Raw genomic sequence first — 91,763 nt, 5'->3', positions numbered from 1 at the left:
GCGTTGACCATGCCGATCGTGACGCCCAGGTCGGCGGCGTGGGCGGCGAGCTTGCCGTAGTCCTCCACCAGGTCCCACGGGATGTGCAGCGAGACGCGGGGGGCGATGCCGGTGTACCGGTGCACCTGGGCGGCGTCGGAGACCTTCTCGAACGGGTCGCGGGGGGTGCCGGGGGTGCCGAACACCTTGAACCGGGTGCCGGAGTTGCCGAACGCCCACGAGGGCAGTTCGATCGTCTGCTCGCGCAACACGGACAGCGCGCGGTCGCGGGGGGTCGTGGGGGTCGTCATGGCAGTTCGCTCCTGCTCGGGGTGTCGCGTTCCACACCATCGGGGACGGCAGTCACCGTAGACCGGTCTTGACACGTTTCACAAGAGGGTGGACCGATCCCGTCGACGGGCGCCGTGATGCGGCTGTGATCCGGGACCCGGTGACGGCGTGGGCTGGGAAAGCGCTGTCCCGTCTGACCTGCCAGGACGCCCGGGAAAAAGTCGTCTGGAAACGCTTGACGAGCGCCGTGCGACGTCCCCAAACTCGGGCTTGCCGCTTTGAATCGTGTCAGGCGGTGCAAGAGCCGGCGGAGCCGCCGGTCCGTGGTCTCGAAGAGGAGACGAACCGTGACACGCACCAACCCCCGACCCACCCGGCGTCTTCTCGCCTTCGCCGTCGCGCTGACGCTGGCCCCGCTCACCGCGTGCAGCGCCGGGAGCCTGGGTTCCTCGTCAGACTCCGACTCCGGCGGGAAGACGACCATCACCTGGCTCACCGGCGTCGACGAGACCGCCCAGGCGACCGCCAAGAGCATCGTCACGGCGTTCGAGAAGGCCAACCCGGACGTCACCGTCAAGCTCGACGGCAAGCCGGCCGGGGCCGACGGCGACAACCTGGTCAAGACCCGGTTGCAGACCGGCAGCATGCCGGACGTCTTCGACTACAACTCCGGCTCCCTGTTCCAGCAGATCGCCCCGGAGAAGAACCTGACCAAGCTCACGGGCGACGACGCCGTCGCCAAGGTCGACGAGGCGTTCGACCCCCAGGTCTCGGTCGGCAGCGACGTCTACGGCGTGCCCTACGGCACCGCCTTCGGCGGCGGGGTCATGTACAACAAGAAGGTCTACGACCAGCTGGGGCTGAAGGTCCCGACGACGTGGGCGGAGTTCGTGTCCAACGCCGACGCGATCAAGGCGGCCGGCAAGACCGCCGTCATCCAGACCTACGGCGAGACCTGGACCGCGCAGCTGCCCATCCTCGGCGACTTCCACAACGTCTCCGCCGCGGACCAGAACTGGGCGAAGGACTACACGGCGAACAAGAAGAAGTACGCCACCGACCCCGTCGCCCTCGCCGGGTTCCAGCACCTGCAGGAGATCCACGACAAGGGCTGGGAGAACGCCGACTTCGCCTCGGCCAAGGTCCCCGACGGCATGCGCATGCTCGCCGACGGCGACGGCGTGATGTACCCGATCCTGTCGGGCAACATCACGACGCTGGCCGCCGCGGCTCCCGACAAGGTCAACGACGTCGGGTTCTTCGCCCTGCCGGGGTCCGACGCGGCCTCCAACGGCCTCACGGCCTGGTTCCCCAACGCCGTCTACATCCCGAACACCACCAAGGACGCCAAGCTGACGGCGGCCAAGAAGCTGCTGGCCTTCATCGCCAGCCCGGCCGGCTGCGACGCCCAGAGCCAGGCCAGCCCGCCCACCGGCCCGTACCTGGTCGAGGGCTGCACCCTGCCGGCCGACGTCCCGCAGGTCACCAAGGACGTCCAGGCCTACTTCGACGCCGACAAGCAGTCGCCCGCCCTGGAGTTCCTGTCCCCGGTCAAGGGTCCGAACCTGGAGCAGCTGTGCGTCGAGGTCGGCTCGGGCATCACCCCGGCCGCCGACGCGGCCAAGCTCTACGACCAGGACGTCGAGAAGCAGGCCCAGCAGCTCGGCCTCGCGGGCTGGTGACGGAGGTGTCGGCGACGATCAGCAGCCCCCCGCGGAAGACCCGCGCGGACGCGGGACGACCGGGACGACGCGATCGTCGCCGGCGCAGCCCGTACCCCAACTGGTTCTACCTGCCGGCCGCGGTGGTCTACGCGGTCCTGTTCCTGGTCCCCACCCTGCTGTCGTTCTACTTCAGCCTCACCCGGTGGACGATCTTCTCCAGCGAGTTCATCGGCCTGGACAACTTCGCCCAGTTCTTCTCCGAACCCGCCCTGACGAAGGGCTTCATCAACACCTTCGTCTACGCCGTCGTCACCTCCGGCGCCAAGGTGGTGCTCGGGATGGCGCTCGGCATCCTGCTCACCTCCCAGATCGTCGGCCGCGGGTACCTGCGCTCGGTGGTCTTCTTCCCGGTCCTCGTCTCCACAGTGGGCGTCGGGATCACCTTCCAGGTGCTCATGAACCCCCAGAAGGGCGTCATCAACCACGCCCTGTCGGTGTTCGGCGTCGACCAGATCGGCTGGCTCACCAACCCCTCGCTGGCGTTGTTCTCGGTGGCCCTCGTCGACATCTGGAAGGGGGTCGGACTCGCCACCGTCATCTACATGGCGGGCATCGTGTCCATCCCGAACGAGTACCGCGAGGCGGCCAAGGTCGACGGGGCCGGGGCGTGGAGCACGTTCCGCAACATCATCCTGCCGCTGTCGTGGCCGGCGACGTCGACCGTCGTGACGCTCTCGCTCATCGGCGGTCTGCGGTCCTTCGACCTCATCTGGGCCATGACCAAGGGCGGCCCGGGCTTCACTTCCGACGTCATCGCGTCGGTGATCTACAAGCAGTACCAGGCGGGGTTCTACGGGCTGTCGACGGCGGGCAACGTCATCCTGTTCATCGCGGTCACGGCCATCGTCATCCCGCTGACGCGGTTCCTGTCCAAGAAGGAGGTGGAGATGTGAGCACCGTCGTGGGGGCCCCCCGGAAGGTGTCGGTCAAGCCGGCGCAGAACGGCCGGTCGGCCTCGTCGCTCTACCGCTGGGGCCTGGGCGGGCTCGCGGTGCTGGCCAGCGTCGTCGTCTTCCTCGTGCCGTTCGCGTTCATCGTCACCACCGCCCTCATGGACTCCCAGCAGGCGGGGGAGTTCGCCCTGGCCTGGCCGCGGAACCTGCAGTTCGTCGAGAACCTCACGACGGTCCTGCAGGCGCGCGACTACATCCTCGTCATCGCGTTCATCAACTCCACGGTCCTCACCGTCGTCTCGGTGACGGCGCTGGTGGTCCTCGGCGCGATGGTCGCGTTCGTCCTGCAGCGCCGCAAGTCCCGGCTCACCGGGCTGGTGAACTTCCTCGTGCTGGCCGGGCTCATCATGCCGCCCGCCGTGGTCCCCACGATCTGGGTCCTGCAGAAGCTGGGTCTGTTCGGCGGGATGCCGGGCCTGATCCTCGTCGAGATCGCCTACGGCCTCTCGTTCACGATCCTGCTGTTCCGCGCCTTCCTCGGCACGGTGCCGCGGGAACTGGACGAGGCGGCGATCCTGGACGGCGCCGGACCCTTCCGGCTGTTCTTCCGGGTCATCCTGCCGCTGCTGCGGCCGGTGACGGTGACGATCATCGTGGTCCAGTCGGTGAACATCTTCAACGACTTCACCAACCCGCTGTACTTCGCCCCCGGCGACGCCAACGCGACCGTGCAGCTGACGCTGTTCAACTTCCAGAGCCAGAACCTCACGTCCTACAACCTGCTGTTCATGGACATCCTGCTCATCACCATCCCGCCGTTGATCATGTACCTGTTCTTCAACCGTCAGATCGTCGCCGGCATGACGTCCGGCGCCGTCAAGGGCTAGAAACCCGTCCTGGAGGAACCTGCTGATGTCCCCACGCTGGCAGGCGGCGATGATCGCCGCCGACGACGTGCCGAACGCCCCGCTGCTGCGCACGCGGTTCACCCTCGACGACGGGCACGGCGAGGTGACCTCGGCCGTCCTGCACGTCAGCGCCCTCGGCGTCGTCGAACCCCACCTCGACGGCGGGCTCGTCGGCGAGGACGTCCTCACGCCGGGCTGGAGCTCCTACGAGTGGCGGCTGCGGTACGTCTCGCACGACGTGACGTCGCGGCTGACCGCCGGGGACCACGATGGTGACCACGCCGGGGACCACGTCCTGGGCCTGGCCGTCGGCAACGGGTGGGCCGCCGGGCGCCTGGCCTGGAGCGGCCACCGGGGCCTGTACGCGTCCGAGCCGAGCGCGATCGCGCAGCTCGAGATCACCTTCGCCGACGGCCACCGGCAGACCGTGGCGACGGGACCGGAGTGGCAGGCCCGCGCCTCGGCCGTCACCGCCGACGAGATCTACGACGGCCAGGACGTCGACGCGCGCCTGCTCGTCCCCGGCTGGGACACCGTCGACGGCCCGGCCGACGGCTGGTCCGGGGTGCACGAGGTGGAGTTCGACACCGCCCGGCTCACCGAGCACGTCGGTCCGCCGGTCCGCCGGCAGGAGGTCGTCAAGGCCGTCGAGGTCACCACGTCCCCGTCCGGGAAGACGCTGGTGGACTTCGGGCAGAACCTCGTCGGCTGGCTGCGGTTCACCGTCACCGGGCCCGCGGGCTCGACCATCACGCTCAAGCACGCCGAGGTCCTCGAGCACGGTGAGCTCGGCACCCGGCCCCTGCGCACGGCCAAGGCCACCGACCACCTCACGCTCTCCGGCGGCACCGACACGTTCGAGCCGACGTTCACGTTCCACGGGTTCCGCTACGTGGAGGTCGAGGGCTGGCCCGGGGACCTGACGACCGATGACCTCGAGGCCGTCGTCGTGCACTCCGAACTGCGCCGCACGGGCGAGTTCGAGTGCTCCCACGATCTCGTCAACCAGCTGCACCGCAACGTCGTGTGGGGTCAGAAGGGCAACTTCCTCGACGTCCCCACCGACTGCCCGCAGCGCGACGAGCGGCTCGGCTGGACCGGGGACCTGGCCGTCTTCGGGCCCAGCGCCGCGTACCTGTTCGACGTCTCGACGTTCCTGCGGGACTGGCTGCGCGACCTGGACGCCGAGCAGGCCCACAACGACGGCATCACGCCGTACGTCGTCCCGGACGTCCTGAAGTTCTCCCCGCCCAAGGAGCTGCGCGGCAAACCCGACTCCACGTGCTTCTGGTCCGACGTCGCGGTGTGGCTGCCGTGGACGCTGTACCAGGCCTACGGGGACCGGGACGCGCTGGCCGAGGCGTACCCGGCCGCGACCGCCCACGTCCGCCACGTCGCCACGCTCCTGTCGCCGACCGACCTGTGGGACGAGGGGTTCCAGTTCGCCGACTGGCTCGACCCGGACGCCCCGCCGGACGACCCGGCCGCGGCCAAAGCCGACAAGGGCGTCGTCTCCACGGCGGCGATCTTCCGCTCGGCCCGCACGGCGGCGGACATCGCGCGCGTGCTGGGCAAGGAGGAGGACGTGGCCGAGTTCGACGCCCTCGCCGCCCGGCTGCGCACGGCCTTCCTGCAGCACTACGTCTCCGAGGACGGGACCGTCCTGTCGGACTGCGCCACCGTCTACGCCCTGGCCATCGAGTTCGGTCTGCTCGACGGCGAGCTGAGGGCCAAGGCGGGCGACCGCCTCGCCGAGGTCGTCGAGAAGGCGGGGTACCGCGTCTCGACCGGTTTCGCGGGCACCCCTTACGTCACCGACGCGCTCACCTCGACCGGTCACCTGGCCGAGGCGTACAAGCTGCTGCTGGAGGAGGGCTGCCCGTCGTGGCTGTACCCCGTCACGATGGGGGCCACGACGATCTGGGAACGCTGGGACTCGATGCTGCCCGACGGGACCATCAACCCCGGCCAGATGACGAGCTTCAACCACTACGCCCTCGGCGCGGTGGCGGACTGGATGCACCGCGTCGTCGCGGGCCTGTCGCCGCTGGAGCCCGGGTACGCGAAGTCGCTCGTCGCCCCGCAGCCCGGCGGCGGGATCAGCTGGGCCAGGGGGGCGCTGGAGACGCCGCACGGCCGGCTCGCGGTGAGCTGGCGCGAGCAGGACGGCGCGCTCAGCGTCGACGTCACCGTCCCGCAGGGCACGACGGCCCTGCTGCGGCTGCCCGACGGCAGCGAGCGCGAGCTCGGTGCGGGCGAGCACAGCGTGAACGCCTGATCGTGCCTCCGGCGCGGCGCGTGCCCAGCGCGCGCCGCGCTGGTTGGATCGGGCCATGACCGCAGTCCGGACTCGACGGTCGCCCTTCGCCGCCGAGGTGCGCCCCGACGGCAGCCGCCGGTTCAGCCACGAGGCCGTCGTGGCCCGGCGGACCCTGCTCGCCGGGCTCGTCGTCGCCGGCGCCAGCGGCGGGGTCCTGCTGTCGCGGCTGAGCACCACCGACCGGACCGTCGCCGCCGTCGACCCCGCGGTGCACGACCCCGTCGCGGCCGTCGCCGCGCCGGCCCCCGCCTCGACGTCCACCCCGTCCGCCGCGCCCCCCGTCGTGCCGGGCCCCTCGACGACCGAGGCCGGCAGCCCGTGGGTGGTCGTCAACAAGCAGCACGCCCTGGACCCCCTGGAGTACGCACCGGCCCTGGCCGTCGTGGGCGGCAAGGAGGTCGCAGCCTCCATCGCCGGGGACCTGCGGGCCCTGCTCGACGCGGCGAGGGCGGACGGGGTGTCGCTGAGCATCACCAGCGGCTACCGGTCCTACGCGCGGCAGAAGTCGGTCCACGACAGCTCGGTGCGGCGCAACGGGCTGGAGACCGCGGAGAGCCTGTCGGCCCGACCCGGGTACAGCGAGCACCAGACCGGGCTCGCGATCGACTTCGGCGGCAGCTCGGCGCCCGGGTGCCAGCTGGAGAACTGCTTCGGCCGGACGCGCGAGTCGGTGTGGCTGCGGGCCAACGCGGGCCGCTTCGGGTTCCTGCAGCGCTACCCCGAGGGCAAGACCGGGATCACCGGGTACGACCCCGAACCGTGGCACTGGCGCTGGGTGGGGACGGACCTGCTGGCCCGGATGGCCGAGCGGCGGGTCACCACGCTCGAGGAGTTCTTCGGGATCAGCGGCGGCACGGCGTACGCCTGACACCCCGGCACCGGTGAGGCACGCTGTGCGCGTGGAACGACTCACCGCACTCGTCACCGGTCACGTCCAGGGCGTCGGCTTCCGCTGGTGGGTGCAGACCCAGGCCGCCGAGCTCGGACTGGCCGGCAGCGCGACCAACCTGTCCGACGGCCACGTCGAGGTCGTCGCCGAGGGCGAGCGCAAGGCCCTGCGCCAGTTCCTGTCCCGCCTGCGCTCGGACCCCTCGACGCACGGACGCCCCGGGCGGGTCACCCGGGTCAGCGACCACTGGGGGCCCGCCGAGGGCACCGAGGGGTTCGCGACCGGCTGAGACCGCGCCGCCGACCACGGGGACGGAGGGCGTGATCGCCGCCCGCGCACCCCGGTCCCGCCCCTACCCGGCGACCACCACCGCACCGGGTGCCGCCGCGCCGGGTCGGGGGCGGCCGCCCCGGGCTGCCCGCCGCCGCTGCTTGATCTGGTACATCGCAGCATCGGCCGCCCCGAGCAGGTCGGCGAGCCCGACGGTCGCGGGCAGGGTGACCGTGCCCACGGAGAGTTCCAGGTGGAACGGTTCGCCGCCGCGCGCGACCCGGGTGGCGAGGTTGTCCAGGATCCGCTGCTGGACCCCGGCCCCCGCCGGGGCGTCGAGCAGGGCGATGAACTCGTCGCCGCCGGTGCGGGCCACGACGTCGTGCAGCCGGGTCGAGCGGCGCAGGACCTCGGCCGCGCCCTGGACGGCGGCGTCCCCGGCCGCGTGGCCGTGCACGTCGTTGATGCCCTTCATGTCGTCGATGTCGACGGCGACGACGGTCACCTCGCCGAGGTCGCCCCCGCTCTGCGCCCGCCGCAGCAGGGCAGGGGCCAGGACCTCCATGCCGCGGCGGTTGTAGACCCCGGTCAGGGCGTCGACGAGGGCTGCGCGCTGGGCCTCGGCGCGGGCGCGTTCGAGCCGGACGAGCGTGCGCCGGCGGGTGACGAAGGAGACGGTGGCCAGCAGGCTCGCGGCGAACAGCGCGAAGCCGAACACCGAGAACCCGCCGCCGGCAGGCAGGGCCGCGCACAGCCACCCCGCCCAGGCGCAGCCCAGGGTGAGCACGAACCAGCGGGCTGTCAGGAGCAGCGCGCCCAGCCCGCTCACCACGAGCAGCAGGTTCACCGACTCCCGCGCGTCCCCGCTGCCGATCAGCTGCCAGGCGCTGTTGACCAGCGGGACGAGGCACATGACGCCCGCGAGGGCGTGCACGTGACTCTCGCGACGGTCCCGTCGCGGGCGCGACGCGGCCCCCACGGCGGCCACCGCGGCGGCGCTGAGCCCGAAGCGGACCGCTTGCCACGGCGCGGGGTTGAGCCCACGTGCCGTCGCCAGGAGCGAGGCCGCCAGGTAGACGCCGTACAGCACGGCCAGACCCGCACCGACGATCGGCAGCGCCCGGGCCGTCTCGCGGCGGAAGGTGCCGGTGATGTCCGGTTCGAGCCAGGTGTGCAACGGGGTGTCACGGGTCACCGCATCAGATTCGACACGTGTCGGCGACATCTTGATGGGCTGGGCGGATGACGGCTGCACCAGCACCGGGGACGGTACCCGGCACCACCTCGATCGCCGTGCCCACGTCCGCGGCCCACGACCGTGAGGTCGTCCACGCGAGCGCCGACCCCCCCGCGCCGAGGCGGCGGGGCGTGCCCTAGTCCGTGACCACCGTGGCCGCGTGCGCCCGGGTGGCCGGCCGGGCGACGGCGAACAGCATCACGCTCGCCAGGCCCGTGCAGGTCAGCATCATCGTCACCATCGGCACCGCCGAGTGCTCACCGGCCAGCCCCACCAGCGGGGAGACGAGCGCGCCGATCGTGAACTGCAGCGCACCCTGCAGCGCCGACCCCGTCCCCGAGGCGAACCGCACCTCGTCGGCCGCGAGCGCCGTGGCGTTGCCGAAGATCAGGCCGCAGCTGAAGACGTTGACCCACAGCAGCACGAGGACGGCGGGGGTCCAGGCGTCGAAGGCCAGGACGGTGGTGAACAGCCCCGCGGCGCAGGCGAGCTGGATCAGCACGCCCGTGGTCAGGACCCGCACGGGGGAGTGGCGGCGCAGCGCCCGGGTGGAGACGGCCCCGCCCGCGGCGATGCCGAGGGCGTTGGTCGCGAAGACCAGCGAGTAGGTGCCCGTCGAGAGGCCGACGACGTTCTGCAGGACGAACGGCGAGGCGGAGACGTAGGAGAAGACGGTGCCGAAGACGAGGACGAGGGTGCCGACGTAGCCGACGTACCCGCGCCGGGACAGCACGGCGCGGCCGGTGACGACGACGTCGCGGACACCGCCGGCGTGGCGGCGCTCGCGGGGCAGCGTCTCGGGCACGACGAAGTAGGCGGCGACCACCATGACGAGGGCGGCCACGGCGGTGACGCCGAAGATGCCGCGCCAGCCGCCGTGGCCGGCGACGAGCCCGCCGAGCAGCGGGGCCACGACGGGGGCGACGCCGCCGATGACGCCGAGGGTCGAGAAGGCCCGGGCCGCGGCGCGCCCGGTGGCGAGGTCGGCCACGACGGCGCGGCCGATGACGACCCCGGCGGCCCCGGCGACGCCCTGCACGAGGCGGGCGACGACGAGCACGGCGATCGAGGGCGTCAGGGTGCACACGACACCGGCGAGGAAGGTCACCAGGGTGCCGGCGAGCAGGAGGCGGCGGCGGCCGAGGCGGTCGGACAGCGGCCCGAGGACGAGCTGGCCGGCGGCCATCCCGAGCATGAACGTCGTGAGCGTGAGCTGGACGTGCGCGGCGCTCGTCGACAGGTCGGTGGCCAGGTCCGGGAACGTCGGCAGGTACATGTCGACGGCGAAGGGACCGATGGCGCACAGCAGGGCCAGGGTGACCAGCAGCCTGATCGGCACGTCCTGGGCGCCGGCCACGAGCGGCGAGGCCGCCGGGCGGGGGCGGGGGAGCGTGCGACGGCTCGAGAGGGAACGGGCGGTGCGGGCGAGGCGGGTACGGCCGGCGGGGCGGGTCGGCACAGAGGTCCTTCCGGGAGGGATCGGCCGGGGCGAAGGTGTTCCACCGTTGTACAACCTCGGACGGTCACCCATCGAGCGCATTGCGTGTCGCGCTTCCCGTCATTCCGCGTCGTGATGATCACGGAGCGGGCGCACCGGTCCGCGGGACACCCCTGCGGCTCGCCTCACCGGATCACGGCGCCCGCCTCGTTAGGCTCACCGACCGTGCACCTGAAGACCCTCACCCTCAAGGGGTTCAAGTCGTTCGCCTCCGCGACGACGCTGCGGCTGCAGCCGGGGATCACGTGCGTGGTCGGCCCGAACGGCTCCGGCAAGTCCAACGTCCTGGACGCCCTGACCTGGGTCATGGGGGAGAGCAGCGCCAAGAGCCTGCGCGGCGGGAAGATGGAGGACGTCATCTTCGCCGGCACCACCGGTCCGGAGGGGCGCTCCGCCCTCGGCCGGGCCGAGGTGTCGCTGACGATCGACAACACCGACGGCGCCCTGCCCATCGAGTTCGCCGAGGTGACGATCAGCCGCACGATGTTCCGCACCGGCGGCTCGGAGTACCAGATCAACGGCCAGACGTGCCGGCTGCTGGACGTCCAGGAGCTGCTGTCCGACTCCGGCATCGGCCGCGAGATGCACGTCATCGTCGGCCAGGGGCAGATCGACGCCGTCCTGCACGCCTCGCCGGAGGAGCGCCGCGCGTTCATCGAGGAGGCCGCGGGCGTCCTGAAGCACCGCCGCCGCAAGGAGAAGGCGCTGCGCAAGCTCGACGCGATGGAGGCCAACCTCACGCGCGTCGCCGACCTGGTCACCGAGATCCGGCGCCAGCTCAAACCCCTGGGCCGCCAGGCCGAGGCGGCCCGGCGGGCGCAGGTCGTGCAGGCCGACCTGCGCGACTCGCGGCTGCGGCTGCTGGCCGACGACCTCGTCCAGGCCAGCAGCTCGCTGCAGCGCGACGAGGCCGACGAGGCGGCCCTGAAGGCCCGGCAGGCGCAGGTCGAGGCGGACCTGGCCGAGGCCGCCGCGCGGCTGGCCGCCGCCGAGCGGGCCGCCGCCGCGGCCGCTCCGGACCTGGCGCGGGCCGTGGAGACCCACCACCGCCTGGGTGCGCTGGCCGAACGGCTCCGGGGCGTCCAGGCGCTCGCGGCGGAGCGCTCGCGGCTGCTGGCGGGCGAACCGGACGAGCAGACCGGCCGTCGCGACCCGGAGGAGCTGGCGGCCCACGCCGACCGCGTCCGGGCCGAGGAGGCCGACCTCGCCGCGCAGGTCGCCGTCCACCGCGCCGCCCTCGACGAGGTGCTGGCCGCCCGCGCCGAGGCCGACCGGGCCGCCCGCGCCGAGGACCAGCGCGTCGCCGCGGCGCTGCGCGCGGCCGCCGACCGCCGCGAGGGACTGGCCCGCCTCGGCGGCCAGGTCGCCGCCCGGACCTCCCGCGTGGAGGCCGGCGAGGCCGAGCTGGAACGCCTGTCGGGGTCGCTGGCCGACGCCGAGCGGCGCCGCCAGGAGGCGCAGTCGGAGTTCACGGCCCTCGAGACGCAGGTCGCGGGCGTCGAGGAGGGCGAGGAGGGGCTGGACGCCGAGCACGAGGCCGCCGCCGGGCAGCTCGAGGCGGCCGAGGCCGCGCACGAGGCCGCCCGCACCGAGCTGCAGGCCGCCGAGCGCGAGCGAGCCGCCTGGGCCGCGCGCAAGGAGGCCCTCGAGATCGGCCTGGCCCGCAAGGACGGGGCCGGGGCGCTGCTGGCCGCCGGCCCCGCCCTCTCCGGTGTCCTGGGGTCGGTCGCGGCGCTGCTGAGCGTCGAGCCCGGCTACGAGCAGGCGGTCGCCGCGGCCCTGGGGTCCACGGCCGACGCCGTCGCGCTGTCCTCCGCGGCCGACGCCGCCCGCGCCATCGAGCACCTCAAGGCCGACGACGCCGGCCGCGCCGCGATGCTCGTGGCCTCCGTGGCCTCCGTGGCCTCCGTGGCCTCCGCGGCCGCCGACGAAGGGGCCGGGTCCACCGTGGCGGCCCCCGCCGGGTCCCGCGCGGCCCTCGACCTCGTCACCGCGCCCGCCGACCTGCGCCCGGCGCTGGCGCGGCTGCTCGCGCACGTCGTCGTCGTCGAGGACCTCGCCGCGGCGCAGCGCCTCGTCGGGTCCGCCCCCGGTCTCGTGGCCGTCACGCGGGACGGCGACCTGCTCGGCGCCCACCTCGCCGCGGGCGGTTCGTCGTCCACGCCGAGCCTGCTGCAGGTCCAGGCCGCCGTCGACGAGGCGACCGAAGCGCTGTCGGGCGCCGAGCACCGCACCCAGCGCGCGCAGTTCGCCCTCGGCCAGGCCCGGACCGAGCGCGAGGCCGCCGCCGAGCGGGTCGAGGCCGCCCTGGACCGGCTGCACGACTCCGACGCCCGGATGAACGCCGTCGCCGAGCAGCTCGGCCAGCTCGGGGCCGCCGTGCGCTCGGCCGCGGCCGAGGCCGACCGCCTCCGCGCCACCCGGGCGCAGGTCGCCGAGCGCCTCGAGACCGACCGCGGGGAGCTGGCCGAGCTCAGCGCGCGGTTCGAGGCCGCCGCCGCGGCCCCGGCCGAGGACGGCGACGTCTCCACCGACGAGCGCGACCGGCTCGCCGAGGTCGCCCGCGGGTTCGGCCGGACCGAGACCGAGGCCCGGCTCGCGCTGCGCACCACCGAGGAACGGGCCCGGGCCCTCGCCGGCCGCGCCGACGCCCTGGAACGGCAGGCCGCCGAGGAGCTCGCCGCCCGTGAACGGGCCGCGATCCGCCGGGCCCGGCGCGCCGAGCAGTCCCGCGTCGCCACCGCCGTCCACGCGGGGGCCGCGCGGGCCCTGGCCGCCTGGGAGTCCTCCCACGCCCAGGCCGCGCGCCTGCGCGAGGCCTCCGAGGCCGCCCGGCTGCAGTTCGACGAGGAGGTCACCGGCGCCCGGCGCGCGGTGGAGTCGCTGAAGGCCGAGCAGCAGCGCCTGGGTGACACCCGGCACGCCGACGAGGTCGCCCGCGCCCAGCAGCGGTGGAAGATCGACCAGCTGCGCGAGCGGTCCCTGGCCGAGCTCGGCACCGACCCCGACGTCCTCGTCGACGAGTTCGGCCCCCACCAGCCGGTCCCGCCCTCGCCGCCGGCCCCCGGCGACCCCGAGCCCGCCGAGCCCGCCGGGCCCCGGCCCTACGTGCGGGCCGAGCAGGACAAGCGCCGCCGCGCGGCCGAGCGCGCCCTGTCCCAGCTGGGCCAGGTCAACCCGCTGGCGCTGGAGGAGTACGCGGCGATGGAGGAGCGCCACCAGTTCCTCGTCACGCAGTCCGACGACCTCAAGAACTCCCGCAAGGACCTGCTCGACATCGTCAAGGAGGTCGACGAACGCGTCGAGCGGGTGTTCGCCGAGGCGTTCGCGGAGGTGGCGCAGCAGTACGAGGAGGTGTTCCCGCGGCTGTTCCCCGGCGGAGAGGGACGGCTCGTGCTGACCGACCCGGGCGACATGCTCGCCACGGGCATCGAGGTCGAGGCGCGCCCCGCGGGCAAGAAGGTCAAGCGCCTGTCGCTGCTGTCCGGGGGCGAGCGCTCGCTGGCCGCCGTGGCCATGCTCGTCTCGATCTTCCGCGCGCGCCCCAGCCCCTTCTACGTCATGGACGAGGTGGAGGCCGCGCTCGACGACGCGAACCTGTCGCGGCTCATCACCCTGTTCGAGGAGCTGCGCGCCACGAGCCAGCTGATCATCATCACCCACCAGAAGCGGACGATGCAGATCGCCGACGCCCTGTACGGCGTCACCATGCGCGGCGACGGCATCAGCACCGTCGTCAGCCAGCGCCTGCGCGAGGGGCAGCCTGCCGCCGGGTGACGGGCCGGTCGCACGCCGGGTGACAGGTCGGTGAGCATCCGATCACGGGGTGGTGACGACGGCGTGGGCGGAGTGGTGCGGGCGTGACCAGCGGGGCAAGGTGGAGCCCGTGGTGAGGAGCTGGAGATGCTGACGACCCTGCTGGTCACGTTCGCGGTCACGGTGGGCCTCGCGCTCGTCGTGCTCCTGTCGGTGGCCGCCCCGACGCTCAGACGGCGCGGCAGCCGCACGATGGCCCGCATCGACGCCACCGCCGAACGGCTCCTGCCGGTCCTGCGGCACCACCGCGACCGCGCCGCCGCCCAGCTCGCCCAGCGCCTGGAGGCCCAGCGGCACGCGCACCGCGCCGCGCGCGACGACCACGGGGCCGCGCAGGCCCGCTGACCCGCGGCGCGAGGTCCGGGCACGAGGTCCGGGCACGAGGTCCAGGCACGAGGTCCGGGCGCGTGACCGGGCCCGGGTCTGGGAAGATCGGGGCTCGTGGAGACCCTCGAGATCGTCATCGGCCTCATCGTGGTCATCGCCCTCGCGGCGGTGGGCGCGGTGGTCGGCTTCGTCCGGCCCCGCCGGCGCCGGTCCCTGCCGCCCCGGCCCGCGCGCCAGAACGGCCTGGCGACGGGCGCGCGCGACGACGAGGACCACCTGCCGGGCGTCGGGGACGACGCCGAGGTCCCGCGCGACAGCGCCACCCGCACGGTCGAGGACGTCGACCTGCCCGAAGGGCCCATCGTCGACCGGCCCGCTCCCGTCCTCGGCCGGCTCGTCCGGCTGCGCGAACGCCTCGCCCGCTCCAACTCCGCCCTCGGCCAGGGCCTGCTGGCCCTGCTGTCGCGCGACACCCTCGACGAGGCGACGTGGGAGGAGGTCGAGGAGACGCTCCTGCTGGCCGACATCGGCTTCGAACCGACCACCCGCATCGTCGACGCCCTGCGCGAACGCGTGAAGGTCCTCGGCACCCGCGACCCCGAGCACCTGCGCGGCATGCTGAAGGACGAGCTCCTGGCCGCCATCGGCACCGACGTCGACCGTTCCCTGACGATCGAGCGCCAGGTCGGGCCGGCAGGTGAGCGCCCCGCGGTCGTCATGGTCGTGGGCGTCAACGGCACCGGCAAGACCACGACCGTCGGCAAGATCGCCCGCATGCTCGTCGCGCAGGACAAGGACGTCGTCCTCGGCGCCGCCGACACGTTCCGCGCGGCCGCGGCCGAGCAGCTGGCCACCTGGGGCGAGCGCGTGGGGGTGCCCACGGTGCGCTCGGACCGCGACGGCGCCGACCCCGCCGCCGTGGCCTTCGACGCCGTCAAGCAGGGGATCGAGGCCGAGGTCGACGTCGTGCTCATCGACACCGCCGGCCGGCTGCAGAACAAGGTCGGCCTCATGGACGAGCTGGGCAAGGTCAAGCGCGTCGTGGAGCGGCACGGGCCCGTCGACGAGGTGCTGCTCGTCCTGGACGCCACGACCGGGCAGAACGGCCTGCGGCAGGCGGCGGTGTTCTCCGAGGTCGTCGACGTGACCGGCATCGTGCTGACCAAGCTCGACGGCACCGCCAAGGGCGGGATCGTCGTCGCGGTGCAGCGCTCGCTGGGCGTGCCCGTCAAGCTCGTGGGCCTGGGGGAGGGCGCCGACGACCTCGCGCCGTTCGAGCCGGAGGCGTTCGTCGACGCTCTGCTCAGCTGAGCGTCCGCGTAACGCGAAGTTCACACGGCGGGCGTCGTCGTCACACGGGCGAAACACGGGCAACGACGGGCTGTAACGCGGTCAGGTCACCTTTGACCTCGTTCGCCCCGCCCCTCTCCAGCCCCCCGCCGGTTCGCCGGCCCTGCGGAAGGCCCGTTGCCCATGGACACCGGTGACACCGCCTGGATCCTCACCAGCGCCTCGCTCGTGCTGCTGATGACTCCCGGTCTCGCGCTCTTCTACGGCGGCATGGTCCGCGCCAAGACCGTCCTGAACATGATGATGATGAGCTTCGGTTCCATGGGGCTCATCGGGGTCCTGTGGATCCTCTACGGGTACTCGGTCGCCTTCGGCGACGACCTCGGAGGCGGTCTGCTCGGGAACCCGTTCCAGTACTTCGGCCTCAACGGCCTCATCGGTGACGGGAACCTGTCCGGCACGCTGCCGGTCACGGCGTTCGTCGGGTTCCAGGCCGTCTTCGCCATCATCACCGTCGCCCTGATCTCCGGCGCCATCGCCGACCGCGCGAAGTTCGGCGCGTGGATGGTCTTCGCCGCGGTCTGGGCGACCGTCGTCTACTTCCCGGCCGCGCACTGGGTCTTCGCGTTCTCCTCCGACACGTACGTCGGCGGCTGGATCGCCAACAACCTCAAGGCCATCGACTACGCCGGCGGGACCGCCGTCCACATCAACGCCGGTGCGGCCGGTCTGGCCCTAGCGCTGGTCCTCGGCAAGCGCAAGGGCTTCGCCCGCGACCCCATGCGCCCGCACAACCTGCCCCTGGTCATGCTCGGCGCCGGCATCCTGTGGTTCGGCTGGTTCGGCTTCAACGCCGGTTCGGCCGTCACCTCCGGCAACTCCGCCGCCGTCGTGTGGGTCAACACCTTCGGCGCCACCGCCGCCGCCATGCTCGGCTGGCTGCTCACCGAGAAGATCCGCGACGGTCACGCCACCTCCCTGGGTGCCGCCTCCGGCGCCGTGGCCGGCCTCGTCGCCATCACCCCCGCCTGCGGCGCCCTGAACCCGGTCGGCGCGCTGATCGTCGGCGCCATCGCCGGTGTCCTGTGCGCCCTGGCGGTCGGCCTGAAGTACAAGCTCGGCTACGACGACTCCCTCGACGTCGTCGGCGTCCACCTCGTCGGTGGGCTCTGGGGCACCGTCGCCGTCGGCTTCTTCGCCACGGACAAGGCGCCCAACGGCGTCAGCGGCCTGTTCTTCGGCGGCGGCGTGGACCAGCTGTGGCGCCAGTGCGTCGGTGCCGTCGCGATGCTGGTCTTCTCCTTCGTGCTCACCTGGATCATCGGCACCGTCATCCAGAAGACGATGGGCTTCCGCATCGACGAGGAGGACGAGGTGGCCGGCATCGACCAGGTCGAGCACGCCGAGTCCGCCTACGACTGGGGCACGCTGACCGCCGGTGGTGGTCGCGTGGTCGGTTCGCCGAGCCGCCCGACCGACGCCCGTCACGCATCCGGCAACTCGGAGGTCTCGCTGTGAAGCTGCTCACCGCCATCATCAAGCCGCACAAGCTCGACGACGTGAAGTCCGCGCTGGAGGCCTACGGCATCCAGGGGATCACCATCTCCGAGGCCTCCGGGTACGGCCGCCAGCGCGGTCACACCGAGGTCTACCGGGGCGCGGAGTACACCGTCGACCTCGTGCCCAAGGTCCGCGTCGAGGTCCTCGTGGACGACCTGGACGTCCACGACGTCGTCGAGGTCGTCGTCAAGAGCGCCCAGACCGGGCGCATCGGCGACGGCAAGGTGTGGACCCAGCCGGTCGACGACGTCGTGCGCGTGCGCACCGGCGAGCACGGCCCCGACGCGCTGTGAACCGTCCCTCGTTCGGGGAGGACCGCTGAGCGCGGACCTGCGCACCGAACGACTCGCGCTGGCGGTGCGGGCCGGTCGTCCCGGCCCGCACCGCCGCGCCGAGCTGGTCCAGCTCGTCGAGTCCCGGCTGCGCGACGTGTGGGACCAGGCCGTCGAACCCTTCGGCGAGCTGCGCGAGGGCGTGGCCCTGGCGTGCGTGGGCTCCCTGGCCCGCCGCGACGCCGGACCCGCCAGCGACGTGGACCTCGTGCTCGTCCACGACGGCCGGACCCTGCCGCGCGAGGACGTCGCCGCGCTCGCCGACCGGATCTGGTACCCGCTGTGGGACAACGGGCTGCGCCTGGACCACTCCGTGCGCACCACCAAGGAGTGCCGCGAGGTCGCCGCGGCCGACCTCGCCGCGGCCACCGGTCTGCTGGACCTGCGGGTCGTGGCCGGTGACGGCGGGCTCGTCGCGCGCACCCGCGGTGCCCTGCTCGACGACTGGCGCGCCGGGGCCCGCCGCCGGCTGCCGCAGGTCCTCGACTCCCTGGCCGAGCGGGCCGCCCGGTTCGGGGAACTGGCCTACCTGCTCGAACCGGACCTGAAGGAGGCCCGCGGCGGCCTGCGCGACGCGATCACGCTGCGCGCCCTGGCCGCGAGCTGGCTCACCGACCGCCCGCACGGTGCCGTCGACGAGGCGCACACCGTCCTGCTCGACGTCCGCGACGGGTTGCAGGCCTCCTCCGGACGGCCCGGCGACCGCCTGGTCCTGCCCGAGCAGGACGCCACCGCCGTGGTGTGCGGCTACGCCGACGCCGACCTCATGCTCGCCACGCTCGCCCAGGCCGCCCGGACCATCTCCTCGGCCGTCGACCTCACCACCCGGCGCGCCCGGCAGTCGATGCCGACGCGCCGGTTCCGGGCCCAGGGCCGGCGCCCCCAGCTGCGCTCGCTGGGGCACGGACTGGTCGAGCACGACGGCGAGATCGTCCTGGGCGGCGGGGTCAGCCCCGCCGAGGACGCCGTGCTGCCCCTGCGGGCCGCCGCGACCGCCGTGCGCACCGGGCTGCCCCTGTCGCCGGTGACCCTGGAGCACTTCGTCTCCACCTGCCCGCCGTTGCCCGAGCCGTGGCCGGCGCCCGCCCGCGAGGCCCTGCTGGAGCTGCTCGCCGCCGGTCCCGCCCAGGTGCCCGTGTGGGAGTCCCTCGACATGGTCGGGCTCGTCGAGCGCTGGATCCCCGAGTGGTCGCCCGTGCGCAACCGGCCGCAGCGCAACGCGGTCCACCGCTGGACGGTCGACCGCCACCTCATCGAGACGGCCGTGGCCGCCGGGCCGTTCCTGCGCGAGGTCGAACGGCCCGACCTGCTGCTGCTGGCGGCCCTGACCCACGACCTCGGCAAGGTCCCCGGCGCCCAGGACCACTCGCGCACGGGCGCCCCCCTGGCGCGTGCCGTCGCGCGCCGGACCGGGTTGGACGCCGACGACGTCGACGTGATCGGCCGCCTCGTGCTCGAGCACCTGACCCTCGTCGACCTCGCCACCCGCCGCGACCCCGACGACCCGCAGACCGTCGCCGCGCTCGTCGAGGCCACCGGGGGGCGCCTGGAGACCCTGCAGCTGCTGCGCGCCCTCACCGAGGCCGACGCGCGCGCCGCCGGCCCCACGGCCTGGTCCCCGTGGCGGGCCCGGCTCGTCGACGACCTCGTGGCCCGGGCCACGAAGTCCCTCGCGGGGGAGGAGGCGCCCGGCCCGGCCCCGTTCGACGCCGCCGAGCAGGCCCTGGCCGCGGCCGTCGCCCGCGACGGGCAGACCCGCGTGGACGTGCGCGAGGTCGACGGGTTCTTCGTGGTCACCGTCGTCACCCCCGACCGCACGGGGCTGTTCGCCGACCTGGCCGGGCTGCTGGCCGGGCACCGCTTCCTCGTGCGCTCGGCGCTGGTGCGCACGCTGGACGGGGTAGCCGTCGACTCCTGGTGGGTCGAGTCGCCCACCGGTGAGCCGCCGTCGGCGGACCTGCTGCGGCAGAGCCTGGGCCGCATCGTCGGCGGCGACGTCACCCTGCTGGAGCGGCTCTCGGCCCGCGACGCGCAGGCCCGCCGGCCCGCCGGCGGTGGACGCTCGCTCGTGGCGCACCCGCGCGTGGTCATCCTGCCCGGCGCCTCCGAACGCGCCACCGTGCTGGAGGTGCGCTGCGGCGACCGCCCCGGGCTCCTGCACGCCCTGGGGCGCGCGCTGGCCGTGGAGGGCATCGACATCCGCTCGGCCCACGTGGCGACCTACGCGGCGCAGGCGGTGGACGTGCTCTACCTGGCCGAGCCGTCGGGGCAGCGGCTCAGCCCCCCGCGGGTGGCCATGGCGATCCAGGCGCTGTCGGACGCGGCGGAGGTCCCGGGGTAGTCCGGGGGCAGTCCCGGGGTGGTCCCGGTCCCGAGCGCCCGGGAACGGGCGGCGGGGGCGGTTAGGCTGTCGGGGTGTTCGCCACGCTCTCCGACCGCCTCACCGCCACGTTCAAGTCGCTGCGCGGCAAGGGGCGGCTGACCGAAGCCGACGTCGACGCGACCGTGCGGGAGATCCGCCGGGCGCTGCTCGACGCCGACGTCGCCCTGCCCGTCGTCCGGGACTTCACCACCCGCATCCGCGAGCGCGCGACCGGCGCGGAGGTCGTGGGCCACCTGAACCCGGCCCAGCAGGTCGTCAAGATCGTCAACGAGGAGCTCGTCGGCATCCTCGGCGGTGAGACCCGCCGGCTGCGGTTCGCCAAGAACCCGCCGACCGTCATCATGCTCGCCGGCCTGCAGGGCGCCGGGAAGACGACGCTGGCCGGCAAGCTCGGCCGCTGGCTGAAGGGCAACGGCAACCGCCCGCTGCTCGTGGCCTGCGACCTGCAGCGCCCCAACGCCGTCAACCAGCTGCAGATCACCGGTGAGCGCGCCGGGGTCGACGTCTTCGCCCCCGAACCGGGCAACGGCGTGGGCGACCCCGTCTCGGTCGCCGAGCGCGGCATCGAGCACGCCAAGCGCCACCACTACGACGTCGTCGTCGTCGACACCGCCGGCCGCACCGGCGTCGACGCCGAGATGATGCAGCAGGCCATCGACATCCGCGCCGCCGTCCGGCCCGACGAGGTGCTGTTCGTCCTCGACGCCATGATCGGCCAGGACGCCGTCGCCACCGCCGAGGCGTTCCGCGACGGCGTCGGCTTCGACGGGGTGGTGCTCACCAAGCTCGACGGCGACGCCCGCGGTGGTGCGGCCCTGTCGGTGCGCCACGTCACGGGCCAGCCCGTCATGTTCGCCTCCACGGGCGAGAAGCTCGACGACTTCGAGCTGTTCCACCCCGACCGGATGGCCTCGCGCATCCTCGACATGGGCGACGTCATGTCGCTCATCGAGCAGGCCGAGAAGGCGTTCGACGCCGACCAGGCGCAGGCCATGGCGGCCAAGTTCGCCGCCGACGAGGACTTCACCCTCGACGACTTCCTGCAGCAGCTGCAGGCCGTCCGCAACATGGGCTCGCTGAAGAAGATGCTCGGGATGCTGCCGGGCATGGCGCAGATGCGCCAGCAGCTCGACGCGTTCGACGAGCGCGAGTTCGACCGCATCGAGGCCATGGTCCGGTCCATGACGCCGCTGGAACGCCGTCAGCCGAAGATCATGAACGGGTCGCGCCGCGCCCGCGTCGCCGCCGGCTGCGGGCAGAGCGTCTCCTCGGTCAACGACATGCTCGAACGCTTCGGGCAGGCGCAGAAGATGATGCGCTCGCTGAAGAACGGCCTCGGCGGCGGTGGGCTGCCCGGCATCCCGGGCATGCCCGGCGGGGCCGGGGGCGGTGCCTCCAAGAAGCAGAAGGCGCGCATCGCGGCCTCCAAGGGCAAGAAGGCCAAGAGCGGCAACCCCGCCAAGCGCGCCCAGCAGCAGGCCGAGGCCTCCGAACGGGCTGCGGCGCAGCCCGGTTCGGCCTTCGGGCTGCCCGACCCGTCGCAGGGGTTCGACCCCGCCGACCTCAACCTGCCGAAGGGCTTCGACAAGTACCTCGGGAAGTGACGATCCACCTCACCGGGCCGGTCCTGACCGGCCCGGACGAGGTGGTGGACCAGGCGTGGGTCGTGGGGGACCGGCTGACGTTCACCCGGCCCTCCTCGGTCTCGGCGACGCTGGCGGGCTGGGTCGTCCCCGGTCTCGTCGACGCCCACTGCCACGTCGGCATCGGGCCGCACGGCCAGGTGCCCGACGAGGTCAGCGAGGCCCAGGCGCTCGCGGACCGCGCCGCCGGGGCGCTGCTGCTGCGCGACGCGGGGTCGGCCTCGCAGACGCGCTGGATCGACGAGCGCGAGGACCTGCCGCGCATCGTGCGCGCCGGCCGGCACCTCGCCCGGACCCGGCGGTACCTGCGCGGGCTCGCCCACGAGATCGAACCGGAGGACCTCGTCGAGCACGTCCGCGTCGAGGCCCGCCGCGGCGACGGCTGGGTCAAGCTCGTCGGCGACTGGATCGACCGCACCACCGGGGACCTGGCGCCGTGCTGGCCGGCCGACGTGCTCGCCGCGGGGGTGTCCGCGGCGCACGAGCTCGGTGCGCGCGTCACCGTCCACCAGTTCGGCGAGGACGGCGTCGAGGACCTGCTCGCGGCGGGGGTCGACGGCATCGAGCACGGCACGGGCCTGTCGGCGGACGTCCTGCCCCGGCTGGCCGCCGCCGGGGTCGCCGTGGTGCCGACACTGGTGAACATCGCGACGTTCCCCGGCATCGCCGACCGGGGTGAGCCGAAGTTCCCGACCTACGCGGCGCACGTGAGGACGCTGCACGCGCGGCGGTACGAGAACGTCGCCGCCCTGCACGAGGCCGGCGTCCCGTTGTTCGCCGGGACGGACGCCGGCAGCGTCCTGCCGCACGGGCTGGTCGTCGACGAGCTCCACGAACTCGTGGCCGCGGGGCTGACCCGCACCGCGGCGCTGGACGCCGCGACGTGGTCGGCGCGCCGCTGGCTGGGGCACCCCGGGCTGCAGGAGGGGGCACCGGCCGACCTGCTGGTGCTCGACGGGGACCCGCGGCGGGACCTGGGCGTGCTGCGCGACCCCCGGGTGGTGCTGCGCGGCCGTGTCGTGGAGGGTGCACGACCTCTGGCATGATGGACGGGCACTCGTTCGTCCAGGGACCCTCTCACCCGGGACGTGCGCGTCCTTGGACAGCTCGGCCCGGCGTCCCCACACCAGGTCGTTCCGTCCGCCACTCCAGAACCGGGAGACACCCCACACCGTGGCTGTCAAGATTCGCCTCAAGCGCATGGGCCAGATCCGTGCACCGTTCTACCGCGTCGTCGTCGCCGACTCGCGCAGCAAGCGCGACGGTCGCGCGATCGAGGAGATCGGGCTCTACAACCCGATGACCGACCCCTCGACCATCGACATCAAGTCCGAGCGCGCGCAGTACTGGCTCGGCGTCGGCGCGCAGCCGACCGAGCAGGTCACCGCGCTGCTGAAGGTCACGGGCGACTGGCAGAAGTTCAAGAAGAACCTGCCCGGCACCGAGGGCACCTACCGGGTCCCGGCCGCCAACACCAAGCCCCCGCGCATCCCCGCCGGTGGCGCCGCGAAGACCGCCGAGACCCCGGCCGAGGCGCCCGCCGCCGCTGCCGAGACCCCGGCCGAAGAGAACTGATCCGGTGCTCGCGGACGCTCTCGAGCACCTCGTGCGCGGCATCGTCGGTCACCCCGACGACGTGCAGGTGACGTCGAAGACGTTGCGCCGCGGTGCGGTGCTCGAAGTTCGCGTGCACCCGGACGACCTGGGCCGGGTCATCGGCCGCGCGGGTCGGACGGCCAAGGCGCTGCGCACCGTCGTCGGTGCCCTCGCCGGAGGCAAGCAGGTGCGCGTCGACCTCGTCGACGTGGACCGGCGCTGAGGACCAGCACCACCCGGGACGCCGGGGCCGCTTCCGCGGTCCCGGCGTTCCGTCGTTCCGAGACCTTGGAGTTGTGACGTGGAGTACGTCGTCGCCCGCATCGGGCGCCCGCACGGGGTGAAGGGTGAGGTCACCGTCGAGGTCCGCACCGACGACCCCGACGAGCGGTTCGTCCCCGGTGCCGTCCTGCGCACCGACCCCGCCCGGGGGCAGCTGACGGTGGCGTCCGCGCGCTGGCACAACGGCACGCTCCTGCTGACCTTCACCGAGGTCACCGACCGCACGGCCGTCGAGGGGCTGCGCGACACCCTCCTGCTCGTCGACGTCGACGACGAGGCCGAGGAGACCGACGACGCGTGGTACCCGCACCAGTTGCGGGGCATGGCGACCGTGACGATCACGGGCACACCCCTCGGCGTCGTCGCCGACCTTCTGACGGGCAACGCCCAGGACGTCCTGGTCGTCACCGGCACCGACGGGCGCGAGGTGCTCGTGCCCTTCGTGCGGGCCATCGTCCCGACCGTCGACGTGCGCCGCCGCAAGGTCGTCCTGAACCCCCCGGGCGGTCTGTTCGTCGAGCTGCCGGGGGACCCGGACCAGTGAGGCTGGACGTCGTCTCGATCTTCGGGGAGTACCTGGCCCCGCTGCAGCTCTCGCTCATCGGCAAGGCGCAGACCCAGGGTCTGCTCGACGTGCGCGTCCACGACCTGCGCGAGCACACCCACGACCGGCACCGCACGGTCGACGACACCCCGTACGGCGGGGGCGCCGGCCTGCTCATGAAACCCGAGCCGTGGGGCGAGGCGCTCGACGCGGTCCTCGCCGACCCCCCGGCCGGGGCCCGCGACGAGGGCCCCGTCCTCGTCGTCCCCTCGCCCGTGGGGGAGGTGTTCAGCCAGCGCGCGGCCGTCGAGCTCGCGGCCGAGCCGTGGCTCGTCTTCGCCTGCGGCCGCTACGAAGGCATCGACGCCCGCGTCGTCGAGCACTACCGGACGCGCCTGCGGGTGCGGGAGGTGTCGCTGGGGGACTACGTGCTCAACGGCGGCGAGGTCGCGGTGCTCGCCATCACCGAGGCCGTCGTCCGCCTCGTGCCCGGCGTCATCGGGAACGCGGCGTCGCTGACGCAGGAGAGCCACGCCCCCGAGCACGACGGGCTGCTGGAGCACCCCGCCTACACCAAACCGGCGACGTGGCGCGGGCTCGACGTCCCGGCCGTCCTGGCCGGGGGTGACCACGGGGCCGTGGACCGCTGGCGGCGCGACGAGGCGTTGCGGCGCACCGCCTCCCGTCGTCCCGACGTGCTGGCCGGTCTCGACCCGGCCCGCTGCGACGCCCGCGACCTGGCGGTGCTGGCCGAGCTGGGGTGGGCTCCGGGTGATCACGGATTCTCCCCGGTGACGTCGTCTGTGGCAGACTCGTCAGCTGACAACACCACGCCGTGACGACCGGTGACCGCTGCCCCCGGGCGGCGGGGGTGAGGCCCGCCACAGGGGGTCAGCCCACCGGACCCCTCGTCGCGGGACCGATCCCTGCGCCGACGACCTGTGGCGTCCTGCAGGAGGAGTGAGCAGAACCATGCACGTGCTCGACAGCATCGACGCGGCTTCGCTGCGTTCGGACGTCCCGGAGTTCCGCGCCGGGGACACCCTGAAGGTCCACGTCAAGGTCATCGAGGGCAGCCGCTCCCGTGTCCAGGTCTTCCAGGGCGTCGTCATCCGCCGCACCGGCGGCGGCGTCCGCGAGGCCTTCACGGTCCGCAAGGTCAGCTTCGGCGTCGGCGTGGAGCGCACCTTCCCGCTGCACACCCCGGTCATCGAGAAGATCGAGGTCGTGACCCGCGGCGACGTCAAGCGCGCCAAGCTGTACTACCTGCGCGACCTGCGCGGCAAGGCCGCCAAGATCAAGGAGCGTCGCGACGCGACGAGCGCCCGCGGCTGAGTCCGTCCACGTCCCGAGCCGGGTCCCCTCGCGGGGGCCCGGCTCGTGTCGTCCCGGGCCCGTGCAGCTCTGCTGACTAGACTCGCCCAGCCCGCGCCGCCCGCGGTGCGCAGTCCCCGCGAGGCAGGAGTTCCGTGACGACCACCCCACCGCGACCACCGTCGGTGGTCGCGCGGCGCACCTCCCGGGGCTCTCGCGCCGTGCTGGTCCTGGCCCTCGCGCTGCTGCTCGTGCTGCTGCTGCGCTCCTTCGTCGTGCAGACCTTCTCCATCCCCTCCGACTCGATGCGGCCCACCCTCACCCCGGGCGAACGGGTGCTCGTGTGGCGGGTCCACGCAGCCGACGTGCGCCGCGGTGACGTCGTCGTCTTCGACGGCACGGGGACCTTCAGCGACAGCCCCGCCGCCCCGCAGGGCCTGGCCCGGCTCGGCGCGGGAGTGGCCGAGGTGCTCGGCTTCCGGCCCGGGGAGTCCGACTACGTCAAGCGCGTCGTGGGGCTGCCGGGGGACCGCATCACCTGCTGCGACGCCCAGGGCCGGCTGCTCGTCGACGGCCGCCCGCTGGACGAGCCGTACGTGTACCCCGGCGACGCGGCCAGCGAGGTCGAGTTCGACATCGAGGTGCCCGAGGGGAGACTGTGGGTGATGGGTGACCACCGCAGCGATTCCGTCGACTCCCGTTCCCACCTCGGCTCGCCCGGGGGTGGCACGATCGCGGTCGACGACGTCATCGGGCGGGTCGTCGCCGTCACCTGGCCGCTGGACGCGGTCGGGACCGTCGAACGGGGGAGCGCTTCGTGAGCGCCGAGCACGACGCCGGGCAGGACACGACGGCCCCGGAGCCGACCCCACCGCCGAGACCGGCCGGCGGTGGCCTGTTCGCCGCGGTCAAGGAGGTCGTCCTCGTCGTCGCGGTGGCGCTGGTCGTCTCCCTGGTGGTCAAGACGTTCCTGCTGCAGGCGTTCTTCATCCCCTCGCAGTCCATGGAGCAGACCCTGGACATCGGCGACCGGGTCATCGTCAGCAAGCTGTCGCCGGGCCCCTTCGAGCTGCACCGCGGCGACGTCGTCGTCTTCTCCGACCCCGGGGGCTGGCTGCCGGAGACGACGCCCACGCAGCGCGGGCCGGTGGGGACCGCCGTCGCCGAGGCGCTGACCTTCGTGGGGCTGCTGCCGGAGGACTCCGACGACCACCTCATCAAACGGGTCATCGGCCTGCCCGGTGACCACGTCGTCTGCTGCGACGCCTCCGGGCGCCTCACCGTCAACGACACCCCCGTCGACGAGTCGGCGTACCTGGCCGACGGGGTCGTCCCGAGCTCGACGACCTTCGACGTGACGGTGCCCGCCGGTCAGCTGTGGGTCATGGGCGACAACCGCGCCGAGTCGGCCGACTCCCGCTACAACGGGGACTCCCAGCCGTACCACGGGTTCGTCCCCATCGACCTCGTCGTGGGTCGCGCGTACGCCGTCGTGTGGCCCGTGGGGCACTGGAGCTGGCTGGGCACGCCGAACGACTTCGACTCCGTGCGCGGCGCCTCGGGGGCGAAGTGAGCGTCCGACCGACCCGCACGTCGTCCTCGGCCCCGGCGCCCTCGCTGCGCCTGGAACGTCAGCTGCTGCGCTCCGGGCACACCCTCGTCGCCGGGGTCGACGAGGTGGGGCGCGGGGCGCTGGCCGGCCCGGTCAGCGTCGGCGTGCTCGTCGTGGACGCCACGACGAGGACGGCGCCGCCGGGCCTGCGCGACTCCAAGCTGCTGACGCCGGCGGCCCGCGAGGTCCTGGCCCCCAAAGTGCGGCGCTGGGCCGTGGCCTGGGCCGTGGGGCACGCCGAACCGGCCGAGATCGACGCCGTCGGCATCGTCGCGGCCCTGCGGCTGGCCGGACGGCGCGCGCTCGCCGAGCTGCCCCTCGCCCCGGACGTGGTCATCCTGGACGGCAACCACGACTACCTCAGCGACCCGCGCGAACCGTCCCTGCTCGACGACCTGGACGGTGCCCCCGGCCACCCGGCGTGGGGCGCGCCGGTCGTCACGACCCGCGTCAAGGCCGACGTGACCTGCGCGGCCGTCGCCGGGGCCAGCGTCCTGGCCAAGACGACGCGCGACGCGGAGATGGCGCGCCGTCACGAGCAGTTCCCGCACTACGGCTGGGCGGGGAACAAGGGGTACAGCGCGCCGGACCACCTCGAGGCGCTGTCGGTGCACGGCAGTTGCGAGCAGCACCGGCGCAGCTGGCGCCTGCCCGGTCTCGTCGTCCCCACCCCCCGCGCCGAGGGTGCGCCCGCCCCGCAGGACGCGCTCGCGGACCTCGTCCTCGACGGGGTGGCGTCCCTCCCCGACGTGCGGAAGGCATGATGGGCACGTGAGCGCAGAGGACCTCGAGAACTACGAGACCGAGATGGAGCTGCAGCTCTACCGCGAGTACCGGGACGTCGTCTCCCTCTTCTCCTACGTGGTGGAGACCGAGCGCCGCTTCTACCTCGCCAACTCGGTCGACCTGCAGGTGCGGACGGCCGACGGCGAGACCTACTTCGAGGTGACCCTGCACGACGCGTGGGTCTGGGACGTCTACCGTCCCGCGCGGTTCGTGCGCGACGTGCGCGTGGTGACGTTCAAGGACGTCAACGTCGAGGAGCTGCAGAAGCGCGACATCGAGGTGCCGGACACCCCGGAGCTGCGCGACCGCTGAACCGGGTCCCCGAGGGGCCACCCATGCCGGCGGTGGATGCGACGATCCGCGAAACTTCTGGACTGTGCGACGATGCCGGGGTGGGACGCGCCTCGCTGCCGGGGGGTCGTCGAGGCGCGTCCCCGCCGAGCACGGCACGGGCCGGTGACGTCGTCGTCTCCACAGGGCCCCGCCGTCCACAGCCGGGCCCACCGACGCCCCCGCCCTCCTGCCCGTCGCCGCAGTCTTGGCGGCGGAGGTGGTGCACGTGCGTGCGAAGGACGCCGTGGGACGGTACGGGGAACGGGTGGCCGCCCGGCGGCTGACCGAGGCCGGGATGACGGTCGTGGAACGGAACTGGCGCAGCCGGCGCGGGGAGATCGACATCCTCGCCCGCGACGGCGACGTGCTCGTGGTGTGCGAGGTGAAGACCCGGCGCAGCACCCGCGCCGGCACCGCCGCCGAGGCCGTGACCCCCGACAAGCTGCGGCGCCTGCAGGACCTCACCGAGGAGTGGCTCGCCGCGCACCCCGACGTGCGGTACGCCGGCGTCCGCTTCGACGTCGTGGCCGTCACGCCCGCCGAGCGCGGTCCGGCCCACGTCGACCACCTGCGCGGGGTGCTGTGATGGCCCTCGCGCGCTGCCTGGCCGTCGGGCTCGTCGGGCTCGACGGTCACCTCGTGGAGGTCGAGGCCGACATCTCCGCCGGCATCCCCGCCTTCGTCCTGGTCGGCCTGCCCGACGCCTCGCTCAACGAGGCCAAGGACCGGGTCCGGGCGGCGACGGCGAACTCCGGGTTCCCGCTGCCCTCGCAGCGCATCACCGTGAACCTCTCACCCGCCACGCTGCCCAAGAACGGCTCCGCGTTCGACCTGAGCGTCGCGATCGCGACGCTCACCGCCGCCGGGGTGCTGCCCGCCGAGGCCTGCGTGCAGACCGTGCACCTGGGCGAGCTCGGCCTCGACGGCAGCGTGCGCGCCGTCGACGGCGTGCTGCCCGCCGTGCTGGCCGCCGCCCGCGCCGGGGTGCGGCGCGTCGTGGTGCCGGAGGCGACGGCCGAGGAGGCGGCGCTGGTGCCCGGCATCGCGGTGCGGGGGGTCCGCTGGCTCGCCGAGCTCGTGGCCGACTACCGCGGGGACCCGCCGCTGGACCTGCCGGCCCCGCCCCGGCCGTTCGTCCCCCCGGCCCGCTCGGGCGCCGGACGTCCCCTCGACCTCGCCGACGTCGTCGGGCAGACCGAGGCGCGGTTCGCCCTCGAGGTCGCCGCCGCGGGCGGGCACCACCTGCTCATGAACGGGCCGCCCGGGGCGGGCAAGACGATGCTCGCCGCGCGGCTGCCCGGGCTCCTGCCCGACCTCGACGAGGACGCCGCCCTGGAGGTCACCGCCGTGCACTCGGTCGCCGGCACCCTGCGGGGCCGGCCCGGCACCGCGCTCATCACCCGCCCGCCCTACGAGGACCCCCACCACACCGCCTCCGTCGCCTCCGTCGTGGGCGGCGGCAGCGGTGTCCCGCGCCCCGGCGCGGTCTCCCGGGCCCACCGCGGCGTGCTCTTCCTCGACGAGGCCCCCGAGTTCGAGGCCCGCGTCCTGGACGCCCTGCGCCAGCCCCTCGAGCTCGGTGAGCTCGTCCTGCACCGGGCCCGCGGCACGGCGCGCTACCCGGCCCGCTTCCAGCTCGTCCTGGCCGCCAACCCGTGCCCGTGCGGGCGCGCGGTCGGCAAGGGCGTCGACTGCACGTGCACCCCGCAGGCCCGGCGGCGGTACGCGACCAAGCTGTCCGGCCCGCTGCTCGACCGCGTCGACGTCCAGCTCCAGGTCCACGCCGTCACCCGGGCGCAGGTCGCCGAGCAGGTCGTGGGGGAGAGCACCGCCGTGGTCGCCGCCCGCGTCCGGCAGGCCCGTGCCGTGCAGCGCGAACGGCTGCAGCGCCACGGGATCGGCACCAACGGTGAGCTGCGGGGACCGCTGCTGCGCGGCCCGCTGCGGCTGGCCCCCGACACCACCCGCGACCTCGACCGGGCCCTGGACCGCGGCGTCCTCACCCTGCGCGGCGTCGACCGCGTCCTGCGGCTCGCCTGGACCGTCGCCGACCTGCGCGGCGCCCCGGCGCCGGAGCGCGACGACGTCGGTCGGGCGCTGGCCCTGCGCGGGGCGATCGCCCCGGGGGTCGCCGCGTGAGCCGGTGGGCGGGCACCGGCCAGGGCGCCCTCGCACCGGGGCCCGTGCCCTCGGCCGTCAAGGCCGCGCTCGGCGACGACCGGCTGGCCCGGGCCGCCTGGAGCCGGCTGGCCGAACCCGGTGACACCGCGGCCACCCGGCTGGTCGCCGAGGTCGGGGCGCCGCTGGCCCTGGAGGCGGTCGTCACCGGACGCGGACCCGAGCGGTGGCGGACCCGGCTCGCCGACCTCGACCCGGCCTCCGACGTCGCCGCCGTCCGCGCGGCCGGCGGGCGCGTCCTGGTCCCCGGCGACGACGAGTGGCCCACCGGCCTGGGCGACCTCGACGTCGACGCCGGCGGGGACGGACCCCTGGGTGCGCCCTTCTGCCTGTGGGTGCGCGGCCCGGTGCACGTCGCCGACGTCTGCGCCCGCAGCGCCGCGCTCGTCGGCTCCCGCGCCGCCACCGGGTACGGCCGGCACGTCGCCGCCGAGCTCGCCGCCGGGGTCGCCGACCGGGGTTTCGCCGTCGTCAGCGGCGGCGCCTTCGGCATCGACGCGGCCGCCCACCGCGCCGCGCTGGCCGTCGAGGGGGTCAGCGTGGCCGTGCTGGCCTGCGGGGTGGACCGCAGCTACCCGGCCGGGAACGCGGCGCTGCTGGCGGAGCTGGCGCGCACGGGGGCGCTCGTCTCGGAGGTGCCACCGGGGACGACGCCCACGCGGTGGAGGTTCCTGGAACGCAACCGGCTCATCGCCGCCCTCACCCGCGGCACGGTGGTCGTCGAGGCCGCCTGGCGCTCGGGGGCCCTGTCGACCGCCGACCGCGCCGAGCGCCTGCTGCGTCCGGTCGGGGCGGTACCCGGGCCGGTCACCTCGGCGGCCTCGGCGGGCTGCCACCGCCTGCTGCGCGAGCGGGGGGCGGTGTGCGTGACGAGCGCCGAGGAGGTCGTCGAGCTGGTGGGCGAGCTCGACGGCCGGGCCCTGCCGGTGCCCGTGGTCCAGACCCGCCCCTTCGACGGCCTGGACCGCGACGAGCTGCGGGTGGCCGAGTGCCTGCCGCGCCGGGGCGCGTGCGGGCTGGACCGGCTCGCGCGCGACGCGGGCCTGGCGGCCGGGACGGTCCAGGCGGTCCTGGGCCGGCTGGAGCTGTCCGGGCACGCCGTGCGCCACGACGGCGGCTGGCGGCGCGGGACCGTGGCCTGACGGGCGCACCCTGGCCCGGCGGACGGAAAAGGAGTGGGAACGCGGTACCGCGGTGCGTATCGTCGTTCCTCGTGCCTGGCGCGGAAACCCTTGCCGCGCAGGCCCTGACGAGAGAGGTGGAGCAGTGGAGCGGCTGGCGGACAAGCTGGTGAACTGGGCGTCGATCCTGGAGGAGAAGACGCGCCGGCAGGCCGAGACCGCCGCCACGATGCCCTTCATCCACCCGCACATCGCCCTGATGCCCGACGCCCACCTGGGCAAGGGGGCGACCGTCGGCTCCGTCATCCCGACCGACGGGGCGATCGTCCCGGCGGCCGTCGGGGTGGACATCGGCTGCGGGATGATCGCGGTCCGGACGCAGTTCACCGCCGCCGACCTGGCCGGGCGGGACCTGTCGGTGCTGCGCGAGGCGATCGAGCGGTCCGTCCCGCTGTCGGCGGGCGCGGCCAACCGGGAGGTCCTGCCCACGGCCGCCCCGCGGGTCGCCGAGCTCGAGGCGCTGCAGCCGCACCGCGCCGCGTTCCGCGAGCAGCTGGTGCCGCGCTGGCGCACGGCGCTGGGCACGCTCGGGTCGGGCAACCACTTCATCGAGGTCTCCCTCGACGAGACCGACGTCGTGTGGCTGTTCCTGCACTCCGGCTCGCGCGGGCCGGGCAACAAGCTGGCCACGCACCACATCGCCGTCGCCCAGCGGCTGTGCGCGCAGTGGTTCGTCCCGCTGCCCGACCGCGACCTGGCCTACCTCGTGGAGGGCACGCCCGAGTTCGACGACTACCTCGCCGACCTGCAGTGGGCGCAGCACTTCGCCCTGCTCAACCGCGAGGAGATGATGGACCGCGTCGCCGCCCGGCTCTCGGAGTTCCTCGGCGTCGACGTCGTGGAGCAGGAACGGATCAACTGCCACCACAACTACACCGCGCGCGAGAAGCACTTCGGGCGTGAGGTGTGGCTGTCGCGCAAGGGGGCCATCGCGGCCGACGAGGGGCGCCCCGGTCTCGTGCCCGGGTCGATGGGCACGGCCAGCTACGTCGTCGTCGGCAAGGGGAACCGGATGTCGCTGAACTCCTCCCCGCACGGGGCGGGACGGGAGTACAGCCGCTCGGCCGCCCGGCGCACGTTCACCCACGAGCAGCTGCGGGAGGCGATGAAGGGGATCGAGTACCGCGACACCGACGCGTTCCTCGACGAGATCCCCGCCGCCTACAAGAACATCGACCGGGTCATGGCCGACGCCGCCGACCTCGTGGAGGTGCGCCACACGCTGCGGCAGGTCGTCAACGTGAAGGGCGACTGAGGGGTCCGGGCCCCGCGTGCCGGGCGCGGCGCCGTGCGTCGCGCCCGGGACGTGGGAGCGTGCCGGGGTGTCGACGCACGCCCCCGAGGACCTCGCCGCGGTGCTGGCCGCCTACGCCACGCACCTGCGCGCCGAGCGCAACCGCTCCGAGAACACCGTGAAGGCGTACTGCGCCGACGTGCGCGACCTGCTGACCACCACGGTCCCCGCGGACGAGGACGGGACCCTGGACCTGGGGGTGTTGGGGCTGGCGGACCTGCGGGCGTGGCAGAACGCGGCGGCCGCCGACCACGGGCGCTCGACCCTGGCCCGGCGCGCCGCCTCGGCGCGCTCCTTCACGTCCTGGGCGCACCGGACGGGGCGGATCGACGCCGACCCCGGTCTGCGCCTGGTGGGGCCGAAGCGGGACAGACACCTCCCGCGGGTGCTGGCGCAGAGCCAGGTCCGCCAGGCCCTGGAACCGGCGGTGCGGGCCCGCAGGGACCTCGACGACCCGGTCGCGCTGCGCGACGGAGCGGTGCTGGAGTTCCTGTACTCCACCGGGTGCCGCGTCGCCGAGCTCACCGCGCTGGACGTGGCCGACCTGGACCGGGAGAACGGCTCGGCGCGGGTCCTGGGCAAGGGCGCTCGCGAGCGGACGGTGCCGCTGGGCCGGCCGGCGCTGCAGGCGCTGGACGCCTGGCTCGGGCACGGCCGTCCGCAGCTGGCCGGGCCCGACTCCGCGGACGCGCTGTTCCTGGGGGTGCAGGGGCGCCGTCTGGACCAGCGCCAGGTGCGCACGGTGGTCAACCGCGCGGTGGCCGCGGTCCCCGGGGCCCCGCACACCTCGCCCCACGGCCTGCGCCACGCGGCCGCGACGCACATGCTCGACGGACGAGCTGACCTTCGTAGCGTACAGGAGTTGCTCGGTCACGCTACGCTGTCGACGACGCAGATCTACACGCACGTGTCCGTGGAGCGTCTGCGGAGTGCGCACCGTCAGGCCCACCCCAGGGCCTGACGATCCGGGGGGAGGACCACGGTGGAACCAGGAGCAGGGCGCGAACGTGCCTCCACCGCGCAGACGGACGACGCGTCCGCGCTGCGAGTGGTCGACGAGGGTGAGGAGCGCGGCATCGACACCACCGGCACGACCGAGCAGCAGTCCACCGACACCGCGTCGGAGACCACCGCCGAGGAGGTCCAGCCGGCAGGCCGGCCCCAGGCGAACGCCCGGTTCACCAGTCGCAAGGGCAAGGGACCGTCCACCCCCGAGCAGGAGGCCGCCGAGGCCGCCCTGCGCGCCATGTGGGAGGAGTTCAAGGCCTCGGCGGACCCCTACGTCCGCGAGAAGCTGATCATGCACTACTCGCCCCTGGTCAAGTACGTGGCCGGGCGCGTGGGCGTGGGGCTGCCGCCCAACATCGAGCAGGCCGACCTCGTCTCGTACGGGATCTTCGGGCTCATCGACGCCATCGAGAAGTTCGACATCGAACGCGCCATCAAGTTCGAGACCTACGCGATCTCGCGCATCCGCGGCGCCATCATCGACGAGCTGCGCGCCATCGACTGGATCCCGCGGTCGGTGCGCAGCAAGGCCCGCGAGGTCGAGCGCACCTACGCCACCCTGGAGGGGGAGCTGCACCGCACCCCCACCGAGGCCGAGGTCGCCGAGCGCATGGGCATCCCGCTGCCGGACCTGCACCACATCTTCAGCCAGGTCTCCTACGTCAACGTCGTCGCGCTGGACGAGCTGCTGAGCGTCTCGGGGGAGAAGGGCGACAAGCTCTCCCTCGTCGACACCCTGGAGGACACCAAGGCCGAGGACCCGGTCGCGGCGTTCGAGAGCGAGGAGACGAAGTTCCTGCTCTCGCGGGCCATCAACCAGCTGCCCGAGCGCGAGAAGATCGTCGTCACCCTCTACTACTACGAGGGGCTGACCCTGGCCGAGATCGGCCGCGTCCTCGGCGTCACCGAGTCGCGCATCTGCCAGATGCACACCAAGGCCGTGCTGCAGCTGCGGGGCAAGCTGTCCGACGTCAGCTGACGGTTCACGGCCTGCCCAGGGGCAGCAGCACGGGAGCGGGGGCGCGCAGGCGCGACGAGGGGTCGAGGTAGACCTCGCCGTCGCGCAGCCCCAGGTGCAGGCACGTCGTCACGCAGTGCGCCGGGGCGGGCGCCACGGAGCCCAGCGGCCCGCCGGCGACCACCCGGGCACCCGCCGCGACACCCGCCTCGACGGGTTCGTACGTCGTGCGCAGCCCGTCGTCGTGCACGACCACGACGACACCGCGACCCGCGACCCGCCCCGCGAAGGACACCTGGCCCGCGGCGACCGCCCGCACGGGCTGCCCCGGCGCCGCGGCGAGGTCGACACCGCGGTGCCCCGCCGCGTAGCGGGCCACGTCGTCGAACCCGCGCACCACCCGTGGCGGTTCGAGCGGCCACGCCCAGGCGGCGGGGGCCGCGGGCGCGCTCGCCGCCGGTGCGGGAGCGGGCGGGGCCAGCACGACCGCCGCCAGCCCGGCGGCGGCGAGCGGGACCAGGGCCGTCAGCGCGGTGGAACCCATCACGAGGACACCCTCGTCGCGCCGCGGGCACCTCGGGGCCGCCCGGTGGGCCGCTGGGGACGACGGCCCCCTGTGGAGACCGCGACGTCACGGCCCCCCACCCGTCCTCAGCGGGCGGCGCACACCACGCAGGTCGTGGCCCAGGGCCGCACCGCCAGCCGCTCCGCGGCGATCGGCCGGCCGCACCCGGTGCAGGTCCCGAACCCCGGCTCCCCGACCCGGGTGAGGGCGTCGTCGAGGGCGGCCAGCCGGTCCCGGACCTGCTCCAGCACGGCCGCCGTCTGCGCCCGCTCGAACGCCGTCGTCGACCCCTCCGGGTCGTGCTCGTCGTCGGCGCCGCCCTCGGCGGCGACCTCCAGGGCGCTGGCCAGCTCGCGCTCCAGCCCCGCCAGCCGCGCGGCGGCCCCGGCGCGCTCGGCCTCCAGGACCGCCCGCAGCCCCGCGTCCGCCGTCACCTCGACCGCAGCGCCTGCAGGCGCTCGACGGCCTCGTGCAGCACGGCGTCGGACTTGCAGAACGTGAACCGCACCAGGGGTTCCGCCGCCCGCGCCGCGACCGATCCGGCGTCGCAGAACGCCGAGACCGGCACCCCGACCACCCCGGCGAGCTCGGGCAGGCGCCGGCAGAGGTCCGTGCCGTCGGTGAAGCCCAGCGGCCGGGGGTCGGCCACCACGAAGTACGTCCCGGCCGGGACCGGGACGGCGAACCCGGCCGCGCGCAGCCCCTCGACGAGCAGGTCGCGCCGTCGCTGCAGGTCCCCGGCGAGATCGGCGTAGAACGCGTCGGGCAGGGCGAGCGCGTTCGCGACGGCCGGCTGGAAGGGACCGGCGTTGACGTAGGTGAGGAACTGCTTGACGGTGCGCACCGCCGAGACCAGCGGGGCCGGTCCGGTGACCCAGCCGACCTTCCAGCCCGTGACCGAGAACGTCTTGCCGGCCGAGGACACCGTCAGCGTCCGCCCGGCCATCCCCGGCAGCGTCGCGATCGGGGTGTGGGCGCGGCCGTCGAAGACCAGGTGCTCGTAGACCTCGTCGGTGACCACGACGGCGTCGAACTCGACGGCCAGGGCCGCGACGGCGGCCAGGTCGTCGGCGGTGAGCACCGCCCCCGTCGGGTTGTGCGGGGTGTTGAGCAGCACCACGCGCGTGCGCCCGGAGAACGCGGCCCGCAGACCCGCGCGGTCCAGGACGAAGCCGTCCGGGCCCGGCAGCAGCGGCACGGACCGCTGGACGGCCCCGGCCAGCGCGATCGCGGCCGGGTAGGAGTCGTAGAACGGTTCCAGCACGACGACCTCGTCGCCCGGTTCGACCAGGGCCAGCACGCTCGCGGCGACGGCCTCGGTGGCGCCCGCCGTCACCAGCACCTGCGAGCCCGGGTCCAGGTCCAGGCCGTAGAAGCGGCGCTGGTGGGCGGCCACCGCCTCCAGCAGGGCGGGCACGCCCACGCCCGGCGGGTACTGGTTGCGGCCCGTGCGGATCGCCGTCACCGCGTCCTCGAGCAGCGACGCCGGACCGTCGGCGTCGGGGAAACCCTGACCCAGGTTGACCGCCCCCGTGCGCAGGGCCAGCGCGGACATCTCCGCGAAGACCGTCGGCCCGAAGCGGCGCATCCGGGCCACCGGGCCGGGGCTCGCGGGGGCGGGGGACGCGCTGCGGTCGAGACCAGTGCTCACGCGTCGTAGACTAGGCGGGCACCCGGTGCGCGTCCTCCTGCCGAACGTTCAGTCGAGCCTTCGGTCGGGGGGGCCTGTCCAGGGTGACATCGCGTCCCCCGTTCCCGGCGTCCTCGCCGGGGGGAGCACCCTCTCGGTCCACCGGGTCAGCCCGGCGGTCGGGTGCGCTCGGGGGGCCAGGCGTGCGAGCCGGCCGGCTCGCGACGACAGAACCGATCGGCCCCGACCGGGGCCGGCACGAGGAGGACCACCCATGGCCGTCGTGACGATGCGCCAGCTGCTCGAGTCCGGTGTGCACTTCGGACACCAGACCCGTCGCTGGAACCCCAAGATGAAGCGCTTCCTCTTCACCGAGCGCAACGGCATCTACATCATCGACCTGCAGCAGTCGCTGTCGTTCATCGACCGCGCCTACGACTTCGTCAAGGAGACCGTCGCCCACGGCGGCTCGATCCTGTTCATCGGCACGAAGAAGCAGGCTCAGGAGTCCATCGCCGAGCAGGCCGCGCGCGTGGGCATGCCCTACGTCAACCAGCGCTGGCTCGGCGGCATGCTGACCAACTTCCAGACCGTCAGCAAGCGGATCTCCCGCATGCGCGAGCTGGAGCAGGTCGACTTCGACGACGTCGCCGCCTCCGGTCTGACGAAGAAGGAACTGCTCGTCCTGCGTCGCGAGTACGACAAGCTGACCAAGACCCTGGGCGGCATCCGCGACATGACCAAGGTCCCCTCCGCGGTCTGGATCGTCGACACGAACAAGGAGCACCTCGCGGTCGACGAGGCGAAGAAGCTGAACATCCCGGTCGTCGCGATCCTGGACTCCAACTGCGACCCGGACGACGTCGACTACCGGATCCCCGGCAACGACGACGCCATCCGTTCCGTCACGCTGCTGACCCGGGTCATCGCCGACGCCGTCGCCGAGGGCCTGCAGGTCCGTCACGGTGGCAAGGGCGAGGCGGCCGAGCCGCTCGCCGCCTGGGAGCAGGACCTGCTCGCCGGCAACGAGGGTGAGCAGACCGGTGGCTCCGAGTCCGCCGCGACCGCCGAGGGCTCCACCGCCCCCGAGGCCGCTGCCGCCGAGGCCGCCGAGGGTCAGCCGGCCGAGGCCGCCGCCACCGAGGGCGACGCCGTCGAGGCGCCGGCCGAGGAGACCACTGAGGCTCCCGCCCAGGTCTGAGCGACCCAGCACTGACACAGGACGCCTGTGGTGACGCCCCGGGCCCTCCCAGGCCCGGGGCGTCCGCACGTCCTGCCCCAGCACGAGAAGAAGTTCACGGAATCGACGAGAGGAACGACCGTGGCTGCGTACACCGCCGCTGACGTCAAGGCGCTGCGCGAGAAGACCGGCGCCGGCATGCTCGACTGCAAGAACGCCCTGGTGGAGACCGACGGCGACGTCGAGAAGGCCATCGAGCTGCTGCGCATCAAGGGCCAGAAGGGCGTCGCCAAGCGCGCCGACCGCGACGCCTCCAACGGCCTCGTGGCCGTGCACGTGGACGGTGGCCTCGGCGTCATGGTCCAGGTCAACTGCGAGACCGACTTCGTCGCCAAGTCCGAGGGCTTCGTGGCCCTGGCCGAGCAGGTGCTGGCCCAGGCCGTGGCCGTCGGCGCGACCGACTCCGCCGCCCTGCTCGCCTCCGAGATCGACGGCAAGACCGTCCAGTCCGTCCTCGACGAGGCCAACGCCACGATGGGCGAGAAGATCCTCGTCCCCAACGTCGCGCGCATCGAGGGCAAGCACGTCTCGGCGTACCTGCACCGCACCGCCACCGACCTGCCCCCGACCATCGGTGTCCTCGTCGCCCTCGACGTCGACAACGACGCCCTGGGCAAGGACATCGCCATGCACACCGCCGCGATGAGCCCGACCTACCTCACCCGCGACGAGGTCCCGGCCGAGAAGGTCGAGTCCGAGCGCCGCATCGCCGAGGAGACCGCGCGCGAGGAGAAGAAGCCCGAGGCCGCGCTGCCCAAGATCGTCGAGGGTCGCGTCAACTCCTTCTTCAAGGACAACGTCCTGCTCGAGCAGCCGTTCGCCAAGGACCAGAAGGTCACGATCACCAAGCTGCTGGCCGACGCCGGCGCCCAGGTGACCGCGTTCGCCCGCTTCCGGGCCGGCGTCTGAGGACGACCCGCACGACGACGTGACGGGGTGGGGGGACCAGCGGTCCCCCCACCCCGTTCGCACGTCCGGAGCAGTCGCGGTGCACCCAGCGTGACCTCCACCACCCGACTGGGGCAGACTGCCCGAGATCTGACGCCCCCCCGCACCCACACCCGAGGAGCCCCCGCGTGAGCGAGCCCAGCCTGACCGTCGACCTCGAGGCCGGGACCGTCCACCCGCGGCCCGCGTACCAGCGCGTGCTCCTGAAGCTGTCGGGGGAGTTCTTCGGCAACGGCCAGGTCGGCGTCGACCCCGACGTCATCGCCCAGGTGGCCCGCGAGATCGCCGGTCCCGTCAAGGAGGGCGTCCAGGTCGCGATCGTCGTCGGCGGCGGCAACTTCTTCCGCGGCGCCGAGCTGTCGCAGCGCGGCATGGAGCGCAGCCGCGCCGACTACATGGGCATGCTCGGGACGGTCATGAACGCCCTGGCCCTGCAGGACTTCCTGGAGCAGGCCGGCGTCCAGACCCGCGTGCAGACCGCCATCACGATGGGCCAGGTCGCCGAGCCGTACATCCCGCGGCGCGCCATCCGGCACATGGAGAAGGGCCGTGTCGTGATCTTCGGTGCGGGCGCCGGCATGCCGTACTTCTCCACCGACACCGTCGCGGCCCAGCGCGCGCTCGAGGTGCGCGCCGACGCGGTGCTGATGGCCAAGAACGGCGTCGACGGCGTCTACACGGGCGACCCGCGCACCGATCCGGCCGCCACCAAGATCGACACGATCAGCTACGCGGAGGCGATGCGGAAGAACCTGCGCGTCGTCGACCAGACCGCCTTCAGCCTGTGCATGGACAACCGCCTGCCGATGATGGTCTTCGGGATGGAGGGCCAGGGCGTGGCCCGTGCCCTGCGGGGTGAGAGGATCGGCACGCAGGTGATCGCGGACTGACGCTCAGCCAGTCCGTGCCGGGCCTGCGGCGACTGCACGAAGGACGAAGGGACCACCGTGATCGACGACACCCTCCTCGAGGCCGAGGAGAAGATGGAAAAGGCGGTCGAGGTCGCCAAGGAGGACTTCGGGGCGATCCGCACCGGCCGGGCGAACGCGGCGATGTTCTTCAAGATCCTGGTGGACTACTACGGCGCGCCCACCCCGCTGCAGCAGCTGGCCAGCTTCCAGATCCCCGAGGCCCGCTCGGTCCTCATCACCCCCTTCGACCGCGGGGCGATGGGGGAGATCGAGAAGGCGCTGCGCAACTCCGACCTCGGCGTCAACCCGAGCAACGACGGCAACGTCATCCGGATCGTGCTGCCGCAGCTGACCGAGGAACGCCGCAAGGACTACATCAAGCTCGCCCGCTCCAAGGCCGAGGACGCCCGCGTCTCGCTGCGCAACGTCCGTCGCCGCGCCAAGGAGGAGCTCGACCGCATCGTCAAGGACGGCGAAGCCGGTGAGGACGAGGTGGGCCGGGCCGAGAAGGAGCTGGAGTCGGTCACCAAGAAGCACGTCGACGCCGTCGACGAGCTGCTGAAGAACAAGGAAGCCGAGCTCCTCGCCGTCTGAGGACCCACCGGCGACCTCGAACCGTGACCAGCGAGACCACGCGCAAGCCACCGCGGCGGGCCGGGCGCAACCTGCCCGCCGCGATCGGCATGGGACTGGCCATGGGCGGCGTGCTCATCGCGAGCCTGTTCGTCCGCCGCGAGGCGTTCCTCGTGCTGGCCAGCGCCGCCGTCCTCTACGGGACGATCGAGGTGGTGCGGGCCTTCCGGGCCCGGCACCTGCGCGTCCCCGTGCTGCCGCCCGTCGCGGGCACCCTGGCCATGCTGCCGGGTGCCTACCTCGGCGGCGGGGAGACCCTCTTCGTCGCCTACGCCCTGACGGTCTTCGCCGTCGTCGCCTACCGGCTCGTGGCCGGTGACGGCGACCACGGCTCCGAGGTCCGGGTCCCCGCGGTCCGCGACGTCGCGGGCGGGGTCTTCATCGTCACGTACGGCCCGCTGCTGGCCGGGTTCGCCATGCTCATGCTGGCCGCGACGCAGGGCGCCTGGCGGGTGCTCGTCTTCGTGCTCGTCGTCATCTGCAGCGACGTCGGCGGGTACGCGGCGGGCGTCTTCTTCGGCAAGCACCCCATGGCCCCCTCGGTCAGCCCCAAGAAGTCGTGGGAGGGCAGCGCCGGGTCCCTGCTCGTCGGGGCGCTGGCCGGGGCGATCGCGCTGCCGCTGACCCTGGGCGGTCACTGGTGGCAGGGCGTGGTCCTGGGGCTGGTGACCGTCGTCGTCGCCATCGGCGGGGACCTGTCGGAGTCGATGCTCAAGCGCGACCTCGGCATCAAGGACATGGGCACGCTGCTGCCCGGGCACGGCGGGGTGATGGACCGGCTGGACTCGCTGCTGCCGGCCGCCCCCGTCGTGCACCTCCTGCTCCTGTGGTTCGTCGGCCCCTGAGCGGGCCACCCGCCCTTACCATGGAGTCACGATGTCGACTCCCGCAGACCTCACCTCCCCGCCCCGCGAGCCCCTGCCGCTGGCCCCGGCCGGCCCCGGCAAGCTCGTCATGTCGGCCCCGCGCCGCGGCAAGCCGCCGCGGCACTTCGTCGACCTCGAGCCCGCCGAGCGCGGGGAGGCGATGGTCGCGCTGGGCGAGAAGGCGTTCCGCGGCAAGCAGCTCGCCACGCAGTGGTTCGAGCGGCTCGAGGACGACCCCGCGAAGATGACGGACCTGCCCGCGGCCAGCCGCGCGAGGATCTCCGAGGCGCTGCTGCCGACGCTGCTGACGGGGATCCGCACCCTGACGGCGGACAAGGGCACCACGGTCAAGACGCTGTACCGCCTGCACGACGGCGCCCTCGTGGAGTCGGTGCTCATGCGCTACCGGAACCGCGACACGATCTGCATCTCCAGCCAGGCCGGCTGCGGGATGAACTGCCCGTTCTGCGCCACCGGCCAGGCCGGGCTGACCCGCAACCTGTCGACGGCCGAGATCGTCGAGCAGGTCACGGCCGCCTCCCGGGCCCTGGCCCGCGGTGAGGTCCCCGGCGGCGAGGGGCGCGTGAACAACGTCGTCTTCATGGGCATGGGGGAGGCGTTGGCCAACTACAAGTCCGCGGTCGCCGCCGTGCGCCGGCTCACCCAGCCCGCCCCCGACGGCCTGGGGATCTCCGCCCGGGGCATCACGATGTCGACCGTCGGGCTCGTCCCGGCGATCGACAAGTTCGCCGCCGAGGGCATCGCCGCGACGCTGGCCCTGAGCCTGCACGCCCCCGACGACGAGCTGCGCAACGACCTCGTGCCGATCAACCAGCGGTGGAACGTCGGCGAGGCCCTCGACGCGGCCCGCCGCTACTTCGAGTCCACCGGCCGCCGCGTCAGCATCGAGTACGCGCTCATCCGCGACATCAACGACCAGGCCTGGCGCGCCGACCGGCTCGGCAAGCTGCTCAACGCCCGCGGCCGCGGCTGGGTCCACGTCAACCCGATCCCGCTGAACCCGACCCCGGGCTCGAAGTGGACGGCGTCGGACCCGGCGGTGGAGAAGGCGTTCGTCGCGGCCCTGGAGGCCCGCGGCATCCCGACGACCGTGCGCGACACCCGGGGCAGCGAGATCGACGGGGCCTGCGGGCAGCTCGCGGCCATCGGACCCGAGCAGCCCACCGCGTGAGCACCGACGTCGAGGGCCCGCAGCTGTCGCAGCTGATCCTCGAGCGCCCGGCGCGGGCCAGGGGTCTGCGCCGGGGGTACCGGGTCGGCGACGTCGACCTGTTCTTCGACCACCTCGCCCGGGCCGTGCCGGCCGGCAAGGTCGCCTCGGCCCAGGTCCGGGCGGTCGGGTTCGGCTCGCAGCTCGGCGGGTACGACGTCGAGGACACCGACGCCCTGCTCGCCGAGGTCGAGGACGCCCTCGCCCGCCGCGAACGCGACCACGCCCTGGCCCAGGACGACCAGCGGCACTACGCCGAGCGCCGTGCCGCCCTCGCAGCGGCCGTCTCGGGACGGCTGTCCGAGCGCCGGGGCGAGCGCTTCCCCCGGGCGCGCGGGCTGCGCCGCGGGTACAGCCCCCGCGACGTCGACGCCCTGTGCGCGCTGCTGGCCGACCACTTCGGCGGACGGGTGGCGCTGAGCGCCGACGACGTGCGCGGCGCGCTGTTCCGCCCCCGGCGCGGGGCCCGCGGGTACCGCGAGGCCCCCGTGGACGCCTTCCTGGACCGCGTGGTCGAGCTCATGGTGACGTTCGAGCGCTAGCGGTGGCCGACGAGGTGGACGACGAGCAGGCCGTGCGGGCGGCCCTGGAGGCGGACCGGGCCCCCGTGCTGGACCTCACGGTGCCGCGGTTCGTCGCAGCCGTGGCCGGTCTGGAGCCCGAGGTGCGTCGCCGCTTCGTCCGGTTCGGGTTGGACGAGGAGACGACCACCGCGACGCTCGCCGACGTCGACCGCAAGCTGGGTGCGTACGGCGACGACATCGAGGTCGACTGGCTGCTCGGGCTCGTCCGCGCGGACGTCGTCGCCCTCGGGCGGTTGCAGTTCGAGCGACGGCCCGACGACGACGGGCACGCCGTCCACGTCCCGGAGGGCGGCGGGCTGAGCGAAGCGGCTGTGGCGGACTCCTTCGCGCGGGCCGCCCGCGTCCTGGGTGCGAGGGAGTTCCACTGCCGCTCCTGGCTGCTCGACCCGCTGCTGGGCGCTCTGGGCCCGGACAGCGGCATCGTGCGCTTCGCGCGCCGGTTCGAGGTCGGGCAGGTCGTGCGCGACGGCGCGGCCGACCGGGCGGTCGCGAAGTTCGTGTTCCGCCGGCCGCCGGCGGAGGTCCTCGCCCACGCCGTGCCGCGCACGCGCCTGGAGCACCTGGTGCTCGCGCACCTGCGCGGCGGCGGGCACTGGGCCGAGCCGCGCGGACGATGCGGCCCGCAGCGAGGCTGACCCCCGTCAGCGGCCCGTCGGCGAGTCCCACGGCGGGACCGACCCGAGCACGCGGTCGACGGTGAAGACCACGACGACGCGCTGGGGGTTCTCCCGCGGGGTGCGGTAGCGCACGGCGTACCGCTCCTCGGCGTCGCGCACGGCCCCGGCGTCGGTCAGGACGCGGCCCTCGCCCTCCAGCGACAGCCAGCGTCGGCCGTCGACCTGCGCCACGACGCAGCGCGACCCCCGCCGGGCGTGGACGGCCTTGCGCGAGGTGCCGGAGGTGATCACGCGGACCTCGCGGGTCGCGGGGTCGAAGGTGAAGCCGACGGGGACGACGTGCGGTGAGCCGTCCGCGCGCAGGGTGGTCAGGGTCGCGAGGTGCCGCTCGGCGAGGAACTCCAGGGCGGACGCCGGCAGGGCGGCGGGATCGAGGGCCACGGCGGGCAGTCTGTCAGCTCGGCCGGGCCGTCAGGGCCAGCCACACCTCCGCGCGGTCGGTGGGGTCCTCCCACGACACGCCCAGAATCTCCTGGGCGCGGGAGAGTCTGTGCCGCAACGTGTTGCGGTGCAGGCCCAGGGCTTCGGCGGTGGGCTGACGGGCTCCGTGGTGGGCCAGGAACACCTGCACCGCCTCCCGCAGCTCGGGGTCCAGACCGGCGAGGCGCTCGCGCGACCAGCGGGTCAGGACCTCCCCGTCGAGCAGGTCGGGCAGCGACCGGTCGCCCGCGAGGACGACCGGGCGCTCGGCGGTGGTCCGGGCGAACGCGAGGTCGGCCGTGCGCCGGCCCTCGCCGGCCCCGGTCAGCGCCACGGCGCGCCCGACGCCCGCCCGCCCGGCCAGGGCCGGGACCTCACCCGCGCCGAACAGCGCGTAGCGCTCGGCGACGAGCGCACCGGCGGGGGCGGTCCCCGCCCACCGCACGACGACGACGGGGTCGGGCAGGTCGAGGCCGACGGTGCCGGCCAGCCGCCGGGCCGGGTCCACCCGCCCGTCGAGGACGAGGTCGACCACCACGGCCGTCAGGACCGACGTCGCCTCCCCGCCCGGGCGGGACGTGAGCAGGCCCAGCAGGGCCGCGGCGGTGCCGAGGGTGCCCCGCACGGCGCGCGGGGCGCCGGGTGCGCCGGTCACCAGCAGCCAGCGGGACGTGCCGCTGGCCAGCAACGTCGACGACCCGGTGGCCGTCACCTCGCTCCAGGCCGCGCGGGCGCCCTGCCCGCGCACGCGCCGCAACCCGTCGAGGGCCGCCGCGGACGGTGCGGCGGCCGTGCTGGCGGCCAGCACGGTGCCGGCGGCGTCGAGCAGCCAGGCCGACCCCCCGACGGCCCGCGCGGCCCGCACCAGGACGGCGCGGGTCCCGTCCGGCCCGGTCGCGGCCACGGTGAGGTCGCGCTGGGCCCGGGCGGCGGCCGCCTCGGCCTCGTTCTCCCCGCGCCGCAGCAGGTCCGCCAGGCGCCGGGAGACGGCGATGAACGGGGTCGGGACCGGCACCTCGACGAGGGCGAGCCCGGCCGTGCCCGCGGCCGTCACGAGGGTCCGCGGCACGGTGCGGTGGCTGAGGCCGACGCCGAAGCCCACGCCCGAGACCCCGGCGGCCACGAGCCGCTCGACCCAGCGCGCCCACCCCGCGCGCGGCACGCGCAGCCCCGTGGTCAGCAGCAGCTCACCGCCCTCCAGGAAGGCGGTCGGGTCGTCGAGCTCGCTGGTCGCGACCCAGCGCACCGCGACGCCCGGGTCGCCGACGACGAGACGCAGGTCCAGGGACGGGGTCGCGAGGAGGTCGGCGAGCTGCACCACGCAGGACATCTTGCACCGCTGCGAGCACGTCGACGGTGCAGATCGGGCACTGCGGACACGGCCCGACGGGCCTACCGTCGCCTCATGACGACGCTCAGCCACGAGGCGCAGCAGGGCACCACCGGCCAGGGGGGCCCCGCGCTCCCGCAGGAGATCCGGCTCGTCACCGAGGTCCCCGGACCCCGGTCGCGCGAGCTCGCCGCCCGGCGCACCGCCGCGGTCTCGGCCGCCGTCGGGTCCTCCATGCCCTTCTACGCCGCCGCGGCCGGGGGCGGCGTCGTCGTCGACGTCGACGGCAACTCCTACGCCGACCTCGGCTCCGGCATCGCCGTGACCACCGTGGGCAACTCCGCCCCGGCCGTCGTGGCCGCCGTCACCGAGCAGGTCGAGCGGTTCACCCACACCTGCTTCATGATCACCCCGTACGACTCCTACGTGGAGCTGGCCGAGCGCCTCGCCGAGCTGACTCCCGGCGACTTCGCCAAGAAGAGCGCCTTCTTCGTCTCCGGCGCCGAGGCCGTCGAGAACGCCGTGAAGATCGCCCGCGCCCACACCGGTCGGCAGGCCGTCGTCGTGTTCGACCACGCCTACCACGGGCGCACCAACCTCACGATGGCCATGACGGCCAAGAACATGCCCTACAAGAACGGTTTCGGGCCGTTCGCGCCCGAGGTCTACCGCGCCCCGCTGAGCTACCCCTTCCGCGACGGCCTCGACGGCCCGGCCGCGGCCGCCCGCGCCATCGCCGTCGTGGAGAAGCAGGTCGGCGCCGCCAACCTCGCCGCGATCGTGATCGAGCCCGTCCAGGGCGAGGGTGGGTTCATCGTCCCCGCGCCCGGGTTCCTGCCCGCCATCGCCGCCTGGGCCAAGGAGAACGGCGTCGTGTTCGTCGCCGACGAGGTGCAGACCGGCGTCGCGCGCACGGGCGCCTGGTTCGCCAGCCACCTCGAGGGGGTCGAGCCCGACCTCGTCACCATCGCCAAGGGCGTCGCCGGCGGACTGCCGCTGTCGGCCGTGACCGGCCGCGCCGAGATCGTCGACGCCCCCGTCACCGGTGGCCTCGGCGGCACCTACGGCGGCAACCCGCTGGCCACCGCCGCGGCCCTGGCGACCCTGCGCACCATCGAGGACGAGGACCTCCTCGCCCGCGCCCGCCGGCTCGAGGAGATCCTGTTCGGCCGCCTGCGGGCCCTGGCCGCGCGCGACCCGCGCGTGGGCGACGTCCGCGGCCGCGGCGCCATGGTCGCCGTGGAACTCGTGAAGCCCGGCACCACCGAACCCGACGCCGCCCTGGCCAAGAAGGTCGCGACCGAGGCCGCGCAGCAGGGCGTCATCGTCCTGACCTGCGGCACCGACGGCAACGTCCTGCGCTTCCTGCCGCCGCTGAGCATCGGCGACGACCTGCTGAACCAGGCGTTCGACGTCCTGGACCGCGTCTTCGCCGCCAACTGAGCACGAGAGGGACCGACACCATGAGCACGACGATCGACTCCACCCGCGAGTCCGAACTCCTCTCCACCGTCCCGACCGGGTTGTTCATCGGCGGGCGGTGGCGGGCCGCGACCGGCGGCGCGACCGTGGCCGTGGAGGACCCCGCTACCGGCCGGACCCTCGTCGAGATCGCCGACGGCACCGTCGAGGACGGCACCGCCGCCCTCGACGCCGCGGTCGCCACGGCCCCGGCGTGGGCCAAGACCCCCACCCGCGTGCGCGCCGAGATCCTGCGCAAGGCCTTCGACCTCGTCGCCGCGCGCGCCGACGACTTCGCCCTGCTCATGACGCTGGAGATGGGCAAACCCCTGGCCGAGGCCAAGGGCGAGGTCGCCTACGGCAACGAGTTCTTCCGCTGGTTCTCCGAGGAGGCCCCGCGCATCTCCGGGCGCTACTCCCAGAATCCCGTCGGCGGGTCCCGGCTGCTCACCATGAAGCAGCCCGTCGGGCCGGTCCTGGCCATCCTGCCGTGGAACTTCCCGCTGGCCATGGGCACCCGCAAGATCGCCCCGGCCCTGGCCGCCGGCTGCACCATCGTGGTCAAACCCGCGACCCAGACCCCGCTGACGACGCTGTACCTGGCCCAGACCCTCGCCGACGCCGGGGTGCCCGACGGGGTCGTCAACGTCATCACGACGTCCACGACGAGCAAGGTCGTCGCCCCGCTCATCGCCGACCCGCGGCTGCGCAAGCTGACGTTCACCGGCTCCACCCCGGTGGGCAAGAAGCTCGTCGAGCAGTCCGCCCAGCAGCTGCTGCGGATCTCCATGGAACTGGGCGGCAACGCCCCGTTCGTCGTCTTCGACGACGCCGACGTCGACAAGGCCGTCGAGGGCGCGATGCTGGCCAAGATGCGCAACCAGGGCGAGGCGTGCACCGCCGCGAACCGGTTCTACGTGCAGCGTCCCGTCGCCGAGGAGTTCTCCCGCAAGCTCGCCGAGCGCATGGGCTCCCTCGTCGTCGGCCGCGGCACCGAGGACGGCGCCCAGGTCGGGCCGCTCATCGACGCCCGGGCCCGCGACGACGTCGCCCAGCGCGTCACCGAGGCCGTCGAGGCCGGGGCCCGGGTCGTCGTCGGCGGGCAGGCGGTGGGGGAGGCGGGTTACTTCTACGCCCCCACCGTGGTCACCGACGTCCCCGTCGGCGCGCGCCTGCTCACCGAGGAGACGTTCGGCCCGGTCGCCCCCGTCGTCGTGTTCGACACCGAGGAGGAGGGTGTCGCCCTGGCCAACGACACCGAGTACGGGCTGATCGCCTACGCCTTCACCCAGGGCATGGACCGCGCCATGCGGGTGGCCGAGGCGCTGGAGACCGGGATGGTCGGGCTGAACTCCGGGCTCGTGTCCAACGCCGCCGCGCCCTTCGGTGGGGTCAAGGCCTCCGGGTTCGGCCGCGAGGGCGGCCTGGAGGGCATCGAGGAGTACCTGGAGACGAAGTACGTGAACTTCCCGCTCTGACCCCCGGCGCACGACGAAGGGCCCTGCCGAACCCCGGCAGGGCCCTTCGTCGTGCGGTGGTCAGGAGGCGGCGAGGGTCTCGGTGTAGACGGCCTGGACGACGTCCCCGAACCGGGGGCCGTAGAGGATGCCGGAGCCGTCGTCGTAGCTGAAGCTCACGACCGACGTGACGGTCCCCGTCCTGCGCGCCGCGTCGAAGCCGCGCAGCCACGGACCTCCGCTGGAACCCCCGGCGAGGTCGCACTGCGTGGCGTGGTCCGTCGTGGCGTCGTCGCCGTTGTCGACGAACTGCAACCCCGAGCAGAACTGCAGGGTGTTCCCGTCGGCCGTGGGGCCCTGCCCCGGGTACCCCAGGACCGTGACCTGCCCGAGCGCGTCGGAGAACTCGACGTCGTAGGCGCCGACGGTGTCCCGCAGCGACTTGCCGTTGGTGCCGGTGGCGACGACCGCGAACCCGACGTCGTAGTTCAGCGCGGCCGCCGAGGCCTGGTCGCCGTTCTTCCACTGCGCGGTGGTGAACAGCTTCGTCACGGAGAACCGGCCGTTGGGCTCGGACGTCGGCGTCAGCCCCGGCACGAAGACGACGTTGGTCGAGGCCAGACCGCCCTCGGTGACGCAGTGCCCGGCGGTGACGACGACGTTGCCCCGGGGGGAGGCGACGCTGCTGGCGCTGCACTCGTACTTGCCGCGGCCCTGGGTGAAGTACAGGCGCCCGACGGTCGGGACGGCGGTACCGGTCCACGTCGTGGCCCGGCTCACCGACGCCCCGGTGACCACGTCGGCGGCCGACCGGGTCTGCCGGGTCATGGCGGGGGCGGCGCCGGTCGCCAGGGTCGAACGGTGCGTGGAGGGGGCGCTCGTCGCGTCGGACGTCGTGGCGGGCGTGGTGCCGGACGTCGTGCTGGACGCGGTGCCCGCCCGCGCCCGCGCGGGCACGACGCGGTCGACCGGGGTCGCCTGCGCCATCCGCTCGGGCGTCCAGTAGTCGAGGGCGGCCTGCTGCGCGGACGCGTCGGCCGTGGACAGCAGCGACGCGGAGGACCCCGAGGACCCGGTCGCCGTCACGGGGACGGCGGACGCGCTCACCGCGCCCGTGATCGTGAAGGCGGCCGAGGCCAGCGCGAGGGCGCCGGCCGAGGTCGCGGAGACGAGTCTTCGCATGACGGATGTCCTCCCGGTGCCGGTGGTGCTGGGGCTCATCCTTGCCGATCCCGTGCAGATCCGCCGCAACGCGCTGGTCACGGGGCTGCGGCGCGGGCGCGCACGTCATGATGGGGCGTGTGAGTTCCCCCGTTCGCGACCGTGCCCGTGACGTGGTCCTGCTCGGCAGCACCGGCTCCATCGGCACCCAGGCCCTCGACGTGGTCCAGCGCTCGGGGGGCGCGTTCCGCGTCGTGGCCCTCGCCGCCGGCGGCGCCGACGTCGACACCCTGGCCCGTCAGGGGCTCGAGCACGACGTGCAGCTGATCGCCGTGGCCCGGCCCGAGGCCGAGGCGCCCCTGCGCGAGGCGCTGCGGGCCCACGCGGCCGGCCGGCCCCTGCCGCGCGTCGTCGCCGGCCCCGAGGCCGCCGCCGAGGCCGCGGCCCACCCGTGCGACGTCGTCCTCAACGGCATGACCGGCTCCGTCGGCCTGCGCCCCACGCTGGCCGCGCTCGCCGCGGGCCGGACGCTGGCCCTGGCCAACAAGGAGTCCCTCGTCGCGGGCGGGCCGCTCGTGACCCGCGCCGCGGCCCCCGGGCAGATCGTGCCGGTCGACTCCGAGCACTCCGCCCTGGCCCAGGCGCTGCGCGGCGGGAGCGCCGAGGAGGTGGCCCGTCTCGTCCTGACGGCCAGCGGGGGACCGTTCCGCGGCCGCTCGCGCGCCGAGCTCGCCGACGTCACCCCCGAGCAGGCGCTCGCGCACCCGACGTGGTCGATGGGGCCGGTGGTCACGACCAACTCCGCCACCCTGGTCAACAAGGGGCTGGAGGTCATCGAGGCGTCGCTGCTGTTCGGCATCGGCTACGACCGCATCGACGTCGTCGTGCACCCGCAGTCGGTCGTGCACTCCATGGTCGAGTTCGCCGACGGCTCGACGATCGCGCAGTGCTCGCCGCCCGACATGCGCCTGCCCATCGCCCTGGGCATGTCCTGGCCCGCGCGCGTGCCGGGAGCGACGGCCCCGGTCGACTGGACGCGGGCCGCGAGCTGGACGTTCGAACCCGTCGACCGCGAGGCGTTCCCCGCCCTGGACCTCGCGCGGGAGGCCGGCCGGCGCGGGTCCACCGTCCCCGCCGTCTTCAACGCCGCCAACGAGGAGGCCGTCGCGGCCTTCCACGCCGGGCGCCTGCCCTTCCTCGGGATCGTCGACACCGTCGCCCGCGTCGTCGCCGAGCACGAACCCGCCGGTGACCCGCGCGACGTCGAGGACGTCCTCGCCGCCGAGGACTGGGCCCGGGCGCGCGCGAACGAGCTGACCGGGCTGGTGACGCGGTGACGACACCGGCGCCTCGACGGAGCGAGCAGGTGGCGCGAGTGAGCGACGAGAGGCGCGTCGGTGCCTGGAGCGCCGGAACGCTCCGACGGAGTCGTGTGCGGGCCGGCGTGCAGGCATCGACACCGGCGCCTCGACGGAGCGAGCAGGTGGCGCGGTGAGCACCGTCCTGCTCTGGGTCGTCGGCATCCTCGCCGCCGCGATCGGCGTCGCGATCTCCATCGCCCTGCACGAGGTCGGGCACCTGCTGCCCGCCAAGCGGTTCGGCGTCAGGGTCACCCAGTACATGGTCGGCTTCGGCCCGACCCTGTGGTCGCGGCGCCGGGGCGAGACGGAGTACGGCGTCAAGGCGATCCCGCTCGGCGGCTACATCCGGATGATCGGGATGTTCCCGCCCGGCCCGGACGGGCGCCTGCGGGCGAGTTCGACGGGCCGCTGGGCGCTGATGGCCGAGGAGGCCCGGCAGGCCAGCTTCGTGGAGGTCGGGCCCGGTGAGGAGCACCGCGCCTTCTACCGGCAGGCGGTCGGCAAGCGCATCCTCATCATGCTCGGCGGCCCGCTCGTGAACCTGGTCCTCGGGTTCGTCCTCATGGGTGTCGCGCTGTCCGGCATCGGCCTGCCCACCGGCTCCTCGACGACCGTCGGCGTCGTCCAGCAGTGCGTGCTGCCGGCCGACACGACGGCCACGACGTGCCCGGCCGACGCCACCCCGACGCCCGGGGCGGCCGCGGGCCTGCGGCCGGGGGACCGGTTCGTCTCCTTCGACGGGCAGCCCGTCACCGGCTGGGTGCAGCTGTCGAACCGCATCCGCGACGCCGGCGGGCGCGAGGTCACCCTCGTCGTCGAGCGCGACGGGCGGCAGGTCACCCTGACGGCCACCCCGCTGCTGACCCAGCGGCCCGTCCTGGACGCCGACGGCAGGCCCACGAACGGCACCGTCGAGGCGGGGTTCCTCGGTGTCTCGCCCACCGCGGCCCTCGAACGTGTCCCCGTCTCCGAGGTGCCCGGCATCGTCGGCCAGCAGCTCCAGGGCACCGCGGGGATCGTGCTGAACCTGCCGCAGCGCCTCTACGGCGTCGCCCAGGCCGCCTTCGGCACCCAGCAGCGCGACCCGAACGGCCCCATCGGCATCGTCGGGATCGGGCGGCTGGCCGGGGAGCTGAACGCCGAGGCGTCCCTGTCCGGCGACGCCTTCGCCGAACGCGCCGGGCGCATCGTGTCGCTGCTGGCGAGCCTGAACATCGCCCTGTTCGTGTTCAACATGATCCCGCTGCTGCCCTTCGACGGCGGGCACATCGCCGGGGCGTTGTGGGAGGTCGTCAAGAAGGCGCTGTTCCGGGTGCGCCGCCGGCCCGACCCGGGCCCGGTGGACGTCGCCAAGGCCATGCCGCTGGCCTACGGCGTCTCGATCCTGCTCGTGGGGATGAGCGTCCTGCTGCTGTACGCCGACATCGTCCGGCCCGTCACGCTCAACCAGTGAGGCGACCGGTGAACCCCCGGTGAAGACCGCGGCCCGCGTTCGTCGCGGGCCGGGGTCGGGGCGATACTTGACCCCGTGAGCGTCAGCCTCGGCCTTCCCGCCCTCCCGCCGCCCGTCCTGTCCCCGCGCCGCAAGACCCGGCAGATCAAGGTCGGCAAGGTGGGGGTCGGCAGCGACCACCCGGTCTCGGTGCAGTCGATGACGACGACGCCGACGACGAACATCAACGCCACGCTCCAGCAGATCGCCGAGCTGACCGCCTCGGGCTGCGACATCGTGCGCGTCGCCTGCCCCAGCGCCGACGACGCCGAGGCGCTGCCGATCATCGCGAGGAAGTCGCAGATCCCGGTCATCGCCGACATCCACTTCCAGCCCAAGTACGTCTTCGCGGCCATCGAGGCCGGCTGCGGCGCGGTGCGCGTCAACCCGGGCAACATCCGCAAGTTCGACGACCAGGTCAAGGACATCGCCCAGGCCGCCAAGGACCACGGCACCTCGATCCGCATCGGCGTCAACGCCGGCTCGCTCGACCCGCGGCTGATGGAGAAGTACGGCAAGGCCACCCCGGAGGCGCTCGTCGAGTCGGCCGTCTGGGAGGCGTCGCTGTTCGAGGAGCACGACTTCCACGACTTCAAGATCTCGGTCAAGCACAACGACCCCGTCGTCATGGTCCGCGCCTACGAGCTGCTGGCCGAGCGCGGCGACTGGCCGCTGCACCTGGGCGTCACCGAGGCCGGGCCCGCCTTCCAGGGCACCATCAAGTCCGCGACGGCGTTCGGCGCCCTGCTGTCCAAGGGCATCGGCGACACCATCCGCGTCTCGCTGTCGGCCCCGCCCGTCGAGGAGGTCAAGGTCGGCCTGCAGATCCTGCAGTCGCTGAACCTGCGCCCCCGCAAGCTCGAGATCGTCTCCTGCCCCTCGTGCGGGCGGGCCCAGGTCGACGTGTACTCCCTGGCCGATGCCGTCACCGAGGGCCTGGAGGGGATGACGGTCCCGCTGCGGGTCGCCGTCATGGGCTGCGTCGTCAACGGCCCGGGCGAGGCCCGCGAGGCCGACCTCGGTGTCGCCAGCGGCAACGGCAAGGGGCAGATCTTCGTCAAGGGCGAGGTCATCAAGACCGTCCCCGAGCACGCCATCGTCGAGACGCTCATCGAGGAGGCCAACCGCCTGGCCGCCGAGATGGGCGAACCCGTCGACGACGCGAGCGCAGGCACCCCCACCGTCACCGTCGGCTGATCGGACGCCGCGGGGTGTCCACCTCGACCATCCGCGCTTCAGCAGGCAGGATGCCGGAGTGTCCCTGACCAACTCCGCCGCGCGAGGGTCCGCCGCCTCGGGGACCCTGCGCGTGCTCAGCGGAGCCGACGCCCCCGCGCTGCTGCGCCTGTGCGAGCGCGACCCCGTGGCGAACCTCTTCGTCTCCGCGCGGTTGCTCGGGTTGCTCGCCCGCCCGGGCACCGACCTGGGCGGGCAGGTCTGGGGCTGGTTCGAGGACGGCCGGCTCGTCTCGGCGTGCTGGGCCGGGGCGAACCTCGTGCCCGTCGAGGCCACCCCCGCCGCCCTGGACGCGTTCGCCGCGCACGCCCGCGTCGAGGGCCGGCGCTGTTCCTCCCTCGTCGGCCCCGCCGAGCAGGTCCTGGCCCTGTGGCAGCGCCTGGAGGGGCACTGGCGCGGCGTCCGCGAGGTCCGCGCCCACCAGCCGCTGATGGTCTGCGACACCGAGCCGTCCGTGCGCCCGGACCCGGCCGTCCGGCGCGCCACCCTGCGCGAGCTCGACCTCGTCGTGCCCGCGTGCGTGGCCATGTTCACCGAGGAGATCGGCTACGCCCCCGCCCCGCCCGACGGCGGCGGCGCCTACCGGGCCCGCATCGCCGAGCTCGTCTCCACGGGCCGCTCCTTCGTCCGCGTCGACGCCGGCCCGGCCGGTCCCGAGGTCGTGTTCAAGGCCGAGCTCGGGGCGGTCTCGCCGAAGGTCGTCCAGGTGCAGGGGGTCTGGGTCCCGCCGCACCGGCGCGGGGAGGGCCTGTCCGAACCGGGCATGGCCGCGGTCGTCGAGGCCTCGCGCGCCGACGGGGTCCAGCACGTGTCGCTGTACGTCAACGACTACAACGCCCGGGCGCTCGCGGCCTACCGCCGGGTCGGGTTCCGCGAGGTCGGGTCGTTCGCGACGGTCCTGTTCTAGGGCCCGTACCCGGCCTGGGGAGGTCGGTGGAGGAGGTGACCTCGTCGCGGGGTGACCGTGGAGTTCCGCCAGCACCGCTCTCCTGTCGTGGACTTAGTCCGACTTAGTCCTTAGGCTGTGGTCGTGTCGCAGACGGTGAACGTGCACGAGGCGAAGACGCACCTGTCCCGCCTGCTCGAGGCGGTCGAGCGGGGTGAGGACGTGGTGATCGCCCGCGCCGGCAAGCCCGTGGCCCGCCTGGTGCCCGCCCGCTCGCGCGGAGAGCGTCGTCCCGGGGCGTGGAAGGGACGGGTGGTCGTCGCCGACGACTTCGACGACACCCCCGAGGACCTGGTGGCCGCCTTCAGCGCCGGTGACGTCGAGCCGCGACCGTGACGGCCCTCCTGCTCGACACCCACGTCCTGCTGTGGTGGCTCAGCGACGACGAGCGGTTGCCCGAACGCCTGCGCGCCGCCGTGGCCGACGGCGGGAACGAGGTGTTCGTCTCCGCGGCCTCGGCGTGGGAGATGTCGATCAAGGCTGCTCTGGGCAAGTTGACCGTCCCCGACGGTCTGCGCGAGGAACTCGAGCAGCAGGGTTTCACCGAGTTGCCGGTCACCGTGGACGACGGCCTGGCGGCCGGCGCCCTGCCGCGCCACCACGACGACCCTTTCGACCGGATGCTCATCGCGCAGGCCGCCCGGCGGGGACTGCGACTGCTCAGCGTCGACCGGCGCTTCGGCGAGTACGACGTCCGCCTCCTGTGACCGGCCCCGGACGCCCGGGCAGCGGGACGATCGTGCGTCGCGCGCATCCACGCACGAGACCTGCGCTCCTGCAGCGGTGAACACGGTGGGTCGACGCAACCGGACGAGCTCGTCCACGAGCTCGGCCTCGACTGGACGGAGCGGCGGTGTCAGGTGGTGGACCTCAGCTGCGACGTGTGGCGGCCCTCTTCCTGGTGGCGACGGTCGGCTTCGCCCTGGCGGCTCTGCTGACGCGGGTTCGCGCCCTGGACGTCCTCCTGCGGGTCTGCGCCGGCCTGGCCGCCCTGGGAGCGGGTGGGGTCCTGGTGGCATCGAGGGGTGAGCGCGGCCGGTAGCGCCGTGATCCGAACGCGACGGAGCCGCCTTCCACGGTGATCCGACACCGGGTCACCCGTTCCTCGCCGTGCGCGGGAGGTCGCCTCGACGACCTCACGAGGACGCACCCCAGGTGCCCGGCCTCACGCCCGGCCCCCGGTCCCGGGAGCGTCCGCGGCGTCCGTCTCCAGGAACACGAGCCCGTTGCCGTCGGGGTCGTCGAAGTGGAACATCGGCGGCACGTCCTCCCACCGCAGCACCTCGTCGTTGTGCAGCACCACGCCCGCGGTGGCGGCGAGCCGGGCGTGGGCGGCGTCGGCGTCGGCGGTGCCCAGCCGCACGGCCCGGGGCAGCGGGCTGTCGGGGGGCAGCAGCACGATCCCGACGTCCGAGCCCGGCGGCACCACCTCCACCATCCGGGCCCCGGGCCACACCTCCACGTCGTGCCGCACCTCGCACCCCAGCACGCCGGTGTAGAAGGCCAGGGCCGCGTCCTGGTCGGTCACCGTCACGGTCACGCTGAGCACCCTCGTCGTCATCGCCATGCCGGGCAGACCGCGCGGCGGGACCGAACTCATCGGCCCACCGCACGGCGGGTCAGGGCAGGCGCAGCGGCTGCAGCTCCGCGAACCGGTCACCCGGCCCGGGGTTGCCGGGGGCGCTGGTCCCGCCGAGCTGGTGCACCACGCCCCACACCGCGTTCAGGCCGGTCGTGACCGCGCCCTCGGCCCAGCCGGGGGTGAAGGAGATGTCGTCCCCGGCCAGGAAGATCCCGCGCTGGTGGTCGGGCAGGTCGTCCTGGACGAAGTGGGAGAACAGCCGCTGCTGGTAGCGGTAGTGCCCGGGCAGGTTCCCCCGGAAGGCGCCCATGAAGTGCGGTTCGCGTTCCCACGACACGGTGATGGGCTCCCCGAGGACGTGCGAGGCGATGTCCACGTCGGGGTAGATCTGCTTGAGGTTGTGCAGCATGAGCCGCACGCGCTCGTCGGTGTCCAGCGCCAGCCACTTCAGCGCGTCGTCGTTCCAGGTGTAGCTCAGGCAGATGACGGCGGGGGAGTCCGCGGCGTCGGGGTCGTCGAGGCCCTCGCCGCCGTCGAGCAGGTACGTGCCGCGGGTCATGCGGTCGGTCAGCGTGGTGCTCAGGACGCGCCGGCCGGTGGCGGGGTCGACGTCGCGCCAGAAGGGGCGGTCCACCAGGACGAACGTCTTGGAGGACTGCATGTAGTGCGAGCGCTCCATCGCCATCCACATGTCGTGGGTGAACAGCGACTCCTGGGTGTCGATGCCCGCCGACAGCAGCCACGACTGGCAGGTCGCGACGACGGCCTCGTAGGGCCGTTCGGTGCCCCAGCGGTCCAGGACGCGCAGGCGCCCGTCCTCGCCGCGGTGCACGCGGGTGACGGCCGGGCGCGGGGACCCGCCGTGCAGGGACCGCAGGCTGGTGCCCGCGGGCCAGTGCACGAGGTCGGCGGGAGCGTGCTCCCACAGACCCAGCGGGACGCCCTGGGCGCCACCGGTGATGCGGTGGTGCTGGTCGTCGGCGTCGGTGTGCACGACGCGCAGGATCTCCAGGACGGAGTTGGGGAAGTCGGTGTCCCAGCCGCCGGTGCCGAAGCCGACCTGGCCGAACGTCTCCCGGTAGGAGTAGGGCAGGGCCGAGAACGCGGCGGACCGGGCGACGAAGCCGTAGAACGTCTCCTCGTCCAGGCGCGGGACCGTCCGGTTCCAGATCTCCTTGATCGTGGCCAGGTCGCGGCGGCGGATCGCGTCCTGCATGGCCTCCAGCTCCGCGCCCTCGACCAGCGCGCGCCGCCACGCGGCCGCGACCTCGCCGAACTCGGCGGGCAGGTCCGCCGCGGTCTCGGCGTAGTGGGCCTGGTTGCGCAGCTCGATGACCGTGCTGGGGGTCTGCGGGGCCAGCGGGTTGGGGAACGGGCTGGTGCGCAGGCCGAGGGTGTCGACGTAGTGGAAGAACGCGCGCCCGGAGGCGGGGAAGCGCATGCCGCCGAGGTCGGCCACCGCGCCGGGGACACCGGGGAAGGCCGCCGAGCGCAGCCGGCCGCCGATCTCGCCGGCCTCGTACACGACCGGGCGCAGCCCCAGCTTCATCAGCTCGTACGCCGCGACCAGCCCGGACATGCCCGCCCCGATGACGGCGACCTCGGTGCCGAGGCGCTCGGCGGGCACCGAGCCCAGCCCGGCGGGGTGGGCGAGGTAGTCGTCGTAGGGGAACGGGAAGTCCGGGACGAGCATGGTCAGCGGACCGGCGCCGCCGGTGGGCGCCTGGGGCAGTTCGTCCTCGGTGCTGGTGCCGGTGGGCAGGGTCATCTCAGCGCCCCGCCCGGGTCGCGGCGAGCACGGACAGCAGCTCGTACGTGACGTGCGCCGCGGCGATCCCGGTGATCTCGGCGTGGTCGTAGGCGGGGGCGACCTCCACGACGTCGGCGCCGACGACGTTCAGGCCCGTCAGCCCGCGCAGCGTGTTGAGCAGTTCCCGGCTGGTGAGGCCACCGGCCTCGGGGGTCCCCGTGCCGGGGGCCGCGGCGGGGTCCAGGACGTCGATGTCAACCGAGACGTAGACCGGGCCGTCGCCCAGGCGGCGGCGCACGCGGTCCACCGCGCCGGCCACGCCGTCGACCTCGTAGTCGTCCGAGCGCACGACCTGGAAGCCCAGGACGGCGTCGTCCTCGAGGTCCTGCTCGCTGTAGAGGGGGCCGCGGGTACCGACGTGCAGGCAGCGTTCGAGGTCCAGCAGGCCCTCCTCGCTGGCGCGGCGGAACGGGGTGCCGTGCGTGTAGGGCGCCCCGAAGTACGTGTCCCACGTGTCGAGGTGGGCGTCGAAGTGCAGGACCGCGAGCCTGCCGTGCTGCTTGGCCAGGGCGCGCAGCGCGGGCAGGGCGAGGGTGTGGTCCCCGCCGAGGGCCATGACCGTCGCCCCGTCCTCGGTCAGCCGCGTCAGCGCCGTCTCGGTCTCGCGCAGCGCCTCGCCGATGTCGAACGGGTTCAGGCCGAGGTCGCCGGCGTCGGCGACCTGCTGGGGGGCGAACGGGGAGACGCCCAGGGCCGGGTTGTAGGGACGCAGCAGCTTGGAGGAGGCCCGGATGTGCCCGGGGCCGAACCGCGCCCCGGGCCGGTAGCTGACGCCGGAGTCGAAGGGCAGCCCGACGACGGCGACGTCGGCGCGCGAGACCTCGTCCAGGCGCGGCAGGCGCGCGAAGGTGGCGGGGCCGCCGTAGCGGGGGACGCGGGTGGCGTCGACCGGACCCTGCGGCGACGGAGGGGTGCTGGGGGACGACATGGCCCCACAGTGGCGCGTCGCCCCGCATCGGTCAACCTTTGTTTACCTCTGGAGCCAGGGGGTTTTCAGATCGCGCCCGGCGGTGCCAGACTGCGGCGACGCGACGGCGACGGGAGCAGGAGGAACGGTGCAGGAGACGGCGGCGGACGACCCCGGGGAACCGGGGACCACCGGCGGCGCGGCACTCGTGGGGGCCCGGCTGCGCACCACACGCCTGGCCCAGCGCCGCACCGTCGCCGAGGTCGCCGAGGCCAGCGGCCTGACCAAGGGCTTCCTGTCCCGCCTCGAACGCGACCGCGCCACCGCCTCCGTCGCCGCCCTGGTCCGCCTGTGCACCACCCTCGACCTGGCCGTGGGCAGCCTCTTCACCCCGGCCCCGGCCGGCGAGGTCCTCCGCGCCGGGCACTACCCGCCCATCACCTTCGGCGGGCACGGCCTGCGCGAGTCCCTGCTCACCCCCGTCGGGGAACGACGCGTGGCGGTCATCGTCAGCGAACTGGACGCCGGCGGCGGGTCGGGGGAGGAGCCCTACGGCCTCGACGCCGACGTCGAGTTCGCGCTCGTGCTCGCCGGCGAGATCGAACTGCGCTTCGCCGGCCCCGACCCCGCACCCGCCGAGGACGTCGTGCTGAGCGCTGGGGACGCCTTCACCTTCGACCCCGCCCGCCCCCACAGCTTCCGGGCCACCGCGAACGGCCCCGCCCGGGTGCTGTGGGTCGTCAGCCCCGCCCTGTCCGACCCGCCGCGCCGCAGCGCGTGAACGCACCGGACGAGAACCCGAACACCTCCGGACGAAGGAGTCCCGTGGACCGCACCACCCGGCCGGGCCTGCGCGCCCAGCTGCTGCGCACCAAACCCGTCGACCAGATCGTCTCCGAGGCCGGCCACGGCACCGGCGGAGCGGGCAGCATGCGCCGCTCCCTGGGGCTGTGGCAGCTGACCGCCCTGAGCATCGGCGCCAGCCTGGGCACCGGCATCTTCGTCGTCCTCGGCGAGTCCGTGCCCCTGGCCGGGCCCGCCGTCGTCGTCAGCTTCGTGCTGGCCGGGTTCACCGCCCTGCTGTCGGCCCTGTCCTACGCCGAGATGGCCGGCGCCGTGCCCGTCGCCGGGTCCAGCTACTCCTACGTCTACGCCACCGTCGGGGAGTTCGCCGGCTGGCTGTGCGGGTGGTGCCTGCTGCTGGAGTACGGCGTCTCGGTCGCCGCCGTCGCCGTCGGCTGGGGCCAGTACGTCGCCGACGTCGTGCACGCCGTCAGCGGCCTGACCCTGCCCGCCTGGACCGTCCAGCCGCCCGGCTCCGGCGGGGTCGTCAACCTGCCCGCCGCCCTCGTCGTCGTCGGCGCCGTCCTGCTCCTGGTCCGCGGCGCCCAGGAGAGCGCCACCGTCAACGCCGTCATGGTCGTCGTCAAGCTCGTCGTGCTCGCCCTGTTCTGCGCCGTCGCGTTCACCGCCTTCCGGGCCGGCAACCTCACCCCGTTCGCGCCGCTGGGCGTGGCCGGGGCCACCGCGGCCGCCTCCCGGCTCTTCTTCTCCTACATCGGGTTCGACGCCGCCAGCACCGCCGGGGAGGAGGCCCGCGACCCCCGCCGCGACCTGCCGCGCGCCATCGTGCTGTCCCTCGTCGTCATCACCGCCATCTACTGCCTGGTGGCGCTCGCCGCCGTCGGGGCGCGGCAGTGGACGTGGTTCGACGGCGTCGAGGTCGCCCTCGTCGACATCCTGCGCGAGGTCACCGGGCAGACGTGGGTCGGCGTGGTGTTCTCCCTGGGCGCCCTCGTCTCCATCGCCAGCGTCGTGCTCACCGTGCTCTACGGGCAGACGCGCATCCTGTTCAGCATGGCCCGCGACGGACTGGCCCCGGCCGTCTTCGGCCGCCTGGACCGCCGCGGCGTCCCCGTGCTCAACACCGCGATCGTCGGCGGGGCCGTCGCCGCCCTGGCCGCCCTCGTGCCCCTGGGGGCGCTCGCCGACGCCACGAGCATCGGCTCGCTGGCCGCCTTCGCCCTCGTCAACGTCTCGGTCGTCGTCCTGCGGCGCACCCGCCCGGACCTGCCCCGCACGTTCCGCGTCCCGCTCTTCCCCTGGACCCCGCTGCTGGGCGCCGCGATGTGCGTGCTGCTGGCCCTCAACCTCGGCACCGGCACCTGGATCGCCTTCGGCGCCTGGACGCTGGTCGGCGTGGCCGTCCACCTCGGCTACGGCCGCCACCGGTCCCGGCTGGAACGGCCGTCCCCGGTCCCGGCGGGTGAGCCGCGGTGAGGATCGCCGTCGCCCAGGAGGCCGCGAGCGCCGACGTCGCGGCCAACCTCGAAACGCTGGAGCGGGCGGCCACCGCGGCCGCCCGCGCCGGGGCCGACCTGCTGCTCACCCCGGAGCTGTTCACCAGCGGCTACGACCCCGGCCGGGTGCACCCCGACCCCACGGTCCTGCCGCGCGTGCAGCACGTGGCCCGGCGCACCGGTGTGGCCCTGGTGGTCAGCGAACCGCACGAGGACGCGGGCGTTCCCCGGATCACGGCCGTCGTCGTCGACCGCGACGGCACCGTCCTGGGCCGCTACGTCAAGACGCACCTGTACGGCCCGGCCGAGCGCGCCGCGTTCGGCCCCGGTGACGGGACCCCGCTGGTCGTGGAGGTCGCCGGGCTGCGCGTCGGCGTCCTCGTCTGCTTCGACGTGGAGTTCGGCGAGACCGTGCGCGGCCTGGCCCTGTCCGGGGCCGACGTCGTCGTGGTGCCCACCGCGATCAGCGACCCGAGCGTGGCGCGGGTGCTGCTGCCCGCCCGCGCCTACGAGAACCGCGTCGCGCTCGCCTACGCCAACCACCACGGCCCGGCCCCCGACGGGGAGAGGTTCAGCGGCGGGTCCGTCGTCGTCGGGCCCGACGGGCGCGTCCTGGCCGTCGGGCCCGACGACGCCCCCGCGCTGCTCGTCGCCGACGTCGACGCCGACGACCTGCGCCGGGCGCGGGAGGTCGTGGACTACCTCGCCGAGCGCCGCCCCGGGACGTACCGGCTGGGCTGAGGGGGCGCCGGTACCCTGGCTCCCGTGCTGATGCGGATGTCGACCCTGTTCCTGCGGACCCTGCGGGAGGACCCGGTCGAGGCCGAGGTCGCCAGCCACAAGCTGCTGGTGCGGGCCGGGTACGTCCGGCGCGCCGCCCCCGGGATCTACACCTGGCTGCCGCTGGGGCTGAAGGTCCTGCGCAAGATCGAGGCCGTCGTGCGCGAGGAGATGGACGCCGCCGGCGCCCAGGAGGTCCACTTCCCGGCGCTGCTGCCGCGCGAGCCCTACGAGGCGACGAACCGCTGGAGCGACTACGGCGACGGCATCTTCAAGCTCAAGGACCGCAAGGGCGCCGACTACCTCCTGGCGCCCACGCACGAGGAGATGTTCACGCTGCTGGTCAAGGACCTGTACTCCTCGTACAAGGACCTGCCGCTGTCGATCTACCAGATCCAGACCAAGTACCGGGACGAGGCGCGTCCGCGCGCGGGGATCCTGCGCGGCCGCGAGTTCACGATGAAGGACTCCTACAGCTTCGACGTCGACGACGCGGGCCTGGAGAAGTCCTACGACCTGCACCGCGAGGCGTACGTCAAGATCTTCGCCCGCCTGGGCCTGGACTTCGTCATCGTCTCGGCGATGTCCGGGGCCATGGGAGGTTCGCGCAGCGAGGAGTTCCTGCACCCCACCGCGATCGGTGAGGACACGTTCGTGCGCTCGCCCGGCGGGTACGCCGCCAACGTCGAGGCCGTGACGACCCTGGCGCCCGCTCCGGTCCCCTTCGACGGCCTGCCCGCCGCGCACGTCGAGGACACCCCCGACACCCCGACCATCGAGACCCTCGTCGCGGTCTCGAACGAGAAGCACCCGCGCGCCGACCGCCCGTGGACGGCCGCGGACACGCTGAAGAACGTCATCGTGGTCCTCAGGCACCCGGACGGGACGCGCGAACCGCTGGCGATCGGGGTTCCCGGCGACCGCGAGGTCGACGCCAAGCGGCTGGAGGCGGCGCTGTCCCCGGCCGAGGTCGAGCCCTTCGAGGCCGCCGACTTCGCGAAGCACCCCGCGCTGGTCAAGGGGTACATCGGGCCCGGTGCCCTGGGCTCGGAGAACGCCTCCGGCATCCGCTACCTCGTCGACCCGCGCGTCGTCGACGGCACGGCCTGGGTCACCGGCGCCGACGCCCCCGGCCGGCACGTCTACGACCTCGTCGCCGGCCGCGACTTCACCCCCGACGGGTTCGTCGAGGCCGCCGAGGTCAAGGAGGGCGACCCCGCCCCGGACGGTTCCGGTCCGCTGGAACTGGCCCGCGGCATCGAGATCGGGCACATCTTCGCCCTCGGCCGCCGCTTCGCCGAGGCCCTGGACCTGAAGGTGCTGGACGAGAACGGCAAGCAGGTCGTCGTGACCATGGGGTCCTACGGCATCGGCGTCACCCGGGCCATGGCCTGCGTCGCCGAGGGCAACCACGACGACAAGGGGCTGGTCTGGCCCCGTGCGCTCGCGCCGGCCGACGTCCACGTCGTCGCCACGGGCAAGGACGCGGCGGTCTTCGAGACGGCGCAGCGGATCGCCACCGAGCTCGAGGCCACCGGCGTCGAGGTCCTCTACGACGACCGCCCGAAGGTGTCCCCGGGCGTGAAGTTCAAGGACGCCGAGCTCATCGGCGTCCCGACGATCCTCGTCGTGGGCAAGGGGCTGGCCGAGGGGCTCGTGGAGCTGAAGGACCGCCGCAGCGGCGGGTCCGAGCAGGTCCCGGTCGCCGAGGCCGTCAGCCGAGTCGCCGCCGTCGTGCGCGGCTGAGGAGCAGGTTCGACAGCCGAGCCGCCACGGTGGTCCCCGCGACCACCGTGGCGGCCACCCCCGCCGCGACGGCGACGGTCGTGGAGGTGTTCTGCTCGGCCCCCGCGCGTCCCGCCGCGACCCAGCCGAGCCCCCAGGCCAGGCCCGCGCCGAACGCCAGCCGCCCGCGCGAGCGCACCGCGGTGAACGCGCCCACCGCGGTCGCGACGCCGAGGACGCCCACGGCCCAGCCGGTCTCACCGCCCGTCAGGCCCGACGCGCGCAGTGCCGCCGCCGTGTTCGCCACCGTCGCGATCGACACCCACCCCAGGTAGAGCCCCACGGTCCCGTCGACGAGCACCGCCTCGACCCGCGAGGTGGGCCGCTCGCGCAGCAGCAGCGTGAAGGTCCGCACGAGGACGACGAGCAGCACCGCGATGACGACCACGGACAGCCACAGGCCCCCGGCTTGGACGGTCCCGATCCACACCGCGTTCAGCAGCAGCGACGCCGCCGTCCACCACCCCGTCGCGCGCTGGCGGGGGTCCTCCCGGTGCGCGGGCAGCGCCTGCCAGGCGGACAGCCCGACGAGCCCGGTGTAGATCACCGACCAGACGCCGAACGCGGGTCCGGCGGGAGCCACCAGCGTCGAGTCCGCCGACAGCGCCCCACCGGCGGCCGAGGCGATCGGGGTACCCCCGAACGCCCCCGAACCGATGGCGGCACCGGCGATGCCGAGCACCGCGCTGGCCACCACGACCACCTGCCGCACGCCGTCGCGGGATCCGGTGCGGGAGATCGCGTCGCTGCTCACGCGGTCATCGTCCCCTCGCCCGTCCCGCCCCGCACTCCGGCCGGCTCAGCGCGCACCGTCCTCGAACAGCCAGCGGGGGCGGCGCAGGTACTCTCCCACCACGCGCGCCGTCCCGGGCACCTGCGCGGCCCAGACCGCCGGGGGCAGGGCGTCCTGCCGGTGGGTGGTGGTCCAGCCCAGCATCTGCAGCCGGCGCACGACGGACAGCGCCGCCGCGACCTCGAGGTCCTCCTCGGACAGCGGGCGCACCGTCCGGTAGCCGGCCAGCCACGCCGAGGCGAGCGCGGGGGTGAAGTCCTCGTGCTCGATGAAGCTCAGGGCGGCGGCGAAGTCCCACAGCAGCCTGGCCCACCCGCAGTCGTCGAAGTCGATGACGGTCAGCCGCCCCGCCCGGTCGACCATGAGGTTCGAGGGGCGCAGGTCGGCGTGGACGAGCCCGGTCGGGGTCGCGGTGGCCAGGACGGCGCGCGCGGCGAGTTCCCCCCGCTCGCACACGTCCCGCTGCTGCGGGCTCAGGGCGGCCCGGCGCCAGTCGCCCCAGCGGCTGCCCGCCCCCAGCGCGTCGTCGAGGTCCCAGTCGAACCGGGTGAAACCCCGCGGCGGGGTCCAGGCGCCGACGTGCTCGTGCAGCGCGGCGGTCGTCGCGCCGATCTCGGCGTACCGGGCGCGCACGACGTCCAGGTCGACGTCGCCGGCGGCCAGGACGTCCTCGAGGACCTCGCCGTCGACGAACCCGAACTGCACGGCGAACCAGCGCGCGCCGGTCTCGTCGGTGAAGGCGTGGACCAGGGAACCGTCGCGCAGCGCTCGCACCTCGGGCACCCGCACGTCGGTGTCCTCGCCGACGGCCCGCACCCAGTGCAGCTCCGCCTCGATCTGCGCGGCGTCGGCGACGTACCCGGGTCGGTGGACCCGCAGCACCCCGACCGGTGACCCGCCGGTCTCGACGCGGAAGGTCGCGTTCTCCGAGACGGCGATGAGCGTGAGCGAGGTGGCGGCGGGCAGGCCCCAGGCGTCGAGCACCGTGCGGTGCAGCCAGCCGGGGGCGGGGTCCCCGCGGCGCAGGGACGCGAACCGCGCGAACGGTGGAGCGGACGGTGCGGCGGTGGGTGCGGCGGTGGGTGCGGCGGTGGGTGCGGCGGTGGGTGCGGTGGTGGGTGCGGTGGTGGGTGCGGTCACGGGAACTCCCCGGGAGCGGGGAGGGCTGGGCGCCGCGACGATCCTGGCACGGGCACGCCCCGGCGGCGGGCCCCGTAACGAACAGTTCACACGACCGGTGCGGAGTTGACGCGCCGGAAACGCGGGGCGAACCAGCGGGTCACCGGCGGCCGTCAGGATCGCGGCGACAGCCACCGCCGTGAGGGTTCGGGCGCCACCACGTCGAGCGCAGCGCGAGGAGAACCATGAGCACCCCCACCCGGTCCACCATCATGGACACCAACAGCTTCCGGTCCGAGCACGCCGCGGGGCTCGACCCGGCGGCGCGGGGTCTGACGCAGCGCCGCGAACGGGTCCTGGGGGGTTCCTACCGGTTGTTCTACCGCCGGCCGGTCCACCTGGTGCGGGGTGAGGGGCAGTACCTGTTCGACGCCGACGGGCGCCGGTACCTGGACCTGTACAACAACGTCGCCAGCATCGGGCACTGCCACCCGGCCGTCGTCGAGGCCGTCACGGCCCAGCTGCAGCAGCTGAACACGCACACGCGGTACCTGCACGAGACGATCCTCGACTACACCGACGAGATCCTCGCGACGCTCCCCGCGGTCCCCGCCCCGGGGACGTGGAAGGCGATGTACCAGTGCACGGGCTCGGAGGCCAACGACCTCGCGGTCCGCGTCGCGCGCGAGTTCAGCGGGAACCTCGGCGTCATCGCCACGAGCGAGGCGTACCACGGGACGAGCGACCTGACGTCGGGTTTCTCCCCGGCGCTGGGGTCGGGCCAGCCCCTGGCCCCGACCACCCGCCTCGTCCCCGCCCCCGACGCCTACCGGCAGGGCCTGCCGCCCGCCAGGCTCGGCCCCTGGTTCGCCGACCGCGTGCGCGAGGCCGTCGCGTCCCTGCAGGCCGACGGGTTCGGCGTCGCCGCGTTCATCGCGGACTCCGTGTTCTCCTCCGACGGCGTCCTGCCGGGGCGGCGCGGGTTCCTCGCCGAGGCCGTCGACGTGGTGCGCGCCGCCGGTGGCGTGTTCATCGCCGACGAGGTGCAGCCGGGGTTCGCCCGGACCGGGGAGGAGTTCTGGGGGTTCGCCCGGCACGGGCTGGTCCCCGAGCTCGTGACCACGGGCAAACCCATGGGCAACGGCATCCCGGTCTCGGGCCTGTTCGCGCGCGAGGACGTGCTGCGGGCCTTCAGCGACCGCGTCCCGTACTTCAACACGTTCGGCGGCAACCCCGTCTCGATGGCGGCCGCCCGCGCCGTCCTGCGGGTCCTGCGCGAGGAGGGCCTGCAGGAGCACGCGCTCGAGGTCGGCGCCCGGTTCCGGGACGCGCTGGACGCGCTGGCCGTCGCCCACGAGGCCGTGGGCGACGTCCGCGGGGTGGGGTTGTTCACCGGCCTCGAACTCGTCACGGACCGCTCGACGCGCGAGCCGGACCGCGACCTGGCCCTGGCGGTCCTGGAGGAGCTGCGCGAGCGCGGCGTCCTCACCTCGGTCGCCGGGCCCCACGGCAACGTCCTCAAGCTGCGCCCGCCGCTGGTCTTCGCGGCCGGTGACGTGGACACGGTGGTACGGGCCCTGGACGAGTCCCTCACGGCCCTCGGGGCCTGATCGCGGGCCGGTCCGCAGCGGGGTCCCGTGAGCTCACGGTGCGTCGGGGTGCTCCTGCGCGAAGCGCGGCCCGGCCAGCCCCAGGCGCAGGCGCCGGCGCAGGGCGAGCAGCCACCACGCGAACGCCACGCCGACGATGCCGGCGAAGACGAAGCCGTTGCCCGCGAACGCGGGCAGGAACAGCAGGGCGGTCTCCACGGCGGCGAAGACCACCAGGCTCACGACCAGCAGCGGGGTCCGGGCCCGGCCGAGGTCGAAGGTCCCGGGTTCGGCGGCGGGGATGCGCCCGCGCCGCGTGGCCACGAGCAGACCGACCGTCTGCAGCACGTAGGTGGTGAAGAACGCCAGCGTCGCGATGCCGAGGAAGTAGTTGAAGGCCTGCTGGCTCACCAGCGCCGACGACAGCAGCAGCAGCGACACGACGCCCAGGGTCAGCACCGCCGTGGTGGGGGTCTTGCGGGTGGGGTCCACGTGCCGCAGGGCCCGGGAGAACGGCATCATGTTGTCGCGCGAGAGCGAGTACAGCAGGCGCGTCCCGACGAGGACGTTCGCCAGCAGGCACACCAGGATGTTCGTCAGGGCGACCGCCACGACGACGCGGGAGAACACCGGGCCGAGCTGCTGACTGATGATCTCCTCGATCGGGGCGGGGGAGTCCGCCAGCGCCGTGGGGTCCTTGATCGCCAGCACGTACACGAGGTACATGCCGAACTCGATGACGCACGACGTCGCGAAGGCGTAGAACATGGTGCGCGGGATCACCCGGCGGGCGTCGCGGGTCTCCTCGGCCACGTCGGCGACGGCCTCCACCCCCACCAGGCCGAAGAAGGGACCGAGGGAGGCCGCGAGCCAGGCCAGGACGTAGGGCGTCGCGGCGTCCGGGCTCGTGCCGGAGAACAGCGAGGACAGGGGCTGGGCGTTGCCGGGGACGGCGAAGGCCACGACGGCCACCACGAGCGTCACCCCGAGAGTGACGACGAGCTCGAGCCCGACCCCGATGTTGTTGATGAAGGTGGCCAGTCGCACCCGGTAGGCGTTGACCAGGACGCACAGGCTCACCACGGCCATGGCGATGCCGATCTGGCCGCCCTGCGTGAGACGCCAGTCGAACACGCTGCCGACGTACCCCGCGAAGACGTACCCCAGGCTCGTCATCCCGCTCACCCAGCCGAACAGCGCGCAGGCGCCGGTGAACCAGCCGAAGCTGGACCCGTTGAGCCGACTCGTCCACTGGTAGGCGTAGCCGGCGAGCGGGATCTTGGCTGCGACGTCGGCGGCGATCAGCGTCCACAGCAGGAAGACCGGGATGGCGAGGAAGAGCGTCCAGATGAACGGCGACCCGGCGTTGAGGTAGCCGGCCCCGAACCCGGTGAAGACGGCCGTCGTGGCGCTGATGGTGGAGAACCCGATCGCGAAGGAGGCGACGCGGCCCACCGACCGGTCCAGCTTCTGCTCGTACCCGAACTCGGCCAGCCGGTCGTCCTCGTCCTCCCCGATCCGGCGCGGGGGCGGCGCCAGGTCGGTGCGCGGTGGCCTCACCTGGTCGGTCATGGCGCAACTCCTCGTCTCGTCGGGTGACCCGGCGGCCGCGCCGCGGGTTGTGGAGGAGTGAACCCGCCGCTCGCGCCCGCACGGAAGGACGAAACTCGCATCAGCTCTTAGGCAGTGGTTATCACGGGTGCTCCCGCGTGGCGGGGATCCGGTCCCTCAGGTGCTGCACGAGGCGCCAGGCCGGCGCCGAGAGCCGGTCCGGGCGCCAGGCCAGGCAGGTGTAGCTCACGGGACGGTCGAGGATCGGGACGAAGCGGATGCCCGGACGGTCGTAGAGCCGGCGCAGGGACGAGGTGGTGAAGCTGATGCCCACCCCCCGGGCGATCAGGGTGGTCTCGGCCTCGTAGGTGGCGGCCTCGGCGGCGACGTGCGCGGGGCGGCCCCCGCGGGCGTCGGAGGCCATCCAGTAGTCGCGCCACACCCCCGCCGACCCCGGGGCCACCACGAGGGGCTCGTCGAGCAGTTCCTCGATCCGCAGCTCGGTCCGCCCGGCCAGCCGGTGCGTGCGCGGCAGGCACGCCACCCAGGACTCCTCGGCGACCACGACGGACTGCAGGTCGGGCACGTCGACGGGAGGGCGCAGCAGAGCGATGTCGCAGGCCCCCGAGGCCAGACCTGCGCTGGGATCGGTGAAGTCGAACTCGGTGGTCTCGACCGTCAGGCCGGGCAGGGCCTGGTCCACGCCGTCGAGCAGCTGGAACAGCAGGTCCGCCCCGGTGCCGATGAGGTACCCGATCCGCACCCGGGCGCTGTCGACGATCGAGGCCGCTGCGTCGAGCGCGGAATCCACCTCCCGCAGCGCCGAGCGCACGTGCGGCAACCACTCGCGTCCCACCTCCGTCAGGCTCACCGAGTGGGTGTCGCGGTCGAACAACCGCGCCCCCACCGAGCCCTCGAGCTGGCGGATCGCCGAGGACAGCGCCGGCTGGGAGATGTAGAGCCGCTCGGCGGCGCGACGGTAGTTCAGCTCCCGGCCGAGGGTCTCGAAGTACCTCAGCAGCCGCAGGGTGACGTCGCGGTTCACGGGTGATCACCTCCGTTGCGATAACCCTTCGTTATCTCGCGATCGTAACTTCGTCCTTCCGTCCGGGGGAAGGCCCCGTCAGGGTCGGCTCATGACCAGCGCGCACGGCACCCTCACCCTCCAGACCCCTGCCCGCCAGGAGTTCTTCGACGTCACCGACCGGTTCGAGGAGTTCGTCCGCGGCACCGGGGTCCGGGACGGGCTGGCCGTCGCGTCCTCGGCGCACACCAGCTGCTGCGTGCTGCTGCAGGAGGAGTCCGAGGACGTCACCTACCACGGGACCCAGTTCCTGCTGCAGGACACCCTGGACGCACTGGCGAAGATCGCCCCTCCGACCCGGCACGAGGGGCAGTACCTGCACCCCGGACCCGTCCACATCGCCAACGCCGCCCGCCTGCGCGACGAGCTCCCGCAGTGGGGGCTCAACACCGACGGGCACATCCTGTCCAGCCTCCTCGGGCGCTCCGAGACCGTCCCGCTCGTCGACGGCGGTCTCGTCCTGGGGGAGTTCGGCCGGGTGTGGTTCGGGGACCTCGACGCGGTCCGGGCCCGCACCCGCACGGTGCACTTCCACGTGCTGGGGGACTGAGGCGTGCTGGTCTACGCCGTCGACCTGGGCACCACCAACGTCAAGGTGGTCCTGTTCGACGAGGACCTGCACCGCCTCGCCGTGGCCTGCGCCCCGGCCACGTACGACCGGGCCGGCGAGCGCGTGGAGTTCTCGCCGGACGCGCTCTTCGCCACCGTCCTCGACCTCGTCCACCGCTGCCACCGCGACGCCGGCGAACCGCGGGGGCACGAGGCCGTGCTGAGCCTGACGGGTCAGGCGGAGTCCCTCGTGCTCAACGACGCCGACGGTCGCCCCGTGCGTCCCGGGCTGTCGTGGCTGGACGCTCGCGCCGCGGCGCAGGCCCGCGAGATCGGCGAGGAGTTCGGCGTCGAGGACGCCTTCGCCCGCACCGGGCAGCCCGTCCCGACCGCCACCTGGCCGGCGGCCAAGCTGCGCTGGCTGGCCCAGCACGAACCCGCCACCCTGCGCGCGGCCGCGCAGGTGCTGATGGTCAAGGACGACCTCGTCCGCCGGCTCGTCGGCACGAGCGCCGGGGAGCTCACGACCCGGGGTTTCAGCTACCTCTACGACATCCGGGCCCGCCGGTGGTGGACGGAACTGCTGGACTTCCTCGACGTGCCCGAGAAGGCCCTTGCCGAGGTCGTCCCCGCCGGCACCGACCTCGGTCCCGTGCTGCCGGCCGTCGCCGACCTGCTGCCGACCGCGGAGTCCTACCGGGTCAACGCCGGTGCGCTGGACCACTTCTGCGCCATGGCCGGGACCGGCTCCTACGTCCCGGGGGTCGTCAGCGAGTCCGCCGGGACCGTCCTGTCGCTGTCCGTCCTCGTCGAGGACTGGACGTTCGACCCCGCGCGGCGGGTGTCGTACCACCCGGGGCTGCGGGCCGGGGAGACCGTGCTGTTCGACGGCATCGACTGCGGCGCCGTGGCCCTGGACTGGTTCCGCCGCGAAGGTCTGGCCGGGATCGCGTTCGAGGAGCTGGAGGACCTCCTGCGGAACCGGCCCGAACGCGAGGCCCCGTTCTTCCTCCCCTACCTGACGGGGGTCAACCCGCCCGACTACTTCCCGGACGCCCACGGGGCCTTCCTCGACCTGGACCTCGGCCACGGCCGCGCCGACCTCGCCCACGCCGTCCAGGAGGGGGTCGCCCACCTGCTGCGCCGCACCGTCGACCACCTCGGCACCGGCGTCCACCAGATCGTGTCCACCGGCGGCGGGGCGGGTTCGGCGCACTGGAACCAGCTCAAGGCCGACGTGTGCGGTGTGGACCTCCTGGTCCCCGCGGAGCGGGAGGCGACCTGCCGGGGCGCCGCCGTGCTGGCCCTCGTCGCCGCGGGCCGCCTCGGCGACCTCGACGAGGCACCGGCACCGGTACCCGCCCCGACCCGGTACCGGGCCCACCACGGCCCCGACCGCGCACGACGCTACGCGCGGTTCGAGGACCACCTCACCCGGTTGTTCGGCCTATGACCCGGCCGACGACCCGACCCACGACCCCACCGATCGCGGAGGACCGACCCGTGCTGCTCGCCTGCTCCTCACCGATGGTCCCGGCAGGGACCCTGACCCAGAAGGCCCGGCTGCTGCGGCAGTGGGGTTTCGACGCCCTCGCCGTGTTCTGGCCGCTGGCGGACTGGACCCCCGCCGTCCGGGCGGAACTCGTGGGCCTGGAGGCCGCCACGGGGGTGCGCCCCGTGGAGTTCGTGCTGACCGACGCCGTCTACGGCAAGGCCATGGACCCCGACCTCGACCTGCGGGCCCGGTGCCGGGCGATGTACCGGGAGGCGGCCGGGGTGTGCGCCGAGCTGGGGGCCGTCACCGAGATCGAGTTCGAGTACGGACCCCAGGACCCGCTGCCGCTGTTCCACCCCTTCCAGCAGCTCGACGCCGGGCAGCGGGAGGGTTTCTGCACCTTCTACCGCGAGCTCCTGGAGGTCGTGACCGGGACCGCGGGACGGGTCCTGCTCGAACCCCTGAACCGCTACGAGAGCCGCTACCTCAACCGCGTGGAGGACAACCTCGCGATCCTGGAGGAGGTCGCTCACCCCAACGCGGGGCTGCTGCCCGACACGTTCCACCTGTCCCTGGAGGAGTCCGACCTCGGCGCGGCCCTGCGCCGGGCGGGCGACCACGTCGCGCACGTCCACCTCGGGGACAGCAACCGGCTGCTGCCGGGGCACGGGCTGCTGGAGTGGGAGGAGGTCTTCGCGGCCCTGCGCGACATCGGGTACGCGGGGGCGCTGAACCTCGAGTGCTCGACCGAGGGTGATCCCGCGCTCTCGCTGCCGCCGACGGTGGCCCGCCTGCGCGGGCTGATCGCCGCGTGATCACCGCTCCGTTCTTCGAGATCGGCCCGAAGAACCTGCTGCGGCTGCCCGCGCTGGAGGCCCTGGCGGTCGCAGCGGGCCGGGCCGGGGCCGAGCACGGCGTGGAGGTGCTGCTCACCGTCCCCACCGCCTTCGTCGCCCCGGTGCAGCGGCTCGGCGCGGGGGTCGTCGTCCTGGCCCAGGGGATGGACACCGACCGCCCGGGGCCGTCGGTGAACCGGGTGACGGCCGAGGCGCTCGTCGACGCCGGCGCGGCGGGCGTGCTGCTCGACCACGAGGCCGACCGGCTCGACCCCGCCGACCTGCAGCGCTGCCTGGAGCGGGCCCGGGAGGTGGGTCTGGCCACCGTGGTCTGCGCCGGGACCACCGAGGCCGCCCTCGACGTCGCGCGCGGGTGCGACGTCGTGCTCTACGAGCCCCCCGACCTGATCGGGACCGCCGCCGACGGGCCCCGGGACTGGATCGGCGGGTCCACCGCCGCCCTCCGGCGGGCGAACCCGGGCGTGCTCGTGATGCACGCCGGGGGCGTGGCCTCGCCCCGCACCGCCCGCGCCGTCCTCGCCGCCGGCGCCGACGGCACGGGATCCACCAGCGGCGTCCTCACCGCCCCGGACCCCGCCGGGGCCGCCCGGGCGTTCATCGCCGCGACCCGGAGCGGGTGGGACGCGTTCCGCACCACCACCGGACCTACCACCGAACCGCTCACCGAACCGCTCACCGACCTGAGGAGAAACCCGTGAACAGCACGCTGAAGGGCCGCACCGCACTCGTCACCGGCGGTGCCCGCGGCATCGGTCTCACCCTCGCGCGCGCCTTCGCGGCCGAGGGCGCGGACGTCGCCCTCGTCGACCTGCTGGAGAACGTGCAGGAGGCGGCCGGGGCCGTCGCCGAGGAGTTCGGCGTCCGGGCCGTCGGGCACCGCGTCGACGTCACCGACCAGGACGCGGTGCGCGCCGCGGTGCGTTCGGTCACCGAGGAGCTCGGCACCCCCCAGGTCCTGCTCACCGCGGCGGGCATCGAGATCAACGGCGACTCGGTCGACGTCACGGCTGCGCAGTGGCGCAAGGTGATCGACGTCAACCTCACGGGGACGTTCTTCGCGGCCCAGGCCTTCGCCGAGCAGCTGCTGCGCCAGGGGCTGCCGGGCAGTGCCGTCCTCATCGCCTCGATGTCGGGCTCCATCGTCAACGTCCCGCAGTGGGCCGCCTCGTACAACGCCTCCAAGGCCGCCGTCGCCCACCTGGGCAGGTCGCTGGCGGTCGAGTGGGCGGCCTCGGGGATCCGGGTCAACTCGATCTCCCCCGGCTACGTGCTGACCGACCTGACGCGGGCGATCCTCGAGCGCGACCCCGCCCTGCGGGCCGACTGGGAAGCACGGATCCCGCAGGGCCGGATGGCCCTGCCCACCGACCTGTCCGGGCTCGTGACGTTCCTCGCCGGGGACTCCTCCGGCTACCTCACGGCGCAGGACATCGTCATCGACGGCGGCTACACCGCGGTCTGAGGACCGCCCGGCGCGACGGGGTCAGGCTTCGAGGTCCACCACGACGGCCGCGTGGTCGCTGGCCCACACCCCGTCGACGGGTGCGGTCGCCGCGAGGCGCACGTCGCGCACCGAGCCCACGCCGCTGAAGGGGGCCAGCCCGACCAGGACGTGGTCGATGCGCGCGCTGGGCTGGTGGACGCGGGCCACGAAGGGGTTCGCGCGGTCCCAGGTGAACCCCGGGTCGCGCGGGTCGGCGAACCGCCAGGAGTCGACGAGCACGAACCCCGGGACGGGCCCGGGCGTCAGGTAGCCGTGGCACAGGCGCAGCTCGTCGGACTCGGCGACGGCGTTGAAGTCGCCGGTCAGCACGGGCGGGTAGCGCTCGTCCCTGACCCGCCCCGCGGCGACGAACGGCACGAGCTCGCGCACCTGCGCCACCCGGACCGCCGACTCGGCGGGGGAGGAGTTCAGGTGCGTCGTGGTGAACGGCAGCGGGCGGCGCGGGGCGTCGACGAGGACCTGCAGGGCGGTGCGGCCCTCGTCCTCCCAGCCGCCGCCGGGCAGGTCCACGGCCTCCTCGGACAGGAACGGCCACCGGGACAGCACCGCGTTGCCGAACTCCACGGAGTTGGCGACGGCGGGGTCCTCGCCGTTGAACAGCAGCCGCCGGCGCCAGCGCTCGGGGGCGGGCGAGGGCGACCACGCGACGTGCATCCCGAGCTCGGCGCCCAGCCAGTGCGCGAGGTTCTCGTCCGCGTCGGCCCACACCTCCTGCAGGCCCACGACGTCGGGGTCCTCGGCGCGCAGCACGGCCAGCAGGGCCTCGCGGCGCGCCCGCCAGTCCCCGAACCGCCACCACACGTTCCAGGTCATCACGCGCAGCGAGGTCGTGTCGCGCAGCGGTGCTCCGTCGCGGGGGTCCGCAGGTCGTGTGCTCATCTCGCGCGCAGTCTCGCAGCCGGTTCCGGCCGCCCGTTCAGGGGGTGCGGCTCGTGGTGGGACTCCCCGCCGGCTCCGTGGTGGGGGCGGGCGAGCCGTCCTCGCCGAGCTCGGGGGAACCGGGGAAGGCGAGCACCGACGACCCCCAGCGGTGGGCGCGGCGGGCCGCGGTCAGCACCGCCCGGCCGCAGGCGTCGCGGTCCGGGGTGGAGGCCGCGACGACGTCCGCGTACAGCGTCGCGAGACGTTCGTCCATCGAGGCCGCCAGGGCGAGCGCGGCCTGCGCGGTGGGGGCGGCGACGTCGTAGCCGGCCGCGGCCTGGACCGGGGTGGCCCCCCGGGCGGTGAGCAGGTCGACGAGGTCGTCGCGGGCGGTGCGGTGGGCCTGCAGGTCGCCCGCGGCCTCGGTGCGGCGGGGCTCGGGCAGGCGGGCGACGACCAGGGCGTAGCCGTGGACGGCGGCGTGCTCGCCGGCCAGGGCCCGCTGCAGCGCCGCGGTGCCGGGGTTCTCCGCCTCACCGGTGGGCGGGCCCGCGGGGGTCGTGGCGGTCGTGGGCGCGGGGGGTGCCGGGGTCGGTTCGCCCGTCGGGGGGACCGGGTCGGGTGCGGGCCCGGTGCCCGTCGCGGCGGCCACGGCGTCGGCCAGGACCGCGCGGGAGGCCGCGAGCGAGACCAGCAGCCGGGCCGTCGCACCGCCCACGACCGCCCCCGTCGAGGTGGCGAGGGCGAGCACCGTCCCGGCGCCGGTGGCCAGCCGGTCCGCGACCGTCCCGGCGTCGGTGGCCGGGCCGGTCGGGGTGGGCGTGGCGGGGTCGCCCCCGAGGGCGACGAGGTGGGCCTGGACCACCTGGACCCCTTGCAGCGCAGCGGTTCGCAGGGGCTCGGCGCCGGTCGCTGCGCTGCTCAGCAGGGTGAGCAGGTCGCGGCTGGAGGCCACGGCGGCCTCGCGCGCGTCGTCGTCGGGGCCGGGTTGCGCGGTGGGGGTCGCCTCCGGTCCGGGCACCCAGCGGACCCCGCACCCGCTCACCCCGAGCGCGACGGCCGCGAGGGGGCCGAGCAGGGCGCGGCGGGAGAGGGGGACCGGACGCGGGCGGGGCACGGGGACCGATCGTGCCAGGGCCCCGCTCGGCTGCCGAACCTGCCTCGCGCAGCCCCTAGGATGGGCGGTCGTGCCCGGCCCGGTCCCGCACCGGCCCCGGCACCTCTGACAACTCGAGAACAGGGAGGAGCCGTCGTGTCGACGCTCGAGGAGACCGTGACCGCGGTCCTGACCCCCGTGTTCGCCCCCGGGACCGAGCTCGGTGCCGTCCTCGTCCTCGACGACGTCGACGTGAGCACCGCCGGCCGTCGCCGGGTCGTGCGCGTCGTCGTCGACGGGGCCGGTGACGAACCCGGCGAGATCGACCTCGACGCCGTGGCCGCCGCCTCCACGGCCGTGTCCGCGGCCCTGGACGACGCGAACGCGCTGGGGGACGTGCCCTACACCCTCGAGGTCACCTCGCCCGGGGTCGACCGGCCGCTGACGACGCCGCGGCACTGGTCGCGGGCCCGGGGCCGGCTCGTGCGCGCCGTGCTCGCCGACGGCGGCGCGGTGCTCGTGCGGGTGGAGTCCGTGGACGCCGACGGCGTGCACGGCACGGGGGAACCGCAGATGGTCAAGGGCAAGCCGCCGCGCGCCAAGGACGTCGGGGCCGCGCACGACCTGGCCTGGGCGGACCTGGTCCGCGGCGAGGTGCAGGTCGAGTTCCGCCGGCCGGGGCAGGACATCGAGGACCTCGTGGCGGACGAGGACGAGACCGACGAGCTGGACGAGACGGACGAGGACGAGCAGTGAACATCGACATGTCCGCGCTGAGGCTGCTGGAGCGCGAGAAGGAGATCTCCTTCGACACGCTCGTGCGCGCCATCGAGCAGGCGCTCATGGTGGCCTACCACCGCACCGAGCACACCGACCACAAGGCGCACCCCGACGCCCGCATCGAGCTCGACCGCACCAGCGGCGAGGTCCGGGTCTGGGCCAAGGAGCGCGACGACGACGGGACCGTCGTCGGTGAGTTCGACGACACGCCCAGCGGTTTCGGCCGGATCGCGGCCGCCACGGCGCGCCAGGTCATCCTGCAGCGCCTGCGCGACGCCGAGGACGACGCCGTGCTCGGCGAGTTCGCCGACACCGAGGGCGAGATCGTCTCCGGGATCGTGCAGCAGGGCCGCGACCCGCGGATGGTCCAGGTGGACCTCGGCACGCTCGAGGGCGTCCTGCCGCCGGCCGAGCAGGTGCCGGGGGAGAAGTACGAGCACGGCTCGCGCATCCGGTGCTTCGTCGTGAGCGTGAAGAAGGGCCCGAAGGGTCCGCAGGTCGTGCTGTCGCGCTCGCACCCCCAGCTGGTCCGCAAGCTCTTCGCCCTCGAGGTCCCCGAGATCGCCGACGGCACCGTGCAGATCACGGCCCTGTCGCGCGAGGCCGGGCACCGCTCGAAGATGGCCGTGCACGCCACGCGCCCGGGCGTCAACGCCAAGGGCGCGTGCATCGGCCCGATGGGGCAGCGCGTGCGCGCCGTGATGGCCGAGCTGCGCGGCGAGAAGATCGACATCGTCGACTACAGCGAGGACCCGGCGCAGTTCGTCGGCAACGCGCTGTCGCCCGCGCGGGTCAGCTCGGTCGAGGTCGTCGACCTCGCGGCGCGCTCGGCGCGCGTCGTCGTGCCCGACTACCAGCTCTCCCTGGCCATCGGCAAGGAGGGCCAGAACGCCCGGCTGGCCGCCAAGCTCACGGGCTGGCGCATCGACATCCGCCCGGACACCCAGGTGGAGCGGTCGAGCGAGGGCTGAGCGGGAAGGCTAGACTGTTCCCCATCGTTACACTGCCTGCGACCGGTCCTACCGACCGGCGGTCCGCCGAGCCCGCGCTGCACCCGCAGCGCACCTGCGTCGGCTGCCGCCGCCGGGGTGACCGGCCGTCGCTGCTGAGAGTCGTCGTCGCACCGGACGCGGAGGGTCACCTCCTCGTCGACGCGCGGCGCAGGCTCCCGGGCAGGGGCGCGTGGTTGCACCAGAGCACCGCGTGCCTGGAGCTGGCGGACAAGCGCAGGGCCTGGCCCCGCGCGTTGCGCCGCGCGGCTCCCCTCGACACCTCGGGCGTACGGTCCTTCCTGGACCGGCACCCGCCCGGGGCCGTCGTGTCCACCACCACCGATGAGAGCGGGTCGAACAGCTGATGAGCACCCGATGAGTCTCCAGCGATGAATCCCCCCGACTGATGACGGTCCGCGCCCGGTAGAGACGAGCCCGGACCGAGACAGGAGAGATGTGGCAAAGGTCCGGGTCTACGAGCTCGCCAAGGAGTTCGGAGTCGAGAGCAAGGTCGTGCTGACCACGCTCAAGGAGATGGGCGAGTTCGTGCGTTCCGCGAGCTCGACCGTCGAACCGCCGGTCATCCGGCGGCTGAAGGAGAAGTTCCCCAACGGGGGCGGCGCTGCGCCGTCGACCCGTCCGGCCCCGGCGGCGAAGCCGGGTCCGCGCCTGCCGCAGGGCGCCCGCCCGGGTCCGGCTCCGGCCGCCCGCCCGGCCGCACCCGCCCCCGCGGCTCCGGCGCCCGCGGCCCCGGCCGCTGAGGCGACCCCGGCTCCGGCGTCCGCGCCGACGCCGGCTCCGCAGGCCCCCGCGGCCTCGAACCCCGCCCCCGCGGCCACCCCGGCGTTCCAGGCGCCCGCCCCGGCTCCGGCCGAGCGGCCCGCCGCCCAGCGTCCGGCCGCCCCGGGTCAGCGCCCCACCCCGGGTGCGCGTCCGTCCACCCCGCCCGCCTCGGGTGGTCCCGGCCAGGGCCCGCGTCCGGGGGCCCGCCCCGGTGCCGGTGGTCCCGGTGCCCGTCCAGGTGCGCCCGGTCAGGGTGGTCCCGGTGCCCGCGGTCCGCGTCCGGGTGGCGAGCGTCCCGAGCGCGGCGAGCGTCCCGGTGGCGACCGTCCGCGCGGTGACCGTCCGCAGGGTGACCGTCAGGGTCGTCCCGGCGGTGCCGGTGCCCCCGGTGGTGCGCCCCGTCCCGGTGCGGGTGCCCCGCGTCCGGGCAACAACCCCTTCGCGACGAGCCAGGGCATGCCCCGGCCGCAGCGCGAGGGCGGTGCCCCGCGTCCGGGCAACAACCCGTTCGCGGCCAACCAGGGCATGCCCCGTCCCCAGGGACCGCGTCCCGGCGGTGCGCCCGGTCCGGGTGGTCCCCGTCCGGGTGGACCCCGTCCGAACCCGGGCATGATGCCGGCGCGTCCGACGGTCGGCCGTCCGGGTGCCGGTGCCGGTCGTCCCGGCGCCCCGGGCCGTGGTGGCCCCGGCGGCGGTCGCGGCGGCGGTGGCGGGTACGCCGGTCGTCCCGGTGGCGGTGCCCCCGGTGCCGGTGGCGGCGGCTTCGCCGGTCGTCCCGGTGGCGGTGGCCGTCCCGGCAACCGCGGCGGTACCCAGGGCGCGTTCGGTCGCGCCGGGGGCAAGCCGGCGCGCGGGCGCAAGTCCAAGCGGGCCAAGCGCCAGGAGTTCGAGGCGATGGCGGCCCCGACGCCCGGTGGCGTCTCGGTCCGTCGCGGCGACGGCACGACCGTCGTGCGCATCCGCCGCGGCGCGTCGCTGAGCGACTTCGCCGAGCGCATCGACGTCGACCCCGCGGCGCTGGTCACGGTCCTGTTCCACCTCGGTGAGATGGCGACCGCGACCCAGTCCCTCGACGAGGACACGTTCCAGGTGCTCGGCAACGAGCTCGGGTACGTCATCGAGGTCGTCTCGCCCGAGGACGAGGAGCGCGAGCTGCTCGCGGGCTTCTCCATCGACCTCGACGCCGAGCTGGAGGCCGAGGGCGACGACGAGCTCGAGGCGCGCCCGCCGGTCGTGACCGTCATGGGTCACGTCGACCACGGGAAGACCAAGCTCCTCGACGCCATCCGGTCCTCGGACGTGGTGGCCAAGGAGGCCGGTGGGATCACCCAGCACATCGGGGCCTACCAGGTCGTCAAGGAGCACGAGGGGATCGAACGTCCGATCACCTTCATCGACACCCCGGGTCACGAGGCCTTCACGGCCATGCGTGCGCGCGGTGCCAAGGTCACCGACATCGCGATCCTCGTGGTCGCGGCCGACGACGGCGTGATGCCCCAGACCATCGAGGCGCTCAACCACGCCCAGGCGGCCGACGTCCCGATCGTCGTCGCGGTCAACAAGGTGGACAAGGAGGGCGCGAACCCGGACAAGGTCCGGCAGCAGCTCACCGAGTACAACCTGGTGGCCGAGGAGTACGGCGGCGACACGATGTTCGTCAACGTCTCGGCGAAGCAGGGCATGGGTCTGGACGAGCTGCTCGAAGCGGTCCTGCTCACGGCCGACGCCTCGCTGGACCTGCGCGCGAACCCTGACAAGGACGCTCGCGGTGTGGCGATCGAGGGCAACCTCGACAAGGGCCGCGGCCCCGTCGCCACCGTCCTGGTCCAGTCGGGCACGTTGCGCGTCGGTGACGCGATCGTCGCCGGCACCGGCTACGGCCGCGTCCGCGCGATGATCGACGAGAACGGCGACAACGTCGACGAGGCGACCCCGTCGCGTCCGGTCCAGGTCCTGGGCCTGACGTCGGTCCCCGGGGCCGGGGACACGTTCCTGGCCGCTCCGGACGACCGCACCGCGCGTCAGATCGCGGAGAAGCGCGAGGCGCAGGAGCGCAACGCGGCCCTGGCGAAGGCGCGCAAGCGCATCACGCTGGAGGACTTCACCGCCGCTCTGGAGCGGGGCAAGGTCGAGAGCCTCAACCTCATCCTCAAGGGTGACGGTGCGGGTTCGGTCGAAGCCCTCGAGGACGCGCTGTTCAAGATCGACGTCGGCGACGAGGTCGAGCTGCGGGTGATCGACCGCGGGGTCGGTGCGGTGACGAAGAACAACGTCAACCTCGCCGTCGCCTCGAACGCGATCATCATCGGGTTCAACGTGCGCCCGGAGCAGCAGACCAAGGAGTACGCCGACCGCGAGGGCGTCGACATCCGCTTCTACTCGGTCATCTACGCGGCCATCGAGGACGTCGAGGCGTCCCTGAAGGGTCTGCTGAAGCCCGAGTTCGAAGAGGTCCAGCTCGGCACGGCGGAGGTCCGCGAGATCTTCCGCTCGTCGAAGTTCGGCAACATCGCCGGTTGCCTCGTCCGGTCGGGTCTCATCCGGCGCAACACCAAGGCGCGCGTGCTGCGCCGGGGTGTCGTGCACGGGGACAACCTCACCATCGAGTCGTTGCGCCGCTTCAAGGACGACGCCACCGAGGTCCGCGAGGGCTACGAGTGCGGTATCGGCCTGGGCTCGTACAACGACCTCCAGATCGACGACGTCATCGAGACGTACGAGATGCAGGAGAAGGCGCGCAGCTGATCGGCTGAGCCCACGACCCGGTGGCCGGGGCGGGACCGTCGCGGTCCCGCCCCGGCTGTCACCCCGCTGAGAACCAGCGCACACCCATGTTCACCGGAACCCTGACCGTCGACCTGCTCCTCGGCGACGTCCACTCCCTCAAGGGCAAGCGCAGCGTCGTGCGACCGCTCGTCGCCGAGCTGCGCCGGTCCTTCGAGGTCGCGGCCGCCGAGACCGGTCACCTGGACCTGCACCGCCGGGCCGAGGTGGCCGTCGCCGTCGTGGCCGCCGAGGCCGCCCGTTGCGCCGACGTGCTCGACCGCTGCGAACGACTCGTCGCGGCGCACCCGGAGTTCCAGATCCTCTCCGCCCGCCGGCAGTTCCTGTCGTCGGACGACTAGAACGCAGGAGTTTCCCGTGGTCGACCCCACCCGCGCCCGCAAGCTCGCCGACCGCATCAAGGTCGTCGTCGCCGACGCGCTGGAGAAGCGTGTCAAGGACCCCCGCCTGGGGTTCATCACCATCACCGACGCCCGCGTCACGAACGACCTGCAGCACGCCACGCTGTACTACACGGTCTTCGGCAGCGACGAGGAGAAGCAGGGCACCAGGATGGCCCTGGAGTCGGCCAAGGGCGTCCTGCGCTCGGAGGTCGGCAGGCGCACCGGCATCCGCCTGACCCCGACGCTGACGTTCACCGCCGACGAGGTCCCCGAGACCGCCCAGCAGATCACCGAGCTGCTGTCCAAGGCCGCCGAGCAGGACGCCCGCGTGGCGGCCCTGGCGGCGGGGGCCCAGCCCGCCGGTGAGCCCGACCCGTACAAGAAGCCCGCCGACCAGGACGACGCCTGGGACGACGAGGCGGACGACGAGGCGGACGACGAGGCGGACGACGAGGACGAGGTCGGGGAAGACCCCCACCGCGCCTGAGGTCGCGTGGCAGGCTGGGGTGGTGGATCCCGACCTGCCCGCCCTGGACGCTGGCCCCGGTGTGCCGGCGTTCTTCGTGGTGGTGTTCGTCCTCATCGCCCTGGTCGGCGTGGCCGTCGTCGTCGGCGGCCTGCGCTCGGCCCTGCGCGCCCGGGCCCGGTCCGCGGACGCGGCGCGCCTGGGCACCGCGGGGGTCACGACGACGGGTACGGTCGTGGACAACCGGATCACGAGCCACCACGAGCACCGGATGACCTTCTCGCCGATCGTGCGCTTCGACGCCGGTGGTCGGGAGGTCGTCGTGGTGGGCGAGCAGGTCTGGAACCGTTCCTTCGTCACGGGCCGGGCCGCGCAGGTCGTCTACGACCCGGCCGCCCCCGACCGCGCGCACGTGCGGGCCGAGGGCGGCAGCGTCGTCGGCCACGGCGTCACCGGGGTGGTCGTGGCCGTCTTCGGGGTCGTCTTCCTCGTGGTGGTGGCGGTGATGGCCCGGCTGGCCCTGTCGGTGTTCTGAGCCCGCCTCAGGCCTTGCGCGGCAGGGCCAGCGCGGCCAGGGCCCCGACGAAGGTGACGCCGGCCCCGACGAGGACCGCGTCCGGCGTCCCGGCCGAGAACCCGTCCGGGGTGAGGTCACCCCCGGCGTGCTGGAAGACCAGCGTCAGGATCGAGACGCCGAGGGCGACGCCGATCTCGCGCAGCGTGTTGTTGGTCGAGCTCGCGGTGGCGTGGTCGTGCTCGTCGAGACCGGCCAGGACGGCCGTCGAGGCGGGCGCGAAGACCAGTCCGGTGCCGATCCCGGCCAGCGCCAGGGCCGGTACGAGGGCGCCGTACCCGGCGCCCTGACCGATCTCGACGGCCATCCACGTCAGCCCGGCGGCGGTGGCGCTCAGGCCCGCCACCAGCAGCGGCCGCGACCCGGTCCGGCCCCCCAGGATCCCGGCGAGCGGGGCGACGACCATGGGGGCCGCCGTCCACGGCAGGGTGCGCAGGCCGGCTTCGAAGGGGGTGTACCCCCCGGAGACCTGCAGGTACTGGGTCAGCAGGAACACCGAGCCCATGGCGCCGAGCGTGAAGGCGAACATCACCACGTTGGCGACGCTGAAGCTGCGGGAGCGGAACAGCCGCAGGGGCAGCAGGGGCGCGGCCGCGGTGGCCTGGCGGGCGACGAACCCGGCGATCAGGGCCAGTCCGGCGAGCAGGGGGACGAGCACGGCCGCCGACCCCCAGCCGTGGGCGTCGGCGTGCTGCACGGCCCAGACGACCCCGAAGACCGCGGCGCCCCCGAGCGCGAGCCCGGCGACGTCGACGCGGCCGGTGCGCCCGCGCTGCTCGGGCAGGGCGAGCAGGATCAGCGGCAGGGCCACGACGGCGACGGGCACGTTGAGCCAGAAGATCCAGTGCCAGCTCAGGCCGTCGATGACGGCGCCGCCGATGACGGGCCCGAGGGCGACGCCGAGGCCGTTGACCCCGCCCCAGATGCCGATGGCCGCGGCCCGGCGCTGCGGGGGGACGGACCCGGCCAGCAGCGCGAGGGACAGCGGGGTGATGGCGGCGGCCCCGGCGCCCTGCACGGCCCGGGCGGCGATGAGCAGCTCGGGGCTGGTGGCCAGGGCCGCGGCGGCCGAGGCGAGGGTGAAGACGACGACGCCGGCCAGGAAGACGCGTCGGCGCCCGAACCGGTCACCGACGGAGGCCGCGGCCAGCATGAGCGTGGCGAAGGTGAGGCTGAAGGCGTTGACGACCCACTGCAGCTGGTCGAGGGAGGCGCCGAGGTCGCGGTGCAGCACGGGCAGCGCCCCGGTGACGACGAGGTTGTCGAGGGTGGCCATGAAGACGGGCAGGGCGGCGGCGACGATCGCGAGCGCCGGGTGGACCCGGCGTCGGGTCGGGGCGGGCCCGGCGGGGCTGGGCTCGAGGGTGGTGGTGGACACGGGGACCCCCAGAAGAAGGCATCGGATGATTACCTCGAACGCTAGGCATCGACTGATACCTTGTCAACCGTGACCACCGAACCCGTCCGCAGGATGTCGAAGGAGGACCGGCGCGAGCAGATCCTCGACGCCGCCGGGCGGGTGGTCGCTCAGGTCGGGCTGGCCGGGGCCAGCACCGACGTCATCGCCCGCGAGGCCGGGGTCTCCCAGCCCTACGTCGTGCGGACGTTCGGCGGCAAGCAGCCCCTCCTGGACGCCCTGTTCGCCCGCGTCGCCGACCGCATCGTGGAGGCCTTCGAGAACGCCCCGGCCGACGGGCCCGCCGAGGCGTGCCTGGGGCAGGCGTACATGCGTCTGGTCGAGGACCGCGACGTCCTGCTCGTCCTCCTGCACGGGTTCACCGCGAGCGCCGAGCCGGGCATCGGCGAGGCCACCCGGCGCTGCATGGACGCGGTGTACCGCATCACCCGCGAACGCCTCGGCGACGACGTGGTCGCGACCCGGTTCATCGCGCACGGCATGCTGCTCAACGTGCTGCTGGCCATGGACTCCTGGAACCACCCCGAGCTCGACGCGCTCACGACGCTCGCGAACACGACCATCACGGCCGCCGAGCTGCAGGCGAAGCTCGCGTGAGCGGCGCCGGCGACCGGGCGGGGACCGGGGTGGGGGACGGGATCCTCGTCGTCGACAAACCCGCGGGCTGGACGAGCCACGACGTCGTCGGACGGTGCCGGCGGTTGCTGTCGACGCGCCGCGTCGGGCACGCGGGCACCCTCGACCCCGCCGCGACGGGGGTCCTCGTCCTGGGCGCCAACCGCGGGACGAAGTTCCTGACCCACCTCGTCGCCCACGACAAGGAGTACACCGCGACGGTGCGGCTCGGCCTCGCCACGATCACCGACGACGCCGAGGGTGAACCGCTCGGCGAGCCCGTCGACGCGACGGGCCTCGACGAGGACGACGCCGTCGCCGCGGCGGTCGCGGCGCTGACCGGCCCGATCCAGCAGGTGCCGAGCTCGGTGAGCGCCATCAAGGTCGACGGCAGGCGCAGCTACGCGCGGGTGCGCGGCGGGGAGGAGATCGACCTGCCGCCCCGGCCCGTGACGGTCTCGCGCTTCGACGTCCTCGCGCGGCGCACCGACGGCCCCTTCCTCGACCTCGACGTCGTCGTGGCGGTCTCCAGCGGCACCTACGTGCGGGCCCTGGCCCGCGACCTCGGCCGCGCCCTGGGCGTCGGGGGGCACCTGACGGCGTTGCGCCGCACCCGCTCCGGCCCATTCACGCTCGACCAGGCCCGGACCCTGGAGCAGGTCGAGGCCGAACCCCGCGTGGAGCCGCTGGCGGCCGTGGCCCGCCGGCTGTTCCCCGTCCGCGAGGTCGACGAGCGGGAGGCGGCCAACCTCGCGCACGGCGGGTTCCTCACCGCCGGCGGCGTGCCGGGGACGGTGGCGGCCTTCGCCCCCGACGGCACGCTCGTCGCGCTCGTGGAGGACACCGCGCGCGGGGCCAAGCCGGTCCTGGTCGTGGCCGCGGCGGGCTGACCCGCCGCGGCGGCCGCGCCGGCCCGGCTCAGCCCCCCGCCTTCAGCGCCGCGAGGCGCGCCTCCACGTCCAGGTCGGTGGACGCGTCGGTCAGCGCGGCGAACTGGGCGTCGAGTGAATCGGCCTGCAGCTCGGCCTGCCCGGCGACGCGGGCCTCCTCGCGGCGCACGTGGTCCTCGAACCGGGACAGCTCCGACGTCGGGTCCAGCACGTTGAGGGAGCCGAGCGTCGACTGCACCTGGGCCTGCGCCTGCGCCGCCGCGGCCCGGGCGACGAGCTGGTCCCGCTTGGTCCGCAGCTCGCTCAGCTTCTCCTTCATCGAGGCCAGCCCCGTCTTGAGCTTGGCGACGACCTCGGTCTGGGCCGCGATCTGCGGTTCGGCCGCGCTGACCTCCTGCTCGAAGGAGATCTGCCGCTTGAGGGCGACCTTGGCGAGCTCGTCGAAGCGGTCGGCCTCGGTGATCTGCCCCGCCGCGCGCAGGCTGTCCGCCTTGGCCGAGGCCGCGGCGGCCTTGGCGCCCCACTCCCGCACGGCGGCGACGTCGTCGTCGCGGTCGGCCTCGGCCAGCCGCAGGTTGCCGATGGTCTGGGCGATCGCGGCCTCGGCCTCGGCGATGTTGTTCGAGTAGTCGCGGACCATCTGGTCCAGCAGCTTGCGCGGGTCCTCGGCCGCGTCGAGCAGGGCGTTGACGTTGGCCCGCGCCAGCTGCGCGATGCGGCCCAGGATCGTCTGCTTCTCCGCCACCGGAGTCCTCCGCTCTCGTCGGGTGCTTCCCCCGTGATCCTCCCGCACCCACCGGGAACCGGTCGAGGGTGGCGGGACAGGCTCAGAACCGGCCCCCGGAACCGCGCCGTCCCCCACCCCCGGAGGACCGGCGCGACGAGGAGGGACGCGGGGAGCTGCGGTGGGTGGACCCGCCGAACCCACCGCCGAACCCACCGCCGCTCCACCCGGACCGCCGCCGGGACGACGACGTCCCCGCGCCCCACAGGATCCCGCCCAGCACCGCGCCCAGGTCGTCGCCGGACCCCGTCCGCGACGTCTGCTGCGTCTGCCAGGACGAGACGTCGGCCCGGGCCGAGGCCGAGGCCCGCTCGGCCAGGGCGTCGGCCTGCCGGGCGTGCTCCAGGGCGGCGGCCGGGTCCTGCCCCGCCAGCGCCACGGCCTGCTCCAGGTGGCGCCGGGCCTCACCGAGGTGGGTCCGGGCGCTGGACCCGACCGCTCCGCGGCGCGCGCCGATGAAGTCGTCCGCCGCGGCGACCTCGGCGCGGGCCGCGACCAGCGCCTGGTCCAGCGCGGCCCGTGCCGAGCGGCGGGCCTCGACGGCCTCCTCGGCGCGGTCGCGGGCCGCGTCCAGCACCCGTTCGGCCTCCACGAGGCGGTGCAGGGTGCCGAGCGGGTCGGTGCCCGCGGTGGTCCCGGCCTGGTCGGCGACGGCCTGCGCGGCGGCGGCCGCGGCGGCGAACCCGCCCGCGGGCACGGCCTCGGAACCGGCGACCCCGGCGCTCGCGGCGGCCCGCAGGCGGGCGGTCGCCACCGGCACCTCCACCACGGCCCGCCGCAGGTCCGCCTCGGTCCGCGACACCCCGGCCAGGAGCTGCTCCGCCTGGGCCGCGGCGGCCTCCGCGGTGCGGACGGCGTCGACCACCTCGCCCGAGCGCGTCGGGTCGCCCAGCGCGGAGCGGGCCGCGGCGCAGGACGTCTCGGCGGTCCCGATCCGGTCGCGGGCCTGCCCGACGGCGTCGGCGACCGACGCCACGGCGGTCTCGCCGAACTCGGTGCGCAGGCGGCTCAGCAGCGCCCGGGACGGTTCGACCCCGGCCCGCAGACCGAGCAGCCGCGCCTCGATCCCGTCGAGGACGCCGGGGGCGCGCCGGACGAGGTCGCGCAGCTCGTCGACGGCGTGCGCGGCCTCGTCCAGGGTCGTGCCGGTCGTGCGGCAGGCCTCGATCACCTCGGCCAGGACGCGGCGCCGGTCGGTCTCGGTCTCGGGGACCTCGTCGTCGAGCGACTGGCGGGCCGCGAACGCCTGCTGCAGCGCCTCGCGGGCGCGGCCCAGGACGGTGGCGAACCCCCCGGTCCGGTCCGGGCCGAACTCGGCGACGGCGAACTCGAGCTCCTGGCCCGCGGAGCGGACGGCGTCGTCGGCCTGGACGAGCAGGGTGTCGGCCAGGGTGCGCAGCTCCGCGGTGGGCCGGCCGGCGAACTCCGGGGTGGGGCCCACGGCCTCAGGACGGGTGCGGTGCCGGTGGACGAGGGACACCGCGACGATCACGAGGCCGCCGAGGACGGCGAGGGCCCCGACGACCCACCAGATCGTGTGCGAGGGGGTCAGCTCGTCCTCGATCGAGCGCGCCCCCGCGACCACGGCCCCCGGCCAGTCGTCGGAGGCCAGTTCGGTCTCGGTGTCGCGCGCGACCTCGTCGACCTGCCCGGCGTCGAGGCGGAACCCGTCGTCGACGGAGTAGCCGTAGGCGCGGTCCTGCGTGGCGACGGCGAGCAGCACGTCGTCCTGGCCCAGCCCGGACGCCTGCGCCGTCGCGTCGGCCCACGCCCGGCCGTCCTGTCCGTCGAAGGTGTCGACGTAGACGACCCACAGCTGGACGCCGGTGTCCGTCCGCAGCCCGTCGAGCGCTGCCGTGACCTCCTGCTCGTGCCCGTCGAGGGCGCCGACCCGGTCGGTGACCTGCCCGCCCAGCCGGAAGGGCTCCACCGCGTCCGCCGCGCCGGCGGTGGTGAGCAGGGAGCCGGTGGCCAGCGCGCCGGCGAGGAGGAGGCGGGCGAGTCGCTGCACGGGGCCCAGTCTGGCGCACCGGGTCGACGGGGCGACCGGACCGTTGACGCACCGGTACCGAAGGTTCGTACCGATGCGTCAACGGTCCCGCTGGAAACCGGGCTCCCGCCGGCCGCCGGGGCTCAGAACAGCGTGTACCCGCCGTCAGTCACCACGACGGCGCCGGTGGAGAAGCTGGAGGCGTCCGAGGCGAGGTAGACCACCGTCGCGGCGATCTCCTCGGGCGTGGAGTACCGCTGCATGGGGGCGTCCTCGATCCACATGCGGCGGAACTCGGGCCGGTCCACGGGGGCCATCTCCGTCTTGACGTAGCCCGGCGCGATGGCGTTGACCCGGATGCCCAACGGCGCCCACTCCGCGGCCAGCGACTTCGTCAGCTGGTGCACGGCCGCCTTGGAGGCGTTGTAGACCGGCTGCAGCTGCGGCCGGTTGACGATCTGGGCGCTGATGGAGCCGATGTTGACGATGTTCCCGCCGCCGTGCTCGGCCATCCACCGCGCCGCCACGGTGCTGGGCAGCCACACCCCCTTGACGTTGGTGGTGATGACGTCGTCGTACTCCTCGTCGGTCACCTCCAGCGCGGGCCGGTGCACGCACGTGCCGGCGTTGTTCACGAGGACGTCGAAGCGCCCGAAGGTCTCGGTGACGCGGGCGATCGCGGCCTCCACCTCGGGGCGGGAGGTGACGTCCATCCGCAGGCCCAGGGTCCTGCGGCCGGTGGAGTCCGCGATCTCGGCGGCCGCGGCGACCGAGGCCTGCTCGTCGCGGGCGGCGACGGCCACGTCGGCCCCGGCTTCGGCGAGGGCCTGGGCGAAACCGCGCCCAAGGCCCTTGTAGCCGCCGGTGACGAGGGCGACGCGGCCCTCGAGGGAGAACTTGTCCAGGACGGTCACTGGTTTCCTTCCGGGGGAGTTTCAGGCGGGGTTGACGACGACGACGGCCTTCATGCTCAACGGGTCGGAGTCGGCGTTGAGCGCGTCCTCGACCTGCTCGAGCGGGTACCGGGCGGTCACCATGTCGTCGAGGTGGACCGTCCCGGCGGAGGTGAGCGCGATGCCCCGCGGCCAGGTGTCGATGTAGCGGAACACCCCGGTGAGGTTGATCTCGCGGGTCGCGATGAGCTGCACGGGGATCGGCATCTCCTCCGCGCCCAGGCCGACGAGGACGACGGTCCCGCCGCCGCGGGTGGAGGCGATGCCCGACAGCACGGCGGGCGTGGCCCCGGAGCAGTCGATGAACGCGTCGGCGCGGATCGCGGCGATCTCGTCCGCGTCCTGGACCGGGTGCAGCGCGCGGGTGGCCCCGAAGGAGGTGATCCGCTCACGACGGGAGTCGACGAAGTCGGTGACGACGACGTCGGTCGCGCCGCGGGCGCGCACGGCCTGCGCGCACATGGCCCCGATGGGCCCGGCGCCGGCGATGAGCACCTGGTCGCCCGGGCCGACGTCGGCCTTGTGGGCGGCCCACAGCCCGACCGAGAGGGGTTCGAGCAGCGCGGCGGACTCGTCGGACAGGCTGTCGGGCACGGTGTACGCCTGGTCGGCGGGGGCGGTCACGTAGTCGCAGAACGTCCCGTCGAAGGGCGGGGTCGCGTAGAACTCCATGAACGGGCACAGGTTCGAGCGGCCGGTCTTGCACTGCCGGCACTGCCGGCACGGGACCTGCGGGTCGATGGCGACGCGGTCGCCGACGCGGTCCTCGCTCACCCCGCGGCCGACGCCGACGACCGTGCCGGAGACCTCGTGGCCCAGGACGATCGGGGCGGTGACGACCATGTCGCCGATGCGCCCGTGCTTGTAGTAGTGGACGTCGGAGCCGCAGACGCCCACGGAGGCGACCCGCACGAGCACCTCGCCGTCGCCGGGGGTGGGCACGGGACGTTCCTGCATCTCGATGACGCCCTGCTTGAGCAGGACGCTGGCCCGCATGGTCGTCGGGATCGTTCCGGTGGTCATCTGCGACTCTCCTCGGTGCGCTCTGGCTGGTGCTGGGACAAGAGTGCCCGCCCGGCGGGCGGGGTGGTTCAGCGGACCGTGTACCCGCCGTCGACGACGAGGTCGTGGCCGTTGACCATCGCCGCGGCCGGGCTCGCCAGGTACAGCACCGCGGCGGCGACCTCCTCGGGTTCGGCGAAGCGCCCGACGGGGATCTGCGCCCGCAGCGCGTCCCCGGCGGGGTTGTCCCAGTTGGGCCGGGCCAGGGGGGTGAGGACGACGGTGGGCGAGACCGTGTTCACGGTGATGCCCAGCGGGCCCCACTCCAGCGCCAGGGTCCGGGTCATGCCCAGCAGGCCGGCCTTGGAGGCCGCGTAGGCGACGTGGCCCGGCAGGCCGACGATCGCGGCCTGCGAGGCGATCGTCACGACGCGGCCCCCGCCGTGCGCGGCGAGGTGGCGCGCGACGGCCTGGGCGACGACGAAGCTGCCCGTGAGGTTGACCGCCACGGTGCTGGACCAGCCGGCGAGGTCGATGTCCAGTGCCGGGGCGATGGTGGCGATCCCCGCGCAGTTGACGAGGACGTCGAGGCGCCCGGCCCGCTGGAAGACCCGGTCCACGGCCGAGGCCACCGACGCGGGGTCGGTGACGTCGGCCGTGACGTGGAACTGCCCGCCCGCCCCGGCCAGGGCCCGCTCGTCGCGGTCCAGGACCGCGACGGCGGTGCCCTCGGCCTCGAACGCCGCGACGACGGCGGCGCCGATGCCCCCGGCGCCCCCGGTGACGAGGGCGACGCGGGCGGACGGGGTCGTCACTGCCCCGGGATCCCCTCGTTCGCGATGTCGCCGGAGGCGAGGTTCTTCTCCGTAAGGTCCGGCAGCTTGGCCAGGAACGCGGCGCGGTCGGTGACGACGTGCTGGATGGCGACGTCGACGTTCTCCTTGGTGATCTTGGGCATGTTGTAGACGGGCTTGGTGTTCACCTCGGTCCCGGAGGCGATGGCCGCGGCGACGGCCAGCCCGGCGGACAGTTCGACGGTGCCGTTCTGCAGCATCGTCCCGATGAACTCCCCGCTCTTGACGGCGTTCAGGCC

General features: G+C 74.1%; 89 protein-coding genes and 1 pseudogene (1 of these 90 only partly in view). 65 read left to right on the top strand and 25 right to left on the bottom strand.

The genetic code is table 11. The features are described 5' to 3' along the window. Positions 1-290 (bottom strand): annotated as a pseudogene (locus CLV37_RS04295) (L-rhamnose isomerase); the annotation flags it as partial. A 327-nt stretch (positions 291-617) separates the two neighbouring features. Here CLV37_RS04295 and CLV37_RS04290 point away from each other — a divergent pair. The 6 genes from CLV37_RS04290 (at position 618) to CLV37_RS04265 (ending at position 7,293) form a co-directional block, all read left to right on the top strand. Next, complete coding sequence (locus CLV37_RS04290; protein ID WP_106207195.1) at positions 618-1,952, top strand: ABC transporter substrate-binding protein; 1,335 nt, start codon at positions 618-620, stop codon at positions 1,950-1,952. Positions 1,953-1,957: 5 nt separating this feature from the next. Then, complete coding sequence (locus tag CLV37_RS04285) at positions 1,958-2,887, top strand: carbohydrate ABC transporter permease (protein ID WP_106207520.1); 930 nt, start codon at positions 1,958-1,960, stop codon at positions 2,885-2,887. Positions 2,888-2,970: 83 nt separating this feature from the next. After that, positions 2,971-3,774: a carbohydrate ABC transporter permease gene (locus CLV37_RS04280; RefSeq protein ID WP_342762230.1), complete on the top strand. Its 804-nt coding sequence runs from the start codon at positions 2,971-2,973 to the stop codon at positions 3,772-3,774. 25 nt (positions 3,775-3,799) lie between these two features. Then, positions 3,800-6,073 carry a family 78 glycoside hydrolase catalytic domain gene (locus CLV37_RS04275; protein ID WP_106207193.1) on the top strand — a complete coding sequence of 758 codons (2,274 nt, stop codon included), beginning with the start codon at positions 3,800-3,802 and terminating at the stop codon, positions 6,071-6,073. 55 nt (positions 6,074-6,128) lie between these two features. After that, on the top strand, positions 6,129-6,983 hold the full coding sequence (locus tag CLV37_RS04270) for a M15 family metallopeptidase (protein WP_146149290.1): 855 nt from the start codon (positions 6,129-6,131) through the stop codon (positions 6,981-6,983). A 31-nt stretch (positions 6,984-7,014) separates the two neighbouring features. Next, the gene (locus CLV37_RS04265) at positions 7,015-7,293 is read left to right on the top strand and encodes an acylphosphatase (protein WP_211298349.1); all 279 of its coding nucleotides are present in this window, start codon (positions 7,015-7,017) and stop codon (positions 7,291-7,293) included. Between the two features lie 63 nt (positions 7,294-7,356). On the opposite strand, the gene CLV37_RS04260 is transcribed toward CLV37_RS04265, so the two are convergent. After that, positions 7,357-8,469, bottom strand: coding sequence for a GGDEF domain-containing protein (locus CLV37_RS04260; protein WP_170127042.1), 1,113 nt, complete (start codon positions 8,467-8,469; stop codon positions 7,357-7,359). A gap of 178 nt (positions 8,470-8,647) precedes the next feature. Beyond that, positions 8,648-9,970 (bottom strand): multidrug effflux MFS transporter, encoded by a 1,323-nt coding sequence (locus CLV37_RS04255; RefSeq protein ID WP_245885234.1) that lies wholly within the window; start codon positions 9,968-9,970, stop codon positions 8,648-8,650. 204 nt (positions 9,971-10,174) lie between these two features. Between CLV37_RS04255 and smc the strand changes: the two genes are divergently transcribed. From smc to whiG, 23 genes are all read left to right on the top strand, one after another. Further along, complete coding sequence (gene smc / locus CLV37_RS04250) at positions 10,175-13,786, top strand: chromosome segregation protein SMC (protein WP_106207185.1); 3,612 nt, start codon at positions 10,175-10,177, stop codon at positions 13,784-13,786. A gap of 126 nt (positions 13,787-13,912) precedes the next feature. Continuing rightward, positions 13,913-14,170: a hypothetical protein gene (locus CLV37_RS04245; protein WP_106207183.1), complete on the top strand. Its 258-nt coding sequence runs from the start codon at positions 13,913-13,915 to the stop codon at positions 14,168-14,170. Positions 14,171-14,266: 96 nt separating this feature from the next. Beyond that, on the top strand, positions 14,267-15,463 hold the full coding sequence (ftsY, locus tag CLV37_RS04240) for a signal recognition particle-docking protein FtsY (protein WP_106207181.1): 1,197 nt from the start codon (positions 14,267-14,269) through the stop codon (positions 15,461-15,463). A 162-nt stretch (positions 15,464-15,625) separates the two neighbouring features. Next, complete coding sequence (locus CLV37_RS04235) at positions 15,626-16,960, top strand: ammonium transporter (RefSeq protein WP_106207179.1); 1,335 nt, start codon at positions 15,626-15,628, stop codon at positions 16,958-16,960. Then, positions 16,957-17,295: a P-II family nitrogen regulator gene (locus tag CLV37_RS04230; RefSeq protein ID WP_106207177.1), complete on the top strand. Its 339-nt coding sequence runs from the start codon at positions 16,957-16,959 to the stop codon at positions 17,293-17,295. The genes CLV37_RS04235 and CLV37_RS04230 overlap by 4 nt, the downstream gene beginning before the upstream one ends. A gap of 25 nt (positions 17,296-17,320) precedes the next feature. After that, complete coding sequence (locus tag CLV37_RS04225) at positions 17,321-19,675, top strand: [protein-PII] uridylyltransferase (protein WP_342762229.1); 2,355 nt, start codon at positions 17,321-17,323, stop codon at positions 19,673-19,675. A 74-nt stretch (positions 19,676-19,749) separates the two neighbouring features. Then, positions 19,750-21,321 (top strand): signal recognition particle protein, encoded by a 1,572-nt coding sequence (gene ffh, locus CLV37_RS04220; RefSeq protein WP_106207172.1) that lies wholly within the window; start codon positions 19,750-19,752, stop codon positions 21,319-21,321. After that, positions 21,318-22,406, top strand: a complete 1,089-nt coding sequence (locus CLV37_RS04215) for an amidohydrolase family protein (RefSeq protein ID WP_106207170.1) — start codon at positions 21,318-21,320, stop codon at positions 22,404-22,406. Before ffh ends, CLV37_RS04215 begins: the two co-directional genes overlap by 4 nt. A gap of 127 nt (positions 22,407-22,533) precedes the next feature. Continuing rightward, entirely contained in the window at positions 22,534-22,935 is a 402-nt protein-coding gene (gene rpsP, locus CLV37_RS04210) for a 30S ribosomal protein S16 (protein ID WP_106207168.1), read from the top strand. 4 nt (positions 22,936-22,939) lie between these two features. Then, positions 22,940-23,179 (top strand): RNA-binding protein, encoded by a 240-nt coding sequence (locus CLV37_RS04205; protein WP_106207166.1) that lies wholly within the window; start codon positions 22,940-22,942, stop codon positions 23,177-23,179. Between the two features lie 78 nt (positions 23,180-23,257). Next, entirely contained in the window at positions 23,258-23,782 is a 525-nt protein-coding gene (rimM, locus tag CLV37_RS04200; protein WP_106207164.1) for a ribosome maturation factor RimM, read from the top strand. Further along, positions 23,779-24,621: a tRNA (guanosine(37)-N1)-methyltransferase TrmD gene (gene trmD / locus CLV37_RS04195; protein ID WP_106207162.1), complete on the top strand. Its 843-nt coding sequence runs from the start codon at positions 23,779-23,781 to the stop codon at positions 24,619-24,621. Before rimM ends, trmD begins: the two co-directional genes overlap by 4 nt. A 133-nt stretch (positions 24,622-24,754) precedes the next feature. Then, complete coding sequence (gene rplS / locus CLV37_RS04190; RefSeq protein ID WP_106207161.1) at positions 24,755-25,117, top strand: 50S ribosomal protein L19; 363 nt, start codon at positions 24,755-24,757, stop codon at positions 25,115-25,117. Positions 25,118-25,251: 134 nt separating this feature from the next. Continuing rightward, positions 25,252-25,917 (top strand): signal peptidase I, encoded by a 666-nt coding sequence (gene lepB / locus CLV37_RS04185; RefSeq protein WP_106207159.1) that lies wholly within the window; start codon positions 25,252-25,254, stop codon positions 25,915-25,917. Beyond that, positions 25,914-26,669 carry a signal peptidase I gene (gene lepB / locus CLV37_RS04180; protein WP_106207157.1) on the top strand — a complete coding sequence of 252 codons (756 nt, stop codon included), beginning with the start codon at positions 25,914-25,916 and terminating at the stop codon, positions 26,667-26,669. Before lepB (CLV37_RS04185) ends, lepB (CLV37_RS04180) begins: the two co-directional genes overlap by 4 nt. After that, positions 26,666-27,472 carry a ribonuclease HII gene (locus CLV37_RS04175; RefSeq protein WP_106207155.1) on the top strand — a complete coding sequence of 269 codons (807 nt, stop codon included), beginning with the start codon at positions 26,666-26,668 and terminating at the stop codon, positions 27,470-27,472. The genes lepB (CLV37_RS04180) and CLV37_RS04175 overlap by 4 nt, the downstream gene beginning before the upstream one ends. A gap of 7 nt (positions 27,473-27,479) precedes the next feature. Beyond that, positions 27,480-27,806, top strand: a complete 327-nt coding sequence (locus CLV37_RS04170) for a DUF2469 domain-containing protein (RefSeq protein WP_011981967.1) — start codon at positions 27,480-27,482, stop codon at positions 27,804-27,806. A gap of 238 nt (positions 27,807-28,044) precedes the next feature. Then, the gene (locus tag CLV37_RS04165) at positions 28,045-28,413 is read left to right on the top strand and encodes a YraN family protein (RefSeq protein WP_106207153.1); all 369 of its coding nucleotides are present in this window, start codon (positions 28,045-28,047) and stop codon (positions 28,411-28,413) included. After that, positions 28,413-29,966, top strand: coding sequence for a YifB family Mg chelatase-like AAA ATPase (locus CLV37_RS04160; protein ID WP_106207513.1), 1,554 nt, complete (start codon positions 28,413-28,415; stop codon positions 29,964-29,966). The genes CLV37_RS04165 and CLV37_RS04160 overlap by 1 nt, the downstream gene beginning before the upstream one ends. After that, complete coding sequence (dprA, locus tag CLV37_RS04155; protein ID WP_211298348.1) at positions 29,963-31,147, top strand: DNA-processing protein DprA; 1,185 nt, start codon at positions 29,963-29,965, stop codon at positions 31,145-31,147. The genes CLV37_RS04160 and dprA overlap by 4 nt, the downstream gene beginning before the upstream one ends. Before the next feature lie 124 nt (positions 31,148-31,271). Then, positions 31,272-32,441, top strand: a complete 1,170-nt coding sequence (locus CLV37_RS04150) for an RtcB family protein (RefSeq protein WP_106207151.1) — start codon at positions 31,272-31,274, stop codon at positions 32,439-32,441. Between the two features lie 67 nt (positions 32,442-32,508). Next, positions 32,509-33,441: a tyrosine recombinase XerC gene (locus CLV37_RS04145; RefSeq protein WP_106207149.1), complete on the top strand. Its 933-nt coding sequence runs from the start codon at positions 32,509-32,511 to the stop codon at positions 33,439-33,441. Between the two features lie 21 nt (positions 33,442-33,462). Then, positions 33,463-34,467 (top strand): RNA polymerase sigma factor WhiG, encoded by a 1,005-nt coding sequence (gene whiG / locus CLV37_RS04140; protein WP_245885231.1) that lies wholly within the window; start codon positions 33,463-33,465, stop codon positions 34,465-34,467. A 4-nt stretch (positions 34,468-34,471) separates the two neighbouring features. Here whiG and CLV37_RS04135 read toward each other — a convergent pair whose 3' ends face one another. From CLV37_RS04135 to CLV37_RS04125, 3 genes are all read right to left on the bottom strand, one after another. Continuing rightward, positions 34,472-34,990, bottom strand: a complete 519-nt coding sequence (locus CLV37_RS04135) for a M23 family metallopeptidase (protein ID WP_106207507.1) — start codon at positions 34,988-34,990, stop codon at positions 34,472-34,474. 107 nt (positions 34,991-35,097) lie between these two features. Next, positions 35,098-35,445 (bottom strand): TraR/DksA family transcriptional regulator, encoded by a 348-nt coding sequence (locus CLV37_RS04130; protein WP_245885230.1) that lies wholly within the window; start codon positions 35,443-35,445, stop codon positions 35,098-35,100. Further along, positions 35,442-36,599, bottom strand: a complete 1,158-nt coding sequence (locus CLV37_RS04125; protein ID WP_106207503.1) for a pyridoxal phosphate-dependent aminotransferase — start codon at positions 36,597-36,599, stop codon at positions 35,442-35,444. Before CLV37_RS04125 ends, CLV37_RS04130 begins: the two co-directional genes overlap by 4 nt. Positions 36,600-36,915: 316 nt before the next feature. On the opposite strand from CLV37_RS04125, the gene rpsB reads away from it, so the two are divergent. The 8 genes from rpsB to CLV37_RS04085 all read left to right on the top strand — a co-directional run bounded on the left by rpsB (position 36,916) and on the right by CLV37_RS04085 (position 43,689). Beyond that, positions 36,916-37,842: a 30S ribosomal protein S2 gene (rpsB, locus tag CLV37_RS04120; RefSeq protein ID WP_106207147.1), complete on the top strand. Its 927-nt coding sequence runs from the start codon at positions 36,916-36,918 to the stop codon at positions 37,840-37,842. Positions 37,843-37,962: 120 nt separating this feature from the next. Continuing rightward, positions 37,963-38,790, top strand: coding sequence for a translation elongation factor Ts (tsf, locus tag CLV37_RS04115; RefSeq protein ID WP_106207145.1), 828 nt, complete (start codon positions 37,963-37,965; stop codon positions 38,788-38,790). 167 nt (positions 38,791-38,957) lie between these two features. After that, a complete protein-coding gene (gene pyrH, locus CLV37_RS04110; protein WP_245885229.1) occupies positions 38,958-39,719 on the top strand; it encodes a UMP kinase in 762 nt (253 codons plus the stop codon). 57 nt (positions 39,720-39,776) lie between these two features. Beyond that, positions 39,777-40,334, top strand: a complete 558-nt coding sequence (frr, locus tag CLV37_RS04105) for a ribosome recycling factor (protein ID WP_106207143.1) — start codon at positions 39,777-39,779, stop codon at positions 40,332-40,334. A gap of 23 nt (positions 40,335-40,357) precedes the next feature. Further along, entirely contained in the window at positions 40,358-41,218 is an 861-nt protein-coding gene (locus CLV37_RS04100; protein WP_245885228.1) for a phosphatidate cytidylyltransferase, read from the top strand. Between the two features lie 31 nt (positions 41,219-41,249). Next, positions 41,250-42,431, top strand: coding sequence for a dual-specificity RNA methyltransferase RlmN (rlmN, locus tag CLV37_RS04095; protein ID WP_106207141.1), 1,182 nt, complete (start codon positions 41,250-41,252; stop codon positions 42,429-42,431). After that, the gene (locus CLV37_RS04090; RefSeq protein WP_106207139.1) at positions 42,428-43,012 is read left to right on the top strand and encodes a DivIVA domain-containing protein; all 585 of its coding nucleotides are present in this window, start codon (positions 42,428-42,430) and stop codon (positions 43,010-43,012) included. The genes rlmN and CLV37_RS04090 overlap by 4 nt, the downstream gene beginning before the upstream one ends. A gap of 2 nt (positions 43,013-43,014) precedes the next feature. After that, the gene (locus CLV37_RS04085; protein ID WP_106207137.1) at positions 43,015-43,689 is read left to right on the top strand and encodes a hypothetical protein; all 675 of its coding nucleotides are present in this window, start codon (positions 43,015-43,017) and stop codon (positions 43,687-43,689) included. Positions 43,690-43,695: 6 nt separating this feature from the next. Here the strand turns inward: CLV37_RS04085 and CLV37_RS04080 are convergent, their stop codons facing one another. Then, a complete protein-coding gene (locus CLV37_RS04080) occupies positions 43,696-44,112 on the bottom strand; it encodes a TIGR03618 family F420-dependent PPOX class oxidoreductase (protein ID WP_106207135.1) in 417 nt (138 codons plus the stop codon). A 13-nt stretch (positions 44,113-44,125) separates the two neighbouring features. After that, positions 44,126-45,472 carry a PucR family transcriptional regulator gene (locus tag CLV37_RS04075; RefSeq protein ID WP_170127041.1) on the bottom strand — a complete coding sequence of 449 codons (1,347 nt, stop codon included), beginning with the start codon at positions 45,470-45,472 and terminating at the stop codon, positions 44,126-44,128. An 84-nt stretch (positions 45,473-45,556) separates the two neighbouring features. Here CLV37_RS04075 and gabT point away from each other — a divergent pair, with 84 nt between their 5' ends. Both gabT and CLV37_RS04065 read left to right on the top strand, forming a co-directional pair. Continuing rightward, positions 45,557-46,924 (top strand): 4-aminobutyrate--2-oxoglutarate transaminase, encoded by a 1,368-nt coding sequence (gene gabT / locus CLV37_RS04070; RefSeq protein ID WP_106207131.1) that lies wholly within the window; start codon positions 45,557-45,559, stop codon positions 46,922-46,924. A 20-nt stretch (positions 46,925-46,944) separates the two neighbouring features. Then, entirely contained in the window at positions 46,945-48,420 is a 1,476-nt protein-coding gene (locus CLV37_RS04065; protein ID WP_106207129.1) for an NAD-dependent succinate-semialdehyde dehydrogenase, read from the top strand. Positions 48,421-48,480: 60 nt separating this feature from the next. Here CLV37_RS04065 and CLV37_RS04060 read toward each other — a convergent pair whose 3' ends face one another. After that, positions 48,481-49,581 carry a trypsin-like serine peptidase gene (locus CLV37_RS04060; protein ID WP_146149288.1) on the bottom strand — a complete coding sequence of 367 codons (1,101 nt, stop codon included), beginning with the start codon at positions 49,579-49,581 and terminating at the stop codon, positions 48,481-48,483. Between the two features lie 110 nt (positions 49,582-49,691). Here CLV37_RS04060 and dxr point away from each other — a divergent pair, with 110 nt between their 5' ends. The 7 genes from dxr to CLV37_RS27385 all read left to right on the top strand — a co-directional run bounded on the left by dxr (position 49,692) and on the right by CLV37_RS27385 (position 55,637). Further along, on the top strand, positions 49,692-50,897 hold the full coding sequence (gene dxr / locus CLV37_RS04050) for a 1-deoxy-D-xylulose-5-phosphate reductoisomerase (protein ID WP_106207122.1): 1,206 nt from the start codon (positions 49,692-49,694) through the stop codon (positions 50,895-50,897). A gap of 154 nt (positions 50,898-51,051) precedes the next feature. Further along, positions 51,052-52,374, top strand: coding sequence for a M50 family metallopeptidase (locus CLV37_RS04045; RefSeq protein WP_106207120.1), 1,323 nt, complete (start codon positions 51,052-51,054; stop codon positions 52,372-52,374). A gap of 75 nt (positions 52,375-52,449) precedes the next feature. After that, on the top strand, positions 52,450-53,610 hold the full coding sequence (gene ispG, locus CLV37_RS04040; protein ID WP_106207118.1) for a flavodoxin-dependent (E)-4-hydroxy-3-methylbut-2-enyl-diphosphate synthase: 1,161 nt from the start codon (positions 52,450-52,452) through the stop codon (positions 53,608-53,610). Between the two features lie 58 nt (positions 53,611-53,668). Beyond that, positions 53,669-54,556, top strand: a complete 888-nt coding sequence (locus CLV37_RS04035; RefSeq protein WP_106207116.1) for a GNAT family N-acetyltransferase — start codon at positions 53,669-53,671, stop codon at positions 54,554-54,556. 123 nt (positions 54,557-54,679) lie between these two features. Next, positions 54,680-54,931 carry a type II toxin-antitoxin system Phd/YefM family antitoxin gene (locus CLV37_RS04030; RefSeq protein WP_106207496.1) on the top strand — a complete coding sequence of 84 codons (252 nt, stop codon included), beginning with the start codon at positions 54,680-54,682 and terminating at the stop codon, positions 54,929-54,931. Beyond that, the gene (locus CLV37_RS04025; RefSeq protein WP_106207114.1) at positions 54,928-55,302 is read left to right on the top strand and encodes a type II toxin-antitoxin system VapC family toxin; all 375 of its coding nucleotides are present in this window, start codon (positions 54,928-54,930) and stop codon (positions 55,300-55,302) included. The genes CLV37_RS04030 and CLV37_RS04025 overlap by 4 nt, the downstream gene beginning before the upstream one ends. 176 nt (positions 55,303-55,478) lie before the next feature. Beyond that, positions 55,479-55,637 carry a hypothetical protein gene (locus CLV37_RS27385; protein ID WP_170127040.1) on the top strand — a complete coding sequence of 53 codons (159 nt, stop codon included), beginning with the start codon at positions 55,479-55,481 and terminating at the stop codon, positions 55,635-55,637. A gap of 123 nt (positions 55,638-55,760) precedes the next feature. On the opposite strand, the gene CLV37_RS04020 is transcribed toward CLV37_RS27385, so the two are convergent. Genes CLV37_RS04020 through speB form a run of 3 tightly spaced genes read right to left on the bottom strand, consistent with a single transcriptional unit; the run spans position 55,761 to position 58,915 of the window. Further along, positions 55,761-56,195: a VOC family protein gene (locus CLV37_RS04020; protein ID WP_106207112.1), complete on the bottom strand. Its 435-nt coding sequence runs from the start codon at positions 56,193-56,195 to the stop codon at positions 55,761-55,763. A 19-nt stretch (positions 56,196-56,214) separates the two neighbouring features. Continuing rightward, on the bottom strand, positions 56,215-57,945 hold the full coding sequence (locus CLV37_RS04015) for a flavin monoamine oxidase family protein (protein WP_106207110.1): 1,731 nt from the start codon (positions 57,943-57,945) through the stop codon (positions 56,215-56,217). 1 nt (position 57,946) lies between these two features. Beyond that, complete coding sequence (gene speB, locus CLV37_RS04010) at positions 57,947-58,915, bottom strand: agmatinase (protein ID WP_106207108.1); 969 nt, start codon at positions 58,913-58,915, stop codon at positions 57,947-57,949. 127 nt (positions 58,916-59,042) lie between these two features. Here speB and CLV37_RS04005 point away from each other — a divergent pair, with 127 nt between their 5' ends. From CLV37_RS04005 to CLV37_RS03990, 4 genes are read left to right on the top strand one after another with little or no spacing between them, the layout of a single operon-like run. Next, positions 59,043-59,675, top strand: a complete 633-nt coding sequence (locus tag CLV37_RS04005; RefSeq protein ID WP_245885226.1) for a helix-turn-helix domain-containing protein — start codon at positions 59,043-59,045, stop codon at positions 59,673-59,675. A 44-nt stretch (positions 59,676-59,719) separates the two neighbouring features. Beyond that, a complete protein-coding gene (locus CLV37_RS04000; protein WP_211298343.1) occupies positions 59,720-61,174 on the top strand; it encodes an amino acid permease in 1,455 nt (484 codons plus the stop codon). Then, positions 61,171-61,935, top strand: a complete 765-nt coding sequence (locus CLV37_RS03995; RefSeq protein WP_106207106.1) for a nitrilase-related carbon-nitrogen hydrolase — start codon at positions 61,171-61,173, stop codon at positions 61,933-61,935. The genes CLV37_RS04000 and CLV37_RS03995 overlap by 4 nt, the downstream gene beginning before the upstream one ends. A 24-nt stretch (positions 61,936-61,959) precedes the next feature. Further along, a complete protein-coding gene (locus tag CLV37_RS03990; protein WP_106207104.1) occupies positions 61,960-63,720 on the top strand; it encodes a proline--tRNA ligase in 1,761 nt (586 codons plus the stop codon). On the opposite strand, the gene CLV37_RS03985 is transcribed toward CLV37_RS03990, so the two are convergent. After that, a complete protein-coding gene (locus CLV37_RS03985; protein WP_106207102.1) occupies positions 63,689-64,513 on the bottom strand; it encodes a tryptophan-rich sensory protein in 825 nt (274 codons plus the stop codon). The two genes, CLV37_RS03990 and CLV37_RS03985, sit on opposite strands and share 32 nt — an antisense overlap. A gap of 45 nt (positions 64,514-64,558) precedes the next feature. Further along, the gene (locus CLV37_RS03980; RefSeq protein ID WP_106207100.1) at positions 64,559-65,692 is read right to left on the bottom strand and encodes a phosphotransferase enzyme family protein; all 1,134 of its coding nucleotides are present in this window, start codon (positions 65,690-65,692) and stop codon (positions 64,559-64,561) included. A 224-nt stretch (positions 65,693-65,916) separates the two neighbouring features. On the opposite strand from CLV37_RS03980, the gene CLV37_RS03975 reads away from it, so the two are divergent. After that, positions 65,917-67,281, top strand: a complete 1,365-nt coding sequence (locus tag CLV37_RS03975; RefSeq protein ID WP_106207098.1) for an aspartate aminotransferase family protein — start codon at positions 65,917-65,919, stop codon at positions 67,279-67,281. A gap of 33 nt (positions 67,282-67,314) precedes the next feature. Here CLV37_RS03975 and CLV37_RS03970 read toward each other — a convergent pair whose 3' ends face one another. Both CLV37_RS03970 and CLV37_RS03965 read right to left on the bottom strand, forming a co-directional pair. Next, a complete protein-coding gene (locus CLV37_RS03970) occupies positions 67,315-68,832 on the bottom strand; it encodes an APC family permease (RefSeq protein WP_106207096.1) in 1,518 nt (505 codons plus the stop codon). A gap of 121 nt (positions 68,833-68,953) precedes the next feature. Further along, complete coding sequence (locus CLV37_RS03965) at positions 68,954-69,856, bottom strand: LysR family transcriptional regulator (RefSeq protein WP_211298342.1); 903 nt, start codon at positions 69,854-69,856, stop codon at positions 68,954-68,956. A gap of 91 nt (positions 69,857-69,947) precedes the next feature. Here CLV37_RS03965 and CLV37_RS03960 point away from each other — a divergent pair, with 91 nt between their 5' ends. The 5 genes from CLV37_RS03960 to CLV37_RS03940 are packed head-to-tail and all read left to right on the top strand — an operon-like array spanning position 69,948 to position 74,258. Continuing rightward, a complete protein-coding gene (locus CLV37_RS03960; protein ID WP_106207094.1) occupies positions 69,948-70,445 on the top strand; it encodes a YjbQ family protein in 498 nt (165 codons plus the stop codon). Between the two features lie 3 nt (positions 70,446-70,448). Next, positions 70,449-71,897, top strand: a complete 1,449-nt coding sequence (locus CLV37_RS03955) for an FGGY-family carbohydrate kinase (RefSeq protein WP_106207092.1) — start codon at positions 70,449-70,451, stop codon at positions 71,895-71,897. 50 nt (positions 71,898-71,947) lie between these two features. Further along, positions 71,948-72,754 carry a sugar phosphate isomerase/epimerase family protein gene (locus CLV37_RS03950; RefSeq protein WP_170127039.1) on the top strand — a complete coding sequence of 269 codons (807 nt, stop codon included), beginning with the start codon at positions 71,948-71,950 and terminating at the stop codon, positions 72,752-72,754. Beyond that, the gene (locus tag CLV37_RS03945) at positions 72,751-73,494 is read left to right on the top strand and encodes a triose-phosphate isomerase (RefSeq protein ID WP_106207087.1); all 744 of its coding nucleotides are present in this window, start codon (positions 72,751-72,753) and stop codon (positions 73,492-73,494) included. The genes CLV37_RS03950 and CLV37_RS03945 overlap by 4 nt, the downstream gene beginning before the upstream one ends. Beyond that, the gene (locus CLV37_RS03940) at positions 73,491-74,258 is read left to right on the top strand and encodes an SDR family oxidoreductase (RefSeq protein WP_106207085.1); all 768 of its coding nucleotides are present in this window, start codon (positions 73,491-73,493) and stop codon (positions 74,256-74,258) included. The genes CLV37_RS03945 and CLV37_RS03940 overlap by 4 nt, the downstream gene beginning before the upstream one ends. A 21-nt stretch (positions 74,259-74,279) precedes the next feature. On the opposite strand, the gene CLV37_RS03935 is transcribed toward CLV37_RS03940, so the two are convergent. Together CLV37_RS03935 and CLV37_RS28035 are read right to left on the bottom strand one after the other, a co-directional pair. Further along, a complete protein-coding gene (locus tag CLV37_RS03935; protein ID WP_106207083.1) occupies positions 74,280-75,179 on the bottom strand; it encodes an endonuclease/exonuclease/phosphatase family protein in 900 nt (299 codons plus the stop codon). 37 nt (positions 75,180-75,216) lie between these two features. Then, complete coding sequence (locus CLV37_RS28035; RefSeq protein ID WP_211298341.1) at positions 75,217-76,278, bottom strand: ferritin-like domain-containing protein; 1,062 nt, start codon at positions 76,276-76,278, stop codon at positions 75,217-75,219. A 135-nt stretch (positions 76,279-76,413) separates the two neighbouring features. Here CLV37_RS28035 and CLV37_RS03925 point away from each other — a divergent pair, with 135 nt between their 5' ends. The 7 genes from CLV37_RS03925 to CLV37_RS03895 all read left to right on the top strand — a co-directional run bounded on the left by CLV37_RS03925 (position 76,414) and on the right by CLV37_RS03895 (position 82,980). Beyond that, a complete protein-coding gene (locus tag CLV37_RS03925) occupies positions 76,414-77,013 on the top strand; it encodes an LSm family protein (protein ID WP_211298340.1) in 600 nt (199 codons plus the stop codon). Then, positions 77,010-78,008, top strand: coding sequence for a transcription termination factor NusA (nusA, locus tag CLV37_RS03920; RefSeq protein WP_106207079.1), 999 nt, complete (start codon positions 77,010-77,012; stop codon positions 78,006-78,008). Before CLV37_RS03925 ends, nusA begins: the two co-directional genes overlap by 4 nt. Further along, a complete protein-coding gene (locus CLV37_RS03915; RefSeq protein WP_211298380.1) occupies positions 77,954-78,394 on the top strand; it encodes a YlxR family protein in 441 nt (146 codons plus the stop codon). Before nusA ends, CLV37_RS03915 begins: the two co-directional genes overlap by 55 nt. Positions 78,395-78,485: 91 nt before the next feature. After that, positions 78,486-81,557, top strand: coding sequence for a translation initiation factor IF-2 (infB, locus tag CLV37_RS28380; protein WP_106207077.1), 3,072 nt, complete (start codon positions 78,486-78,488; stop codon positions 81,555-81,557). Positions 81,558-81,643: 86 nt separating this feature from the next. Further along, positions 81,644-81,937: a DUF503 domain-containing protein gene (locus CLV37_RS03905; RefSeq protein ID WP_106207075.1), complete on the top strand. Its 294-nt coding sequence runs from the start codon at positions 81,644-81,646 to the stop codon at positions 81,935-81,937. Positions 81,938-81,953: 16 nt separating this feature from the next. Beyond that, positions 81,954-82,466 carry a 30S ribosome-binding factor RbfA gene (gene rbfA / locus CLV37_RS03900; protein WP_106207073.1) on the top strand — a complete coding sequence of 171 codons (513 nt, stop codon included), beginning with the start codon at positions 81,954-81,956 and terminating at the stop codon, positions 82,464-82,466. Between the two features lie 22 nt (positions 82,467-82,488). Beyond that, positions 82,489-82,980 (top strand): DUF3592 domain-containing protein, encoded by a 492-nt coding sequence (locus CLV37_RS03895; RefSeq protein WP_170127038.1) that lies wholly within the window; start codon positions 82,489-82,491, stop codon positions 82,978-82,980. 7 nt (positions 82,981-82,987) lie between these two features. Here the strand turns inward: CLV37_RS03895 and CLV37_RS03890 are convergent, their stop codons facing one another. Beyond that, a complete protein-coding gene (locus CLV37_RS03890) occupies positions 82,988-84,397 on the bottom strand; it encodes a DHA2 family efflux MFS transporter permease subunit (RefSeq protein WP_245885225.1) in 1,410 nt (469 codons plus the stop codon). A gap of 69 nt (positions 84,398-84,466) precedes the next feature. Here CLV37_RS03890 and CLV37_RS03885 point away from each other — a divergent pair, with 69 nt between their 5' ends. Together CLV37_RS03885 and truB are read left to right on the top strand one after the other, a co-directional pair. Next, positions 84,467-85,033, top strand: coding sequence for a TetR/AcrR family transcriptional regulator (locus tag CLV37_RS03885; protein ID WP_106207069.1), 567 nt, complete (start codon positions 84,467-84,469; stop codon positions 85,031-85,033). Continuing rightward, on the top strand, positions 85,030-85,941 hold the full coding sequence (truB, locus tag CLV37_RS03880) for a tRNA pseudouridine(55) synthase TruB (RefSeq protein WP_211298339.1): 912 nt from the start codon (positions 85,030-85,032) through the stop codon (positions 85,939-85,941). The genes CLV37_RS03885 and truB overlap by 4 nt, the downstream gene beginning before the upstream one ends. Positions 85,942-85,969: 28 nt before the next feature. On the opposite strand, the gene CLV37_RS03875 is transcribed toward truB, so the two are convergent. The 6 genes from CLV37_RS03875 to CLV37_RS03850 all read right to left on the bottom strand — a co-directional run. Continuing rightward, on the bottom strand, positions 85,970-86,686 hold the full coding sequence (locus CLV37_RS03875) for a PspA/IM30 family protein (RefSeq protein WP_106207067.1): 717 nt from the start codon (positions 86,684-86,686) through the stop codon (positions 85,970-85,972). An 82-nt stretch (positions 86,687-86,768) separates the two neighbouring features. Further along, complete coding sequence (locus CLV37_RS03870; protein WP_106207065.1) at positions 86,769-88,736, bottom strand: TPM domain-containing protein; 1,968 nt, start codon at positions 88,734-88,736, stop codon at positions 86,769-86,771. 122 nt (positions 88,737-88,858) lie between these two features. Continuing rightward, positions 88,859-89,629 (bottom strand): SDR family NAD(P)-dependent oxidoreductase, encoded by a 771-nt coding sequence (locus CLV37_RS03865; protein WP_106207063.1) that lies wholly within the window; start codon positions 89,627-89,629, stop codon positions 88,859-88,861. Positions 89,630-89,650: 21 nt separating this feature from the next. Further along, positions 89,651-90,691, bottom strand: coding sequence for an NAD(P)-dependent alcohol dehydrogenase (locus tag CLV37_RS03860; protein WP_106207061.1), 1,041 nt, complete (start codon positions 90,689-90,691; stop codon positions 89,651-89,653). Between the two features lie 68 nt (positions 90,692-90,759). After that, complete coding sequence (locus tag CLV37_RS03855) at positions 90,760-91,485, bottom strand: GolD/DthD family dehydrogenase (protein ID WP_106207059.1); 726 nt, start codon at positions 91,483-91,485, stop codon at positions 90,760-90,762. Beyond that, positions 91,482-91,763, bottom strand: the 3' portion of a protein-coding gene (locus CLV37_RS03850; RefSeq protein WP_106207479.1) for a substrate-binding domain-containing protein. It continues 786 nt past the right edge of the window; 282 of the gene's 1,068 nt are visible here — the last part of the coding sequence; its start codon lies beyond the right edge, outside the window — the gene reads right to left on this strand; its stop codon occupies positions 91,482-91,484. Before CLV37_RS03850 ends, CLV37_RS03855 begins: the two co-directional genes overlap by 4 nt.

This window comes from Kineococcus rhizosphaerae (genome assembly GCF_003002055.1).
Taxonomy (GTDB): domain Bacteria; phylum Actinomycetota; class Actinomycetes; order Actinomycetales; family Kineococcaceae; genus Kineococcus; species Kineococcus rhizosphaerae.
This window is presented reverse-complemented; position numbering and strand designations above follow the sequence as displayed.

What these genes read in the sequence shown, in the direction of transcription:
- CLV37_RS04275 (WP_106207193.1), top strand. Translation starts at nt 3,800, where the DNA reads ATGTCCCCACGCTGGCAGGCGGCGATGATCGCCGCCGACGACGTGCCG.
- CLV37_RS04270 (WP_146149290.1), top strand. Translation starts at nt 6,129, where the DNA reads ATGACCGCAGTCCGGACTCGACGGTCGCCCTTCGCCGCCGAGGTGCGC.
- CLV37_RS04245 (WP_106207183.1), top strand. Translation starts at nt 13,913, where the DNA reads ATGCTGACGACCCTGCTGGTCACGTTCGCGGTCACGGTGGGCCTCGCG.
- CLV37_RS04235 (WP_106207179.1), top strand. Translation starts at nt 15,626, where the DNA reads ATGGACACCGGTGACACCGCCTGGATCCTCACCAGCGCCTCGCTCGTG.
- rplS (WP_106207161.1), top strand. Translation starts at nt 24,755, where the DNA reads ATGCACGTGCTCGACAGCATCGACGCGGCTTCGCTGCGTTCGGACGTC.
- CLV37_RS04160 (WP_106207513.1), top strand. Translation starts at nt 28,413, where the DNA reads ATGGCCCTCGCGCGCTGCCTGGCCGTCGGGCTCGTCGGGCTCGACGGT.
- CLV37_RS04135 (WP_106207507.1), bottom strand. Translation starts at nt 34,990, where the DNA reads ATGGGTTCCACCGCGCTGACGGCCCTGGTCCCGCTCGCCGCCGCCGGG.
- CLV37_RS04125 (WP_106207503.1), bottom strand. Translation starts at nt 36,599, where the DNA reads ATGCGCCGCTTCGGGCCGACGGTCTTCGCGGAGATGTCCGCGCTGGCC.
- rpsB (WP_106207147.1), top strand. Translation starts at nt 36,916, where the DNA reads ATGGCCGTCGTGACGATGCGCCAGCTGCTCGAGTCCGGTGTGCACTTC.
- rlmN (WP_106207141.1), top strand. Translation starts at nt 41,250, where the DNA reads ATGTCGACTCCCGCAGACCTCACCTCCCCGCCCCGCGAGCCCCTGCCG.
- gabT (WP_106207131.1), top strand. Translation starts at nt 45,557, where the DNA reads ATGACGACGCTCAGCCACGAGGCGCAGCAGGGCACCACCGGCCAGGGG.
- CLV37_RS04065 (WP_106207129.1), top strand. Translation starts at nt 46,945, where the DNA reads ATGAGCACGACGATCGACTCCACCCGCGAGTCCGAACTCCTCTCCACC.
- CLV37_RS04060 (WP_146149288.1), bottom strand. Translation starts at nt 49,581, where the DNA reads ATGCGAAGACTCGTCTCCGCGACCTCGGCCGGCGCCCTCGCGCTGGCC.
- dxr (WP_106207122.1), top strand. Translation starts at nt 49,692, where the DNA reads ATGGGGCGTGTGAGTTCCCCCGTTCGCGACCGTGCCCGTGACGTGGTC.
- CLV37_RS04020 (WP_106207112.1), bottom strand. Translation starts at nt 56,195, where the DNA reads ATGAGTTCGGTCCCGCCGCGCGGTCTGCCCGGCATGGCGATGACGACG.
- CLV37_RS04015 (WP_106207110.1), bottom strand. Translation starts at nt 57,945, where the DNA reads ATGACCCTGCCCACCGGCACCAGCACCGAGGACGAACTGCCCCAGGCG.
- speB (WP_106207108.1), bottom strand. Translation starts at nt 58,915, where the DNA reads ATGTCGTCCCCCAGCACCCCTCCGTCGCCGCAGGGTCCGGTCGACGCC.
- CLV37_RS03975 (WP_106207098.1), top strand. Translation starts at nt 65,917, where the DNA reads ATGAGCACCCCCACCCGGTCCACCATCATGGACACCAACAGCTTCCGG.
- CLV37_RS03970 (WP_106207096.1), bottom strand. Translation starts at nt 68,832, where the DNA reads ATGACCGACCAGGTGAGGCCACCGCGCACCGACCTGGCGCCGCCCCCG.
- CLV37_RS03960 (WP_106207094.1), top strand. Translation starts at nt 69,948, where the DNA reads ATGACCAGCGCGCACGGCACCCTCACCCTCCAGACCCCTGCCCGCCAG.
- CLV37_RS03935 (WP_106207083.1), bottom strand. Translation starts at nt 75,179, where the DNA reads ATGAGCACACGACCTGCGGACCCCCGCGACGGAGCACCGCTGCGCGAC.
- CLV37_RS03905 (WP_106207075.1), top strand. Translation starts at nt 81,644, where the DNA reads ATGTTCACCGGAACCCTGACCGTCGACCTGCTCCTCGGCGACGTCCAC.
- CLV37_RS03860 (WP_106207061.1), bottom strand. Translation starts at nt 90,691, where the DNA reads ATGACCACCGGAACGATCCCGACGACCATGCGGGCCAGCGTCCTGCTC.